General features: G+C 71.8%; 114 protein-coding genes (1 of these 114 only partly in view). 74 read left to right on the plus strand and 40 right to left on the minus strand.

Features of this window, described 5'->3' with window-relative positions; all coding sequences use genetic code 11:
- From ACXJKB_RS06545 to ACXJKB_RS06595, 11 genes are all read right to left on the minus strand, one after another.
- Positions 1-922, minus strand: a 922-nt coding sequence (locus ACXJKB_RS06545; protein WP_457186578.1) for an NAD(P)/FAD-dependent oxidoreductase, incomplete at its 3' end; no start/stop codon positions are given.
- Positions 919-1,761 (minus strand): UbiA family prenyltransferase, encoded by an 843-nt coding sequence (locus ACXJKB_RS06550; RefSeq protein ID WP_457186580.1) that lies wholly within the window; start codon positions 1,759-1,761, stop codon positions 919-921. The genes ACXJKB_RS06550 and ACXJKB_RS06545, both read right to left, overlap by 4 nt.
- A complete protein-coding gene (locus ACXJKB_RS06555) occupies positions 1,758-2,627 on the minus strand; it encodes a phosphatase PAP2 family protein (protein WP_457186582.1) in 870 nt (289 codons plus the stop codon). The genes ACXJKB_RS06550 and ACXJKB_RS06555 overlap by 4 nt, the downstream gene beginning before the upstream one ends.
- Complete coding sequence (locus tag ACXJKB_RS06560) at positions 2,624-3,124, minus strand: glycosyl-4,4'-diaponeurosporenoate acyltransferase CrtO family protein (protein ID WP_457186584.1); 501 nt, start codon at positions 3,122-3,124, stop codon at positions 2,624-2,626. The genes ACXJKB_RS06555 and ACXJKB_RS06560 overlap by 4 nt, the downstream gene beginning before the upstream one ends.
- The gene (locus ACXJKB_RS06565; RefSeq protein WP_457186586.1) at positions 3,124-4,311 is read right to left on the minus strand and encodes a glycosyltransferase; all 1,188 of its coding nucleotides are present in this window, start codon (positions 4,309-4,311) and stop codon (positions 3,124-3,126) included. The genes ACXJKB_RS06560 and ACXJKB_RS06565 overlap by 1 nt, the downstream gene beginning before the upstream one ends.
- A complete protein-coding gene (locus ACXJKB_RS06570) occupies positions 4,308-5,711 on the minus strand; it encodes a cytochrome P450 (protein WP_457186588.1) in 1,404 nt (467 codons plus the stop codon). The genes ACXJKB_RS06565 and ACXJKB_RS06570 overlap by 4 nt, the downstream gene beginning before the upstream one ends.
- Entirely contained in the window at positions 5,708-6,067 is a 360-nt protein-coding gene (locus ACXJKB_RS06575; protein ID WP_457186590.1) for a lycopene cyclase domain-containing protein, read from the minus strand. Before ACXJKB_RS06575 ends, ACXJKB_RS06570 begins: the two co-directional genes overlap by 4 nt.
- Positions 6,068-6,074: 7 nt before the next feature.
- Positions 6,075-6,428 (minus strand): lycopene cyclase domain-containing protein, encoded by a 354-nt coding sequence (locus ACXJKB_RS06580; protein WP_457186592.1) that lies wholly within the window; start codon positions 6,426-6,428, stop codon positions 6,075-6,077.
- Between the two features lie 7 nt (positions 6,429-6,435).
- Positions 6,436-8,058, minus strand: a complete 1,623-nt coding sequence (gene crtI / locus ACXJKB_RS06585) for a phytoene desaturase family protein (RefSeq protein WP_457186594.1) — start codon at positions 8,056-8,058, stop codon at positions 6,436-6,438.
- The gene (locus tag ACXJKB_RS06590; protein ID WP_457186596.1) at positions 8,055-8,939 is read right to left on the minus strand and encodes a phytoene/squalene synthase family protein; all 885 of its coding nucleotides are present in this window, start codon (positions 8,937-8,939) and stop codon (positions 8,055-8,057) included. The genes crtI and ACXJKB_RS06590 overlap by 4 nt, the downstream gene beginning before the upstream one ends.
- The gene (locus ACXJKB_RS06595) at positions 8,936-9,979 is read right to left on the minus strand and encodes a polyprenyl synthetase family protein (RefSeq protein WP_457186598.1); all 1,044 of its coding nucleotides are present in this window, start codon (positions 9,977-9,979) and stop codon (positions 8,936-8,938) included. The genes ACXJKB_RS06590 and ACXJKB_RS06595 overlap by 4 nt, the downstream gene beginning before the upstream one ends.
- A 72-nt stretch (positions 9,980-10,051) precedes the next feature.
- Between ACXJKB_RS06595 and ACXJKB_RS06600 the strand changes: the two genes are divergently transcribed.
- The 11 genes from ACXJKB_RS06600 (at position 10,052) to ACXJKB_RS06650 (ending at position 24,153) form a co-directional block, all read left to right on the plus strand.
- Entirely contained in the window at positions 10,052-10,927 is an 876-nt protein-coding gene (locus ACXJKB_RS06600; RefSeq protein WP_457186600.1) for a DICT sensory domain-containing protein, read from the plus strand.
- Positions 10,928-10,961: 34 nt separating this feature from the next.
- Positions 10,962-12,770, plus strand: a complete 1,809-nt coding sequence (locus tag ACXJKB_RS06605) for an ABC transporter ATP-binding protein (RefSeq protein WP_457186602.1) — start codon at positions 10,962-10,964, stop codon at positions 12,768-12,770.
- 35 nt (positions 12,771-12,805) lie between these two features.
- Complete coding sequence (locus ACXJKB_RS06610; RefSeq protein WP_457186604.1) at positions 12,806-13,417, plus strand: HAD-IA family hydrolase; 612 nt, start codon at positions 12,806-12,808, stop codon at positions 13,415-13,417.
- Positions 13,418-13,444: 27 nt separating this feature from the next.
- Positions 13,445-14,398 carry an SDR family NAD(P)-dependent oxidoreductase gene (locus tag ACXJKB_RS06615; RefSeq protein ID WP_457186606.1) on the plus strand — a complete coding sequence of 318 codons (954 nt, stop codon included), beginning with the start codon at positions 13,445-13,447 and terminating at the stop codon, positions 14,396-14,398.
- 85 nt (positions 14,399-14,483) lie between these two features.
- Entirely contained in the window at positions 14,484-16,682 is a 2,199-nt protein-coding gene (locus tag ACXJKB_RS06620; RefSeq protein ID WP_457186608.1) for a catalase, read from the plus strand.
- A 125-nt stretch (positions 16,683-16,807) separates the two neighbouring features.
- Positions 16,808-18,799 (plus strand): threonine--tRNA ligase, encoded by a 1,992-nt coding sequence (thrS, locus tag ACXJKB_RS06625; protein ID WP_457186610.1) that lies wholly within the window; start codon positions 16,808-16,810, stop codon positions 18,797-18,799.
- 74 nt (positions 18,800-18,873) lie between these two features.
- Positions 18,874-20,031 carry a MalY/PatB family protein gene (locus tag ACXJKB_RS06630; protein WP_457186612.1) on the plus strand — a complete coding sequence of 386 codons (1,158 nt, stop codon included), beginning with the start codon at positions 18,874-18,876 and terminating at the stop codon, positions 20,029-20,031.
- Positions 20,032-20,282: 251 nt separating this feature from the next.
- Positions 20,283-21,575, plus strand: coding sequence for an HNH endonuclease signature motif containing protein (locus tag ACXJKB_RS06635; RefSeq protein WP_457186614.1), 1,293 nt, complete (start codon positions 20,283-20,285; stop codon positions 21,573-21,575).
- A gap of 206 nt (positions 21,576-21,781) precedes the next feature.
- Positions 21,782-22,672, plus strand: coding sequence for a PAS domain-containing protein (locus ACXJKB_RS06640; protein ID WP_457186616.1), 891 nt, complete (start codon positions 21,782-21,784; stop codon positions 22,670-22,672).
- A 221-nt stretch (positions 22,673-22,893) separates the two neighbouring features.
- On the plus strand, positions 22,894-23,376 hold the full coding sequence (locus tag ACXJKB_RS06645) for a hypothetical protein (protein ID WP_457186618.1): 483 nt from the start codon (positions 22,894-22,896) through the stop codon (positions 23,374-23,376).
- Positions 23,377-23,400: 24 nt separating this feature from the next.
- Entirely contained in the window at positions 23,401-24,153 is a 753-nt protein-coding gene (locus ACXJKB_RS06650; RefSeq protein ID WP_457186620.1) for a class I SAM-dependent methyltransferase, read from the plus strand.
- A gap of 46 nt (positions 24,154-24,199) precedes the next feature.
- Here the strand turns inward: ACXJKB_RS06650 and ACXJKB_RS06655 are convergent, their stop codons facing one another.
- The 3 genes from ACXJKB_RS06655 to ACXJKB_RS06665 all read right to left on the minus strand — a co-directional run bounded on the left by ACXJKB_RS06655 (position 24,200) and on the right by ACXJKB_RS06665 (position 27,504).
- Entirely contained in the window at positions 24,200-26,392 is a 2,193-nt protein-coding gene (locus ACXJKB_RS06655) for a glycoside hydrolase family 15 protein (RefSeq protein WP_457186622.1), read from the minus strand.
- Between the two features lie 107 nt (positions 26,393-26,499).
- Entirely contained in the window at positions 26,500-26,934 is a 435-nt protein-coding gene (locus ACXJKB_RS06660; RefSeq protein ID WP_457186624.1) for a VOC family protein, read from the minus strand.
- A gap of 84 nt (positions 26,935-27,018) precedes the next feature.
- Complete coding sequence (locus ACXJKB_RS06665; RefSeq protein ID WP_457186626.1) at positions 27,019-27,504, minus strand: GNAT family N-acetyltransferase; 486 nt, start codon at positions 27,502-27,504, stop codon at positions 27,019-27,021.
- 23 nt (positions 27,505-27,527) lie between these two features.
- On the opposite strand from ACXJKB_RS06665, the gene ACXJKB_RS06670 reads away from it, so the two are divergent.
- The gene (locus ACXJKB_RS06670; protein ID WP_457186628.1) at positions 27,528-28,037 is read left to right on the plus strand and encodes an HIT family protein; all 510 of its coding nucleotides are present in this window, start codon (positions 27,528-27,530) and stop codon (positions 28,035-28,037) included.
- On the opposite strand, the gene ACXJKB_RS06675 is transcribed toward ACXJKB_RS06670, so the two are convergent.
- Both ACXJKB_RS06675 and ACXJKB_RS06680 read right to left on the minus strand, forming a co-directional pair.
- Positions 28,022-29,164 carry a N(5)-(carboxyethyl)ornithine synthase gene (locus ACXJKB_RS06675; protein ID WP_457186630.1) on the minus strand — a complete coding sequence of 381 codons (1,143 nt, stop codon included), beginning with the start codon at positions 29,162-29,164 and terminating at the stop codon, positions 28,022-28,024. The genes ACXJKB_RS06670 and ACXJKB_RS06675 overlap by 16 nt on opposite strands.
- Entirely contained in the window at positions 29,161-29,295 is a 135-nt protein-coding gene (locus ACXJKB_RS06680) for a hypothetical protein (RefSeq protein ID WP_457186632.1), read from the minus strand. The genes ACXJKB_RS06675 and ACXJKB_RS06680 overlap by 4 nt, the downstream gene beginning before the upstream one ends.
- Positions 29,296-29,364: 69 nt before the next feature.
- Between ACXJKB_RS06680 and ACXJKB_RS06685 the strand changes: the two genes are divergently transcribed.
- Positions 29,365-30,138 (plus strand): inositol monophosphatase family protein, encoded by a 774-nt coding sequence (locus ACXJKB_RS06685; RefSeq protein ID WP_457186634.1) that lies wholly within the window; start codon positions 29,365-29,367, stop codon positions 30,136-30,138.
- An 8-nt stretch (positions 30,139-30,146) separates the two neighbouring features.
- Here the strand turns inward: ACXJKB_RS06685 and ACXJKB_RS06690 are convergent, their stop codons facing one another.
- Both ACXJKB_RS06690 and ACXJKB_RS06695 read right to left on the minus strand, forming a co-directional pair.
- On the minus strand, positions 30,147-30,911 hold the full coding sequence (locus ACXJKB_RS06690) for a maleylpyruvate isomerase family mycothiol-dependent enzyme (RefSeq protein WP_457186636.1): 765 nt from the start codon (positions 30,909-30,911) through the stop codon (positions 30,147-30,149).
- A gap of 43 nt (positions 30,912-30,954) precedes the next feature.
- Positions 30,955-31,563: a TetR/AcrR family transcriptional regulator gene (locus tag ACXJKB_RS06695; RefSeq protein ID WP_457186638.1), complete on the minus strand. Its 609-nt coding sequence runs from the start codon at positions 31,561-31,563 to the stop codon at positions 30,955-30,957.
- Between the two features lie 59 nt (positions 31,564-31,622).
- On the opposite strand from ACXJKB_RS06695, the gene pgsA reads away from it, so the two are divergent.
- Both pgsA and pdxS read left to right on the plus strand, forming a co-directional pair.
- Positions 31,623-32,246, plus strand: a complete 624-nt coding sequence (gene pgsA, locus ACXJKB_RS06700) for a phosphatidylinositol phosphate synthase (protein ID WP_457186640.1) — start codon at positions 31,623-31,625, stop codon at positions 32,244-32,246.
- A 65-nt stretch (positions 32,247-32,311) separates the two neighbouring features.
- Positions 32,312-33,220, plus strand: coding sequence for a pyridoxal 5'-phosphate synthase lyase subunit PdxS (gene pdxS / locus ACXJKB_RS06705; protein ID WP_300045109.1), 909 nt, complete (start codon positions 32,312-32,314; stop codon positions 33,218-33,220).
- Positions 33,221-33,238: 18 nt separating this feature from the next.
- Here the strand turns inward: pdxS and ACXJKB_RS06710 are convergent, their stop codons facing one another.
- From ACXJKB_RS06710 to ACXJKB_RS06720, 3 genes are read right to left on the minus strand one after another with little or no spacing between them, the layout of a single operon-like run.
- A complete protein-coding gene (locus ACXJKB_RS06710) occupies positions 33,239-33,637 on the minus strand; it encodes a VOC family protein (RefSeq protein ID WP_457186642.1) in 399 nt (132 codons plus the stop codon).
- Positions 33,634-34,512, minus strand: coding sequence for a helix-turn-helix domain-containing protein (locus ACXJKB_RS06715; protein WP_457186644.1), 879 nt, complete (start codon positions 34,510-34,512; stop codon positions 33,634-33,636). Before ACXJKB_RS06715 ends, ACXJKB_RS06710 begins: the two co-directional genes overlap by 4 nt.
- Before the next feature lie 39 nt (positions 34,513-34,551).
- Positions 34,552-35,721: a serine hydrolase domain-containing protein gene (locus tag ACXJKB_RS06720; protein WP_457186646.1), complete on the minus strand. Its 1,170-nt coding sequence runs from the start codon at positions 35,719-35,721 to the stop codon at positions 34,552-34,554.
- 45 nt (positions 35,722-35,766) lie between these two features.
- On the opposite strand from ACXJKB_RS06720, the gene pdxT reads away from it, so the two are divergent.
- From pdxT to ACXJKB_RS06760, 8 genes are all read left to right on the plus strand, one after another.
- Positions 35,767-36,363 (plus strand): pyridoxal 5'-phosphate synthase glutaminase subunit PdxT, encoded by a 597-nt coding sequence (gene pdxT, locus ACXJKB_RS06725; RefSeq protein ID WP_457186648.1) that lies wholly within the window; start codon positions 35,767-35,769, stop codon positions 36,361-36,363.
- Between the two features lie 34 nt (positions 36,364-36,397).
- A complete protein-coding gene (locus ACXJKB_RS06730; RefSeq protein ID WP_457186650.1) occupies positions 36,398-37,183 on the plus strand; it encodes a YebC/PmpR family DNA-binding transcriptional regulator in 786 nt (261 codons plus the stop codon).
- A gap of 127 nt (positions 37,184-37,310) precedes the next feature.
- Positions 37,311-37,868, plus strand: a complete 558-nt coding sequence (ruvC, locus tag ACXJKB_RS06735; protein ID WP_457186652.1) for a crossover junction endodeoxyribonuclease RuvC — start codon at positions 37,311-37,313, stop codon at positions 37,866-37,868.
- Positions 37,865-38,467: a Holliday junction branch migration protein RuvA gene (gene ruvA, locus ACXJKB_RS06740; protein WP_457186654.1), complete on the plus strand. Its 603-nt coding sequence runs from the start codon at positions 37,865-37,867 to the stop codon at positions 38,465-38,467. Before ruvC ends, ruvA begins: the two co-directional genes overlap by 4 nt.
- A 13-nt stretch (positions 38,468-38,480) precedes the next feature.
- Positions 38,481-39,578 (plus strand): Holliday junction branch migration DNA helicase RuvB, encoded by a 1,098-nt coding sequence (gene ruvB, locus ACXJKB_RS06745; RefSeq protein WP_457186656.1) that lies wholly within the window; start codon positions 38,481-38,483, stop codon positions 39,576-39,578.
- Between the two features lie 68 nt (positions 39,579-39,646).
- Complete coding sequence (gene yajC / locus ACXJKB_RS06750; protein WP_457186658.1) at positions 39,647-39,943, plus strand: preprotein translocase subunit YajC; 297 nt, start codon at positions 39,647-39,649, stop codon at positions 39,941-39,943.
- Complete coding sequence (locus ACXJKB_RS06755; RefSeq protein WP_457186660.1) at positions 39,936-40,484, plus strand: adenine phosphoribosyltransferase; 549 nt, start codon at positions 39,936-39,938, stop codon at positions 40,482-40,484. Before yajC ends, ACXJKB_RS06755 begins: the two co-directional genes overlap by 8 nt.
- A 56-nt stretch (positions 40,485-40,540) precedes the next feature.
- Positions 40,541-42,829: a RelA/SpoT family protein gene (locus ACXJKB_RS06760; protein WP_457186662.1), complete on the plus strand. Its 2,289-nt coding sequence runs from the start codon at positions 40,541-40,543 to the stop codon at positions 42,827-42,829.
- Positions 42,830-42,970: 141 nt separating this feature from the next.
- Here the strand turns inward: ACXJKB_RS06760 and ACXJKB_RS06765 are convergent, their stop codons facing one another.
- The gene (locus ACXJKB_RS06765; protein WP_457186664.1) at positions 42,971-44,233 is read right to left on the minus strand and encodes a DUF349 domain-containing protein; all 1,263 of its coding nucleotides are present in this window, start codon (positions 44,231-44,233) and stop codon (positions 42,971-42,973) included.
- Positions 44,234-44,250: 17 nt separating this feature from the next.
- On the opposite strand from ACXJKB_RS06765, the gene ACXJKB_RS06770 reads away from it, so the two are divergent.
- From ACXJKB_RS06770 to ACXJKB_RS06890, 25 genes are all read left to right on the plus strand, one after another.
- Positions 44,251-45,021 carry an MBL fold metallo-hydrolase gene (locus ACXJKB_RS06770; protein WP_457186666.1) on the plus strand — a complete coding sequence of 257 codons (771 nt, stop codon included), beginning with the start codon at positions 44,251-44,253 and terminating at the stop codon, positions 45,019-45,021.
- Complete coding sequence (gene hisS, locus ACXJKB_RS06775; RefSeq protein ID WP_457186668.1) at positions 45,021-46,391, plus strand: histidine--tRNA ligase; 1,371 nt, start codon at positions 45,021-45,023, stop codon at positions 46,389-46,391. The genes ACXJKB_RS06770 and hisS overlap by 1 nt, the downstream gene beginning before the upstream one ends.
- On the plus strand, positions 46,388-48,181 hold the full coding sequence (aspS, locus tag ACXJKB_RS06780) for an aspartate--tRNA ligase (protein ID WP_457186670.1): 1,794 nt from the start codon (positions 46,388-46,390) through the stop codon (positions 48,179-48,181). The genes hisS and aspS overlap by 4 nt, the downstream gene beginning before the upstream one ends.
- Positions 48,182-48,350: 169 nt before the next feature.
- Positions 48,351-49,385 carry an ABC transporter permease gene (locus ACXJKB_RS06785; protein ID WP_457186672.1) on the plus strand — a complete coding sequence of 345 codons (1,035 nt, stop codon included), beginning with the start codon at positions 48,351-48,353 and terminating at the stop codon, positions 49,383-49,385.
- 68 nt (positions 49,386-49,453) lie between these two features.
- Positions 49,454-51,232 carry an ABC transporter substrate-binding protein gene (locus ACXJKB_RS06790; protein ID WP_457186674.1) on the plus strand — a complete coding sequence of 593 codons (1,779 nt, stop codon included), beginning with the start codon at positions 49,454-49,456 and terminating at the stop codon, positions 51,230-51,232.
- 126 nt (positions 51,233-51,358) lie between these two features.
- Positions 51,359-52,369, plus strand: a complete 1,011-nt coding sequence (locus ACXJKB_RS06795) for an ABC transporter permease (RefSeq protein ID WP_457186676.1) — start codon at positions 51,359-51,361, stop codon at positions 52,367-52,369.
- Positions 52,370-52,443: 74 nt separating this feature from the next.
- Positions 52,444-53,463 carry an ABC transporter ATP-binding protein gene (locus ACXJKB_RS06800; RefSeq protein ID WP_457186678.1) on the plus strand — a complete coding sequence of 340 codons (1,020 nt, stop codon included), beginning with the start codon at positions 52,444-52,446 and terminating at the stop codon, positions 53,461-53,463.
- A complete protein-coding gene (locus ACXJKB_RS06805) occupies positions 53,460-54,791 on the plus strand; it encodes an ABC transporter ATP-binding protein (protein ID WP_457186680.1) in 1,332 nt (443 codons plus the stop codon). Before ACXJKB_RS06800 ends, ACXJKB_RS06805 begins: the two co-directional genes overlap by 4 nt.
- Before the next feature lie 35 nt (positions 54,792-54,826).
- On the plus strand, positions 54,827-56,206 hold the full coding sequence (locus ACXJKB_RS06810) for a replication-associated recombination protein A (RefSeq protein ID WP_457186682.1): 1,380 nt from the start codon (positions 54,827-54,829) through the stop codon (positions 56,204-56,206).
- An 18-nt stretch (positions 56,207-56,224) separates the two neighbouring features.
- Complete coding sequence (locus tag ACXJKB_RS06815) at positions 56,225-57,181, plus strand: TIGR03885 family FMN-dependent LLM class oxidoreductase (RefSeq protein WP_457186684.1); 957 nt, start codon at positions 56,225-56,227, stop codon at positions 57,179-57,181.
- A 38-nt stretch (positions 57,182-57,219) separates the two neighbouring features.
- Entirely contained in the window at positions 57,220-58,884 is a 1,665-nt protein-coding gene (locus ACXJKB_RS06820; RefSeq protein WP_457186686.1) for an alpha-amylase family protein, read from the plus strand.
- A gap of 29 nt (positions 58,885-58,913) precedes the next feature.
- Positions 58,914-59,432, plus strand: a complete 519-nt coding sequence (locus ACXJKB_RS06825) for a hypothetical protein (RefSeq protein WP_457186688.1) — start codon at positions 58,914-58,916, stop codon at positions 59,430-59,432.
- Positions 59,432-59,704, plus strand: coding sequence for a DUF6167 family protein (locus ACXJKB_RS06830; RefSeq protein ID WP_300045059.1), 273 nt, complete (start codon positions 59,432-59,434; stop codon positions 59,702-59,704). The genes ACXJKB_RS06825 and ACXJKB_RS06830 overlap by 1 nt, the downstream gene beginning before the upstream one ends.
- Positions 59,704-62,403, plus strand: a complete 2,700-nt coding sequence (gene alaS / locus ACXJKB_RS06835) for an alanine--tRNA ligase (RefSeq protein WP_457186690.1) — start codon at positions 59,704-59,706, stop codon at positions 62,401-62,403. The genes ACXJKB_RS06830 and alaS overlap by 1 nt, the downstream gene beginning before the upstream one ends.
- Before the next feature lie 2 nt (positions 62,404-62,405).
- Entirely contained in the window at positions 62,406-62,873 is a 468-nt protein-coding gene (gene ruvX / locus ACXJKB_RS06840; RefSeq protein ID WP_457186692.1) for a Holliday junction resolvase RuvX, read from the plus strand.
- Entirely contained in the window at positions 62,866-64,053 is a 1,188-nt protein-coding gene (gene mltG, locus ACXJKB_RS06845; protein ID WP_457186694.1) for an endolytic transglycosylase MltG, read from the plus strand. Before ruvX ends, mltG begins: the two co-directional genes overlap by 8 nt.
- A gap of 22 nt (positions 64,054-64,075) precedes the next feature.
- A complete protein-coding gene (locus ACXJKB_RS06850) occupies positions 64,076-64,906 on the plus strand; it encodes a shikimate dehydrogenase (protein WP_457186696.1) in 831 nt (276 codons plus the stop codon).
- 8 nt (positions 64,907-64,914) lie between these two features.
- On the plus strand, positions 64,915-65,661 hold the full coding sequence (locus ACXJKB_RS06855) for a prepilin peptidase (protein WP_457186698.1): 747 nt from the start codon (positions 64,915-64,917) through the stop codon (positions 65,659-65,661).
- A 12-nt stretch (positions 65,662-65,673) separates the two neighbouring features.
- Positions 65,674-66,852 (plus strand): chorismate synthase, encoded by a 1,179-nt coding sequence (gene aroC / locus ACXJKB_RS06860; RefSeq protein WP_457186700.1) that lies wholly within the window; start codon positions 65,674-65,676, stop codon positions 66,850-66,852.
- Between the two features lie 7 nt (positions 66,853-66,859).
- The gene (locus tag ACXJKB_RS06865; protein ID WP_457186702.1) at positions 66,860-67,360 is read left to right on the plus strand and encodes a shikimate kinase; all 501 of its coding nucleotides are present in this window, start codon (positions 66,860-66,862) and stop codon (positions 67,358-67,360) included.
- Entirely contained in the window at positions 67,357-68,571 is a 1,215-nt protein-coding gene (gene aroB, locus ACXJKB_RS06870; protein ID WP_457186704.1) for a 3-dehydroquinate synthase, read from the plus strand. The genes ACXJKB_RS06865 and aroB overlap by 4 nt, the downstream gene beginning before the upstream one ends.
- The gene (locus ACXJKB_RS06875; RefSeq protein WP_457186706.1) at positions 68,568-68,999 is read left to right on the plus strand and encodes a type II 3-dehydroquinate dehydratase; all 432 of its coding nucleotides are present in this window, start codon (positions 68,568-68,570) and stop codon (positions 68,997-68,999) included. Before aroB ends, ACXJKB_RS06875 begins: the two co-directional genes overlap by 4 nt.
- 159 nt (positions 69,000-69,158) lie before the next feature.
- A complete protein-coding gene (locus ACXJKB_RS06880) occupies positions 69,159-69,725 on the plus strand; it encodes a hypothetical protein (RefSeq protein ID WP_457186708.1) in 567 nt (188 codons plus the stop codon).
- A gap of 31 nt (positions 69,726-69,756) precedes the next feature.
- Complete coding sequence (locus tag ACXJKB_RS06885) at positions 69,757-70,035, plus strand: hypothetical protein (protein ID WP_457186710.1); 279 nt, start codon at positions 69,757-69,759, stop codon at positions 70,033-70,035.
- Between the two features lie 38 nt (positions 70,036-70,073).
- Positions 70,074-70,913, plus strand: coding sequence for a PhzF family phenazine biosynthesis protein (locus ACXJKB_RS06890; RefSeq protein ID WP_457186712.1), 840 nt, complete (start codon positions 70,074-70,076; stop codon positions 70,911-70,913).
- A gap of 137 nt (positions 70,914-71,050) precedes the next feature.
- On the opposite strand, the gene ACXJKB_RS06895 is transcribed toward ACXJKB_RS06890, so the two are convergent.
- Positions 71,051-71,596, minus strand: a complete 546-nt coding sequence (locus ACXJKB_RS06895) for an N-acetyltransferase family protein (protein ID WP_457186714.1) — start codon at positions 71,594-71,596, stop codon at positions 71,051-71,053.
- A 141-nt stretch (positions 71,597-71,737) separates the two neighbouring features.
- Here ACXJKB_RS06895 and ACXJKB_RS06900 point away from each other — a divergent pair, with 141 nt between their 5' ends.
- Positions 71,738-71,926: a hypothetical protein gene (locus ACXJKB_RS06900; protein ID WP_204811145.1), complete on the plus strand. Its 189-nt coding sequence runs from the start codon at positions 71,738-71,740 to the stop codon at positions 71,924-71,926.
- On the plus strand, positions 71,923-72,258 hold the full coding sequence (locus ACXJKB_RS06905) for a hypothetical protein (RefSeq protein WP_457186717.1): 336 nt from the start codon (positions 71,923-71,925) through the stop codon (positions 72,256-72,258). Before ACXJKB_RS06900 ends, ACXJKB_RS06905 begins: the two co-directional genes overlap by 4 nt.
- A 19-nt stretch (positions 72,259-72,277) precedes the next feature.
- On the opposite strand, the gene ACXJKB_RS06910 is transcribed toward ACXJKB_RS06905, so the two are convergent.
- From ACXJKB_RS06910 to ACXJKB_RS06920, 3 genes are read right to left on the minus strand one after another with little or no spacing between them, the layout of a single operon-like run.
- The gene (locus tag ACXJKB_RS06910) at positions 72,278-73,810 is read right to left on the minus strand and encodes a Ppx/GppA phosphatase family protein (protein WP_457186719.1); all 1,533 of its coding nucleotides are present in this window, start codon (positions 73,808-73,810) and stop codon (positions 72,278-72,280) included.
- Between the two features lie 2 nt (positions 73,811-73,812).
- Positions 73,813-75,582 carry a SulP family inorganic anion transporter gene (locus ACXJKB_RS06915; RefSeq protein ID WP_457186721.1) on the minus strand — a complete coding sequence of 590 codons (1,770 nt, stop codon included), beginning with the start codon at positions 75,580-75,582 and terminating at the stop codon, positions 73,813-73,815.
- A gap of 21 nt (positions 75,583-75,603) precedes the next feature.
- Entirely contained in the window at positions 75,604-76,410 is an 807-nt protein-coding gene (locus tag ACXJKB_RS06920; RefSeq protein WP_457186723.1) for a hypothetical protein, read from the minus strand.
- Positions 76,411-76,618: 208 nt separating this feature from the next.
- On the opposite strand from ACXJKB_RS06920, the gene ACXJKB_RS06925 reads away from it, so the two are divergent.
- Together ACXJKB_RS06925 and ACXJKB_RS06930 are read left to right on the plus strand one after the other, a co-directional pair.
- On the plus strand, positions 76,619-76,801 hold the full coding sequence (locus ACXJKB_RS06925; RefSeq protein WP_457186725.1) for a hypothetical protein: 183 nt from the start codon (positions 76,619-76,621) through the stop codon (positions 76,799-76,801).
- Positions 76,802-77,246: 445 nt separating this feature from the next.
- Positions 77,247-77,936, plus strand: a complete 690-nt coding sequence (locus tag ACXJKB_RS06930; protein WP_457186727.1) for a hypothetical protein — start codon at positions 77,247-77,249, stop codon at positions 77,934-77,936.
- A 193-nt stretch (positions 77,937-78,129) separates the two neighbouring features.
- Here ACXJKB_RS06930 and ACXJKB_RS06935 read toward each other — a convergent pair whose 3' ends face one another.
- From ACXJKB_RS06935 to ACXJKB_RS06950, 4 genes are all read right to left on the minus strand, one after another.
- The gene (locus ACXJKB_RS06935) at positions 78,130-78,483 is read right to left on the minus strand and encodes a hypothetical protein (protein WP_457186729.1); all 354 of its coding nucleotides are present in this window, start codon (positions 78,481-78,483) and stop codon (positions 78,130-78,132) included.
- A gap of 460 nt (positions 78,484-78,943) precedes the next feature.
- The gene (locus ACXJKB_RS06940; protein ID WP_457186731.1) at positions 78,944-80,311 is read right to left on the minus strand and encodes an HNH endonuclease signature motif containing protein; all 1,368 of its coding nucleotides are present in this window, start codon (positions 80,309-80,311) and stop codon (positions 78,944-78,946) included.
- Positions 80,312-80,381: 70 nt separating this feature from the next.
- Positions 80,382-80,717: a gamma-glutamylcyclotransferase family protein gene (locus ACXJKB_RS06945; RefSeq protein ID WP_457186733.1), complete on the minus strand. Its 336-nt coding sequence runs from the start codon at positions 80,715-80,717 to the stop codon at positions 80,382-80,384.
- Positions 80,717-81,367, minus strand: a complete 651-nt coding sequence (locus tag ACXJKB_RS06950; RefSeq protein ID WP_457186735.1) for an SDR family oxidoreductase — start codon at positions 81,365-81,367, stop codon at positions 80,717-80,719. The genes ACXJKB_RS06945 and ACXJKB_RS06950 overlap by 1 nt, the downstream gene beginning before the upstream one ends.
- Before the next feature lie 34 nt (positions 81,368-81,401).
- Here ACXJKB_RS06950 and ACXJKB_RS06955 point away from each other — a divergent pair, with 34 nt between their 5' ends.
- From ACXJKB_RS06955 to ACXJKB_RS06970, 4 genes are all read left to right on the plus strand, one after another.
- Positions 81,402-82,217 (plus strand): aminoglycoside phosphotransferase family protein, encoded by an 816-nt coding sequence (locus tag ACXJKB_RS06955; protein WP_457186737.1) that lies wholly within the window; start codon positions 81,402-81,404, stop codon positions 82,215-82,217.
- A gap of 74 nt (positions 82,218-82,291) precedes the next feature.
- Positions 82,292-82,855, plus strand: coding sequence for an elongation factor P (gene efp / locus ACXJKB_RS06960; RefSeq protein ID WP_457186739.1), 564 nt, complete (start codon positions 82,292-82,294; stop codon positions 82,853-82,855).
- 6 nt (positions 82,856-82,861) lie between these two features.
- Positions 82,862-83,272 (plus strand): transcription antitermination factor NusB, encoded by a 411-nt coding sequence (gene nusB, locus ACXJKB_RS06965; protein ID WP_300044976.1) that lies wholly within the window; start codon positions 82,862-82,864, stop codon positions 83,270-83,272.
- A gap of 99 nt (positions 83,273-83,371) precedes the next feature.
- On the plus strand, positions 83,372-84,181 hold the full coding sequence (locus ACXJKB_RS06970) for a DUF1206 domain-containing protein (protein ID WP_457186741.1): 810 nt from the start codon (positions 83,372-83,374) through the stop codon (positions 84,179-84,181).
- Here the strand turns inward: ACXJKB_RS06970 and ACXJKB_RS06975 are convergent.
- On the minus strand, positions 84,178-84,903 hold the full coding sequence (locus ACXJKB_RS06975; protein WP_457186743.1) for a TetR/AcrR family transcriptional regulator: 726 nt from the start codon (positions 84,901-84,903) through the stop codon (positions 84,178-84,180). The genes ACXJKB_RS06970 and ACXJKB_RS06975 overlap by 4 nt on opposite strands.
- 54 nt (positions 84,904-84,957) lie before the next feature.
- Between ACXJKB_RS06975 and ACXJKB_RS06980 the strand changes: the two genes are divergently transcribed.
- Positions 84,958-85,815, plus strand: a complete 858-nt coding sequence (locus tag ACXJKB_RS06980) for a S1 family peptidase (protein ID WP_457186745.1) — start codon at positions 84,958-84,960, stop codon at positions 85,813-85,815.
- Positions 85,816-85,825: 10 nt separating this feature from the next.
- Here the strand turns inward: ACXJKB_RS06980 and ACXJKB_RS06985 are convergent, their stop codons facing one another.
- On the minus strand, positions 85,826-87,355 hold the full coding sequence (locus ACXJKB_RS06985) for an ATP-dependent DNA ligase (RefSeq protein ID WP_457186747.1): 1,530 nt from the start codon (positions 87,353-87,355) through the stop codon (positions 85,826-85,828).
- A gap of 60 nt (positions 87,356-87,415) precedes the next feature.
- On the opposite strand from ACXJKB_RS06985, the gene ACXJKB_RS06990 reads away from it, so the two are divergent.
- The 3 genes from ACXJKB_RS06990 (at position 87,416) to ACXJKB_RS07000 (ending at position 89,375) form a co-directional block, all read left to right on the plus strand.
- The gene (locus tag ACXJKB_RS06990; protein WP_457186749.1) at positions 87,416-88,042 is read left to right on the plus strand and encodes an FMN-binding negative transcriptional regulator; all 627 of its coding nucleotides are present in this window, start codon (positions 87,416-87,418) and stop codon (positions 88,040-88,042) included.
- Positions 88,039-88,650, plus strand: a complete 612-nt coding sequence (locus ACXJKB_RS06995; protein ID WP_457186751.1) for a hypothetical protein — start codon at positions 88,039-88,041, stop codon at positions 88,648-88,650. Before ACXJKB_RS06990 ends, ACXJKB_RS06995 begins: the two co-directional genes overlap by 4 nt.
- 104 nt (positions 88,651-88,754) lie before the next feature.
- Positions 88,755-89,375 (plus strand): hypothetical protein, encoded by a 621-nt coding sequence (locus tag ACXJKB_RS07000; RefSeq protein ID WP_457186753.1) that lies wholly within the window; start codon positions 88,755-88,757, stop codon positions 89,373-89,375.
- 28 nt (positions 89,376-89,403) lie between these two features.
- Here ACXJKB_RS07000 and ACXJKB_RS07005 read toward each other — a convergent pair whose 3' ends face one another.
- Complete coding sequence (locus ACXJKB_RS07005) at positions 89,404-90,477, minus strand: App1 family protein (protein ID WP_457186755.1); 1,074 nt, start codon at positions 90,475-90,477, stop codon at positions 89,404-89,406.
- Positions 90,478-90,953: 476 nt separating this feature from the next.
- Here ACXJKB_RS07005 and ACXJKB_RS07010 point away from each other — a divergent pair, with 476 nt between their 5' ends.
- Positions 90,954-91,763 carry a transglycosylase family protein gene (locus tag ACXJKB_RS07010; RefSeq protein WP_457186757.1) on the plus strand — a complete coding sequence of 270 codons (810 nt, stop codon included), beginning with the start codon at positions 90,954-90,956 and terminating at the stop codon, positions 91,761-91,763.
- A 284-nt stretch (positions 91,764-92,047) separates the two neighbouring features.
- Here the strand turns inward: ACXJKB_RS07010 and kynA are convergent, their stop codons facing one another.
- Positions 92,048-92,902: a tryptophan 2,3-dioxygenase gene (gene kynA, locus ACXJKB_RS07015; protein WP_457186759.1), complete on the minus strand. Its 855-nt coding sequence runs from the start codon at positions 92,900-92,902 to the stop codon at positions 92,048-92,050.
- A 101-nt stretch (positions 92,903-93,003) separates the two neighbouring features.
- Here kynA and ACXJKB_RS07020 point away from each other — a divergent pair, with 101 nt between their 5' ends.
- The 3 genes from ACXJKB_RS07020 to ACXJKB_RS07030 all read left to right on the plus strand — a co-directional run bounded on the left by ACXJKB_RS07020 (position 93,004) and on the right by ACXJKB_RS07030 (position 96,558).
- A complete protein-coding gene (locus ACXJKB_RS07020; protein ID WP_457186761.1) occupies positions 93,004-93,936 on the plus strand; it encodes a DNA-3-methyladenine glycosylase family protein in 933 nt (310 codons plus the stop codon).
- Between the two features lie 103 nt (positions 93,937-94,039).
- Positions 94,040-95,710, plus strand: coding sequence for an FAD-dependent oxidoreductase (locus ACXJKB_RS07025; protein ID WP_457186763.1), 1,671 nt, complete (start codon positions 94,040-94,042; stop codon positions 95,708-95,710).
- The gene (locus ACXJKB_RS07030) at positions 95,707-96,558 is read left to right on the plus strand and encodes a hypothetical protein (RefSeq protein ID WP_457186765.1); all 852 of its coding nucleotides are present in this window, start codon (positions 95,707-95,709) and stop codon (positions 96,556-96,558) included. The genes ACXJKB_RS07025 and ACXJKB_RS07030 overlap by 4 nt, the downstream gene beginning before the upstream one ends.
- Here the strand turns inward: ACXJKB_RS07030 and ACXJKB_RS07035 are convergent.
- The 4 genes from ACXJKB_RS07035 to ACXJKB_RS07050 form a co-directional block, all read right to left on the minus strand.
- Complete coding sequence (locus tag ACXJKB_RS07035) at positions 96,544-97,308, minus strand: hypothetical protein (RefSeq protein ID WP_457186767.1); 765 nt, start codon at positions 97,306-97,308, stop codon at positions 96,544-96,546. The genes ACXJKB_RS07030 and ACXJKB_RS07035 overlap by 15 nt on opposite strands.
- A gap of 7 nt (positions 97,309-97,315) precedes the next feature.
- Complete coding sequence (locus tag ACXJKB_RS07040) at positions 97,316-100,753, minus strand: VWA domain-containing protein (protein ID WP_457186769.1); 3,438 nt, start codon at positions 100,751-100,753, stop codon at positions 97,316-97,318.
- 153 nt (positions 100,754-100,906) lie between these two features.
- Complete coding sequence (locus ACXJKB_RS07045) at positions 100,907-102,151, minus strand: phospholipase D-like domain-containing protein (RefSeq protein WP_457186771.1); 1,245 nt, start codon at positions 102,149-102,151, stop codon at positions 100,907-100,909.
- Between the two features lie 34 nt (positions 102,152-102,185).
- Positions 102,186-103,010 (minus strand): hypothetical protein, encoded by an 825-nt coding sequence (locus tag ACXJKB_RS07050; RefSeq protein WP_457186773.1) that lies wholly within the window; start codon positions 103,008-103,010, stop codon positions 102,186-102,188.
- 78 nt (positions 103,011-103,088) lie between these two features.
- Here ACXJKB_RS07050 and uvrB point away from each other — a divergent pair, with 78 nt between their 5' ends.
- Positions 103,089-105,218 carry an excinuclease ABC subunit UvrB gene (gene uvrB / locus ACXJKB_RS07055; protein ID WP_300044892.1) on the plus strand — a complete coding sequence of 710 codons (2,130 nt, stop codon included), beginning with the start codon at positions 103,089-103,091 and terminating at the stop codon, positions 105,216-105,218.
- 21 nt (positions 105,219-105,239) lie between these two features.
- On the opposite strand, the gene ACXJKB_RS07060 is transcribed toward uvrB, so the two are convergent.
- Entirely contained in the window at positions 105,240-105,785 is a 546-nt protein-coding gene (locus ACXJKB_RS07060; protein WP_457186776.1) for a DUF1707 SHOCT-like domain-containing protein, read from the minus strand.
- A 77-nt stretch (positions 105,786-105,862) separates the two neighbouring features.
- On the opposite strand from ACXJKB_RS07060, the gene ACXJKB_RS07065 reads away from it, so the two are divergent.
- Both ACXJKB_RS07065 and ACXJKB_RS07070 read left to right on the plus strand, forming a co-directional pair.
- A complete protein-coding gene (locus tag ACXJKB_RS07065; protein ID WP_457186778.1) occupies positions 105,863-106,423 on the plus strand; it encodes a hemerythrin domain-containing protein in 561 nt (186 codons plus the stop codon).
- A 39-nt stretch (positions 106,424-106,462) separates the two neighbouring features.
- Positions 106,463-106,852 carry an MmcQ/YjbR family DNA-binding protein gene (locus ACXJKB_RS07070; protein ID WP_457186780.1) on the plus strand — a complete coding sequence of 130 codons (390 nt, stop codon included), beginning with the start codon at positions 106,463-106,465 and terminating at the stop codon, positions 106,850-106,852.
- Here ACXJKB_RS07070 and ACXJKB_RS07075 read toward each other — a convergent pair.
- Positions 106,827-107,486, minus strand: a complete 660-nt coding sequence (locus ACXJKB_RS07075; protein WP_457186782.1) for a potassium channel family protein — start codon at positions 107,484-107,486, stop codon at positions 106,827-106,829. The two genes, ACXJKB_RS07070 and ACXJKB_RS07075, sit on opposite strands and share 26 nt — an antisense overlap.
- 66 nt (positions 107,487-107,552) lie before the next feature.
- Between ACXJKB_RS07075 and ACXJKB_RS07080 the strand changes: the two genes are divergently transcribed.
- From ACXJKB_RS07080 to ACXJKB_RS07110, 7 genes are all read left to right on the plus strand, one after another.
- Complete coding sequence (locus ACXJKB_RS07080) at positions 107,553-108,047, plus strand: hypothetical protein (protein WP_457186784.1); 495 nt, start codon at positions 107,553-107,555, stop codon at positions 108,045-108,047.
- A 4-nt stretch (positions 108,048-108,051) separates the two neighbouring features.
- Positions 108,052-108,582, plus strand: coding sequence for a hypothetical protein (locus tag ACXJKB_RS07085; protein WP_457186786.1), 531 nt, complete (start codon positions 108,052-108,054; stop codon positions 108,580-108,582).
- A 75-nt stretch (positions 108,583-108,657) separates the two neighbouring features.
- Positions 108,658-109,629 (plus strand): NAD(P)/FAD-dependent oxidoreductase, encoded by a 972-nt coding sequence (locus ACXJKB_RS07090; RefSeq protein ID WP_457186788.1) that lies wholly within the window; start codon positions 108,658-108,660, stop codon positions 109,627-109,629.
- An 8-nt stretch (positions 109,630-109,637) separates the two neighbouring features.
- The gene (locus ACXJKB_RS07095) at positions 109,638-110,051 is read left to right on the plus strand and encodes a hypothetical protein (RefSeq protein ID WP_457186790.1); all 414 of its coding nucleotides are present in this window, start codon (positions 109,638-109,640) and stop codon (positions 110,049-110,051) included.
- Positions 110,052-110,129: 78 nt separating this feature from the next.
- Positions 110,130-111,392 (plus strand): glycosyltransferase family 4 protein, encoded by a 1,263-nt coding sequence (locus ACXJKB_RS07100; RefSeq protein WP_457186792.1) that lies wholly within the window; start codon positions 110,130-110,132, stop codon positions 111,390-111,392.
- 1 nt (position 111,393) lies between these two features.
- Entirely contained in the window at positions 111,394-112,143 is a 750-nt protein-coding gene (locus tag ACXJKB_RS07105; protein WP_457186794.1) for a class I SAM-dependent methyltransferase, read from the plus strand.
- Positions 112,140-112,371, plus strand: partial view of a prenyltransferase gene (locus ACXJKB_RS07110; protein ID WP_457186796.1) — the start only. It continues 890 nt past the right edge of the window; only the first 232 of its 1,122 coding nucleotides appear in the window; its start codon is at positions 112,140-112,142; its stop codon lies off the right edge, out of view. The genes ACXJKB_RS07105 and ACXJKB_RS07110 overlap by 4 nt, the downstream gene beginning before the upstream one ends.

Below are 112,371 nucleotides of genomic sequence, written 5' to 3' on the forward strand. Positions count from 1 at the left end.
GGCCGGCACGCACCGCCCTCGCCGCGGTGCGACCGGCCGCGATGCCGGTGGCGACCGCGTAGTAGATCCCCTCGCCGGTCATCGGGTTGACCAGCCCGGCGGCGTCGCCGACGAGCAGGACCGGGCCGTCGGGCTGGTCCCACCGCCAGCTGCTCAGCGGCAGGTGGTGGCCGCGCCAGTCGTCGCCGGTGCTGGCGGCGCCGGGCACGAGGAGCTCGAGCTGCTCGAGGAGCAGTCGGCGGCTCGGCGCGCCGCCGTGACGCTCGCCGGGAAGCAGCTCGCCGTAGCCGACGTTGGCCAGGCCGTCGCCGCGGTCGAAGGCCCAGGCGTAGGACGGCTGGCGGCGGTCGCCGTAGCGGATGACCTGCCGTCCGGCCATCTCGGGCGTGGTCGGCGCGTAGCCGCGGATCGCGATGGCGCGCGGCTCGCGACGCTTGCCCAGCAGCGCCGTCCGGACGAACGAGTGCGCACCGTCGGCGCCCACCACGACGTCGGCGGACACCTCTCCCGACACCACGGGGGTGCCGGTGCGCGTCAGCGAGGTGGCGCGGTGCGTGCGCAGGACGGCCCCGGCGGCCACCGCCCGCTCGACCAGCCGGGCGTCGAGCACCCGGCGCGGCACGACGTGCACCTCGCGACGCATCGGGCCCGAGACGGACACGTCGCCGTGGGCCAGCTCGAGGTCGCGCAGCGGCGCCCAGCCGTCGACCACGTCGGCCGCGCCGACCGGCGCGAGGGCGTCGAGCACGTGGGGGGCGATGCCGTCGCCGCACGACTTGTCGCGCGGGAACTTGCTGCGGTCGAGGAGCAGGACCCGCAGGCCGGGGTCCTCGGTCAGGGCCCCCAGCGCGGTCGCGGAGCCGGCGGGGCCGGCGCCGACGACGACGAGGTCCCAGTGCTCGGTGGCGGTCCCGCGGCTCATCGCGCCACCACCAGGAGCAGGGCGTCGACCAGGGCGATGCCGACCGCTGCGACGAAGGGGAGCCGTCCGGTGCCGGAGACGACCACGACGGCCAGGGCCAGCACGACGACAGCCACCGCGACGGTGGCGGCGAGCGGTGGCGCGGCCCCGACGAGGACCACGGCGGACGCCATGACGAGGACGACGGCGGCGACGGGGGCGATGCGTCGCGGGCCGAGCCGGTGGGGGAGCCCGCGCACGCCCGTGGCGGCGTCGTCCGCGAGGTCGGGCAGCACGTTGAGCAGGTGGGCGCCCACCCCGAGGAGCGCCGCACCCACCGGCCACCACCAGGGCGGTGCCTCGCCGTCGGCGAGGGTGACCACCGCCGTGAGCCCCCCGAACGACACGGCGTAGGGCACCCACGACCACACCGTGGCCTTGAGCCCGAGGTTGTAGGCCCACGCGGAGGCGACGCAGCCCACGTGCACGAGCCCGGCAGCGGGTCCCAGCGCGAACGACAGGACGAGGCAGGCCACGACGGCCACCCCGCACGCGGCCCGGACGAGGGCGACCGAGCCGTCTCCCGTGGCGAGCGGCTTGTCACCCCGCCCCGCCGCGCGGTCACGGGAGCGGTCGACGAGGTCGTTGCTCCACCCGATCGAGAGCTGGCCGGCGAGGACGGCCGCGACCAGGACGGTCGTCGTCGTCGGGTCCAGGCCCTGCGCGACGCACAGCAGGCCGGCCAGGACGGTGACCGCCAGGGCGGGCCCGGCGTGCGCGGCACCGACGAGCACCCGCACACCTGAAGGGGCGGCCGAGCCGCCGGTGCCCACGCGGCCGGTCACGGGCCTGGTGCTCACGTCGCTCCTCCCGATGCCTCTGGCCCCCGGACGAGTCGTGCGACCACGAGCGAGATCCCGACACCGAGGATCGCGACGAGCCAGCCCGCGAGGACGTCGACCACGTAGTGCTCGCCGGTGTAGACGAGGGTCAGTGCCATCGCCAGGGCGTACGCCGCCAGCAGGACGCGCGAGACCCGCGAGACCGACGGCCACAGGAACAGCGCCGCCAGGAGCGCGGCTCCGGCGTGCAGCGAGGGCATCGCGGCCACCGGGTTGCTGCCCGACTGGCCCAGCTGCACCAGCCGGCCGACCGCGTCGAGCCCGAGGCCCTCCCAGCCGAGGTGGGAGATGCGGTCGAGCGTGCCGATGTCGTCGCGCTGGGCCGCGAGCCAGGGTGGCGCCGCCGGGTAGGCGAGGTAGCCGGCGATGCCGACCAGCGACATCGCGAGCACGGCGGTCAGCCACTGCCCGAACCGGTCGCGCAGCCGGAACCACACGACCGCGGTGATGAGCGGGATGGTGACGAAGTGGGTGACGTAGACGAGCGCCGCCACGACGTCGTACCAGTGGGGGGAGCCGTCGACGAGGCGGGCCTGCACCCAGACGCTGGGCACCGCCCCGAACAGCGTCTCGTCGGCGCGGGCGGGGCCGAGCACGTGCAGGTTCGCGCCGAGCCGGTTGGTGTCGGAGCCGTCGCCGATCCCGAGCGGGGCGGTGATCCACTGCGCCAGCCAGTAGGCCACCAGGATCGCGCTGAGCGGCGACCACGCGATCAGCAGCTGGGCGATCGGGCCGTGGCGGGAGTCCTCGGCGGTCGCGGCCTCGCCCTCCCGCGCCGCCAGCGCGGCGTCGTCGCGGGACCGTGAGGTCGCGGGGCTGGTCATGTCGTGCTCCATCGGCGTGAGACGCGCTCGAGCAGCGCCTGGGTCCGGAAGCGGTTGTAGCGCTGGATGGCGATGAACGGCAGGTTCACCAGGACGCCGTAGGCGCCGAGCAGGACCGCGGCCAGGGGCGGGTTCCAGAGGACGAAGAGCGGGCTGCACCACAGCGCCCACCAGTGCCCCAGCTCGGCGCGGCGGGTCTCGCGCACGAAGAGCTCGAGGCCCTCGGCGTCGCGCGCGGGCAGCTCGCGCTTGCTGACGCCGCCCTCGAAGACGGCGCCCGCCTCGGGCAACCGGTCCTTCCAGCGGTGGATGCGCAGCCGTCGGCGGTACCAGCGGCCGCGGTCCTCGAAGGTCCGCTCCCGCAGCCCCCAGCCGTCGCGCGACAGCCGCTCGTCGCCCAGCCGGTGGACGGCGTAGCCCGTGGCGGCGTGGAAGACGCCCCACGCGACGACGTCGACCACGATCGTGACGGTCTGCGGCATGACGAGTCGGAGCATCAGGCCACCTCCTCCCCGGAACGGCCGCCGGCGAGGGAGACGTCGCGGCCGCGCCACGGCACCGAGCGGCGCACGACGGTGAGGGCGAGCGAACGGGCGAAGACGAGGTCGAAGGCCAGCAGGGGCACGGGGAACAGTGTCCACGCCCACCACCGGAACGAGCCGGCGCGACGCAGCACCCAGCGCAGCTGCAGGGCCAGGGCGACGTAGGCCACCGCCCACAGCAGGGGGCTGCCGGCCACCAGCGACGCGCCGCGTCCGGACAGCGCGGCGAGGAGGGAGAGGACGGCCCCGACGGCGACGGCGTGGTGGGCGCTGATCCACGCCACCGTGGCGGCTGTCGCCGACGGCGCAGCGTCGGCCGCACCCGAGGCGATGTTCTTGGTCCACCCGGCCACGAGCTGGCCGGGGCCGCCCGGATAGCTGCGCATCCGCACCGCTTCGCCCCCGACCGCGCACCAGACCGGCAGTCCCGCCCGGTGGTAGGCGGCGGCGAGCGCGGCGTCGTCGAGGATGTCGGCGCGGACCGCCTCGTGCCCGCCCGCGCGCCCGTAGTCCTCGCGGGAGGTCAGCAGGCACGGCCCGAACGCCATCGGCGCGCGGCTAGCGTGGCCCCGGCCGCGACCGGTGAAGGCCCCGCTCGCCATCAGCGCGACCACGTTGAAGTAGGCCGACAGCTGTTCATACGGGCGTACGACGTCGTGGTGCGGCTGCACGGACACGAGCCCGCCGTGCCGGGTGTGCGCGGCGAGCAGGCCTGCCAGGCCACCCGGTCGGAGGACCGTGTCGGCGTCGAGGAAGAGCAGCAGGTCGCCTGTCGTCGCCGCGGCGCCGGTGTGGCAGGCCCAGGCCTTGCCGGTCCACCCGGGGGGTGGGGTGCCGGCCGGCATGACGCGGGCGCCGCCCGCTCGCGCCACGGCGACGGTCGCGTCGCGCGACGCGTCGTCCACCACGACGACCTCGTGGACCTCCGGGAGCTGATCGGCCACCGACCGCAGGAGCTCCGGCAGCGTCTGCTCCTCGTCACGCGCCGGGACCACCACCGACACCGACACCGGGACCGTGCCGAAAGTCGGGGAGTCGGCCGGCGGGAGGGTGCGGAGGTCGGCCACCAGCCGCTGCGCCCACACCGCCGCTCCGAGGAGCAGCAGCGCGAGCGCGAGGTCGACGACGAGGGCAGCCGTCACGGCGTGCCCGTCCGTCGTACGACGAGCGGCATGCCGCCGCGGGGGTGGACGGCGACCTTGGCCTCCGCGACCGGGCGCGTCCAGCCGCCCGGACCGCCGGGCACGTCGATGCGGTGCTCACGGAGCAGCTCCGCGAGGACGACGACCATCTCGCCGAGCGCGAACTCCCGCCCGATGCACAACCGCGGCCCCTGCCCGAACGGCAGGTAGCCGGTGCGGGCGGTGCCGTCGAGGAAGCGCTCGGGACGGAAGGCCTCGGGCTCGGGCCAGAGGTCGGGCCGCCGGTGGACCAACCAGGGGCTGATGATGGCGAGCGTGCCGGCCGGGACCTGCCGTCCGCCGACCTCGTCGTCGCGGTGCGAGCGGCGGGAGATGGCCCAGGCCGGGGGGTAGAGGCGCAGCGCCTCGTCGACGACCGCGCGCGTCCACGGCAGGCGCTCGCGGTGCCCCACGAGCGGGACCGGGCCGGGATGGGCGTCGAGCTCGGAGCGCACGCGCTCCTGCGCCTCCGGGTGCTCCGCGAGCAGCATGAGGGTCCAGGCGAGGGCGGCCGCCACGGTCTCGTGGCCGGCGATCACCATGGTGACGAGCTCGTCGCGGATCTCGCCGTCGTCCAGGCCGCTGTCGAGCAGCAGCCCGAGGAGGTCGTCGCCGTGGTGGGGAGTCCCGCCGGCGCGGGCGTTGCGGGCCCGCCGCTCGGCGATGATCGCGGCAGCGCCGGCGTCGAGCCGGCGGCGCGCTGCGCGCAGCCGGAGGTTGGTCCGGGTCGGGGTCCACTCGGCGCGGGGGAGGATCGAGCGGCCGAGCCGCACCACCAGGTCGGCGGCCTCGCTCGTGGCCGCCAGCAGGTCGTGGGCGTGGTCGGACAGGTCGGTGCTGAAGAGCGCGCGGCCGACCGCGTCGAGTCCGATGGTGTGGGTCAGGGCGGCGACGTCGACGACCGCTCCGTCCGCCACCGCGTCGGCGTGCGGTCCGCCCAGACGCGCACCGATGGCGGTGCGGGCGGCCGCCGCCACCTCGTCGCCTACCGCCTCCAGCCGCTGGTGGTGGAAGGCAGGGGCGGCGAGCCGTCGGTGGTCGATCCAGCTCGGCTCGGCCGACGCGAGCAGGCCGGGACCGGTGACGCGCGCCAGGGCGGCGTACTGGACGGTGTCCTTGCCCCAGCTGCGCGCCGAGGTCTGGAGCACGTGCTTGACGTCGGCCGGGTCGTTGAGCAGCAGCGCCGGCGGCCCGGGCACCGGGAAGGAGACGGTGTCGCCGTAGTGCTGCGACACCTCGCCGAGGAACGTCAGCGGGTCGGCGCGGATCGAGCGGAAGGCCCGGGCCATGTCCCACGACGTCGGTCCCGGCACGCCGACGTCGGTCGGCTGCATCGCCTGCAGGCGCGTCGCGACGCTCATCCGAGCGCCTCCTCGCTGGACCGGTCGCCGGACCGGTCGCGGCGGCGCCCCAGCCACGTCCACACGGTGCAGCTCCACAGCACGAGCCCGAAGCCGAACATCAGGTCCTCGACCGGTGCGTAGAACAGGCGGCCGTCGCCCAGGATCGTGATCTGCCCAGTGCCGATGATGGCGTCCCCGGAGTAGCGCACGATGCCGCGGCCGGTCAGCCAGCCGTTGGTGAGGAGCTGGAAGAACACGATGATCGCGTAGGCGGACCACCAGTCGCGGGTCGAGGTCAGTCGTGTGCGGACGACCCAGCGGTCCAGCACGACGGCGATCGGCACGCACAGGAGGGCGATGGCGGTGTATGTCACGTGGGGCTCACCTCGCGTCCTCGCGGGACCGCGGAGCCCCGGGTCGTACGCCGCGCCGGGCCGCGCGGACGCCCTCGAGCGTCAGCACCGACACGACCGGGATCACCACGAAGAAGCCGATCTCCTCGAGCGGCAGGCCCGCGATGCGCCACGGCAGCGTCTGGTCCGCGTCGAACCACCAGTGCCCGATGTGCGTCGCCCAGAGGTCCCACAGCAGGAACGGCGTCCCGGCGAGGCCGATGGTGAGGAGCAGGCGTCCGGGCTGCTTGAGCACCTGCAGCCGGAAGGCGGGCACCAGCGGCAGCGTCCCGGCGAGGCAGAACGCCAGCATGGCGACGTAGGCCCAGTGGGGAAGGCTCATGGGGCGCTCATGCCTGCACCGGCAGGCTGGAGCGGTCGCCGCTGAGGCGCTTCAGCACGAGCTCGGCGCTGATCAGGCACATCGGCAGGCCGACGCCGGGCACGGTGCTCGCGCCGGCGTACAGCAGGCCGTCGACCTTGGCGGACGCGTTGCCCGGGCGCAGGAAGGCGCTCTGGCGCAGGGTGTGCTCCAGTCCGAGGGCCCCGCCGCGCCACGCGTGGTAGCGGGTGGCGAAGTCCTCCGGGCCGACCGTGTGGCGCACCCGGATCCGCTCGCGCAGGTCGGGCACGCCCGCCCACGACGCGATCTGGTCGATGGCCGCGTCGGCCGTGCGCTCGACGGTCTCGGACCCGGCGCCGTCGTCGCCGCCGCCGCCGATGGTCGTGTCGGCGGGCACGGGGACGAGCACGAACAGGTTCTCGCAGCCCTCCGGGGCGACGGTGGGGTCGGTCTCGGAGGGTTTGCAGACGTAGATCGAGGCGGGGTCGGGCACCCGTGCATCCTTGCCGAAGATGTCGCCGAAGTTCTGCCCCCAGTCGCGGGTGAAGAACAGTGAGTGGTGCGGCAGCTGCGGCAGCCGGCCCTCGACGCCCAGCATCGCGAGCACCGCACCGGGGCCGGGGGAGCGGTCGCGCCATGCCGGCTCGGGGTGCGTCTGGAGCCCGGTGGGCAGCAGTGCCGTCTCGAGGTGGTGCAGGTCGGCCGCCCCGACGACGACGTCGGCGTCGACGGTGCGCGGGCCGTCCGCCGTCTCGTGCTCGACGCCGGTGACGACGGGTCGTCCACCTGTCGTGTCGGAGGTGAGGATCCGGGTGACGGCCGCGCCGGTGTGCAGGCGCGCGCCGTGGTTCTCGGCGAGGTCGGCGATGACGCGGATCAGCTGGCTGAACCCGCCCTGGGGGTAGAGCACGCGGTCACCGAGGTCGAGCCGGCTCATCAGGTGGTACATGCTCGGCGTGCGGCTGGGGGAGGAGCCCAGGAAGACAGCGGGGTAGCCGAGCACCTGGCGCAACCGGTTGTCGGTGAACGAGCCGGCGACGTGTCTCTCCAGCGACCGCGTGAGCAGCCGGCCGAGCGCAGGCGTGCGGCGTACGACGTCGGGGTGCACGAAGGCCGTCGGTGAGTCGAAGCTCGTGTAGAGGAAGCGGCGCAGGGCCATGTCGTAGGTGTCCTCCGCGGAGTGGAGGTAGGCGTCGAAGCGGTCGCCCGCCCCCGGCTCGAGGCGCTCGAACAGCGCCCGGTTGTGGGCGCGGTCGGGTCGCAGGTCGACCGGCTCGGCGTGGCCCTCGAAGAAGACGCGGTAGCTCGGGTCGAGCACAGTCAGGTCGAGCTCGGCCTCGGCGGTGGTGCCGAGCAGGGAGAAGAAGTGCTCGAAGACCTCGGGCATGAGGTACCACGAGGCGCCGGTGTCGAAGCGGTAGCCGTCGCGCTCGACGCTGCCGACGCGACCGCCGAGGTCGTCGTTCTTCTCCAGCAGGTCGACCGAGTGGCCACGCGAGGCGAGGAGCGCCGCGGTGGCCAGGCCGGCGATGCCGCCACCGACGACGACCACGCGCCGCGGCGACCCGTCACCGGCGCGGCGGGGCGTCGGGGTGAACCGGCTGAGGCGTTCGGGCAGGCGCAGCGTCACGAGCGTCCTCCGCGCAGCGAGCTCGCGGCAAGGCGCAGCTTGACCGGCGTCGGGACGCGGACGCGGGTGTGGCGGATCTCCTCCGCCGACGCGGCGCGCAGCCGCTGGGCCAGCTCGGCGAAGGTCGCGTGGGCCGCCCGGACCGCGCGGCGGCTGCTCGGGGGCAGGTCGGGCACGACTGCCGCGGCCGCCCGCAGGTCCTCGTCGACGTCGTCGAGGATGCGGTCGCGGTCGGCCTCGCAGAAGCGTTCGACGTCCAGCCCGGGGAAGTAGTCGCGGCGCAGCAAGGCGTGGTCGTCGGACAGGTCGCGCACGAAGTTGAGCTTCTGGAAGGCCGCTCCCAGGCTGCGTGCGCCCGGGGCGAGCCGCTCGTAGTGCGCGTCCCGGTCGGGCGGCGCGTCGGGCGCGGCCAGGAAGGCGCGCAGGCACATCAGCCCGACGACCTCGGCCGAGCCGTAGACGTAGCGCTCGAAGCTCTCCTGGGTGTGGGAGCGGGTGTCGAGGTCGGTGCGCATCGAGGTGAAGAACGGTGAGACGATCTCGGGCTCGATCCCGACGGCGATGGCGGTGCGCGCGAAGGCGTGCACCACCAGGTTGCCGCTGTAGCCGGTGCGCATCGCGTGCGCGACGTCGCCCTCGAGCCAGTCGAGCATGGTGGCGCGCGCGGACCGGTCGAGGGTCGGGTCGGGGTTGTCGACGATCTCGTCGGCGACGCGCACGAGCGCGTAGATGTTGCGGACCTGGGTGCGCACGGGCTCGCCCAGCAGGCGCGAGGCCAGGCCGAACGAGCTGGAGTACTCCCGGATGACCACGGCCGAGCTCGCCTCGGACACGGAGTCGTAGAGGCTGCGGGGGGCGCTGCGGCCCACGAAGAGCGTCATGCCGCGACCTCGCTCCCGTCGGCCAGCACTGCTGGTCGGACGGCCACGTCGTCGATCAGGTCGGCCGGGACGCCCAGGCCGTCGAGCACGGTGCGCGCCTGGCCGAGGTGCTGCTCGGCGAGGTCCTCCACGAAGCGTCGCGAGCCGGAGGCCACGAGGAGCGCCCGGGCCTCGTCGAGCTCGGCGTCGCTGAGCTCGCGGCCGACGTAGCCGCTGATCTGCGCCCACGCCGACGTCGTCCGGGCGTGGACCAGGAGCGGCGTCTGCTTGCGGGTGCGCAGGTCGCAGGTGGCGCTCTTGCCGGAGCGGGCCGGGTCGCCGAAGACGCCGATGAGGTCGTCGGCGAGCTGGAAGGCGATCCCCATCGCCCGGCCTGCCTCACCGAGCCGGCTGGTCGTCTCCTCGTCGGCACCGGCCAGCACCGCACCCGCCTGCAGGGGGAGGGCGAAGGAATAGGCGCTGGTCTTCTGCGCCTCCATCTCCAGGCTCTGGGCGAGGGTGGCGGGGGCGAGGTCGAGCGAGTGGCGGACGTCGGCGAGCTCGCCGGAGGCCGTCCGGTGCAGCGCCGTGTCGAAGAGGTCCAGCAACCTCTCGACGACCGGCGCCGGGGCACCGCTCAGCGCGACGGTGCGGACCGCGGCCGCGAGGGCCAGGTCGCCGGCCAGGATCGCGGCGGTGAGCCCGTAGCCGGCGGCCACCTCGGGGTCGGCCCCGTCGATGCCGGCGAGGGCGCGGAACGTGCCGCTGACGTTGGGCCGGCCGCGACGCACGTGGTCGTCGTCGATGACGTCGTCGTGGATCACGAACGCGGTGTGGAGCAGCTCGACCGCCGCACCCACCTCGGCCGCTGCGTCGGACGCGCCGCCGCCCAGCGCGTCGTGGGTGGCGACCACCAGTGCCGGTCGGAACCGCTTGCCGCCCTCGGTGGCGCCGCAGAGCGCCTCCCACAGGAGCGCGTGGTGGGCATCGATCGCGGCCGCGCGCCGGCGCCCACCGTCGAGGACCCGTGCCAGGGCCGCATCCGTCTCGGTGCCGATCATCTGTGCCTCCCGCAGTTCGATCGTTCCTTGGTTGCCAAACCTATGCAACACTTCCAACTAAATCTAGGCACGATGCGAAGGAGTGGACAAGGTTTGGACAACCATGGTCGCGCATCTCTCACCATCGGCGATCTGGCCCACAGGACCGGGGTACCCATTTCGACGCTCCGCAGCTGGGAGAGGCGCTACGGGTTTCCGGAGCCGAGCCGACAGCCGGGGGGTCACCGCCGCTACGGCGAGGCCGACGTCGAGGCCGTCCTGGACGTGCTGGCGCGCCGCCGCGGGGGTCTCTCGCTGGCCGCCGCCGTCCACCGCGCGGAGGTCCCACAGGTCCGGACGGGGTCCGTCTTCGCCGACCTGCGGCGCCAGTACCCGCTCCTCCGGCCGCAGGTGCTGTCGCGACGCACGCTGGTGTCGATGAGCCACGCGATCGAGGACGAGTGCGCGGCGCGCGCCGCCGACCCGGTCCTCTTCGGGGGGTTCCAGCGCGAGCGGTTCCTGCGCGCGTCGTACGACCGGTGGCGCGAGCTCGCCCGCACGGCTCGGTCCGCTGTCGTCCTCGCCGACTTCCCCCATGGGGCGGACGCCTCCCCTCCGACGCGCGGGGTGCCGGTGGAGGTCGCCGTACCGCCCGAGTCGCCGCTCAACCGCGAGTGGCTGGTCGTGTGCGACGCAGCCGACCTGCCGGCGTGCCTGGTGGCGGTCGAGCTCCCCGGCCAGGGCGCCGAGGGGCCGCGCGAGCGCACCTTCGAGGCCGTCTGGTCGGTCGACCCGCAGGTCGTCCGCGATGCCAGCCGGATCACCGGTGCGCTGGCCGACGACCTGAGGCCGGGCTGGCGCGACGCGGACCTCCCTGCCCAGCCGGACCCGCCGGGTGCGTCGGAGGACCTCTACCGGGCCACGCTGCTCTTCGACCGGATGGTCGCCTACATCGACGCGGCCCGCTGATCGGTCAGTAGTTAGGCTCACCTAACCTGTGCGGGTGCCCGAGCCCGTCAGCCCCGATGCCGTCCAGCCGCTGAGAGACCTCTGGCGCCGATACGGGGCCTACCGCACCAGGTTCGTCGGCGCCGTCGCGGCCTCGACGGTCAACAAGGTGGCCGACGTCGTCCCCGAGCTCCTCATCGGTGCGGCCGTCGACGTCGTCGTGCGCGGCGACGCGTCCTTCGTCGGCGAGGTGCTCGGCGTCGAGTCGCGCTTCGCCCAGCTCGGCTGGCTGGCCGTGATCAACGCCGTGGTGTGGCTCGTCGAGTCGGTGAGCGAGTACGTCGCCAGCGTCCTCTGGCGCGGCCTCGCCCAGGGCGTCGAGCACGACCTGCGCGTGGAGGCGTACGACCACGTCCAGCACCTCGACCTCGGGTGGCACGAGAGCCGCCCGGCCGGCTCGACCCTCGCCACCCTCAACGACGACGTCAACCAGCTCGAGCGCTTCCTCGACGTCGGCGCGCCGGCGATCCTGCAGACCGCGCTCAACGTGCTGCTCGTGGGGGCCGTCTTCGCGGCCGCGTCGGGCCAGCTCCTGGTCTTCGCCTTCCTGCCGATCCCGCTGATCGTCATCGGGTCGCTCGTCTTCCAGCGTCGCCTCGAGCCGCTCTACGACCGGGTCCGCGCCGCCGTCGCCGACCTGTCCAGCACGCTCTCCTCCAACATCTCGGGCATCGCGACCATCAAGGCGTTCACCGCCGAGGACCGCGAGCGCGACCGCGTGGCGGCCGTCTCCCTGGCCTACCGCCGGGCCAACACCGACGCGATCCGGTCCTCCGCCGCGTTCGTGCCGCTGGTCCGGATGGCGATCCTGGCCGGCTTCACCTGCACGCTGCTGCTCGGTGGCTGGGCGACGCTGCGCGGCGACCTCGAGGTCGGCCTCTACTCCGTGCTGGTCTTCATGACGCAGCGCCTGCTCTGGCCGCTGACCGAGGTCGCCGAGGTCCTCGACCTCTACCAGCGCGGCCGCGCGTCGGCCGCCCGCATCCTGGCCCTGCTCCAGGTGCCGGTCACGGTGCCGGCCGGCGCCACGGCCCTCGAGCGCCCGGTCGCCGGCCGCGTCGAGCTGCGCAGCGTACGTGCCGGGTACGCCGACGGGCCCGACGTCCTGCACGGCATCGACCTGCTCGTCCCCGCGGGCGAGACCCACGCGATCGTGGGCTCCACCGGCTCGGGGAAGTCGTCGCTGCTGCGGCTGGTGCTGCGCTTCGACGACCCCCGCGAGGGATCGGTCCTCTTCGACGGGCAGGACGTGCGGGGTCTCGACTGGGACTCGCTGCGCGGCTCGCTCGGCTACGTCGCCCAGGACGTCTTCATGTTCGCCGGCTCCGTGGCCGACAACATCGCCTACGGCCGACCCGACGCCACCCGCGAGCAGGTGCGGGACGCCGCCGAGGCGGCCGCCGCGCTCGACTTCATCGAGGCGATGCCCGACGGTCTGGACACGTGGGTGGGCGAGCGGGGCGTGACCCTGTCCGGTGGCCAGCGGCAGCGGCTGGCCCTGGCCCGCGCGCTCCTGCGCGACCCTGCGGTGCTGGTCCTCGACGAGGCGACCAGCGCCGTCGACAACGAGACCGAGGCTGCGATCCAGCGCTCGCTGCGCCGGGCCACCGCCCAGCGGACGGCGATCGTCGTGGCCCACCGCCTGTCGACCGTGCGGCACGCCCACCGCATCTGGGTCCTCGACGCGGGCCGGGTCGTCGAGTCCGGGACGCACGACGAGCTGATCGACCGGGGCGGGTCCTACGCCGCCCTGTGGCGGGTCCAGACCGGCCAGGCACAGGAGCAGGACCCGGTCGCCGGGTGAGGCGACCGGGTCTCACGCGTCCCTAGGGTGGGCGCATGGCGATCCGTGCGGTGGTCCTCGACATCGGGGGAGTGCTGGAGGTCGTCGACGACGACGCCTTCCCCGCACCCGCCGAGCGCCGCCTCGGCCTCGCGCCGGGCTCGATCGCCGGCGGTCTCGCCGGGCTGCCGGGCGACGCAGTGGTCGGCGAGGTGACCGAGCAGCAGGTCCGTGCGGAGTGGCAGCGCGCGCTCGCCCTGGACGACCGGCAGGTCGACGCGCTCCTGGACGACTTCTGGCGCTGGTACGTCGGCACGCTGGACCGCGAGCTGTTCGACTGGTTCGCCGGCCAGCGTCCCGCGCGGCTCGCCGCGATCCTGTCGAACTCCGGTCCCGGCGCGCGGGAGCGCGAGCGGTTCCACGGCTTCGAGGACGTCACCGACGACATCGTCTACAGCCACGAGGTGGGGCTCGCCAAGCCCGACCCGGCGGCGTACGAGATCGTGACGCAGCGGCTCGGCATCGAGGCCGGGGAGGTCCTCTTCCTCGACGACGTCGAGGCCAACGTCGTCGCCGCGCGAGCCCTGGGCTGGCACGCCGTCCTCCACCGCGACACCTCGTCGTCGATCGCCGAGATGGAGCGCGTCATCGAGGCCGCGGACGTCTGACGCCGGCCGCTCGGGGTACCGGCGGTCATGCCGACCCACGATCGACCGCCCCGCGTCGTCCTCGTCACCGGTGCCTCCAGCGGCATCGGCGAGGCCGCTGCCCACCGCGTCGCGCAACGCGGTGACCACCTCGTCCTCCTCGCCCGCGGCCGCGACGCCCTCGAGCGGGTGGCCGCTGACTGCGACGGCCTGGGTGCCGCCTCGACCACGGTGGTGGCGGCCGACATCAGCAACGACGACGAGGTGGGGGCCGCCGTCTCCACCGTCATGGCGCGGCACGGCTGGATCGACACCGTCGTCGGCAGCGCCGGCGTGGTCGCCTACGGCCGCGTCGAGGACGTGCCGACCGAGGTGTTCGACCAGGTCGTCGCGACCAACCTGCTCGGGTCGGTCAACCTCGCGCGCCACGTCGTGCCCGTCATGCGCACGCAGGGGTCCGGCAGCATCGTGGTCGTCGGCTCGGTGATCGGGCACGTCGCGGTCCCCGACATGGCGGCGTACGTCATCAGCAAGTGGGGCGTCCGCGCCCTGGTGCGGCAGCTGCAGGTCGACAACCGCGACCGCCCCGGCATCCGGATCGAGTACGTCGCTCCCGGCGGCGTCGACACGCCCATCTACCGGCAGGCAGCGACGTACGGCGACGCGGCCGGGCGCCCACCGTTCCCGGTCACCAGCCCCGAGCGCATCGCCGACCGCGCCCTCGCGGTGGCCGACGGGCGCCGCAGCGGCGGGCAGGTCGGCCTCGCCAACGAGGTGATCCGGTTCGGCTTCACCGCCTTCCCGTGGGCCTACGACCGCCTCGTCGGTCCGCTGTTCTCCGTCGCCGCCCAGGACCAGACGGTGGAGGTCGGACCCAGCCCGGGCAACGTGCTGGAGTCACGCGACGAGCTCAACGGCCTGCGGGGTGGGCACGGCAACGCCCTGCTCGCCATCGGTGCCAACGTCGTCGAGCTCGCCCGCCGGCGGGTGCGGGGCGGCTGACCGCGATCGGGCCCCACCGGGCGCATGGGCGACGCCACCACGGGGGACCGGACACAACTGCCCATCGATCCCCCAGGGAGACCGCATGACCCCCAGCAAGCCCGACAAGCCCGTACCCGGTACGCCGGGCAGCGAGCCACCGTCGCTCGAGGAGCCCACCGAGCCGCGCGACGTCCCGCCGCCGAAGCCCGACCAGCAGCAGCCCACGCCCGTCTCGCCGACGGGTGCCCCGAGTGCGGATCCATCGACCGCGAGCGCCCAGCAGGGTGCGTACCTCACCACGGCGACCGGCGTGCGGATGGGCGACAGCGACCACTCCCTCAAGGCTGGGCCGCGTGGCCCGACCCTCCTCTCGGACCACCACCTCCGCGAGAAGATCATGCACTTCGACCACGAGCGCATCCCGGAGCGAGTCGTCCACGCACGCGGTGCCGGCGCCCACGGCGTCTTCGTCTCGAACGGCGCGGCCTCCGGGATCAGCCGTGCAGCCGTCTTCGGCAAGGGTGAGGAGACCCGCACGTTCGTGCGCTTCTCGACCGTGCTCGGGTCCCGCGGGTCGGCCGACACGGTGCGCGACACCCGCGGCTTTGCGACGAAGTTCTACACGAGCGAGGGCAACTGGGACCTCGTCGGCAACAACATCCCGGTCTTCTTCATCCAGGACGGCATCAAGTTCCCTGACGTCATCCACGCCGGCAAGCCGCACCCGGACCGGGAGATCCCACAGGCGCAGAGCGCCCACGACACCTTCTGGGACTTCGTGTCGCTGCACACCGAGGCGCAGCACCACGCCATCTGGAACATGTCGGACCGCGGCATCCCGCGCAGCTATCGGATGATGGAGGGGTTCGGCGTCCACACCTTCCGGCTGGTCGACGCGGACGGTGGGACGACCCTCGTCAAGTTCCACTGGAAGCCGCGGCTCGGCGTGCACTCCCTCACGTGGGAGGAGGCCCAGCTGGCCGGCGGGGTCGACCCGGACTTCCACCGCCGCGACCTCTACGACGCCATCGAGTCGGGTGCCTTCCCCGCGTGGGACCTCGGCATCCAGACCTTCCCGGACACCCCGGACCAGATGTTCGAGGGGATCGACCTCCTCGACTCGACCAAGCTGGTGCCGGAGGAGCTGGCGCCGGTGCAGGTCGTCGGAACGCTGACGCTCGACGGGAACCCGACGAACTTCTTCGCCGAGACCGAGCAGGTCGCCTTCCACACCGGCCACCTCGTCCCGGGCATCGACGGCACCGACGACCCGCTGCTGATGGCCCGCAACTTCTCCTACCTCGACACCCAGCTCACCCGTCTGGCCGGGCCGAACTTCAACCAGATCCCGATCAACCGCCCGCACGCGCCGGTGAACGACAACCACCGCGACGGCTTCCACCAGCAGGCGGTGCACGGCGGGGTCGCGCCCTACAAGCCGAACTCGCTCGACGCCGGCTGCCCGTTCTTCGCGGGTGCCGACGAGGCGTTCGTCGACGCCCCGGTCACGGTGCCGGAGGCCACAAAGGTCCGGGAGAACCCCGCGTCGTACGACGACCACTTCAGCCAGGCGCGCCTGTTCTGGCGGAGCATGAGCCCGGTCGAGCAGGAGCACATTGTCAACGCCTACTCGTTCGAGCTGGGCAAGTGCTACGAGCAGGCCGTCAAGGAGCGGCAGCTCATCGCCCTGGCCAACATCGACCCGGAGCTGTGTGCCCGTGTCGCGCAGGGCCTCGGCCTTCCCGCGCCGGAGCGCACCGTGCAGTACGACGAGCCGGAGCCCAGTCCGGTGCTGTCCCAGCTCGGTGACACCTGGCCGGCCGACGGCCGCCTCGTCGGGATCGTCGTGGACCCGGATGCCGATCTGGCCGGGGTCGCCGCGCTGCGCGAGGAGCTGCTGGGAGCCGGTGTCCTGCCGCTCCTCATCGCCCCGCGAGGCGGCGAGCTGGGGGAGGGCCTCATGGCCCAGCGCACGTTCGCGACCGTCCGCTCCATCGAGTTCGACGCCGTCGTCGTGGCGGGCGCCGCGCCGCCCGCACCCGACGCGCTCTCCTCCCGAGACAGCAAGGCGGGTGACGACTCGACGGTCGTGACGGATCCGCGCGTCGGTCTGCTCCTGCAGGAGTGCTTCCGTCACTGCAAGGCCGTGGTGGCCGTCGGCGACGGACGCGCGGTGGTCGACGAGCTCGGCCTCTCCGGGGTCGGAGTCCTCACGGCCGACGATCCTGCCGAGGTCCGTGACGACCTCCTGGCCCTGCTGTCGGCGCACCGGTCGTGGGAGCGTTTCGCGACCAGCATGTGACCGACTGCCCGGCGTGGCCGGGCGAGCGGGTGGGACGGGAAACCGGGGTGAGCCGGCCGCAGGGCGGCCGATAGGCTCGCACCGACATCCCGTCCCACCTCCACCCCACGTCATCAGGAGCACTCGTGTCCGACATCCAGGTCGTCCGCATCCACGCCGATCAGCGTGCGGAGACCACGGTCACGACGGGCACCAAGGCCTGGGAGCTGTTCCGTGACGACGCCGACGTCGTCGCCGCTCGCGTGGCGGGTCAGCTCAAGGACCTCGCCTACGAGCTGGCCGACGGCGACGAGGTCGAGGGCGTGGCGATCGACAGCCCCGACGGCCGGGACATCCTGCGCCACTCGACCGCGCACGTGATGGCTCAGGCGGTGCAGCAGATCTGGCCGGAGGCGAAGCTCGGCATCGGGCCGCCGGTGGAGAACGGCTTCTACTACGACTTCGACGTCGAGACCCCGTTCGTGCCCGAGGACCTGGTCAAGATCGAGTCCGCGATGCGCAAGATCATCAAGGAGAACCAGCGCTTCGAGCGGCGGGTCACCACCGACGCCGACGCGCTGACGGAGCTCCAGGACGAGCCCTACAAGATCGAGCTGATCGGCCTCAAGGGCGGCGCCGGCGCCTCGGACACCGAGGGCGCCTCCGTCGAGGTCGGGGCCGGCGAGCTGACGATCTACGACAACATCGGTCGCAACGGTGAGGCGAAGTGGTCCGACCTGTGCCGCGGGCCGCACCTGCCGACCACCAAGCGGATCCCCGCCTTCAAGCTGATGCGCAGCGCAGCGGCGTACTGGCGCGGTGACGAGAAGAACAAGCAGCTCCAGCGCATCTACGGCACCGCCTGGGAGACCAAGGAGGCGCTCGAGGAGCACCTCCACCGCATCGAGGAGGCCGAGCGGCGCGACCACCGCAAGCTCGGTCGCGAGCTCGACCTCTACTCGTTCCCCGACGAGATCGGGTCCGGCATGGCGGTCTTCCACCCCAAGGGCGGCGTGATCAAGCGGGAGATGGAGGACTACGTCCGCCGTCGGCACCTCGAGGAGGGCTTCGACTACGTCGGCACCCCCCACATCAGCAAGGACGGGCTGTTCCACACCTCCGGGCACCTGCCCTACTACGCGGACACCATGTTCCCGCCGATGGAGATGGAGCACGCCGAGTACCGCCTCAAGGCGATGAACTGCCCGATGCACAACCTCATCTACCGCTCGCGGCAGCGCTCCTACCGCGAGCTCCCGCTGCGGTTCTTCGAGTTCGGGTCGGTCTACCGCTACGAGAAGTCCGGCGTCGTGCACGGCCTGACCCGCGTGCGCGCGATGACCCAGGACGACTCGCACTCCTACGTCACCCCGGAGCAGGCCCCCGCCGAGGTCGAGCACCTGCTCACCTTCGTCACCGGGCTGCTGCGCGACTTCGGCCTCGACGACTACTACTTCGAGCTGTCCACCCGTGACGACTCCAAGCCCGACAAGTTCATCGGGTCCAACGACCAGTGGGAGACCGCGACCTCGGTGCTCGAGACCGCGGCGCGCAAGTTCGGCGTCGACCTCGTGCCCGACCCGGGCGGCGCGGCGTTCTACGGGCCGAAGATCTCGGTGCAGGCCAAGGACGCGATCGGTCGCACCTGGCAGATGTCGACCATCCAGTACGACTTCAACCAGCCGGCGGTCGACCGCTTCAACCTGGAGTACGTCGCAGCCGACGGCACCCGCCAGCAGCCCGTGATGATCCACTCCGCCAAGTTCGGCTCGATCGAGCGGTTCATCGGCGTGCTCGTGGAGCACTACGCCGGCGCCTTCCCTCCCTGGCTCGCCCCCGTGCAGGTCCAGGGCATCCCGATCGCCGAGCGCCACAACGACTACCTCTTCGACATCGCGAAGCAGATGAAGGCGCAGGGGCTGCGGGTCGAGGTCGACGAGTCCGACGACCGGATGCAGAAGAAGATCCGCAACGCGCAGCTCGCCAAGGTGCCCTTCATGATGATCGCCGGCGACGCCGACGTGGAGGCGGGCGCCGTGTCGTTCCGCTACCGCGACGGTCGCCAGGACAACGGGGTGCCGCTGGCCGAGGCCATCGATCGGGTGGCCGCCGCGGTCGCCTCGCGCGAGCAGGTCTGACCTCGCGTGGATCGGGCGGGGGACGTCCTCGACCTGCGCTTCGCCGCCACGTGGGACCGCAGCGAGGAGAAGTCGTGACCGATCCCGACCGCCGACCCGTCGTCGACCTGACCGACGAGGAGGCGCGGCTCAAGCTGCCGCTGAAGTGGGGCGTCCCGGACGACGTGATCCCGGCCTGGGTCGCGGAGATGGACTACGCGGTCGACCCGGTGGTGCTCGAGGCGGTCCAGCGGATGCTCGCCGACGGGATCACCGGCTACCCGCTCTTCGGCTGGGACCCGGAGCTGGCGCAGTCCTACGCCGCCTGGTCGGCGCGGCACTTCGGCTGGGCGCCGGTCCCCGAGGCGGTGCACCCGGTGGTCGACGTGACGGCCGGGGTGCGGCTCGCGATCGACGTGTTCAGCGGTCCCGGGGGAGTGGTCTTCCCGACCCCGGGCTACAACGCCCAGTTCGGCCTCGCGACGATCACCGGTCGCGAGGAGGTGCGCCTCGACGTGCCCGCCTCCTCCGCCCGGGCCGAGGTCGACCTCGACCGGCTCGACCGCCTCTTCGCCGACGGGGCGCAGACGCTGATCCTCACCCAGCCGCACAACCCGTGGGGCCGCGTGTTCACCCGCGCCGAGCTCGAGGGGATCCGCGACGTCGTCGTACGACACGGCGCGCGCGTCGTGAGCGACGAGATCCACGCGCCGCTGGTCCTGCCGGGCGCCGAGCACGTCTCCTACCTCTCGATCGACGGCACCCACGACCACGCGGTCGCGGTCGTCGCCGCGTCCAAGGCGTTCAACACCGCGGGCCTGCGGTGCGCGCAGGTCGTCGTCCCCTCGGCAGCCGACCGCCGGCTGCTCGCCGACCAGCCGATGTCGCGCAACGACTCGCACTCGCCGGTCGGTGCCGTCGCGGCGCGGGCGGCGTACGACCTCGGCGACCCGTGGCTCGCCTCCCTCGTCGAGCGGCTCGACCAGCAGCGCGCGCTGCTCGGCGAGCTCCTCGCCGCCCACCTCCCCGAGGTGCGGATGCGCCCGCTCGAGGCGACCTACCTCGCCTGGCTCGACGCCTCCGCCTACGGCCACGACGACGCCGCGGCCGTCGCCCTCGAGCGCGGGCGCGTCAAGGTCAGCCCGGGGGAGTCCTACGCCCCCGGCACCACCGGCCAGGTACGGCTCAACATCGCCACCTCACCCGACCGGCTCGTCGAGATCGTCGAGCGGCTCGCGAAGGCCTGGACGTAGCAACTCTGCGCTGGGTGAGACCCTCGCCCCGGGTGGTCGAGGAGGGACGCCCGCGCTGGTTGAGGAGGGACGAAGTCCCGTCACGAAACCGGTCGAGAAAGGGTGGCCCGTAACCGTCCACAGTCGTGGTCGATGTCGGTGGTCGCCGGTAGAATCGAACACACGATCGAAATGCTGGCGAGGCCCGGAGCAGGTGAGGTCGGCGACCTCACCGCTCGCGACCTGCTCGCTCGGGCCAGCGACCCCTGGTCGTGGCGGCCCGGTGGGCCGACCTGCACCCGCCGGAGTCGATCCATGACGCGGCTGCGTTCACGGTGCCGGGCTGTGAGCACGAGGAGCCGATTGCCGGTGAGGGTGCGCCGCTGGTGGCGGAGTTCTGCCTCGCCGAGCTCGGCACGGTCCTCGGTGTGTCGACGGTCGCGGCGAAGAGGCTCGTCGGGCATGCCCTCGAGCTGCGCCACCGGCTCCCGCGGTTGTGGGCGCAGGTCCACACCGGGCGGGTGCCGGCATGGCGGGCGCGTTCGGTTGCGGAGGTCACCATCCACACCACGCCATCGCTCACCCGGGAGGCCGCCGCTTTCGTGGACGCTCAGGTCGCGGCCGTCGCCGGTCGCATCGGGCCGGCGCAGCTCGACCGGCTCGTCGCCGAAGCGATCAAGCGCTACGACCTCGCCGAGGTCGACCCGACCCAGGATCCGGAGGACGGCCACCTGTTCGTCGACCCGCGCCACGCGACGATCCACGACGACGACGTGCACTTCGCCGGCACGATGCGGCTCGAGGCCGAGCTCGACATCGCCGACGCCCTCGACCTCGACCGGGCAATCGCCCACGGCGCCGCGTCGCTGAAGGCACTCGGCTCCGATGCCTCGCTGGACGCCCGCCGCTCCGCTGCCCTCGGTGACCTCGCCCGCACTCAGACGGCGCTCGACCTCGCCGGGGCGGGCGCTGATCCCCGGCGCCTGCCGGCAGCACGCGAGGTCGTCCTGCACGCCCACTTCGACGCCACCCTCGACGACCTGGCCACGGTGTTCGGACCGACCGGCCGGATGGAGGAGGGCCAGCGCTTGGTGCTGCTCGACCAGGTCAGGGACTGGTGCGCCGACTCGCGCACGAAGGTCACCGTCAAGCCGGTCATCGACCTCAACGCCCAGTTGTCGACACCCGCGTACGAGGTCCCCGACCGGATCCGGGAGCAGGTGATCCTCCGCGACCGCACGTGCGTGTTCCCCTGGTGCACCCGACCGGCCCGCGGCTGCGACATCGACCACGTCGACGAGTACGACCACCACGCCGAAGCCGAGGCCCGACCGCAGCCCGGTCCCACGCAGACCCTCAACCTCGCGGCCCTTTGCCGGTTCCACCACCGCCTCAAGACCCACACCGCCTGGCGCTACCGCATGGTCGATCCCGGAGTGTTCGAGTGGACCTCACCCCACGGCCACCACAACCGACGCGACCGCCACGGCACCACAGCGGCCGACCAGGCCGACCAGGCCGAGTCACCCGATCCGCCTGACATCCCACGACCTCGTCGACCATGACCTCGCCCCACACCCTGCCACCCCGGTGGCGGGGCCACAGGCACGTCCGGCTCCGTCGGCTCCGACCTCGCCCGGCACCCGAAGCCCGACCAGGAGCGCGTCGGGTCTGGTGCTGACGTCACCGGAGCGGAAGCTGCAGGGCAGGACGTCCAGTCCCGGGTCTTTCGCCCCGTGACCACGCGAGACATGCGGCGCAGGCTGGATCCATGGGCACCGAGGCACTCCCTGCACGTCCCTCTGCCGACGAGCTGCTGCACGCCCTCGGGCACGCCGTGATCGCCACGGACACGCAGGGCACGGTGCTGTTCTGGAACGGTGCCGCCGAGCAGCTGTACGGCTGGCCCGCCGAGGAAGCCGTGGGCCGTGACATCTCGGACGTGACGGTGCCGGAGGTCTCCCAGGCGGCGGCGGCGGAGATCATGGGTGCTCTGCGGGAAGGCCGTCCATGGTCGGGCGGCTTTGCGGTTCGGCGCCGCGGCGGCGAGGTGCTGCACGCGCTGGTCACCGACAGCGGCGTGTACCGCGACGGAGAGCTGATCGGCATCGTCGGTGCCTCCCTCAACCTCGGCGAGGCCGTCCGGCACCTGATGGAACGCTCCAGCGACGCCGCAGTCCTCGTCGACGAGCACCATGTCGTCAGCTACGCCAGCCCAGCGGTCGCGAACCTCTTCGGCTGGCCGGTTGACGAGGTCGTGGGCGCACCCATCACAGACCGCATCCACCCCGAGGACCACCGTGCTTTCGAGAAGCTGCTGGCCGCCGACCCGTCCCTGGTGGAGCGGGTCGGTGAGCTCCGGGTCCACGTCCACGGCGCCTGGTCCTGGGTGGAGGTGGCAGTCACCGACCTCTACAGCCAGCCCGGGTCACATGGCCAGGTCTGCAACATCCGGCGCAGCGAGCGCCTTGCCCGCCTCGAGGAACGCGAGCGCATCCTCGAGGCGGTCCACTCCGAGGTGCTCCAGGACCTGTTCGCGGCCGCGCTCGCGATCGACCGTGCGCGCGCGCACGCAGCACCCTCGAGCGCGGCGCGGATCGATGCCGCTCGCGACGTCGTGGGGCGAGCCATCCAAACTCTTCGCGAGGTCGTCAAGTCGTAGTGGCCGGTGCTCGGTGGTCACCTCCGCGACCATCCCCCATGACGTCGGGCCGGAACGTCATGGGTTCTGGTCGTCTCAGCAGCCGCACACCATGACGTTGCCGACTTGCCTGCCCCGCGCGTCAACCGAAACTGCCCTCGCCGGAGCGACCTCCCTGGCGCGGACCTTCCAACCGGCGCATGATGGCCAGCGGGAGCGTCTCAGCCTGGAGGGGTGACGGGATGTCCGAGCGGACGATGGTGGAGAGCGTGGAGACTGCACTGCGCGAGCTCGGGGACTCGGAAGCGGTGACCGCGGCCGGCCAGTTCCAGCCACGAGGTCACACGGGCAGCATGTTCGCCGGCGGCATGATCGGCGACAGCCTCGCTGGCGGGGCCGGCGGTCTGGCTGACTCCGTGGCCACGACCGGTGGCGCGCTCGCCGGAGCGCGGATGCACGACGCCGCGAGCGGGTTGCCGACGAACATGCTGGTCGGGGTCACGGCGACGCACGTGTACGGGTTCGACGCGGCGCACCGGAACAGCCCCGCCGGCGCGCTGGTCTTCCGCGTGTCCCGCGATCGGATCGAGGTGAAGGTCCACCAGCGCGTCAACGTGAGGATCCTCGAGCTGGTCGACAGCTCCACCGGGTCTTCCATCCAGCTCGAGGGCAACCGGATCCCGCTCACCCACAGCAAGGACGTCATCGACGTCCTCCGCGACTGATCCTCGACGGGAATGGGGAGCCGCGTGAGCGAGCAGTACTACTCGGACGCGAGGTTGTACGACCTGCTGTTCCCCGGTGGCGAGCAGGCTGTCGACTTCTACCGGGCCGAGGCCGATCGGCAGGGCGGGTCCGTCCTGGAGCTCGGGTCGGGCACCGGGAACAAGCTGATCCCGATCGCGTCCGACGGGCACCCGTGCACCGGTCTCGAGCTCTCGCCCGACATGCTCGCCGAAGCTCGGCGCAAGGCCGACGAGCGCGGCGTGGACGTGGAGTGGGTGCAGGGCGACATGCGCAGGTTCGACGTCGGTCGCATGTTCGACCTCGTGATTATCGCCGCCAACTCCCTGCTCCACCTCCACGAGGCGGACGACCTGGTGGACTGCTTCCGATCGGTGCGACGGCACCTGGCGCCCGGAGCGCGGCTCGTCCTCGACGTGTTCAACCCGAGCGTGCACATGCTCGCCCAGGCCGACGGCGTACGACGCAGGCGTGACGCGTTGTCGTTCGTGGACCCCGACCGTGGCGTGGTGCGGGTCGATGTCGCGGAGACGTACGACGCGACCGCGCAGGTGACGCGAGGGACGTGGTACTTCTCGACCGAGTCCGAGGCCGACTTCTTCGTCGCGCCGCTGGAGATCAGGAGCATCTTCCCCCAGGAGCTGCCGCTCCTCCTCTCGCTCGGCGGTCTCCGGGTCGTCGAACGTCTCGGCGACTGGTCCCGAGCGCCACTCGCCGCCGATGCGGCGCTCCAGCTCGTTGTCTGCGAGCCGGACTGAACCGGAAGCCGGCAAGGACTGTCGATCCAGGTCGTCCCACGCACGCTCAGCGCAGGTAGCGGCGTGCCACCACCGCCTGCTGGTCGACGGGGGCACCGCGCTGCATCGTCCAGGCCAGCCGCACCAGCCCGGCGTGCGACCACGTCAGCGGTGTGGCGGCCCGGGTGCCCTCGCCCGCCGGGCAGCAGGCCTCGCCGGCGGGCTCGCGACTGTCCCAGACCTGCTCGGAGATCATGTCGCTCGTGCCGGCGGCCGCTGCCATGGCGGCGAGGTAGGGCGTCGCGTCCTGCCCAGCGGTGACGGCGTACTCACCGCGCTCCCCGGTCAGCAGGGGCCAGGCGCGACCGAGCGTCGTGCCGGTGTCGTCCTCCGTGATCTCCCACTGCCCGCCGTCGCGCGTCTCGCCGTAGCCGTCGAAGCTGAAGCGGTGCCAGAACGGCCCGTTGGGCGTGTCCACCCGCAGCTCGTCGTCCACCACCGAGAGCGTGGTCAGCACGTCCGGGTCGTCCGGCTGCTCCAGCCCGAGCCGGACCAGGTCGAGGAAGCTCGGGTCGACCACGCGCCGCTGGTCGACGGCGGACGGCCCGCCGTCGCCGATGCCGTACTCCGTGCCGCGGTCGGGGCGACCGTCCTTGGTGATCCGCAGGTAGTAGGGGCTGCTGCTGAGGGGGCCGTTGGTCGTGCGGGTCCACTGCTTGACCTTCGACTGCCAACGATCTGCCAGCCGGAGCCAGCGGCGGGCGGAGGCGCGGTCGCCGTTCTTGCGGGCGATGTCGGCGGCGCAGACCAGGCCGGCGACCTGGGTGGCGATCGAGTTGGGGGAGTAGCCGGACTGGTTCTCCCAGCGCTCCTGCGGCGAGAAGGGCGCCCGCCTCCCGGTCTCCTCGTCACGGAAGCGGACGAGGAACTGCGCGGCCCGCTTCACGCCTCGGTAGGTGTGCCGCCCGTCGCGGCCCACGAGGCGGGCCAGCACGATCGGCAGCGCCACCTCGTCGAGCTGGAGCTCGGACCAGACCGGCGTCCCCGCGACGTCGGAGTTCTGCGGGAACGAGCCGTCGGGCAGCTGCTGCACGTCGAAGAGCCAGTCGACCGAGCGGCGCGCGGCCGCCTTGTCGCCCATGGCCCACAGCGCGGTGCCGAACTGGTACGTGTCGCGCGACCACACGAGGTGGTAGGCGCCCGACGGGGAGGAGAGGTCCTTGACCTCGTCACCCCAGACCCACGGTGCCGACGGCGAGGCCACGAGCGCCCCTGGGTTGAGCTTGTCCTCCGCGGCGGCCAGCACGAGCGCCGACGCGAGGTAGTGGCGCCGGACGGCCGCGGCACTGTCGGGCACGTCCTTGAGGCTGCGCAGGTAGCGGTGCCAACCGCGGTCGTAGCGCGCCGCGATCTGGCGCGCCCCCGCGCGGAGACCCGACCGTGCCGTGCGCTGCGCCTCCGCGCCCGTCCGCCCGAAGCCCAGGACCAGCGTCGCGCGCTGCTCGCCGGCGAGCCCCGTCACGCCCGAGATCCGGCCGGTCTGCACGATGTTGCCCGGGCCGGCCGAACGGCTGCCCTCGTCGAGTCGCTGGTCGCCCCCGAGGTCGGTCCAGCCGTCGTCGCGACCGAGCAGCCCGGTGCTGCTCCGGCCGAGGCGCGGGCGCGAGACGAGCGCGGACGCGACGGGCTCCTTCACGTCCGTGGCCACGAGCGCCGTCCGGGTCGCGCGGCCGCGGTCGTCCATCCCGGAGTTGGCGAGCGCCGGATCGTGCACGGCGTACAGCCGGTAGCGGCCGCCGTCGAGCGACTCGAGGCGGACCCGGACGACGAGCGCGTCGCGGCGCGGGTCGGTGACGTACGTCTTGGTGATGCGGTAGCGGCCGGAGGTCGCGGTGCCAACCTGCTGGAAACGCAGGCTGCGCTCGTCAGGACGCGTGGTCACCACGTCGACGTCCTCGGTCTCCCGGTCGGTGAACGTGCGCCCGTCCGTCACCACGAGCTCGAGGCTGCGGGTGCTCGGCGTCGACAGGTCGGGGTAGAAGACCTCGCTGACCCGCCCGTCCTGCAGCGTGAACCACACGTTGCTCCCCCGCGTGCGCGCCGTGCCGAAGCCCGCCTTGTCGGCCTCGGTCCATGTGCTCTTGGCGCCGCGGTCGGGGGCCGCACGCTCCGCGGTGTCCGCACCCGCGCCCAGTGGCGGGGCCAGCGTGGCCGCCGCCAGGGCGAGGCCGATCGGACCGATGAGAACGCGCAGCGACATGGTGGCCTCCGAGATGGGTTCTCCCCGTCGTACTCCTGCTGCCGGAGCGCGGGCCACACCCCGGCGGGTGCGGCGTCGATCGGCTCCTTCCTCGTCGCGAGGGCCTTTCAGCCCAGCTGCTCGGTGAGTGCGACCATCACCCCGTCGGGGCCGCGGAGGTAGCACATCCGGTAGCCGGCGTACTCCGTCACCTCACCGACGAGCTCGGCACCCTGGCCGCGCAGCCGCGCGAGGACGTCCTCGAGGTCGTCGACGGCGAACATGAAGCGGCGGATACCCAGCGCGTTGACCGGTGCTTGCTCGGTCTCGGCCCGCACGGCGGCGGGAGCGTGGAACTTGTCGAGCTCGATCCGCGACTGACCGTCCGGGGTCCGCATCATGACGATCTCGCTCCGGACGCCGTCGATGCCCACCAGCCGGTCGACGGCCTCACCCTCCACGACGGCCCGGCCCTCCACCTCCAGGCCGATCGCAGCGAAGAAGGCGATCGCGGCCTCGAGGTCGTCGACGACGACGAGGACGTTGTCCATCCGCACGGTCATGTTGTTCTCCACTTCTCGACTGCCACTCCGTGGCCGACGGCCTGATGTGTCAGGGACGGAGCCGGCGTCGGGTTCTCGACACGGTCAGTCCAGCGCCACCCGCTTGACGTACCTCCGGCACGGCGAGACGAAGGTCTGCCCGCCGGCGCTGACCTCGTAGGGCAGGTCGCCGCGGTCGACCCACCCCTGGCGCTCGTAGAACCGCCGGGCACGCGCGTTCCCCACCACGACAGCCAGCCACGCCGTGGCATGGCCGCCGGCTGCCACCCGCCGCTCGGCCTCGACCAGCAGGTCGGACGCCAGCCCGGTCCCGCGCGCCGACCGGGCCACGAAGACCTGCTCCACCTCGTCGTCGACCACCATCACGAAGCCCTGCAGCGACCCGTCCTCGGCGACCGCCACCGCGGTGTCCGCCACCCGCGACGGTGTGCGCTCGTGGAACGCCGGCAGGGTGCGTTCGGCCGTGAGCCCGTCGGGTACGTGGCCGGCGTGGCCGTCGTGCCAGCCCTCGTGCCAGAGGTCGGCGACCGCGGCCATGTCGGCGTCGTCGGCCGGTCGGATCGGCGTCATGGGGCCACCCTAGGATCGCTGCCATGAGTGACGACGCGCTCGAGCGGATCTGGACGCCCCACCGGATGGCCTACGTCCGCACGGCGGTCGACGACGAGGGCTGCCCGTTCTGCGCGATCCCCTCGCACCCCGACGAGGAGTCGCTGCTCGTCGCGCGCGGCGAGTCGACGTACGTCGTGCTCAACCTGCACCCCTACAACCCCGGGCACCTGATGGTGCTGCCCTACCGCCACGTCGCCGACCTGACCGACCTCACGGCGGAGGAAGCAGCGGAGCTGATGGCGATGACCCAGCAGGCGCTGCGGACCGTGCGGAAGGTCAGCCGCCCGCACTCCTTCAACGTCGGCCTCAACCTCGGCCGGTCCGCCGGCGGGTCCCTGTCCGAGCACCTGCACCAGCACGTGGTGCCGCGGTGGACCGGTGACGCCAACTTCATCACGGTCGTCGGCGGCACCAAGACGCTGCCCCAGCTGCTCGAGGACACGCGCGAGCTGCTTGCCGACGCGTGGGACCCGGCTCAGACCACCGGGTAGGGGTGTTCGGCGGCCCGACCCTGGAACGCCAGGATCGCGGGGTTGCAGACCCGGCCGTCGCGGATCTCGATGGCGCGCGTGATCGTCTCGTCGGCGTCCCATGCCTCAGGACCGCTGAGCACCGTCTCCATGAAGGGCAGCAGAGCCTCGCTGTTCTCCCACGTGGCCGAGTTCCACAGGTAGGAGGGGCTGTGGTCGACGGCGTAGTAGTGCACCCGGTCCGCGACGGTGAACATCGGTTCGTCGAACGTCGTCGGCACGGCCCACGAGAACCCCATGCCCTCGTCGCAGGACACGTCCACGATGAGGCTGCCCAGCCGGAAGTCCGCCAGGTCCTCGGTCTGCAGGTAGGTCAGCGGCGCCGCGGTGTCCTGCAGCGTGCAGTTGACGACGATGTCCGCCTCGGCCAGGTAGGGGGCCAGGGGCATCCGGCCGCGCTCGGTGATGACGTGGGTGACGGTCGAGTCCCCGGGGTGGTGGTCGAACTGCCGGATCCGCACCGAGTGGATGGGAGACCCCACAGCGGCGACCCCGCGGGTGGTGAGCACCACGACCTCGTGGACGCCGTGAGCCTTCAGGGCGGTGACCGCGCCTCGGGCCGTGGCGCCGAACCCGATGACGACCGCGCTCAACCGGCGGCCGTAGTCGCCGGTGATCCCGACGAGCTCCATGGCCTGGAGCACCGAGCAGTAGCCGGCGAGCTCGTTGTTCTTGTGGAAGACGTGGAGGCCGACGTGCCCGTCCGCCGTCCAGTGGTTCATCGCCTCGAAGGCGATCAGGGTGAGCTCGCGGTCGATCGCGAGCTGCGTCATCGCGCGGTCCTGCACGCAGTGCGGCCACCCCCAGAGGACCTGACCGGCGTGCATGGCCGCGACGTCCTCGTGCTGGGGCTTGGGCAGCACGACGACGTCGGAGTCCCGCAGGATCTCGTCGCGGGACGCGAAGCCGGCCACGTGCGGGGCCAGCTCGTCGTCGGTGATGCCGAAGTGGTCGGCGTACCCGTGCTCGAGTGTCGTCCTAGCGGCGATCCCGGGGTCGAGGCGCGGCAGGTGGTCGGGGTGCAGGGGGAGGCGGTGCTCGTTCTCCTTGGCGGACGTGCCGATGACGCCGAGGCTGAGGGGGCTCACTTCTTCTTGGGCATGAACGGCTCGCTGTGGTCGGTCTTCCCCGCCGCCTTCGCGTGCTTCTCGGCGCGCTTCTCCTTGATGGACTTCCCGGACTTCTTGGACATGCCCTGTCGCGGCGACTTGTCGCTCATCGAGGCTCCTCAGTAGGAAGCCTGGGTGGCTCCGTCCTGCCACAGTACGCCCCCGGCTACGGTGGCACCGTGGACGACGACGCGCGACTGGAGCGCGACGCCGCGCTCGCCGGCGACCTGGTGCGGGAGGCGGCCCTCCTGGCCGCTCGGATCCGCCTCGAGGGGCTCGACGTCGAGCGAAAGACGAGCGGGTCCGACATCGTTACGCAGGCCGACACCGCCGCCGAGCGGCTCATCGTGCAGCAGCTCACCGCCGAGCGGCCGGACGACGCGATCGTGGGGGAGGAGGGCGCGTCGAAGCCCGGCACATCGGGACGGACATGGGTGATCGACCCGGTGGACGGCACCTACAACTTCTCCCGTGGCAGCGACTGGTGGTGCACCGCGATCGCCCTGCACGACGAGGACGACGTGCTGCTCGGCGCGGTCCACCACGCCGCCAGCCTGCGCACGTGGGTGGGCGGACCCGACCTGCCGAGCACCTGTGACGGCACGCCGCTCGCGCCGCTCCCCGACACCCCGACCGAGGCCCGGTGCGCCGCGACCTACCTGCACCCGCCGTTCTACGGCAGCGAGGTGGGCGAGGCATTCGCCCGCGCACTCGGCCAGGTCGGCACGCTGCGGATGTTCGGCTCCGGGACCATGGACACGATGGCGATCGCGTCGGGTCAGTGGGACGTGCTCTTCCAGCACTCCGTCGCCGACTGGGACCGGCTCCCCGGTGCCGCGATCATCCGGGGCGCGGGCGGCACGTCGGTCGTCGTACCCGCTGCGGGCGTGGACTGGACGGTGTCCGGGGCGCCCGCCGCGGTGGCGGACGTCCGGGCGGCGCTGCTGGGTTGAGCGGTCGGTCAGAAGGGCACCTGGGTCGCCAGGAGCCCCACGCCGACGCCCCTGCCGGAGATGATCCGGCAGAACTCGACCGCGTCCAGGGTCACGAGCTCGGCGTCACCTCGCCGCCAGGAGCCGCCCGCGGGTCCGGTCAGCTCCAGCTGGTACGGCCGTCCGTGGCGCTCGGCCCACTCCGCGACCACGTCGTCCACGATCACGCCGTCGTGGTCCGGGGTCAGGATCATCGGCAGGCCGGTCGCAGTCGACAGGTCGGTCCGGTGCATCCAGGGGTCGCGCGTGAGGATGGTCCGGAGCAGGTAGCCCACGCTCCAGGACTCCTCCCGGCCGTTCACGGGCTGGGTCCCCGGCAGCGGCGCGCGACCGGCGCAGGCGGAGATCCACCGCCGCCCGCGGACGGAGCGGGGGGCAGCCCTGACGGCACCCACCACCACCTGCTCGGGCGTCCAGTCGGCGCGCTCGTCGACCTGCACCTGGGTGAGCCCGTCGACCGCCGGCCCGCCGCGGCGGGCGTGGACGGCGGAGGCCTTGCGCTGCTGCCGGGCGATCTCGATCGGCGACGAGGGGAACTCGGCCATGCCGACCATGTGGCACGCGAGCTGCCGGACGTCCCACTCGGGGCAGGACGTCGGGCGCGCCCAGTCGTCGGGCCCGAGGGCGCGCAACGCGTCGATCGTGCGCCCGTGCTCGGTCCGGGCAAGGGTCATGGACGTCCGGGTGTCGAGGTGGGAGTGGCGTCGTCGCTGCGGGGTGTCTGTCGTGGTCATGGTCGGGGTCCTTCGCGGTGCGCTTCTGGTCCTGGTGCCGGTCCTACTGCTGGTCGTCCGGAGGAAGGCCGACGGCGTCGGCCCACATGTCGACGCCCCGGTCGAGCAGCACGCGGTGCCGGCTGCCTCCTGCGTCGTTGGCGTGGTGCTGGTTGATGAGGCCGCCGACGAGAGCCACCCAGACCTCGACGTCCTCGGTCCTGGCGCCGGTGAGGGCGACGATCGTGCGGTGGGCGCGTTCGAGGACCCGCACGGAGGGTGCGTACGCCTCGACGGAGGGGGAGAAGCCGGCGATCACGCTCTGGTTCATCAGCTGGTGCCGCGCCAGGTCGGTCGCGGTGAAGTCGTAGAAGTGCGCGGCGATCACCCGGATCGCCGTCCGGGGGTGGGACGGGAGGGCGCCCTCGAGGTCGGGGATCGTGGCCTCGTAGTCGCTCCACGCCTGCTCGAACATGGCGTCGTAGATGGCGTGCTTGGAGGCGAAGTGGCCGTAGAGCGACGGGGCCCTCATCCCGACGCGGTCCGCGACGTCGCGGAGCGTGAGCTCGACGAGGCCCTTGGAGCGCGCCACCTCCCACGCCGCCTCGAGGATCTCGAGCCGGGTCGCGGCTCGGCGGACCGCGACCCGATCGCCGTTAGGAATGACTAACACCGTTAGGACGATCCTCTCCGGTGCAGTCCACGTCAAGAGGGAGCCGGTAGCCTGCGGCCGTGCTCGATCGGTTCAAGCAGTTCTGGCAGGGCGTGATGCTCGCGCCCTTCATCAACCTGTTCATCCGCCTGGGCATCAGCCCCGACGTGGTGACGCTGGTCGGCACCTTCGGGGTCAGCTTCGGGGCGCTGTTCTTCTTCCCTCGCGGCATGGTCTGGGAAGGCGTCCTCTTCATCACCGTCTTCGTCTTCAGCGACCTGATCGACGGCGCGATGGCGCGCAAGGTCGGGCGCAAGGACGACTTCGGCGCCTTCCTCGACTCGACGCTCGACCGGGTCGCCGACGGCGCGCTGTTCGGCGGGCTGGTCCTCTTCTTCGCCTGGCAGCGGGAGAGCCAGCTCTACCTCTGGCTGTGCCTCGTCATCCTCGTCATGGGCGCGGTGACGTCGTACGCCCGGGCGAAGGCCGACCACCTCGGCTACGACGCCAAGGTCGGCATCGCCGAGCGGCCCGACCGCCTCGTCGGGATGCTCGTGCCGGCCTTCTTCGCCGACCTCCTCGACCTGTGGATCCTGCTCGAGGTCGCCCTCTGGGCCCTCGCCATCGCGGCCACCGTGACCGTCGCGCAGCGCATCTGGGTCGTTCGCCGGCAGGCGCTCGCGCGCGCGGCCTCGCAGGCCTGATCAAGCGCTCAACCATCGCCATCGACGATGCATCCTTCGGGATGAGGCCGCACTACGATCCAGACATGGCTGAGCACACTTCTGAGACCCCCATCGAGCACGGCACCAGCCGCGTCAAGCGCGGCATGGCCGAGATGCTCAAGGGCGGCGTGATCATGGACGTCGTCACCGCCGACCAGGCGAAGATCGCCGAGGACGCCGGCGCCGTCGCCGTGATGGCGCTCGAGCGCGTGCCGGCCGACATCCGCGCCCAGGGCGGCGTGTCCCGGATGAGCGACCCCGACATGATCGACAGCATCATCGAGGCCGTCTCGATCCCGGTGATGGCCAAGGCTCGCATCGGCCACTTCGCCGAGGCGCAGGTGCTCCAGTCGCTCGGCGTCGACTACATCGACGAGTCCGAGGTGCTCACTCCGGCCGACTACACCAACCACATCGACAAGTGGGCCTACACGGTCCCGTTCGTCTGCGGTGCGACCAACCTGGGCGAGGCCCTGCGCCGCATCACCGAGGGCGCGGCGATGATCCGCTCCAAGGGCGAGGCCGGCACCGGCGACGTCTCCAACGCCGTGATGCACATGCGCACCATCGGTGGCGAGCTGCGGCGGCTGCACAGCATGTCCGAGGACGAGCTCTACGTAGCGGCCAAGGAGCTGCAGGCCCCCTACGAGCTGGTCAAGGAGGTCGCGGCCGCGGGCAAGCTGCCGGTCGTCCTCTTCACCGCGGGCGGCATCGCCACCCCGGCCGACGCCGCGATGATGATGCAGCTCGGCGCCGAGGGCGTCTTCGTCGGGTCGGGCATCTTCAAGTCCGGCAACCCGGCCCAGCGCGCCGAGGCGATCGTCAAGGCCACGACCTTCCACGACGACCCCGACGTGGTCGCCAAGGTCTCGCGCGGCCTCGGCGAGGCCATGGTCGGCATCAACGTCGACGAGATCCCGCAGCCGCACCGCCTGTCCGAGCGCGGCTGGTGACGCGTCGCCGCGGCGGTCTCAGCCCCGCCGCGGCTCTCCGGCGTACGTCCCGAAGGACCACTGGTTGCCCTCTGGGTCGGTGACGCGGAGCTCCCGGCTGCCGTAGTCCTGCTCGACGACCGGCGACAGGTCGAGGCCCGCGTCGACGGCGCGCCGGTGCACCTCGTCGACGTCGGAGGCGACGACGTACGCCGCCGTGGTCCCGGGCTGCTGGGTGAACGGTCCGTCGGGCTTGTGGCAGCCGAGCATCACCCCGCCGCCCTCGGGCCAGTCGAGCTGGGCGTGCTGGACGACGCCCGCCTCGTCGCGGTAGGCGGCCGTCTCCTCGAAGCCGAGCGCGACGAGCGCACGGATCACGAGGTCGGGGTCGTGCGCCTGCAGCGCGGGCCAGACGATGGTGCGGTGGGGATTGCTCATGGCCCCGATGCTGCCGCGACACCAGCCGGCGCGCCTTGGACATTTGGGAACTCCGCCGCGAGCCACGCCGACGGCCCGAGCCCGGCGAACTCGCGGAAGTCGCGCACCAGGTGCGACTGGTCGTAGTAGCCCGTGCGGGCGGCCACCTGCGCCAGTGACGCGCCCGCGGACGCCGCGGCGACCACCTCGCGGCGCGCGGTGTCGAAGCGGGCCAGGCGCTGCACGGTCTTGGGTCCGTGGCCCGTCTCGGCCGTGAGCAGCTGGGTCAGCCGCCGACGGCTGTAGCCCACGGCGTCGGCGACCTCGGCGACCGCTCGGGGGCTCGGGCCGGTGAGCAGGCGCCACGCCTCCTCGACCTCGGGCGACGGTCCCTGGGGGGAGGCGGCGCGGTCCGTGCGGGCGGCCAGGCGCAGCAGGAATCGGCTCACCGCGGCGTACCTCCCGGGCCAGTCGGCCGCCGCGTGCAGCTCCTCGACCACCCGGTCGACCTCGTCGCCGACCAGGTCGCGCGCGTCCCAGCTGCCGACCGGGAAGTCGGAGGCAGGGACGCCGAGCAGGCGCCGCACGCCCACCGGGTGGAGGGTCAGCTGCACCCCGGTCCACCGACCGGGCTGCTCCACCATCGCCGCGCGGGTGTGCAGCCCGCCGAGGCTCACCCACTGCGAGTCGCGCACGCCGGCGTCCCACGCCTCGGCGGTGGGTGCGGTGCGCAGCGGACGCTCCAGGCTCAGCACGAGGGTGAGCCCGGCGGACGGGAGTCCCCGGTGGACGCCGGGGGCGAGGCCCTCGGCGGAGTAGCCGTACATCGCCAGGACGTGCGGGGCGAGCGGCGCCGGGACCCGTGCCGCCGGCAGGTGCTCCCACGCCCCGACCATCCGCCGAGTGTGCCGCACCGGGCGGCACGGCGTCACGCGTCAGCGAAGGGCGCGGGTCAGCACGCGGGCGGCGTTGGTGAAGCCGTACGCCTCCTCGCCCGGCTGGGCGGGCAGGCCGAGGCGGACGACCATCGTGCGCGTCGACGGGTCGACGAGCAGCACCTGCCCGCCGAAGCCGAGCGCGGCGAAGACGTCGACGGGCGCCGACGGGGCGAGCTGCCCGGTCACCGGGTTCAGCGGCTGCCCCTGGGCGTCGACCGGGTCGGTCGCGCCGCGCAGGGCACCGGGCCGGTTGAGCCACCACAGGTAGCCGTAGGCCGCGTTGTGGACCGTCGAGGAACGCCCGACCGCGTGCCTGACGTAGGCCGCGTCGAGGATGCGCTTGCCGCCCGCCTTCCCGCGGACCGTCCCGCCGTCGAGGTAGAGCCGACCGAGCTTGGCGATGTCGAGGCACGTCGTGCGGAGGCCGTAGAAGACCGCGGCGTCGTCCGCACGGTCGGTGATGAACGACGACCGGGTCATGCCGAGCGGCTCGAACAGGCGCTCCCGGGCGAACCTCGCGACGGGCATCCCGGTCGCCTTGTTCAGCACCGGCTCGAGGACCTGGATCGCGGCGTTGTTGTAGGCCCAGGCGCTGCCGGGGGCGTACTGCTGCGGGAGCGAGACGGCGTACTTCGTGCGGCTCCGGGCGGCGAGCAGCCCGGAGTAGTCCGTCTCGAGCGACCAGAAGCGGCCGCTGTCGTTGGAGAGCAGGTTGCGCACCGTCACCGACTCCGACGCGGTGCCGCGCCACTGCGGCACGTAGGTCGAGACCGGGTCGTCGAGGCGCAGGTCGCCGTCGCGGACCGCGATGCCGACCAGGGTGCTCGTGACCGACTTCGTGATCGAGAAGACCTCGCGGGGTTCCTCGCGGGGCAGCTTCCAGCTCCACTCGCCGACGAGCTTGCCCTTGCGCAGGACCGCGAAGCAGGTGGAGTCGAGTCGCCGGGCCTCGGCCGCACCGCGCTGGGCGGCCTTCTTGCGCAGGCCGAGTCGGGAGGGCGTCGCGACGGGCCATCCCTCGACCGCACGGGCGCCGGGCGCGGGGCGACCGGAGGTCGCGTCGACGGACCCGGCGACGGCACCGGCGGTGCCCGCGGAGGTGCTGCCGGCGGCGAGCGACAGGGCGAGGAGCGCGGCGCCCAGCAAGGCCGGACGGGGGAGACTCATGGGGCGTGAGCCTACGGCGACCCGACGGTCCTAGGATCGGCGTTCGTGAATCCGACCATCGGTGTGCTCGCGCTGCAGGGCGACGTGCGCGAGCACCTCGCCGTCCTGCGGGCGCTGGGCGCGGACCCGATCTCCGTACGCCGTCCCGCCGAGCTCGCCGCGTGCGACGGCCTCGTCCTCCCGGGCGGCGAGTCCACGACGATGGTCAAGCTCGCCAGGATCTTCGACCTGCTCGAGCCGCTGCGCGACGCCGTACGCGGTGGGCTGCCCGCCTTCGGGACGTGCGCGGGGATGATCCTGCTCGCCGACCGGATCGAGGACGGCGCGGCGGGGCAGGAGACCGTCGGCGGCCTGCACATCACGGTGCGCCGCAACGCCTTCGGCCGCCAGGTCGACTCCTTCGAGGAAGACCTCCACGTGGACGGACTGGCCGACCCGGTGCGAGCGGTCTTCATCCGCGCGCCGTGGGTCGAGGCGATCGACGACGACGTCGAGGTGCTGGCCCGGGTGGAGGACGGGCCCGCCGCGGGTAGGATCGTCGCGGTCCGTCAAGGCCCCCTGATGGCGACCTCGTTCCATCCCGAGGTCGGCAGCGACGGCCGGGTGCACGGCATGTTCGTGGACCTGGTGCGCTCGGCCTGACGACGTACAGACGAAGCGACGGATAGAGGGACTCATGTCAGGCCACTCCAAGTGGGCAACGACCAAGCACAAGAAGGCCGCGATCGACGCCAAGCGCGGCAAGCTCTTCGCCAAGCTGATCAAGAACATCGAGGTCGCGGCGAAGCAGGGCGGCGGCGACCCGGCCGGCAACCCGACGCTCTACGACGCCATCCAGAAGGCGAAGAAGAGCTCGGTCCCCAACAAGAACATCGACTCCGCGCTCAAGCGGGGCTCGGGTGCGGAGTCGGGCGGCGTCGACTACAAGTCGATCTCCTACGAGGTCTACGGCCCGCAGGGCGTCGCGATCCTCGTCGAGTGCCTCACCGACAACACCAACCGTGCCGCGATGGAGGTCCGCACGGCGGTCACCCGCAACGGCGGCACCATGGCCGACCCGGGCTCGGTCTCGCGCCTGTTCACCCGCAAGGGGATCGTGGTCGTGCCCAAGTCGCAGGACCACGACGGCACGGTCCGTGAGGTCACCGAGGACGACGTCCTCGAGGCGACCCTCGACGCCGGCGCCGAGGAGGTCAACGACCTCGACGAGGCGTTCCAGGTGCAGAGCGAGGCCACCGACGTCGTCGCGGTCCGCACCGCCCTGCAGGACTCCGGCATCGACTACGACTCAGCCGACGTGGAGTTCGTGCCGAGCCTGGAGATCCCGGTCGACGCCGCCGGCGCCGGCAAGGTGCTCCACCTCGTCGACGCGCTCGAGGACCTCGACGACGTCCAGGACGTCTTCACCAACGTCGACATCCCCGCCGACGTGATGGCCGAGCTCGAGACCGCCGACGCCTGAGGCGCCTCCGGGGCCGTGCCGGGACCGGCACGCGCCGCGTGTCGTACGACGTCGCGCGGCCGTCGCGGGTTAGCGTGATCGCACGAACACATGTTCGGACGAGATCGACGGCGGAAGGGGTGTGCGCGTGCGCGTGCTCGGCATCGACCCCGGCCTGACCCGGTGTGGCGTCGGCGTGGTCGACGGCAGCGTCGGCCGGCCCCTCACGATGGTCGACGCCGGCGTGGTGCGCACGAGCTCGACGCTCCCGATCGCCGAGCGGCTGGTCACGATCGAGAAGGGCCTCGACGCCTGGATCGAGGAGCACCGGCCCGACGCGGTCGCGGTCGAGCGGGTCTTCGCCCGCTCCGACTCCAGCACCATCATGGGCACCGCCCAGGCCAGCGGCATCGCGCTCGTCGTCGCAGCGCGACGCGGGCTGCCGATCGCCATGCACACCCCGAGCGAGGTGAAGGCCGCCGTGTCCGGCAACGGGCGCGCCGACAAGGCCCAGGTGGGGGCGATGGTCGTCCGCATCCTGCGGTTGTCCGAGCTCCCCAAGCCCGCCGACGCCGCCGACGCGCTCGCGCTGGCCATCACCCACGTCTGGCGCGGCTCGGCGCACACGCGGCTCGAGGCCGCCGCGGCCCAGGCCCGGGCACAGGCCCGCGCCCCGCAGAAGCAGACCCCGATGAGGACCCGATGATCGCCTTCGTCCGCGGCGAGGTCGCCGCCGTCACCCTGTCCAGCGCCGTCCTCGAGGTCGGCGGCGTCGGCCTCGAGCTGATGTGCACGCCCGGCACCCTCGCCACGCTCCGTGTCGGCAGGCCCGCGACGCTGCCCACCAGCATGGTCGTGCGCGAGGACAGCCTGACGATCTTCGGCTTCCTCGACGAGGACGAGAAGCAGGTCTTCGAGATCGTCCAGACCGCGTCCGGCGTCGGCCCCAAGGTCGCGCAGGCGATCGTCGCGGTGATGAGCCCCGACGACGTGCGCCGTGCCATCACGACCGAGGACGTCAAGGCGCTGACCCGGGTCCCGGGGATCGGGCAGAAGGGTGCCCAGCGCATCATCCTCGAGCTCAAGGACCGCATCGGCCCGCCGGTGGGCGTGCACCACCCGGCCGCGGCTGCCCCCTCGGCCGCCGACGCCTGGCGCGACCAGGTGCAGCAGGGCCTCATCGGGCTGGGCTGGTCGGCCAAGGAGTCGGAGAAGGCGGTCGAGGCCGTCGCCCCCGACGCCGGCGACGCCCCCGACGTCGGCGCCCTGCTGCGCGCCGCCCTCCGCGCGCTGAGCAAGGCGTGAGACGGGTACGACGATGAACTGGGACGACACCGACGAGGACACTGACGACGTCGAGCTGACCGAGGCCGAGCTGGGCCACCTGCAGCGGCTGACCGACGCCGAGGCCGACGGCGACGACCGCGCGGTCGAGGCGGCGCTCCGCCCCAAGACGCTCGACGAGGTCGTCGGGCAGGCGCGCGTGCGCGACCAGCTGGGGCTGGTCCTCGAGGCGGCCCGCCGCCGGGGCCGGGCGCCCGACCACGTGCTGCTCTCCGGTCCGCCCGGGCTCGGCAAGACCACGCTCGCGATGATCATCGCCGCCGAGATGAGCACGCCGCTGCGGCTCACGAGCGGCCCGGCGATCACCCACGCCGGTGACCTCGCCGCGATCCTGTCGGGCCTCAACGACGGCGACGTCCTCTTCGTCGACGAGATCCACCGGATGTCACGGCCGGCCGAGGAGATGCTCTACATGGCGATGGAGGACTTCCGGGTCGACGTCATCATCGGCAAGGGGCCGGGAGCGACCGCCATCCCGCTGGAGATCCCGCCCTTCACCCTCGTTGGCGCCACCACCCGCGCCGGCCTCCTGCCCGGCCCGCTGCGCGACCGGTTCGGCTTCACCGCCCACCTCGAGTTCTACGAGCCCCACGAGCTCGACCGGATCGTGCACCGCTCCGCCGGACTGCTCGGCGTGCACCTCACCTCCGAGGGCTCCAGCGAGATCGCCTCGCGCTCGCGCGGCACCCCCCGCATCGCCAACCGCCTGCTGCGCCGGGTCCGCGACTACGCCCAGGTGCGCGCCGACGGCGTGCTGAGCCTGCCGGTCGCCCAGGCCGCGCTCGACCTGTTCGAGGTCGACGAGTCCGGCCTCGACCGGCTGGACCGCGCCGTGCTCGACGTGCTGTGCCGACGCTTCGGCGGGGGACCGGTGGGCGTCTCCACCCTGGCCGTCGCGGTCGGCGAGGAGCGCGAGACGGTCGAGGAGGTCGCCGAACCGTTCCTGGTCCGGATGGGGATGCTCGCGCGCACGCCCCGCGGGCGGGTGGCGACGCCGGCGGCGTGGCACCACCTCGGCCTGACGCCGCCGCCGCTCCCGACCGTCGACTCGACCCTCTTCGACGACGTGTGAGGCCGGTCGGGGCACCCGCGTAGACTCCACGCGCTCCCGCACCCGACCCCTCGAGGAGAGCCCCGACCGTGAACGACCTTGCTGCACTCCTGCCCCTGGTGGCCATCCTGGCCCTCTTCTGGTTCATGGTGGTGCGCCCCCAGCAGCGCCGGCAGAAGGACGTCGTCCGTCTCCAGCAGAGCATCGAGGTCGGCCAGCGCGTGATGATGTCGTCCGGCATCTACGGCACCGTGGTCTCGCTCGCCGACGACCGCGCCCGCCTCGAGATCGCGCCCGGCACCCAGATCGACATCGCCCGCGCCGCGATCGCCAAGGTCGACGAGCCGCTGGAGCAGCCCGCTCCCGACGCGCGCGACGATGCCTGACCGTCGTACGGCACAGGAGGCGCTGCAGCGCCTGACGGTCGACGTGCCCGACTGGCCGGAGAAGGGCGTCACGTTCAAGGACATCACCCCCGTCCTCGCCGACCACCACGCGTTCTCCGCGATCATCACCGCGCTGGCCGCCGCCGGCCGTGACGACCACGGCACCGTGGTCGTCGACAAGGTCGTCGGCATGGAGGCGCGCGGGTTCATCCTCGCCGCGCCGGTGGCGCTCGCCCTCGGCATCGGCTTCGTGCCCGTGCGCAAGGCCGGCAAGCTGCCGCGCGCCGCGCACGCGGTGTCGTACTCCCTGGAGTACGGCGAGGCGACGCTCGAGGTGCACCAGGACGCGATCGCGCCGGGGGAGCGCGTCCTGATGGTCGACGACGTGCTGGCGACCGGCGGCACAGCAGTCGCGACGCGGCAGCTCATCGAGGCCTGCGGCGGCGTCGCGACCGGCGCCGCCGTGCTGATGGAGCTGTCGTTCCTCGAGCCGCGGTCGGTCACCGGCGACCTCCCGATCGCCACGCTGCTCACGATCTGACCGGATCCACCCCGGTCCCCGCGCGGCGGTGCCCGACTCCTCACTAGACTGGGCCAATGGCAGAGGAGGAGGCACCCGCGCAGGACGCCAAGGCGCCCCTCACCGCTCGGGGCATGCGTGCTCGCCTCGCCCGGGTCGGCACCCGCCCGCCGTCGTCCAACCCGGTCCTCGAGCCCCTGTTCCGGGCCGTGCGCGCCAACCACGCGAAGGCCGACCTGGCCCTCCTCGAGCGCGCCTACGCGGTCGCCGACAAGTGGCACACCGGCCAGATGCGCAAGAGCGGCGACCCCTACATCACCCACCCGCTCGCCGTCACGACGATCCTCGCAGACATCGGCATGACCGAGCCGACGCTGGTCGCGGCGCTGCTCCACGACACGGTCGAGGACACGGCGTACACCCTCGACGCGCTGCGTGCCGACTTCGGCGACGAGGTCGCGGTGCTCGTCGACGGTGTCACGAAGCTCGACAAGGTGCAGTACGGCGACTCGGCCCAGGCCGAGACGATCCGCAAGATGATCGTGGCGATGTCGCGCGACATCCGGGTGCTGGTCATCAAGCTCGCCGATCGGCTGCACAACATGCGCACCCTGCGCTACGTCCCGGCCGCCTCCCAGGAGCGATCGAGCCGCGAGACCCTCGACATCTACGCGCCCCTGGCCCACCGGCTCGGCATGAACACCCTCAAGTGGGAGCTCGAGGACCTCGCCTTCGCGACGCTGCACCCCAAGATCTACGACGAGATCGTGCGGATGGTCGCCGAGCGCGCGCCGTCGCGCGACCAGTTCCTCGCCGAGGTCGTGGCCGAGATCGAGCAGGACCTCAAGGCCTCCCGGATCAACGCCAAGGTCACCGGCCGGCCCAAGCACTACTACTCGATCTACCAGAAGATGATCGTCGGCGGCCGCGACTTCTCCGACATCTACGACCTCGTCGGCATCCGCATCCTCGTCGACGAGGACCGCGACTGCTACAGCGCCCTCGGCGTGATCCACTCCCGCTGGAACCCGGTCCTGGGGCGGTTCAAGGACTACGTCGCGATGCCGAAGTTCAACATGTACCAGTCGCTCCACACGACGGTCATCGGCCCCGCGGGCAAGCCGGTCGAGGTGCAGATCCGCACCTTCGCCCAGCACCGCCGCGCCGAGTACGGCGTCGCCGCGCACTGGAAGTACAAGGAGAACAGCAAGGCGGGCGTCGACACCGACCGCCTCGGCGACAAGGACGACCTCACCTGGCTGCGGCAGCTGCTCGACTGGCAGAGCGAGGTCGAGGACCCGGGCGAGTTCCTGGAGTCCCTGCGCTTCGAGATGAACCAGCAGCAGGTCTACGTCTTCACCCCGCGTGGCGACGTGATCCCGCTGCCGTCGGGCGCGACCCCGGTCGACTTCGCCTACGCCGTGCACACCGAGGTCGGCCACCACACGATCGGCTCGCGGGTCAACGGCCGCCTCGTGCCGCTGGAGTCGACCCTCGACAACGGCGACGTCGTCGAGGTCTTCACCTCCAAGTCGCCGACGTCAGGCCCGTCGCGTGACTGGCTCAACTTCGTGCAGTCCCCGCGCGCCCGCTCCAAGATCCGCCAGTGGTTCACCAAGGAGCGCCGCGAGGAGGCGATCGAGCGCGGCAAGGACCAGATCGCCAAGCTCATGCGCAAGGAGGGCCTACCCCTCACACGGCTGATGACCCACGACGTGCTGGCGCTCGTCGCCGAGCACTTCCACCACGCCGACGTCTCCGCCCTCTACGCCGCGGTCGGCGAGGGCAACCTCAGTGCGCAGGCCGTCGTACGACGCGTCATCGACCTGCACGGCGGCGACGATGGAGCCCAGGAGGACCTCTCCGAGGGCGTCACCATCACCGGCCGGTCACGGACCGCCACCAAGCGTGGCCCGACCGACTCCGGCGTCATCGTCAAGGGCGTCGACGACCTCTGGGTCAAGCTCGCCAAGTGCTGCACCCCGGTGCCCCCCGACCCGATCCTGGGGTTCGTCACCAAGGGCGGGGGAGTGTCGGTGCACCGCAAGGACTGCACCAACGCCTCCAGCCTGCTCGGGCAGCCGGAGCGAGTGCTCGAGGTCGAGTGGGCGCCCACGTCGCAGTCGACGTTCCTGGTGAACATCCAGGTCGAGGCCCTCGACCGCGCCCGGCTGCTCTCCGACATCACGATGGCGCTCTCCGACGCCCACGTGAACATCCTCAGCGCGACGCTCTCCACCACCCGCGACCGGGTGGCCAAGAGCCGCTTCTCCTTCGAGATGGCCGACGCGGCCCACCTCGACGGCGTGCTCCGCGCCGTACGCGCCGTGCCGGGCGTGTTCGACGCCTACCGCGTCACCGCCTGAGGTCGAGCGGGCACTTCGGTCCCTGTCAAACAAGCCGATCGGGCACTTCGTGCCCGTCAGGGACGGTGACCGGGCACTTCGTGCCCGTGTTGCGCGACGAAGTGCCCGCTCAGTACTCAGGACAGGGCACGAAGTGCCCGATCAGCTGAAGTCGGCCGCGGCCCGCCGGGCCATGTCGAGGAACGCCTGCTTGTTGGCGAGCTCGGACTCGAGGTCCTTCACGCGCCGGTCGTCGCCGGCGGCGGACGCCTTGTCGAGCTTGGCCTGGGTCTCGGCGATGCCGGACTCGAGCTTGCCGATCATGTCGTCGGCGCGCGCGGACTTCTCCGGGTCGCTGCGACTCCACTGCTCGTCCTCGACCGAGCGGATGGCCTGCTCGACCTTCCGCATCCGGCCCTCGAGCTCCTTCATCCGGTCACGGGGGACCTTGCCGGCGGCGTCCCAGCGGTCCGCGAGGTCGCGGAAGGTCTTCTTGGCGGCCTCGAGGTCGGTCACGGGGACCAGCGCCTCGGCCTCGACGAGGATGGCGTCCTTGACCTCGGCGTTGGCGGCGAACTCCTCGTCGAGCGCGGCGTTGGTCGCGTCGCGGGCGCCGAAGAAGGTGTCCTGGGCGCCGCGGAAGCGCTGCCAGAGCTGGTCGTCGACCTCGCGCGGCGCGGGGCCGGCGGCCTTCCACTCCCGCATCAGGTCGCGGTACTTGCCGGCGGTCGGGCCCCACTCGGTCGAGGACGAGAGCGCCTCGGCCTCCTTGGCCAGCCGCTCCTTGACGACGCGCGCGGAGTCGCGGCGCTCGTGCTCCTCGGCGAAGTGCGCCTTGCGGTGTCGGGTGTACGTCGTCCGCGCGGTGGAGAAGCGGCGCCACAGGGCGTCGTCGGTGGCCCGGTCGAGCCGGGGGAGCTCCTTCCACGTCGCCAGCAGCTCACGGAGCCGGTTGGCGCCGTTGCGCCAGTCGGTGCTGTCGGCGAGCCGCTCGGCCTCGGCGACGAGCTTCTCCTTCGCCGCCTTGGACTCGGCGCTCTTCTGCGCCCGCTCCTCCTTGCGGGCCGAGCGCTGGACGGCGATCACCGGGGCCAACGCGTCGAGGCGGGCGGCGAGGGAGACGAGGTCACCGACCGCGTGGGCGTCGCCGACCTGCTCGCGCAGCGCCTTGACCGACGACGTCGCCTCCTCGGGCGCCAGTCGCCCCGAGGCCACCCGCTGCTCGAGCAGGTGGACCTTCCCCTCGAGCTCCTCGTAGCGCTTGGTGAAGAACTCCAGCGCCTCCTCGGAGGTGCCGGCCTCGTAGGACCCCACAGGACGCTCGCCATCGGCGGTTCGGACATAGACGGTGCCGTCCTCGGCCACCCGGCCCCAGGGCTGATCACCCTGTGCCGAGTCGTCTCGGGACTGCTTGTCGGAGCTCATGGTCGCCCATCGTAGTCATGGCCCGGACTGCCCTCGGTAGGCTTCCCACCGACAAGCAGACCACCGGCCGGACGCCGGTCGACGACCAGCAAGGACTGACGCCCGTGTTCATCGCCGGCTTCCCCGCCGGACCCTGGGGTACCAACTGCTACGTCGTGGCGACGGGTCCCGGGTCGGAGTGCGTGGTCATCGATCCCGGCAAGGACTCCATAGCCGGTGTCGACCAGGTCGTCCGGGAGCACCGGCTCAAGCCGGTCAGCGTGCTGGTCACGCACGGCCACGTCGACCACATGTGGTGCGTCGCCCCCGTGGCGGGCACCTACGACGCGACGGCGTGGATCCACCCGTCCGACCGGCACCTGCTGTCCGACCCGATGGCCGGGATGAGCCCGGAGACCACCCAGATGCTCCTCGGGGGCGACTACTCGTGGGCCGAGCCCGACGACGTGCGCGAGCTGTCCGACCTCGCCGAGCTCGAGCTCGCGGGGCTGCGGTTCGTGGTCGACCACACGCCGGGCCACACCCAGGGCTCGGTGACGTTCCGGACGCCGTACGCGCAGCAGGACGTCTCGGAGCTGATGTTCTCCGGCGACCTCCTCTTCGCCGGGTCCATCGGCCGCACCGACCTCCCCGGCGGCGACCACGCCACGATGCTGCGCAGCCTGGCCGGCAAGGTCCTGCCGCTCGCCGACGACATCGTGGTGCTGCCCGGTCACGGTGAGCAGACCTCGATCGGACGCGAGCGCGCCACCAACCCCTTCCTCCAAGACCTGACCCAGGACGTCTGATGAGCAAGATCGCCCCGCTGAGCGGGTTCCCCGAGCTGCTGCCTGCGCAGCGCGCCGTCGAGCGCGAGGTCATCGCCTCGGTCTCGCGGACGTTCGAGCTGCACGGCTTCACCAACATCGAGACCCGTGTCGTCGAGCCGGTCGACCGGCTGGCCAAGGGCGGCGAGGTCGACAAGGAGATCTACGTCCTCCAGCGCATCGCGGCCGAGCCCGACGCGAAGGCCGAGCTCGGCCTCCACTTCGACCTCACCGTGCCCTTCGCGCGCTACGTCCTCGAGCACGCCGGCCACCTGGAGTTCCCCTTCCGGCGCTTCCAGGTGCAGCCCGCCTGGCGCGGCGAGCGGCCGCAGGAGGGCCGCTACCGGCAGTTCACGCAGGCCGACGTCGACATCGTGGGCCGCGACGAGCTGCCCTTCCACCACGACGTCGAGGTGATGGCGGTGATGGTCGACGCCCTCGGCCGGCTGCCGATCCCGCGGGTGTCGTTCCAGTTCAACAACCGCAAGCTGATCCAGGGCTTCTACCGGGGCCTCGGCATCGACGACGTCACCGACGCCATCCGGGTCATCGACAAGCTCGACAAGCTCCCGGCCGACGAGGTCGCCCGGCTGCTGGTCGACCGGGTCGGCACCACGCCCGAGCAGGCGCAGCGCTGCCTCGAGCTCGCCACCATCCGCGTCGAGGACACCTCGTTCGTGGAGAAGGTCCGGGCGCTCGGGGTCAGCGACGAGCTGCTCGACCAGGGGCTCGAGGAGCTCGCGGCCGTGGTCGAGGGCTGCCGCGCCGTCGCCGGCGACCGCGTGGGAGTCGAGGCCAACCTGCGCATCGCGCGGGGGCTCGACTACTACACCGGCACCGTCGTCGAGATCTTCATGGAGGGCTACGAGCGGCTCAAGTCCGTCGGTGGGGGAGGGCGCTACGACGCGCTCGCCAGCGACGGGCGTACGACGTACCCCGGCGTCGGCGTGTCGTTCGGCGTGTCCCGCACCCTCGTCCCGCTCATCTCCGACGGCGTCCTGTCCGGCAGCCGTCCCGTGCCCAGCGTCGTTCTCGTCGCCCTCAACAACGAGGACGACCGCACCGCCAGCACCGGCATCGCCGCCGCGCTGCGGGCCCGGGACGTCGCCTGCGAGGTGGCCCCGTCGCCGGCGAAGTTCGGCAAGCAGATCCGCTTCGCCGAGCGGCGAGGCATCCCCTACGTCTGGTTCGTCCAGGCCGACGGCACGAGCCAGGTCAAGGACATCCGGACCGGCGAGCAGGTCGAGGCGGACCCGGGGTCGTGGACCCCGCCCGAGGCCGACCTGCGGCCCACGATCATCAGCACCGCCACCCCCAGCAGCACCACCAGTGATTCAGAGGAGAACCAGTGATCCGCACCCATGACGCCGGCGCCCTGCGCGCCGAGCACGTCGGCCAGACCGTCACGCTCGCCGGGTGGGTGGCGCGTCGGCGCGATCACGGCGGGGTCGCGTTCCTGGACCTCCGCGAGCGCAGCGGCGTGGTGCAGGTCGTCGTGCGCGACGAGGCCGTCGCACACAGCCTCCGCAGCGAGTTCTGCCTGAAGGTCGTGGGCGAGGTCGTCGCGCGCAAGGAGGGCAACGAGAACCCCAACCTCGCCACCGGCGAGATCGAGGTCGTGGCGACCGAGGTCGAGGTGCTCTCGGCCTCCGACCCGCTCCCGTTCCCCGTCGACGACGCGTCCGGCCACAAGGGCGGCGAGGTCGGCGAGGAGGCCCGCCTCAAGCACCGCTACCTCGACCTGCGCCGCTCCGGCCCCAACGCCGCCCTCCGCCTGCGCAGCAAGATCAACAAGGCCGCCCGCGACGTGCTCGACGCCCGCGACTTCGTCGAGGTCGAGACGCCCACGCTGACCCGCTCCACGCCCGAGGGCGCCCGCGACTTCCTGGTGCCGGCCCGTCTGGCCCCCGGCAGCTGGTACGCCCTCCCGCAGAGCCCGCAGCTGTTCAAGCAGCTGCTCATGGTCGGCGGCATGGAGCGCTACTACCAGATCGCGCGCTGCTACCGCGACGAGGACTTCCGCGCCGACCGGCAGCCGGAGTTCACCCAGCTCGACATCGAGATGAGCTTCGTGGACCAGGAGGACGTCATCACGCTGATGGAGGACGTCCTGGAGGCCATGTGGGCCCAGGCCGGCCACACCATCCAGCGCCCGCTGCCGCGGATGACGTACGCCGACGCGATGGCGCGGTACGGGTCCGACAAGCCGGACCTCCGGATGGGCCTCGAGCTCGTCGAGTGCACCGACTACTTCAAGGACACCACGTTCCGGGTGTTCCAGGCCGACTACGTCGGCGCGGTCGTGATGCCGGGCGGCGGCAGCCAGCCGCGTCGCCAGTTCGACGCCTGGCAGGACTGGGCCAAGCAACGCGGTGCCAAGGGCCTGGCGTACGTCACGATCGCCGAGGACGGCGAGCTCGGCGGTCCGGTCGCGAAGAACCTCACCGACGCCGAGCGCGAGGGCCTCGCCGCCCACGTCGGGGCTTCGCCGGGCGACTGCATCTTCTTCGCCGCCGGACCCGCCAAGAGCAGCCGTGCGCTGCTCGGCGCCGCGCGCCTCGAGATCGGTCGCCGCGGTGACATGCTCGACGACTCGACCTTCGCCTTCACCTGGGTCGTCGACGCCCCGCTCTTCGAGCCGAGCTCCGACGCGGTCGCCAGCGGCGACGTCGCCGTCGGCGCGGGCGCCTGGACGGCGGTGCACCACGCCTTCACCAGCCCGAAGCCTGAGTTCCTCGACACCTTCGACACCGACCCCGGCAGCGCGCTTGCCTACGCCTACGACATCGTCTGCAACGGCAACGAGCTCGGCGGCGGGTCCATCCGTATCCACCGCGGTGACATCCAGAAGCGCGTGTTCGCGGTGATGGGGCTGTCCGAGGACGAGGCGCAGGAGAAGTTCGGTTTCCTGCTCGATGCCTTCAAGTTCGGGGCGCCCCCCCACGGCGGCATCGCCGTCGGCATGGACCGCATCGTGGCGCTGCTCGCGGGCACCGACTCCATCCGCGACGTCATCGCCTTCCCGAAGTCCGGGGGCGGCTACGACCCGCTCACGGCGGCGCCGGCGCCCATCACCCCGGAGCAGCGCAAGGAAGCCGGTGTCGACGCCACGCCCGCGAAGGACGTCCCGCCGGGGGAGTGATCACCCGCAGGTTTGCCCGGCCATCCCGGTGACCACGGGCCCAACGCGTCGTAACGGGATCGTTACCCGTCCTTGATCGTTCACGCGTCGCAGGTCACATAGAGTCCCGTTCGGCGCGGTCCCCGGAGGGACCGCAGACACCACCGGACCCGAACTCGATGGGGAGAGAATGTCGGCACAAGCGACGGGGCCTGAGACCCTGGGCTCGCTCAGCGACGAACCGGAGATCAACGACCCGAACAGCAAGCAGGCCAAGGAGATCTCCGGCAAGTCGCCGATGCAGATCGCGTTCGGCCGGCTGCGGAAGGACAAGATCGCCGTCACGTGCGCGGTCATCGTGATCTTCTTCTTGCTGGTGGCGATCTTCGCGGACCTGATCGCCAAGGCGTTCGGGGTGAGTCTCGACACCGTCACCGCGTGCGAGGTCCTCGAGTGCAACTTCGCCGAGCCGGGCGTCGGCTACCCCAAGACAGGCCCGCCGTTCTACCCGTTCGACCCCGCGCACCCCTTCGGCATCGCCCCCCGCACCGGCGCCGACAACCTGGCCCACTGGATCTACGGGTGCCGCACCTCGCTGATGATCGCGGGCGCGGCGACGCTCTTCTCGTCCGTGGTCGGCATCGTGGTCGGCCTGGTGTCCGGCTTCACCGGCGGCGTCGTCGACAAGATCCTGTCGTTCATCACCGACTTCTTCCTCACGATCCCGTTCCTCCTCGCGGCGCTGACCATCTCGCCGATCATCATCGACCGCTTCGGCACCAGCGACAGCTACGAGACCATCCAGATCGGCTCGCTCATCCTCATCCTGTCGCTGTTCGGCTGGATGACGGTGGCCCGTCTGATCCGCGGCGAGGTGCTCTCGCTCCGTGAGCGCGAGTTCATCCACGCCGCCCGGGTGCTGGGCATGCCGACGCGGCGCATCCTGTTCAAGGAGCTCCTGCCCAACCTCACGGCGCCCATCGTCATCAGCATCTCCCTGATGCTGCCGGCGTTCGTGGCGGCAGAGGCCGGCCTGGCGTTCCTCGGCATCGGCGTCACCGGCAGCGCCTCGTGGGGCCAGACCATCGCCAACGCGGTGCCCTACTGGAGCAACTACCCCCTCTACCTGTGGGAGCCCCTGATCGGCGTCGTCGCCCTGGTGCTCGCACTCAACCTCCTCGGCGACGCGGTTCGAGACGCGTTCGACCCGAAGACCCGCCGCTGAGGCGGAGATCCTCAACAGACGTCACCCCGGGGGCTTCCGGTGTGCGAACAACAACGAAAGGCTGGACAATGAGACGGACCAAGGCGGCGGCAGCACTCGCCACCAGTGCCGCGCTCGTGACCCTCGCTGCCTGTGGTGGCGGCGGCGGGAACGACGACGAGGGCAGCAGCGGAAGCGGCAGCGAAGGCTTCCAGGATGCTTCGGAGACCATCGCCAAGGACCCAGAGCGCCAGGGCCCCGCGGCTGATGTCGAGGGCGCTTCGGCCGGCGGCACCATCACGGTGTACCTGCCGGACGACCCGGGCCCCGAGGACCTCGACCCGACCAACGGCTGGTCGGTCACGGGCAACTCGATCCAGCAGGCGCTCACGCACCGGTCGCTGACCCAGTACTCCCGCGACACCGAGTCCGGCGAGATGATCCTCGTCCCGGACCTGGCGACCGACCTGGGTAGCCCCAACGAGGACTTCACCGAGTGGACGTTCACCATCCGCGACGACGCGACGTGGGAGGACGGCAAGCCGATCACCGCCGAGGAGGTCGCCTGGGGCATCGAGCGTTCGCTCGACTCCGAGGCCTTCCCGTCGGGTCCCGGCACCGAGTACTCCACGCACTACTTCCTCGACGCCGACAGCTACAAGGGTCCCTACACCGACAAGGGCAAGGACTACAAGGGCATCACGTTCGACGAGGACGCCCGCACGGTGACCATCAAGATGTCCATGCCGTTCCCGGACATGGACTACTGGGGCGCCTTCATGGCGATGGGCCCGTCCCCGCTCGGCAAGGTCTCCGACCCGCCGGAGTACGGTCGTAGCCCGCTGTCGACCGGCCCCTACAAGGTCGAGTCGTTCCGCCCGAGCGAGGAGCTCGTGCTCGTCAAGAACGACGCCTGGGTCGCCGACTCCGACCCGGCCCGTCACCAGTACGCCGACAAGTGGATCTTCAAGTTCGCTGCTGACCCGACCCAGACCGACGAGCTGATGCTCAGCGGCAACACCGAGTCGCAGACGGCCCTCTCGGCCAGCGTCACCGCCGAGAACTACGCCAAGTTCAACCAGGACCTGGGCGACCGCCTCGTGCAGCAGTCGGCGCAGTGCACCAGCTTCTGGGCGCCCGACTACGAGAAGACGACGCCGGAGATCCGCAAGGCCCTGGCGTACGCCTACCCGTACGAGAGCGTGTGGCAGGCCTCCGGTGAGGTCCCCGGCGTGACCCGTGTCCCGGCGAACTCGGTCATGCCCCCCGGCATGGCGGGCAAGTCCGACTACCAGGTCGACGGTGAGCAGATCACCTACCAGCCCGAGAAGGCGAAGGAGCTCCTGGCCGAGGCTGGCGAGGAGGGCTACGAGATCCACATGGCCTACAACACCGGCTCGCCGACCACCGAGGCTGCTCAGAAGCAGATCGAGAAGGGTCTCACCGACTCCGGCTTCAAGGTCACGTCCTACCCCGTGCCGATCGAGACCTCGCTCTACACGATCTGGACCGACCCGGACAACAAGATCAACAAGAAGCTCAACCTGCGCGGCGTCAACTGGTGCTCGGACTGGCCGTCCGGCTCCACGATGATCCCGGCCCTGCTCCGCACGGGCGCCACCTACAACACGGCGTTCTTCTCCGAGGACTCCATCGACGCGAAGATGGACGAGATCGGCACCATGGAGCTCGACGCGCAGCCCGATGCCTGGGGTGCCCTGGACGAGCAGATCGCGACCGAGTTCTACCCGATCATCCCGACCGCGTTCCGCAACGACCTCTTCGCCTTCGGCGAGAAGATCGGGAACCCGACCGGTGACGGTGCCCTCGGCGCGCCCAACTACAAGGATCTCTTCGTCGCTCAGTGACCCTGTGGTCCACTGACTGAGTCGATCCTGCTCCACCTCGGTGTGGGGGCCCCGTGAACCGGGGCCCCCACACCACCGTGTGTCGGCCATGCCGGCAGCTGCTCACAACCCCGGAGGGAAATCCTCGTGTTCGCCTATGTCGTCAAGCGCCTGCTCTCGGGCGTGGTCGTCCTGTTCCTCATCTCGATGAGCGTGTTCCTGCTCTTCTGGTACGGACCGTCCGAGCCCGCGCAGACGATCTGCGACAACGACACCAGCAACCGCTGCACACCCGCGCGGCTCGAGGTGTTCCGCGAGAACCTCGGCTTCAACAACCCGTGGTACGAGGAGTACGGCAAGTTCATGAAGGGTGTCGTGGCCGGGCGCGAGATCCAGTTCGGCAGCACCACCGTGTTCGACTGCCCGGCCCCGTGCCTGGGCTACTCCTACCGGACCAAGGCTCCGGTGTTCGAGGAGATGAAGCAGCGCATGCCGGCCACGTTCTCGGTGGCGATCGGCGGCGCGTTCCTCTACCTGACCCTCGGCATCCCGATCGGTGTCGCCGCGGCCCGAAGACGGGGGACGTTGACCGACAAGGCGCTCGTGTCGAGCTTCCTGGTCATCTCGTCCATCCCCTACTACCTGTTCGCCCTGCTGACCTGGTTGTTCCTCACCATCAGCTGGGAGATACCCCTGTTCTCCGAAACCGGCTACTTCCCGATCACCGAGAATCCGGCGAAGTGGTTCAGTGGCATGTTCCTTGCATGGATGGCTCTGGGTGCCTTCGGGTGCACGACCTACACGCGTTACTCCCGCGGCTCGATGGTGGAGGTCCTCAACGAGGACTACATCCGCACCGCGAAGGCCAAGGGGCTGCGGGACAACACCGTGGTCTACAAGCACGCGTTGCGGTCCGCGCTGGTGCCCGTCATCACGATCTTCGGCATCGAGTTCGGCACCCTGCTCGCGGGTACGATCTTCACCGAGACGATCTTCGACATCGACGGGATCGGACTGTGGAGCCTGCRGGCGGTCGCCCAGCGTGACCTGCCCGTAGTGTCGGCCACTGCTCTGTTCGCGGCCGCCGTCCTGATCATCTCCAACATCGTCGTCGACGTCATCTACAGCGTTCTCGATCCCCGAGTGAGGCTCTCTTGACCATCACGTCCCCCTCCTCCGCTTCGTCCCCCAGCGACGTCGACGGGCCGTACCTCCAGGTGGAGGACCTCACGGTGACGTTCCCGACCCAGGACGGGCCGGTCCAGGCCGTGAAGGGGCTGAGCTACTCGGTCGAGCTGGGCAAGACGCTCGGCATCGTCGGCGAGTCCGGTTCCGGCAAGTCGGTCTCGAGCATGGCCGTGATGGGCCTGCACGACGCCAAGTCGAGCGAGATCTCCGGATCGATCCGCCTAGGTGGCACCGAGGTCGTCGGCCTTGCCGAGAGCCGCATGCGCAAGCTGCGCGGCAACGCGATGGCGATGATCTTCCAGGACGCCCTGGCTGCGCTGCACCCCTTCTACCGGGTCGGCGACCAGCTCGCCGAGGCTTATGCGATGCACCACCCGAAGGCGTCCAAGCGCGACGGCCGTCGCAAGGCGATCGAGATGCTCGACCGTGTCGGCATCCCCCAGCCCGACCGCCGCGTCGACGACTTCGCCCACCAGTTCTCCGGCGGCATGCGACAGCGCGTGATGATCGCGATGGGCCTGATCAACGACCCGTCGCTGCTGATCGCCGACGAGCCGACCACCGCGCTCGACGTGACGGTGCAGGCGCAGATCCTCGACCTGCTCCAGGACCTGCAGCGCGAGTTCAACTCCGCCGTCATCATCATCACCCACGACCTCGGCGTCATCGCCGAGATGGCCGACGACGTGCTCGTGATGTACGCCGGCCGGTGTGTGGAGTTCGGGACGACCAAGGAGATCCTGACCCGTCCGGAGATGCCCTACTCGTGGGGCCTGCTGTCGAGCATCCCCGAGGTCGGGGCCTCCACCGACGCCCGTCTCATCCCGATCCCGGGCAATCCGCCCAGCCTGCTGAAGCCGCCGTCGGGGTGCTCGTTCCACCCCCGCTGCTCGCACCGGGACAAGGTGCCCGGCGACCTGTGCTTCACCGAGCTCCCCGCCCTGACGCCGGCCAGCAACCGGGCCGGCCACCTCAAGCGGTGCCACCTGCCCAACCCTGAAGAGATCTACCGCACGGAAGTGCTGCCGGAGATCGCCCCCGACCTCGCCGAGGAGATTCGATGAGCCAGGACCCCAACGCCAAGGTGGCGATCGACGCGAGCGAGATCGGCGCCAACGCGGCGGAGACGGGTGACCGGGACCTCTCCCACCACGACACGGACGTCGTCGACGACCACGAGGTGGTCCACGCGCCGCTGGACTTCCACGAGCTCGCCGAGCAGGGTCACGCCGCCACCGCGCTCGACCCCGACGCCGAGCCCATCATCACGATCGACAACCTGAAGATGTACTTCCCCGTGAAGTCCTCGGGGCTCGTCCGCCGGACGGTCGGTCACGTCCAGGCGGTGGACGGGGTGTCCTTCGAGGTGCCGCGCGGCGGCTCGCTCGGCCTGGTCGGCGAGTCCGGGTGTGGCAAGTCCACCACCGGCCGGCTGATCACCCGCCTCTACAAGCCGACCGGCGGGTCGATGATGTTCGAGGGCCACGACCTGGCCAAGCTCTCCAACTCGCAGATGAGGCCGCTGCGCCGCGACGTGCAGATGATCTTCCAGGACCCCTACACCTCGCTCAACCCGCGCCACACGGTCGGCACGATCGTCGGTTCGCCGCTCGCGGTGCACAACATCGTGCCGAAGGACAAGATCCTGCCTCGGGTCCAGGAGCTGCTCGAGGTGGTGGGCCTCAACCCGGAGCACTACAACCGCTACCCCAACGAGTTCTCCGGCGGTCAGCGCCAGCGGATCGGCATCGCCCGGGCGCTCACGCTCAACCCCAAGCTCCTCGTCGCCGACGAGCCGGTCTCGGCGCTCGACGTGTCGATCCAGGCGCAGGTGGTCAACCTGCTCCAGGACCTGCAGCGCGAGTTCGACATCGCCTTCCTCTTCATCGCCCACGACCTCGCGGTGGTGCGCCACTTCTGCCCCGAGGTCGCGGTGATGTACCTCGGCAAGATCGTCGAGATCGGTGACCGCGACAGGATCTACAGTCACGCCCACCACCCCTACACGCAGGCGCTGCTCTCGGCAGTGCCCGACGTGAAGCAGGCGGCGGTCGGCGGCCGTCGGGAGCGGATCCGGCTCGAGGGCGACGTGCCGAGCCCGATCAACCCGCCGTCGGGCTGCCGGTTCCGCACTCGCTGCCAGTTCGCCCAGGAGATCTGCGCGAAGGTGGAGCCGCCGCTGCTGCAGATCGGCAAGCGTCACAAGGTGGCCTGCCACTTCGCCGGCGAGCTGGGCTCCCACCCGGCGGCGCCCGTGACCACCGACCTGCTCGCGGTCGACGACCAGGGCACCCCGGTGCCCGGAGCCACGCCGACCAACGAGCAGCTCACCATCCCGGGCTACGAGAAGACCTGGTACGACCTGAAGTCGAAGCAGACGACGGGGGTCTGAGGGGCGCACCGACGGCGTCGGGGATACTCACCGGCGTGGATGGCTTGTTCGAGATACCGGGCGCGGGGCAACCCGCGCCCGGATCCGCGTCCGGACAGGTGCCGAGCGCCGGGTCGCTCGGCGCCAACACGCACGCCTCGGCGCCGCTCGCCGTGCGGATGCGGCCTCGCACGATCGACGAGCTCGTCGGGCAGCAGCAGCTGCGGGCCGCCGGGTCACCGCTGCGGCGACTGATCGAGGGCGACCAGTCGATGTCGCTGCTGCTCTGGGGACCTCCAGGCACCGGGAAGACGACCATCGCGGCCATCGTCAGCCAGCAGACCCGGCGTCGGTTCGTCGAGGTGTCGGCCGTCGCGGCGGGCGTCAAGGAGGTCCGCGCCGCCATCGACGGGGCCAGGTCCGAGCTCGCCCGGGGTGGGCAGGAGACCGTCCTGTTCGTCGACGAGGTGCACCGCTTCACCAAGGCCCAGCAGGACGCGCTGCTGCCCGGGGTGGAGAACCGCTGGGTCACGCTGATCGCCGCCACCACGGAGAACCCGTTCTTCTCCGTGATCAGCCCTCTGCTGTCGCGCAGCCTGCTGCTGCGCCTGCAGTCGCTCACCGACGACGACGTCGCCGAGGTCATCGACCAGGCGCTCACCGACGAGCGCGGCCTGGCGGGGGAGACCGAGCTCGAGGAGGACGCCCGCGCCCACCTCGTACGACTGGCCGGCGGCGACGCGCGACGGGCACTGACCTACCTCGAGGCGGCCGCCGGAGCGGCAGCCAGCAACGGCTCCACCGTCATCGACCTCGCCACCGCCGAGACCGCCGTCGACCAGGCCGCGGTCCGCTACGACCGCCAGGGTGACCAGCACTACGACGTCATCTCCGCCTTCATCAAGTCCATCCGCGGCTCCGACCCCGACGCCGCGCTCCACTACCTCGCGCGGATGATCGAGGCGGGGGAGGACCCCCGCTTCATCGCGCGCCGCCTCGTCGTGCACGCCAGCGAGGACATCGGCCTGGCCGACCCGACCGCGCTGCAGGCGGCCGTCGCGGCGGCGCAGGCGGTGCAGCTCATCGGGATGCCGGAGGCGCGGATCAACCTCGCCCAGGCCACCATCCACCTGGCGGTGGCACCGAAGTCCAACGCCGTGATCAGCGCGATCGACGCCGCCATCTCGGACGTGAAGGCCGGCAAGATCGGGCAGGTGCCGCCCCACCTGCGCGACGCCCACTACGGCGGCGCCAAGGACCTCGGGCACGGCAAGGGCTACGCCTACCCGCACGACGAGCCCTACGGCGTCGCCGAGCAGCAGTACCTCCCCGACGTGCTCAGCGACGCCAGCTACTACAAGCCGACGGCACTGGGCGCGGAGGCCGGGGTCAAGGAGCGCTGGGAGCGCGTACGACGCATCGTCCGGGGCGGCTGACCTCGCTACGGTGACGGGATGCGCCTCGGGTTCCACGCCTCCCACGAACAGATCGCTCCCTCGCGGCTGTTGAGCGACGTCCAGCACGCCGAACGGGCCGGGTTCGAGATGGCGATGTGCTCGGACCACATAGCCCCGTGGGGCACCCGGCAGGGCCACTCCGGCTATGCCTGGAGCTGGCTGGGGGCCGCCCTGGCCACGACGGATCTCGAGCTCGGCTGCGTGTGCGCACCGGGGCAGCGCTACCACCCTGCCGTCGTCGCCCAGAAGATCGCCACCCTTGCCGAGATGTTCCCGGGACGGTTCTGGACGGCCCTCGGCAGTGGCGAGGCGAGCAACGAGCACATCACAGGCGACCGCTGGCCACCGAAGGAGGAACGCACGCGCCGCCTGGAGGAGTGCGTCGACGTGATCCGTCGCCTCCTCGCCGGCGAGGAGGTCACCCACGACGGCCTCGTCACCGTCGACCGGGCCCGGCTGTGGGACCTGCCGCAGGTGCAGCCCCGGCTCATCGCCCCCGCGGTGTCGGTGGCGTCAGCAGCCCGCGTGGCGGGCTGGGCTGACGGTCTCGTCACCATCAACCAGCCGGTCGACGTGCTGCGCGACCTCGTCGCGGCCTACCGCGACGCCGGTGGCGCGGGTCCACTGTCGCTCCAGGTGCACCTGTCGTGGGCGCCGACGCGCGACGAGGCCGAGGCGATCGCGCTCGACCAGTGGCGCACCAACGTCTTCACCGAGCCGGTCAACTGGGACACCGAGACCCCCGAGGCGTTCGACGTGATGGCCGAACACGTCGGGATCGAGGGCGTACGCCGCTCGGTGGAGGTGTCGGAGGACCTCGGGTGGCACCGGGACCGGATCGCCGAGCTCGCGTCCGTCGGCTTCGACGACGTCTACCTGCACTTCGTCGGACAGGAGCAGGCAGGCTTCCTCGACGCGTTCGGCGAGCACGTGCTGCCCGCCCTTCGGGGCTGACGCGGACGGACGGGGTCTGCTTGTGTGGGTCCGTGCGAGTGACTGACACGAGCGACCTGTGGTGGAAGAGCGCGGTGATCTACTGCCTCGACGTCGAGACCTTCTACGACGGCGACGGCGACGGCACCGGCGACCTGGAGGGCCTGGCGCAGCGCATCGACTACCTCGCGGAGCTCGGCATCACCTGCCTGTGGCTGATGCCGTTCTACCCGAGCCCCGACCGCGACGACGGCTACGACCTGACCGACTTCTACGGCGTCGACCCACGCCTGGGCAACCACGGCCAGCTGGTCGAGGTGATCCGCACTGCGCACGACCGCGGCATCAACGTCATCGCCGACCTGGTCGTCAACCACACCTCGGACCGGCACCCGTGGTTCCAGGCCGCGCGTCGCAGCACGTCCAACCGCTACCGCGACCACTACGTCTGGAGGGACACCGAACCGCCGGACACCTCGAAGCTGGTCGTCTTCCCCGACCGGGAGGACTCGATCTGGGAGCTCGACGACCGCACGGGTGAGTGGTACCTCCACAACTTCTACAAGCACCAGCCCGACCTCAACCTCGCCAACCCCGAGGTGGTCGACGAGATCCTGCGGGTCGTCGGGTTCTGGCTGGAGCTGGGGTTCGACGGGTTCCGGGTCGACGGCATCCCGTTCCTGGAGCAGAACGCGAAGAACATCGGCGACCCTGCGCTGGTCGTCGACCCGCACGAGCTCATGCGGACCATCCGCAGCTTCCTCAACCGGCGTGCTGGGCACGCGATGATGCTCGGCGAGGTGAACCTGGAGCACCCGCAACAGCTGGACTTCTTCGGTGGGGAGTCGGCCGACGAGCTGCAGATGCAGTTCGACTTCATCGGCATGCAGGCGACCTACCTCGCCCTGGCCCGCGAGGACGCCGGACCGATCGTCACCGCGCTCGAGGAGCGGCCGGCCATCGGCCTGACCTGCCAGTGGGCGACGTTCCTGCGCAACCACGACGAGCTCACGCTCGACAAGCTCGGCGACGCCGAGCGTCAGGAGGTGTTCGCGGCCTTCGGTCCGGAGCCGGAGATGCAGCTCTACGACCGCGGCCTCAAGCGGCGGCTCCCCACCATGCTCGGCGGCGACCCGCGCCGGATCCGGATGGCCTACAGCCTGATGTTCTCCCTGCCCGGCACGCCCACGCTCTACTACGGCGAGGAGATCGGGATGGGGGAGGACCTCGAGGCGGACGGGCGGATGGCCGTGCGCACGCCGATGCAGTGGAGCGCCGGTCGCAACGGTGGCTTCTCCACGGCGGCTCCGTCGCGCCTGGTGCAGCGGGTCGTGCCGGGCGCCTGCGGGCCCGAGCACGTCAATGTCGTCTCCCAGGTGCACGATCCGGACTCACTGTGGAGCTTCATGCGCAAGCTCATCAGCATCCGGCGCACCTGTCCGGAGCTGGGATGGGGCACGTGGAGCGTCGTCGACCAGCCGTCCGCGCAGGTGCTGGTGCAGCGGTGCCAGCTCGACGGCAGCGCGGTCGTGACGGTGCACAACCTCGGTGCCGACCCGGTCACCGTCGACGTACCGATCGATCCCCGCGACGAGGGTCTCGAGGCGGTGGACCTGATGGCCGAGGAGGTGGTCACCGGTGCGGCGACGACCCGCGTCGCGCTGGAGGGCTACGGGTTCCGCTGGCTGCGGGTGCGCCCCGCGGGTGACCTCGCCATCCCGTGAGCCTCTGCGGGGCTTGTAGGCTCGGCGCCGTGACGACGGAGCAGGTGGGGCTGGGTGCAGCGTGCGCAGTGGCGCTCGTCGCGCTCGTCGTCGCGCTGCTCGCGCACCGCAGGGCCCGCCGGGCCGAGGCCCTCGTGGCCTCGCTCGCCGAGCACGTCGCCGTGCCCTCAGGCCCGGTTGCGCAGGCACCCCCGGTCGCCGAGAGCGACACCGCAGCCTTCGTGATCACCCAGGTGGGCACTCCCCGCGAGGACGACGCGCCGCCCGGCGCGCCCGTGCCGGTGGCCCGCCCGATCGACGGCCGCCTCTTCACCGACATCGTCGCCCGCGAGACCGTGGTCAAGGCGGCCGGCTGGACCCACGGCCTGCGCCGGGCACTGTCGCCCGAGACCCGCAACCGGATCCGCTTCGAGGTGCGGCAGGAGACCCGGCGTGCCGGGCGAGGCCGCCGCGCCGAGATGAAGCAGGCACTGCGCGAGTTCCGGGCCCGTGAGCGGGCCGCCGCGCGCGACGACGGCCCGGGATCGTTCGGGGAGGACGTCGCCTGATGGGACGCCCTCTCTGGTTCGTCGCCGGGGCGGGGGTCGGGGTGTACGCCGCTGCCCGCGCCCGCCGCGTCGCCGAGTCCCTCACCGCCGACGGCCTGCGCGACCGTGTCCGCGGCTGGCAGGCCGGCGCCCGGCTCTTCGCCGAGGAGGTCCAGCAGGGCCGTGCCGAGCGCGAAACCGAGTTGCGCGAGCAGCTCGGCCTGCGGCCCACTTCTCATGAGCCCGGACCACCCGAACTGACCGCCAGCACCACCCAGGAGAACGAGAACTGATGGACACCGCCGAGATCCGCCGCCGCTTCCTCGCGCACTTCGAGGCCGCCGGACACGCCGTGGTGCCCTCCGCCTCGCTGCTCGCCGACGACCCCAACCTGCTGTTCGTCCCGGCGGGCATGGTGCCGTTCAAGCCCTACTTCCTGGGGCAGGAGACGCCGCCGTACGACCGCGCCACCAGCATCCAGAAGTGCGTGCGGACCCCTGACATCGAGGACGTCGGCAAGACCACGCGCCACGGCACGTTCTTCGAGATGTGCGGCAACTTCTCCTTCGGCGACTACTTCAAGAAGGGCGCCATCGAGCTGGCCTGGGACCTGATCACCAAGCCCGTCGAGGACGGCGGCTACGGCCTGGAGAAGGACCGTCTCTACCCGTCGGTGCTCGCCGGCGACGAGGAGGCGATCGGCTTCTGGGTGGACGTCACCGGGCTGCCGCGGGAGCGGATCGTCCAGCTCGGCCCGAAGGAGAACTACTGGTCGATGGGCGTGCCCGGTCCCGGCGGGCCGTGCTCGGAGATCCTGTACGACCGCGGTCCCGACTTCGGTCCCGACTTCGACGTGACCACCCTCGGCCCGGACATGCCCTTCGAGCTCGAGGACCGGCTGCTCGAGATCTGGAACCTCGTCTTCATGCAGGACGAGCTCAGTGCCGTCCGCTCGAAGTCGGACTTCGACATCGCGGGCTCGCTGCCCAAGAAGAACATCGACACCGGCATGGGCCTCGACCGGGTCGCGCTGCTCCTGCAGGGCAAGCAGAACATGTACGAGATCGACGTGGTCTACCCCGTCATCCAGCGGGCCGAGGAGCTCACCGGCAAGAAGTACGGCCACGACCACGACGACGACGTCCGGTTCCGCGTCGTCGCCGACCACGTCCGGTCCTCGATGATGCTCATCGGTGACGGCGTCACGCCCGGCAACGACGGCCGCGGCTATGTCCTGCGCCGGTTGCTGCGCCGCGCGGTCCGCTCCATGCGGTTGCTCGGCTGCGAGGATCGGGTGCTGCCCGAGCTCATGCCGATCTCCCGCGACAAGATGGGGGAGACCTACGACAACCTCCTCACCGACTGGCCGCGCATCTCGCAGGTGGCCTACGCCGAGGAGGACGCGTTCCGCAAGACGCTCCAGGCCGGCACGCAGATCTTCGACCAGGCCGCGACCGAGGTGAAGAGCACCGGTGGCTCGACGCTGTCCGGCGAGCGCGCCTTCGCGCTCCACGACACCTACGGCTTCCCCATCGACCTCACGCTCGAGATGGCGGCCGAGCAGGGCATCACGGTCGACGAGCAGGGCTTCCGCGGCCTGATGGCCGAGCAGCGCGAGCGCGCCAAGGCCGATGCCCGCGCCAAGAAGGGCTCCCACGGCGACACGGCCGTCTACCGCGGCGTCTTCGACGAGTTCGGTCCCACCGAGTGGCTGGCCTACGAGACGCTCGAGACCGAGTCGCGCCCGCTCGCGCTGCTGAGCGGCGGCGCGTCCGTGCCGCGGCTCGCGGAGGGCGAGGTCGGCGAGCTGGTCCTCGACCGCACCCCCTTCTACGCCGAGTCCGGCGGACAGGTCGCCGACGCCGGCACGATCGTCTTCGACGGCGGTCGCCTCGAGGTGCTCGACGTCCAGCGCCCGATCAAGGGCCTGGTCGTGCACCAGGTCCGCGTGCTGGAGGGTGAGCTCGACCCCGGGCGCGAGGTCCACGCCCGTGTCGACCCGGAGTGGCGCACCGGCGCGCGCCAGGCGCACTCCGGCACCCACGTCGTGCACGCCGCCCTCCGCGAGGTGCTCGGCCCCACCGCGTTGCAGTCGGGCTCCTACAATCGGCCCGGCTACCTCCGCCTCGACTTCGGCTGGACACAGGCGCTGAGCCCCGAGCAGGTCCGCGACATCGAGCTCGTCTCCCAGCAGGCGCTGCGCGCCGACCTGCCCGTGTCGTGGGACTACATGACCCTCGAGCAGGCCAAGGAGTGGGGCGCGATCGCGCTCTTCGGCGAGACCTACGACAACACCAAGGTCCGTGTCGTGGAGATCGGCGGGCCCTGGTCGCGCGAGCTCTGCGGCGGCACCCACGTCGCCCACTCCTCGCAGATCGGCACCGTCGTGGTGACCGGCGAGACCAGCGTCGGCTCGGGCAACCGTCGCATCGAGGCGCTCACCGGTGTCGAGGGCTTCGGCTACCTCGCCCGCGAGCGTGATGTCGTCGCCCAGCTCACCGGCCTGCTCAAGACCCAGCCGGACGACCTGGTCGGCCGGGTGCAGGGCCTCACCGAGCGCCTCAGGGCCGCCGAGAAGGAGCTGGAGAAGGCCCGGCTCGCCCAGCTGCTCGGCGCCAGCGCCGACCTGGCGGCCGGCGCGACGCAGGTCGGGCCGGTCAAGGTCGTGGCCCACCGCGCCGACGGCGCCGCCGGTGGCGACGTACGCAACCTGGCGATGGACGTGCGTGGCCGGCTGCCCCAGGGCGAGCCCGGTGTCGTGGTCATCATCGGTCAGGCCGACGGCAAGGTGTCGGTCGTGGCCGCCACCAACGACGAGGCGCGTGCCCGCGGGCTGTCCGCCGGCGAGCTGGTCCGCACCGTCGGGCCCCTCCTCGGCGGCAAGGGCGGCGGCAAGGACGACGTCGCCCAGGGCGGCGGCACCGACGCCTCGCGCATCGACGAGGCCCTCGCGCTGGTGACCCGTGAGGTCGCGGAGAAGGTGCAGGGCTGAGGATGCGGACCGGCGTGCGGCTCGGCGTCGACCCGGGCGACGCCCGGATCGGCGTCGCGAGCAGCGACCCCTCCGGCTTCCTCGCCACCCCCGTCGAGACGGTGCGCAGCGGCCGGGGCGACGTACGTCGTCTCGCACAGCTCGTCGCCGAGATGGAGGCGGTCGAGGTCGTGGTCGGGCTGCCGCGCTCGCTCAACGGGACCGAGGGCCCGGCGGCAGAGAAGGCGCGTGCGCTCGCCGGCCGGCTGGCTCGCCGAGTTGCCCCCGTGCCCGTGAGGCTGTGTGATGAACGACTGACCACGGTGTCCGCCGAGTCGATCCTGCGCGAGCAGGGGCGCCACGGGGCCAAGCGGCGCGCCGTCGTCGATCAGGCAGCGGCCGTGCTGATCCTGCAGACTGCACTGGACACGGAGCGGTCGAGTGGACACGCACCGGGAGAGATCGTCGAGGTGACGGAGACAGATGAGTGAGCACGAGACCCGTCCGGACGACGACGTGCGCGCGGACGAGCGCGAGGAGCTCGAGGAGCGCGACTACGTCCCGGGCGGCAAGCGCCGCAAGGGACGCGGCCTCAAGGGCTGCTTCGCGGTGCTGGTCGCGCTCGTGGTGCTCCTCGGGGGTTTCTACGTCGCGCTGACACAGGGCGTCTCGTGGGTCGCCGACCAGTTCCAGGGCCCCGACGACTACCCGGGCCCAGGCAAGGGCTCGGTCGAGTTCACCGTCAACGAGGGTGACTCGACCGCCCAGATCGGCCGCAACCTCAAGGCCGACGGCGTCACCAAGTCGGTCCAGGCCTTCATCGACGCGGCCGCCGGCGAGCCCGACGCGGCCGGCATCCAGGTCGGTGCCTACGAGCTCCAGAAGCAGATGAAGGCAGCCGACGCCCTCGAGGTCCTCGTCGACCCCGACAACCTCATCGGGTTCCCGACCGTCACGATCCCCGAGGGCCTCCGGCTCACAGAGATCGTCTCGACGCTCGCCGAGAACACCGACTACCCCGAGCAGGCGTGGAACCGGGCGCTCCAGCAGCCCGACCGCCTCGGGCTGCCCGACTACGCCGACGGCAACGCCGAGGGCTACCTGTTCCCGGCCACCTACGAGATCAAGCCGGGCATGAAGCCGCCCCGCATCCTCAAGATGATGGTCGACCGCTGGCGCGAGGCCGCGGACGCCGCCGGTCTCGAGGAGAAGGCCGCCGAGCTCGGCAAGACGCCCGGCGAGCTGATGATCATCGCCTCGCTGATCGAGGCCGAGGGCCGCGGCGACGACATGCCCAAGATCTCCCGCGTGATCTACAACCGTCTCGACGGGCCCGGCGACAAGGGCGGCACCAACGGCACGCTCGGCATCGACGCCTCGATCGCCTACGGTCTCGGGCTCTCGCCCGGCTCGACGGAGCTGACCCCCGACCAGCTGGCCGAGGACACGCCCTACAACACGCGCATCAACGCCGGTCTCCCGCCGACCCCGATCGAGTCGCCGGGTGACGACGCCATCGCAGCAGCCGCCAACCCCGCCGACGGCGACTGGTACTACTACGTCACGGTCGACCTCTCGACGGGCGAGACCAAGTTCTACGAGGACTACGACGGCTTCCTCGAGGGGCGCGACGAGTACAAGACCTACTGCGAGACCTCCGACCGATGCTGAGCCCGACCCCGAGCCCGCTGACGTGAGCAAGGGGCCGGGCCGGCGCTGCGGCGTGCTGGGCGACCCGATCGCCCACTCGCTGTCGCCGGCGCTGCACCGGGCGGCGTACGTCGATCTGGGACTGGACTGGACCTACGACGCCCACCGGGTCGGCTCCGGCGACCTCGGGGAGTTCCTCTCGCGACTCGGCCGGGAGTGGCGCGGGCTCTCGCTGACCATGCCCCTCAAGCGCGAGGCGCTGCCGCTCGTCGACCGGCTCACCGACCGTGCGCGCCTGGCCGGCGCCGTCAACACGCTGGTGATCGAGGACGACGGCACCCGGGTCGGCGACAACACCGACCTGCCCGGAGCGGTCGCCGCCATCCGTGAGCGCACGTCGATCCCGCTGGTGACCGCGACGATCCTCGGCGGTGGTGCGACGGCCACCTCGGTCGGGCTGGTGCTGGCAGACCTCGGCGTGCGCACGATCGTCGTGGCGGTGCGGGAGGAGGCCAGGGCGACCGAGACCCTCGCCGCCCTCCGGGCGCACCCGGCTGCGCCCGAGGTCGTGGTGTCGACGCTGGGCGCCGGACCCGCCGGCTCCGACATCCTGGTGTCGACCATCCCGGCGTCGGCCCAGACGCCCGAGCTGGTCGCGGGCTGCGCGGACGTGCCGGTCGTCTTCGACGTGCTGTACGACCCGTGGCCCACGCCCCTCGTCGCCGCGGCGGCGGGCCGCACGGTCGTCGGCGGCCTGGACCTCCTCGTGCACCAGGCGGTGCTGCAGGTCGAGCTGTTCACCGGACGGACGGTCGCGGTCGACGTGCTGAGAGAAGCCGGCGAACGCGCCCYTGCGGCGCGCCATGCCGGTTGAATGACCCCGTGACCGACACCCTGACCGACCCTGCGCTCGCCGCGCTCGTCGCGGCCCTGCTCGCCGGGGTGGGCGGCCTGCTGGTCCCGCGGCTGGTCGCGCGCGTGCCGGAGCCCGCGCCGAAGCAGGTGGCGGAGGACGCGCCACCCGCCGACGAGCCCCCCAAGATGCTCTACGCCGACATCGCCGCCCGGCCGGGTCTCGCGTGGCGCAGCGCGCTGCTGTCGGCCGTGGCGGCGGCGCTGCTCGGCGCGGTCACTGGGATCGACTGGCCGCTGCTGTGGCTGGTGCCGCTGACCCCGGTCGCGGTCGCCCTGTCGGTGATCGACTGGCACACCCGCCTGCTGCCCCGCGTCGTCGTCCTGCCCGTCACCCTCGCCGCGATCGTCGTGGTGACGGTGGTGGGCCTCGCGACGGGTGAGCGTGAGGCACTCGTGCGCGCCCTCGTCGCGATGGTGCTCGCCCGGTCGTTCTTCTGGGTGTTGTGGTTCGTGCGGTCGGCCGGGATGGGCTTCGGCGACGTGCGGCTGGCCGCGCCGGTCGGGCTCGTGCTCGGCTGGACCGGGTGGGGCGCGCTGGCGATCGGCCTGTGGGCGAGCTTCATGCTGTTCGTCGTCCCGGCGCTCGTCGTGCTGCTGGTGCGACGCGACCGCAGCCTGCTCAAGAGGTCGTTCCCCTTCGGTCCGTTCATGGTCGGTGGCGCGCTGGTGGGTCTCGTCTGGGGGACTGCGCTCGCTGCGCGCATGTGGGGCTGAGAGACTTCACCCATGCTCCGATGGCTCACAGCAGGCGAGTCCCACGGTCCCTCGCTGGTGGCGATCCTCGAGGGGCTGCCCGCCCACGTCCGCGTCACGACCGACGACCTCGCCGACTCACTGGCCCGGCGCCGGCTCGGCTACGGCCGCGGCGCCCGGATGAAGTTCGAGCAGGACCAGGTCCGCGTGCTCGGCGGCGTGCGCCACGGTGAGACCCAGGGCGGTCCCGTGGCCATCGAGGTCGGCAACACCGAGTGGCCGAAGTGGGAGAAGGTCATGTCGGCCGACCCCGTCGACCCCGTCGAGCTCGAGGCGCTCGCCCGCAACGCCAAGCTGACCCGTCCGCGGCCCGGCCACGCCGACCTCGTCGGCATGCAGAAGTACGACTTCGACGAGGCCCGTCCCATCCTCGAGCGCGCGTCCGCCCGCGAGACCGCGGCCCGCGTCGCGCTCGGCCGCGTGGCGTCCAACTTCCTCGAGCAGGCCGTCGGCGCCCGCATCGTGTCCCACGTGGTCTCGCTCGGCGGCGTCAAGGCGCCCGCTGGCCTCGTCCCCGCTCCCGACGACGTCGAGCGCCTCGACGCCGACGAGGTCCGCTGCCTCGACCCCGAGGCGAGCGCCGCGATGGTCGCCCGCATCGACCAGGCCCACAAGGACGGCGACACCCTCGGCGGCGTCGTCGAGGTCGTCGTCCACGGCCTGCCGCCGGGCCTCGGCTCGCACGTGCACTGGGACCGGCGCCTCGACGCCAGGCTCGCCGGCGCGCTGATGGGGATCCAGGCGATCAAGGGCGTCGAGGTCGGCGACGGCTTCGAGCTCGCCGACACCCCCGGCTCGCTCGCGCACGACGAGATCGTCACGACCGACGACGGCCTGCGCCGCACCTCCGGCCGCTCCGGCGGCACCGAGGGCGGCATGTCCACCGGTGAGGTGCTGCGGGTGCGCGCCGCGATGAAGCCCATCGCCACCGTGCCGAAGGCGCTGCGCACGGTCGACGTGGCCACCGGTGAGGCGACCGTCGCGCACCACCAGCGCTCCGACGTGTGCGCCGTGCCCGCGGCCGGCATCGTCGCCGAGGCGATGGTGGCGCTCGTGCTGGCCGACGCCGTGGTCGAGAAGTTCGGCGGCGACTCGGTGCAGGAGACGCGGCGCAACGCCGAGTCCTACCTCGACACCCTCCGTTTCCGGTGAGCCTCCGATGAGCCCTCGCGTGGTGCTGGTCGGGCCCATGGGGTCCGGCAAGACGACGGTCGCAGACCTGCTCGGCGACGCCTGGGACCTGCCCGTGCGCGACACCGACGCCGACATCGAGGCCGCGACCGGCCGCGAGATCTCCGACATCTTCGTCGAGTCGGGCGAGGACCACTTCCGCGACCTCGAGGCGGCCGCGGTCGCCGCTGCGCTCGCGGAGCACGAGGGGGTGCTGGCGCTCGGCGGTGGTGCGGTCCTGCGGCCGGAGACGCGCGAGCTGCTGGCCGGGCTGCCGGTCGTCTTCCTGCGGGTCGGCCTCGCCGACGCCGTGAAGCGGGTCGGCCTCGGGGTCGGGCGACCGCTCCTGCTCGGCAACGTGCGCGCGCGCATCAAGGCGCTTCTCGACGAGCGCACCCCCGTCTACGAGTCCGTGTCGGCCCACACCGTCGACACCGACGGCCGCACCGCCGACGAGGTGGCGGCCGAGGTCCGGAGGCTGCTCGGATGACGAAGCGCCAGACCCGGAAGCAGCAGCAGCGGACCCAGCAGCGGACCCAGCAGCGTCCCCAGCAGCGCGCCCAGCGTCAGCCCCAGAAGTCCGACCCACCGGTCCGGCAGGAGTCCGGCGACACCGTGCTGCACGTCGGCGGCGCCGCCCCCTACGACGTCGTCGTCGGCCACGGGCTGCCCGAGCGGCTGCCGGCGCTGCTGGGCGAGTCGGTCGAGCGGGTGGCGGTGCTCTACGCCGGCACGCTGGGCGAGCTGGCCGACCCGGTGGTCGACGCCCTGGTGGAGCACTACGACGTCCTCGCGCTCGGGCTCCCCGACGGCGAGCGCGCCAAGACCGCGCCCGTCGCGTCCGACTGCTGGGAGGCCCTCGGCGAGGCCGGCTTCACCCGGTCCGACGCGGTCGTGACCATCGGCGGGGGAGCGACCACCGACCTCGGCGGGTTCGTCGCCGCGACGTGGCTGCGTGGCGTCCGCGTCGTCCACGTGCCCACCACCCTGCTGGCCATGGTCGACGCCGCGGTCGGCGGCAAGACCGGCATCAACACGGGCGCCGGCAAGAACCTCGTCGGTTCCTTCCACGAGCCCGCCGGTGTGCTGTGCGACCTGGCGCTGCTGGAGACGCTGCCGCACGAGGAGCTCGTCGCCGGGCTGGGCGAGGTCGTGAAGTGCGGTTTCGTCGCCGACCCCGCCATCCTCGACATCGTCGAGGGCGCCGACCCGGCGGACCTGACCTGGGACTCCGCCGAGCTGCGCGAGCTCGTCGAGCGGGCGATCCGGGTCAAGGTCGACGTCGTCGTCGACGACCTCAAGGAGACCGGCGGCGCCGACGGCCACCCCGGTCGCGAGGTGCTCAACTACGGCCACACCCTCGCCCACGCGATCGAGCGGACCAGCGACTACGCCGTCCGCCACGGCGAGGCCGTCGCCATCGGGTGCGTCTACGTCGCCGAGCTCGCCGCCCGGGCCGGCAGCCTCGACCCCGCCCTCGTCGAGCGGCACCGCGAGGCGCTGTCCCGCGTGGGGCTGCCGACGACGTACGACGCCGCCTCCTTCGACGACCTGCACGCCGCGATGAAGGTCGACAAGAAGGCACGCGGCTCGCAGCTGCGCTTCGTCGTGCTGGACGACCTCGCCAAGCCGCGGATCCTTGCCGGGCCCAGCGAGGACGACCTGCGGGCGGCCTACGCCGCGATCGGAGGAGAGTCATGACGAAGGTGCTCGTCCTGAACGGCCCCAACCTGGGCCGGCTCGGTCGTCGACAGCCGGAGATCTACGGCTCGACCACCCATGCCGAGCTCGCCCACCAGTGCGTCGAGTGGGGTCGCGACCTGGGTCTCGAGGTGGAGGTCCGCCAGACCAACCACGAGGGCGAGCTCCTCGACTGGCTGAACACCGCCGCTGACGACGGCCTGCGCGTGGTGCTCAACGCCGGCGCGTGGACCCACTACTCCCTCGCGCTCTGGGACGCGTGCGCCCAGCTCACCGCACCGCTGGTCGAGGTGCACATCTCCGATCCCAAGCAGCGTGCCGAGGAGTTCCGCCACACCTCCGTGATCGAGCCGCACGCGGTGGCGACGATCGTCGGGCAGGGGATCGACGGCTACCGGCAGGCGCTCGAGGTGCTGGCCGACGCCTAGGTCGGGCCCAGCAGCGCGCGGGTCGCCGCGTCGGCGGGGTGGAGCGCCCCCAGTTGGCGGCACGTCGCACGTACGCGGCGCCGAACCCGTCTGGACCTGCCTTCCGTTCGGCCCGCGGCACGGAGGACGATGCACATCGGGAAGCGAAGGGGGTGTGCCGTGCGTGCGCGCTACGTCCTCTCGGCGCTGGTGGTCGCGGTGGCGACGGGCGTCTTCTGCGTCGGTGTGCTCTCCCGGCTCGCGATGTCACTGCTCGCCCGCCAGAATCCGCAGGCGCACGGGCGGATCAGCGACGACGGCTTCGAGATGGGAGTCGTGACTCTTGACGGCTCGGTCAACCTCGCCGTGGTCGGGGTCGCCGTCGGCATCGTGGGATGGCTGACCTACCTGGTGGCACGGCCGCTGCTGGTCGGGCCGGCATGGTTCCAGTGGTTCAGCATCAGCGTGCCTCCCGGTGTGGTGGCCGGCAGCCTCGTGGTGCACCCGACCGGGGTCGACTTCATCCTGCTGGAGCCGCTGTGGCTCGCGATCGGCCTGTTCGTGGCCGTTCCGGCCGCGTACGGCCCGCTGATGCACGCCGTGATGCTCCGCGCGGGTGGTACGCCGCCGGGTCTGGAGCTCGTTGGTCGCGCTCCCGCCGCCGCATGGGTGCTCCGTGGCGTGTTCGCCGCGTGGGCCACCATCGCGCTGGTCTCGCTCTGGCGGGACGTCCTGGCGCTGACCTGAGGGCGTGGGCGCCACGTGCGAGGGTGACGCCATGGACGCACCGGTGGACCTCAGTGCCCTCGCCATCAACGTCGTGATCCCCGAGGAGCTGCGCTGGCGCGACACGCGCCGCGACGAGGAGTTCGAGCTCCAGTCGCTGACGGTCAGGATGCTGCCCGACGGCACGCTCGCTGCGAAGGCCTACGGACGACCGGTCGCCGGAGGACGGGGTGCGTATGTCTCGTTCCCGGTGCCGGACCGGCCCGAGCTCGCCGCGCTGGTCTCGGCAGCGGCGGACGAGGCGGCCCGCAGGTGGGCGGCCCACGCCTGACCGCCCGCCCCCGTCCGGAGCTGTGCTTGGATCGGCGGGTGCTGCCCTTCCGCCAGGTCGATGTCTTCAGCGCCGAGCCGTGGCTCGGCAACCCGCTCGCGGTCGTGCACGACGCCGACGGCCTCACCGACGAGCAGATGGCGCACGTCGCGCGGTGGACCAACCTGTCCGAGACGACCTTCCTGTCCGCGCCGACCGACCCGGCCGCCGACTACCGGGTGCGGATCTGGACGACCACCGGCGAGCTGCCGTTCGCGGGCCACCCCACCATCGGCAGCGCCCATGCGTGGCTGGAGGCAGGGGGAGTGCCCCGCGGCGACGTGGTGGTGCAGGAGTGCGGCGCCGGGCTCGTCGACGTACGACGCTCGCCGCGGCTCGGGTTCGCCGCCCCGCCCCTGCGCCGGTCCGGGCCGGTCGACGCGGACCTGCGGGCCCGCATCGTGCGCGCGCTCGGCGTCACCGACGCGGCCGTCGAGGACATGGCGTGGATCGACAACGGCCCCGGCTGGGTCGGCGTCGACCTCGGCTCGGCGGACGCGGTCGTCGGCGTCGTGCCCGACATCGCCGCCTTCACCGACCTCAAGGTGACCGTCCTCGGTCGCTGGGACGCGACGACCGCCGACGAGCTCGGCGCCGACGTCGAGGTGCGTGCGTTCTACGCCGACGGCCGGGAGTTCGGGGAGGACCCGGTCACGGGGAGCGCCAACGCCGGGCTCGCCCAGTGGCTCATCGGCGCCGGCGCGCTGCCGCCGTCGTACACCTCGCGCCAGGGCAGCGTCATCGGTCGCGAGGGGCGGGTCCGGCTCGAGGCCGTGACCGACCGGGTGTGGGTGTCGGGCGACGCGACCACCCGGATCGTCGGCGAGGTGGATCTCTAGCCGACGCAAACCGGGCGGACAGACTCGCCCGACGGTCGGCCAGAGGCACCGAGGGCTGGGTCCGAGAACGAGGGTAGGGGAGACGAAGGCCGCTGTCCCCGGAACGGGTGGACCGGTATGGACCGGTGCGGAGACGGCTACGAGGTGCGGAGCACTCGCTCGCGCACGACGTCGTCCTCCCAGGCGTCCCCGATGTGGAACCTCTTGCGTCCGACCGGCTCGAAGCCGTGGCGGGCGTAGAAGGCGTTGGCGCGGGCGTTCTCCTCGCTGACCCCCAACCAGGCCCCCCGCGCCTCGGTGCCGGTGGCCGCCGCGAGCGTGTGCTCCATCAGGAGCCCGGCCGTCCCCGAGCCGTGGTGCTCCGGGTGGACGTAGAAGCGCACCAGCTCGACGGTGGGGCGGTGGCGGATGGCTCGCGCGACGTCCGGGTCGGACGGCTCCTCGAGGACCAGCATCGTGTAACCGACCGGGTCACCGCCTGTCCCGTCCTCGGCGAGGAGCAGGGTGCAGGCCGGGTCGCCGACGTGGCCCCGGAAGCTCGCCGGGTCGAGCCGCGTGGCGATGTGGGCCGCGAGGAGGTCGGCCGGGGTCTGCGGGGTGCAGGCGAGGGGGAAGGTGAGAGCGGCGAGCCGGGACAGGCCCGCGGCGTCGGCCTCGTTCGCTCGACGTACGGTCACGGGCACGCCGGCAGGGTATCGCCGTGCGAAGCGGTCCGGCCTGCTCCCGCTGGTCCGGGCCACCGGTCCAGACATCGGTAGTAATGCTGATGCGGCCGTGTCGCCGCCCCGGTCACACTCGAAGGGCAACGACAGGGGAGGAAGACCATGGGAAGCGTCCTGAGCAGGAGCGCCCACGCAGACCAGCTGGAGGCCGAGGTCCGCGACGCGATGTGCTGCGTCCCGACCGACCGGTGCTGGGAGTGCCAGGTGAAGCTGGGCGAGGTGCGGGCGGTACGCCGCGATGCGTTGCTGCACACGATGAGCACGGTCCGACCGCGACGGCCCGTCTGGTGATGGTCCGGGACGGCGCTGTCGGCGCCGGCAGCGGTGGACGGGTCCCGCACTCTGTAGCGGCGCGCAGCAGGGACGAGCGGCGCGAGGGCGCACGCGACCGCGCGACGCTGGAGTACGGCGACCGGGCCGATGCTGCGCTCGACCTCCTGGAGCTCCTCGAGCTCGCCTGGCACGACAGCCACGGCGACGCGGCCCCACCGGCCGAGGTCGTCGAGGACGTCTGGACCGTCGCCTCGGGCGACCTCGCGCAGCTGGCCTCGGCATCGCGGCTCGCCGTCACCGACTGGCGCGACCTGCGTCTGGCCGCCGACGAGCGGCGAGCGCGCGGCTGAGCCGACGCAGCCTGCAGGCTCACCGAGGTCGCGGGGTACCGAACCTCTCGGCGATGACGCCGTGCCTCAACCCGCGGTCGCTGACGGTCACGGCGTCCTGCCCCGTGAGCCTGAGGATCGTGCGGACGACACACGCCCCGGCGAGGATCACCTCGGCCCGGGCCGGCTGCAGGCCGGCGATCTCACGCCGTCGTTCCGTGGAGCGAGTCCGGAACGCCTCGATCTGTCGGTCCACCTCGTCCACGTCGACGACGGTCCCGTGGACCACGTCCGGGTCGTAGCGGTCCAGGCCGTGCCTGATGGCCGCCAGGTTGGTGGAGGTGCCTCCGATCGCGATCACCATGTCCGGTCGCGGTCGGTCCGCCAGCTCGGCGAGCTCGGCGGCGATCGCGTCGAGCGCCGCGTCGACGGTCTCGCGGGGCACGGCGTCCGCGAGCCCGAAGCGCTCGGCGAACCGCACGGCGCCCACGTCGACACTGAACTGCTCCTCGATCCGGTCCGCGCTCCCGAAGGTGAACTGGCTGCTGCCGCCGCCGGAGTCGAACACCAGCAGCCGGTCACCCGTCAGCGGGAGGGTCGACACGGCGGCCATGTACGCGAGCCGTGCCTCGTCCCGGCCCGAGATGACCTCCACGGTGACCCCGCAGCGGCCGTGGACGGCCGCCAAGAACTCGTCCCGGTTCGATGCCTGTCGTAGCCCCGCCGTGCCCACAGCGACGATGTCGAGCGGACCCCCTCGTCGGGCGTCGTCGACCAGGCCCTCGATGGCGTCGACCGTGCGGCCCATCGAGGCGGCCGTCAGCCCACCTGCCGCCACCAGACCCTCGCCGAGCCGGGTGACCACGGCAGTCTCCGTCTCGATCCGCGGGGTGCCACCATCGTCGCGCCGGCCGAGTGCGAACTTGACCGAGTTCGTGCCGACGTCGAGGACGGCGAACCGCCTCGGTCCCCACCCGAGCATCGACTTGAGCCCCCTGGCCACGCAGACGTTGGGCCGACCGTCGAGCCCCAGCCGGCCGATCGTCCGCGACACCAGGCCTGGGTCCGGGGACTCCACGGCGACGGTCCGGCTGGTCACGCCCTCGGCGCTCACCTCGGTGAGCTCGACCATGCAGTCGTCCACGAGGGTCCGGCGACGGCGCTTGTGGATCTCCACGAGCCGCAGGTCGTCACGCGGAGCGACCAGCTCCTGCAGCAGCTGCTCGAGGCTGAGATCGGTCCGCCGGGTCTCCGGCGGTGGCACGCCGAGCGCGGCGAAGACGCCCGCGACCGCTGCGGCATCCAGCGGGAAGGGGGCCTTCATCGTCGGCACCCACAGCTGCAGACCGGCGCCGCTCAACCGCTGCAGGACCTTGACGTCCAGGACTCCCGCGCGGACCTTGACCGAGGCGTCGCCGTACATCGACAGGACGTAGGTCTCGTCGCTCTCGACGGGCGCGGTGGTCCGCAACGGTGCCAGGGCGTCGAGGGCGTCGAGGGCGTCGCCGAACGTGCGCCACTCCCAGCGTGGAACGACGGCCGGCGCGGACGGGTGGATCGTGTGGTCGCTCATGGTCACTGTCTCTCATCCTTCTCGGAGTCCCCGGACCCGTGAACCGGCAGGAAGCGGGTCGCTCCCAGCGCGGCAACGGCTCGGTGGACATTGCCGTGGATGCGGTCGGCCCCCAACAGGTCCACCGCACCTTCCCGCTCGAGCACGTGTCGCACCCCCGGCCGGACAGCCGCCAACCGCAGCTCCACGTCCGACTCCTCCGCCATCCGGATCATCTCCGACACCGTCGCCGCCCCTTGGGAGTCCATGAAGTTGACGCCCGCGAAGTGCAGCACCACGCCGTCTACGCCGGGATCGAGCACGGCGGCGCGAACCTGGTCGACGAACGCGTCAGCAGTCGCGAAGAAGACCCCGCCGTCCATCCTCAGCACCACGATCCCGGGGGTCGTCTCGTCCTCGGGATGGGTGTCGAGGTCCCGGAACACCTGCGTGCCGTGCTCACGGCCGAGCGTCGACACGAGCGGGTGCGTGACGACGTACACGAGCCACACCAGGGACAGCGCGATGCCGATGACCACACCGGCGAGGATGCCGAACACCAGGGTCCCGAGGATCGCCGCCACGGCCACCCAGAAGTCGGCCCTCGACACCCTGCGCAGGCGTCGCAGCTCCCCGAAGTCCATCATCCCCATGACGACGGCCTCGATGATCAGGGCGGAGAGGACCGGCTTGGGCAGCGACGAGAAGAGGGGGGCGAGGAAGAGGAGTGCCAGGAGGACGGTGACTCCCGACGTCAGCGACGCGAGACCGGTGCGCGCGCCCGACCGGTCGTTCAACGAGGTGGCGGAGAGGCTCGTGGAGACCGGCATCCCGTGGAGGACGCCCGCGCCGATGTTGGCGGCTGACTGGGCGACGGACTCCTGATCGATGTCGACCCGGTAGTGGTGCCTGGCTGCCATCGCCCGGGCGTCCCCCGCGGTCTGGGAGAAACCGATCATCACGAGCGCAAAGGCGGCCACGAGGACCGTGCCGGCGTGGTCCACCAGCAGGCCGGGATCGGGCACCTCGAACGACGGCAGCCCTCTCGGGATGTCTCCGACGAGGGCGACCCCCTGGTCCCCGAGATCCAGCACGCCCGACGCGACGAGTCCGCCCACGAGCAGCACGAGCGCGCCGGGGACCTGCGGGGCGATCCACCGGAGGCCGAAGACGACGACGAGGGCCACGACCCCGACCACCACGGTGGCGAGGTGCGCCTGGTCCAGCGTGGACAGCCACGACCAGAGCTCCTGGAACGAGCTGCTGCCCTCGCTGTCGGTGCCGGTCAGCTTGGGCAGCTCGCCGATGACGACGTCGATGGCTGCGCCGAAGAGGAACCCGGTGACGACAGCCCGGGACAGGAACTGGGACAACCAGCCCATCCGGAACACTGCGAGCGCGAGGAAGAACAAGCCGCTCGTCAGCGTGATGCCCGCCACCAGGGTGGCCGCGTCGGCGGGGTCGCTCAGGCTGGCCGCCAGCACGGCGCCGCCGGCCACGGCCGCCAGGCCCGAGCTGGGACCCATCGAGATCTGGCGGCAGGTGCCGAACAGGGCGTAGAGGATCGTCCCGGCAGCGGCGGCGTAGAGCCCGTTCTCGAGCGGCACGCCGGCGATCTCGGCGTAGCCGAGGTTCTTGGGGATGATCAGCGCCGCCACCACGACACCGGCGACGAGGTCACCGCGCAGCCAGTCCCCCTGGTACTGGCGCACCTGCTCGAGGATCGGCAGGAAGCGGAGGACGGACCTCGCAGGGGAGGCTACGACGCTGTCAGGCGGCACACCGGGGCTCATGGGACCGCTGGACTGTCCGGTTCACCCCGGCCCGACGGCCGGCGCGGCGCCCGGATCCCCGGAGAGCTCGGCAGCGAAGAACTCGAGCGCTGTCTTCGTCTTCGTCTGCTGCTCGCCCGAGACGTCCAGGCCCTTGGCGGCCAGGAAGGCCCGCAGCTCGGCCGTGGCCTGGAAGGCCTCGGAGGGCGCGGCCTTGGCCGACAGCTCGAGGATCCTCGACCCGTCGGGATAGAACCAGAGCTCTGCGACGATGCGCCTGCTCAGCTCCGGCGGTCGGATCTTGAGCTTGAAGACCGTGATGGGCCCCAGGATGGACAGGTCGTCCAGCGCCACGCCCTCGGGCGCGTGCGCCTTGTAGAACGACCGCTGCTCCTTGGAGAACAGCGTGCGGATGCCCTTGCGTCCCGCCGCGACCTCCTTGACGGCCTTCGAGCCGAGCACGCCCTTCATGGACGCCGAGCACACGAAGCCACCCGGCATGGCGTCGACCTCGACCACCAGGTTGTCCGATGCCCGCTCCTCCTGGACGTCCGCGGGGACCACGGGCCTCAGCTTGACCACGGAGTCGTCCCCCCGCCCCTGGACCCGGCGGGCCCGGGCGACCACACCGACCGCGTTGAGGGCCAGGTCGGGGGTGTCGAAGAAGTACACCTGCCGGATCTGGGCGTCGAGCGGGTCGACCCCCAGGGAGGCGGCTGCCTGCCGCCGGTAGGAGTCCGGCACCGTCATCTTGAGCTCGACGCTGTCCGCGTCCCTCGCCAGTGCCAACACCTCGCCGACCTGGGCATCGGTGAGTCGAGCCGCTGGCTCGTCAGAGGTGACAGGCATCCTTCGCTCCCTTCGTCGACGGGAGGTCGCGCCGCCACGACACCGCCCGATCACTGTCCAGCGCCGCGCGGCGCAGGGCATCACCCGGAGCGTGTGACGTGCAGCCACGCCTCCGGCTCGAGAGTGATGACCGGTCGTCGAGGCGCGGACGGTGTTGGATGGGGGAGCGGCTGCAGGTCGCTGGAGAAGGGACGAAGAAGGAGATGCCATGGATCACGGTGAGCGTCGCAAGTCCCTCCGCTGCCGGCTCGGCCTCCACGCGCTGGTGACGCGCTCGGAAGCCGGCGCCCGGTGGCAGGAGTGCTCCCGCTGCGGCAAGTACACCCACCAGGTGACCATGAGCAACCGCTACCCGCCCTCGGGCACGGGGGAGGAAGCTGCCGGAGGCTAGCTGTTCCTTCATGAGGCTGTTGCACAGCGGACCATCGGATCTGCCGACGTTCTGATGGATGTCTCCGCCTTGCTACTTCGCTGGTACGACGATCTTCGAAGTTTCGCGTTGGCAACGACGCCCGCGACGGCGAGCCCCACGGCGAGCACGTAGGTGACCAGTCCGATCGTCCGCGTGGGAGCTCTGACTTGCGCTGGCGAGAACTCCCAAGACGGACTGCTAGAGCGGCATTGGCCGCTGCCCACCACGCGAAGTACTGAGGAGTTCGACCCGCCGGGTTGTCGACCATCAGCTTCCTACCTGTGTGTCATGAGGCGGGGCCGCCGGCTCGGTGAAGCGCGATTTCGGCATGGCGACCGACCTGCCACGCAGGAACTGTGAACGCCCCTGATCTGCCGATGAGCGCGATGCGCTCTAATCTGTCTCCACTTGAGCGGCCCGGGGGGTGAGCGCCGCAGCCGAAGGGGGACGTATGGGGAACGTGACAGCCGACGCGGCTGCATTGGCGGTGGGCAGACCGGACTTCGACGCCACGGGACGTCTACGGGGCTGGGAAAGCTCTCCGTATTGGACTATCGGTTTCTCGGATACCGCGGACAGCGGCACGGCTGCCTCATGGGAGCGTCTGGCCCTGGCCGTTGGCAAGGCGTCGTCCCAGTTCATGAACATCGACGAGGGCGGGAACCACGTCCCCGACGATGAACTGGGCCTCGGCGCATTCACCCCCAGTTATGTGTCAGATCCGAACCTCAAGCCTTCAGGCGTGTCGGTCTCTGCCGACACGGGGGGATACCTGACGGTGGCGATGGGCAAGGCAATGCTGCGTGTGATGGTCAAGGAGCTTGCCCGGCTTCCTTTCGACACCTACATCTCGCACCATCAACAAGACTCCGCCGAGGTCAGATGGCGGACTCCCTATCTGCCGTCAGGCGAACCGACGGTTATTGCGCGTGCCGTGCGATGCGTAATCGACGACGGGATCCCCAACGTGATCACCGAGTACCTCGATGCTCGTGGCGGCTGGACCCGGTCGTTTGCCGACGCCCGAGCATTCCAGCGAGATGAGCGCGGAACGTACGGCGAGACGTGGGACCTTGCGAGACGCCTCACGCTGTCCATGTTCAAGGACGCATGACGTTTGGGTTTCCGACGAACGCACTCATCTGCCGCGTTGAGGGCGGCTACCCTCGCCCGGACTTGCCGCGATGAGTGCAGCAGCACGTGATGGGAGGGACGAGGCGGTGAGGTTTGGGGGTCGGCTCGTGCGTCCGCATCGGGCACGCCGCGGCCGGTCGTGCGTGGCCAATCAACAGGCGGCCGCCCAACGTTCAGCTCGAGCACTCCCGGTAGCCGTCCGGCCACCAGCCGTCTTCGCGCTTCGTCGCATCGAAGATGCGAACGACGGTGCCGTCACCGCGAAGCGCAACGACGATCATGCCGGCGTCGCCTCCGTGCGAGACCAGCTCCAGTGAGTCGGCGTACGGCGCAACCGCTTCCTCGGCAGTCAGCTGCCCAGGACCAGGAACGTCCAACGTGACAACTTCCTGGTCGGACTCTCTGCACGGCAGTGTCCTGGCGGAGCTGGGATCTGCGACCTCTGTCGCATCGATCGTCGCGGGGTCGGCGCAGCCGCTGGCCAGGAACATGAGCACAACCACTCCACCTACCTGTGCGAAACGCATCTGCTCGCCTCTACTGGTCGCTACTCCGACGCTTCACCTCGCCCACCGGTTCGGCCATGAACACGGCCGGACTGGCGCCACGAAACACGGACGCCCTGGGTCCGCACACTCCATTGTGTCGTTCCATCCGCCCGTTGCAACTGGTTCGGCACCGACGCGCCCGAACAGCGGCCGGCTCGTCGCGGGGTGCATCGGTCACGCGGCCGCGGTGACCGCCTGCCACAGCTCGGCCACCGGAGGCCTTTGCTGGAGCGACCGACGTTGAGGGCATCCGGCGCGTGATGGCCTCGTTGCCGTCGAACCACTCGCCCACCTACGCCCCAGTCATCCAACCCACGCTCACCATCGGCAGGAACGCCCTCGTGGCCGCCGCTCTGACGTGGCTGAGTCCTGCCTAGAACCCGTCCGCTCATGCCGCGATGAGTTCGCCGCTCGTGTCAACAACGTCAGGAGGCCACACCTAGCTCCGCGGGATGGCGACCGTGCCGCGCGGCGTGACGAGGACGGAGAGTCCTGTGGGACCGGTCCAGAGGTACGCGCCGGGATCGACCCGCTCGTAGGACCACAGCCCTGTGGTCTTCGCCCGGTGGTGCCGCCGGCACAAGAAAGCGAGCGACTGGGGCGATGTCTGACCCGGCGGGCCGCCGTCGCCTGGGTCCTCGAAGGGCGCGCGATGGTCGAGGTCGCACTGGCGTGCGGGACGACCGCACCACGGGAAGACGCATGACTCGTCCCGGAGCCGCACCTCGTCGGCCATCCGCGGGGGTGGGTCGTGTCGGTCCACCGACCAGCGGTCGTCGGCTGCGACGTGGAGGACGGGCTGCACCGTGACGCGGGCTCGACCGGCCCAGTCACGGACCAGGTCGAGGGACACCGGGCCGAGAGCCTCGGCCGACCCGGTTGCGCGCGAGTCGCCCGCGACGACGTCGGCGAGCGAGGCGTGGAGGTAGAGCCGCACCTTCGCGTCACGGCGGCCGAGTGCCCGACGGCGGGCCTGCTCGTGCGCCTCGGGGTCCGGAGCGTGGACGAGCGTGGTCAGGTCGAGACGCGCCTGGGCGTCAGCGATCACCCCGAGCGCCTTGGCCTTGCGGACGCCGAGGTCGTCGGTGTCGCCCAGCGCGACGAGGGCCTCGGCCTCCGCACAGACGACGTCGTGGAATCGCGTCAGGTCGAGGGTGTCGCCGCTGGCGCGCAGCTCGGACGTGCCGGTGTAGTGGAGCGGGTCGGGGTGGACCAGCACCACGTCCCACGACAGGCGCGCAAGCGCCTCCGGATCAGCCTGGTCCTTCCCGTCGCAGCGTGCGGCGGCCTCGGCGACGACACGGTCGAGGGCAGCGGCGCTGAGGCGCGACGCACGTCCGGCGAGCTGCCGGTCCACCCATGCAGCGTCGAAGGCGAGGTGCCGCGTGCGGGTGGCGACCCGCCTCGCCTTCCAGACCGGCACCGTCTGCGCCTGGGCCTGGTCCCACAGCAGCGGAAGACGGTGGTGCAGGTCGAGCGCATCGGCGAGCAATGTCGAAGCCGACGCGGGCGAGCACCCGAGCGCCACCGCCAGCGGCTCGGGCGTGAACGCGGCGACGGCGGGCGTGCCCGCTCCGCCCAGGGTCTCGGGCGCAGTCAACACGGACGGGAGTGCCGGACCCGACGGCGTCTCGCATGCGTCGAGCGCCGGGTGGGCGATCGCCCACTGGTAGGCGATCCGCAGCCTGTGGACCTCGGCCTCCCGGAGCAAGGCCTCGATCTCCATGGCCTCGGACAGCAGCGCCCCGTCAGCGAGGTCCGCCAGGTCGGTGACCTGGGCCCTCGTGAGGGTGTCGGTGCTCTCCATGGACCAACTCAACCAGAGCCCACCGACAGTGGACCCGGGCCGAGAAGTCGCCTGTGGACCGGGTTCTGGCTCAAGCGGTGACCGCGCGGTCGACGTACACCCAGGTGTCCACGAGCTCGCCGTCCTCGCGGCGCGCTTGCGCCAGCACCCGTGAGTAGCCGGGTCCCTCGAACTCGTCGAGCGCGCTCCAGTGGGCGGCCAGGGCAGGCGCCGTGAAGAGGAATCCGGCCACCTCGGGTCCGTCGGTCCGGAGGGCGAGCGCGGGGTACCCGTGCGCTGCGCCCCAGCCGACATCGAGCAGGTCACCGCGCAACGTGGCCGGTACCCAGGTCCCGTCCAGCGGCTCGAGCACGTGCGCGTTGGGTCGGCCCGGCGCGAGGGTGCCGTAGACGAACAGCCGTTGCATCAGAGCGAGGCGAGCCAGTCGTCGATCGCGACGTCGCCGTCGCCGAAGACGAGGGTCTTGCGGTGTGCCCGTGGGTCGTCCAGCACCGCGAGCGTGACCTGGGCGACGAGCTCGCGCGAGGTGGTGTCGCCCTCGCCCGAGCGGGCGTGCGGGTTGACGGCACTCCTGCCGGGCTCGAGGGTCAGGCTGCCGGGTCCGAGGACCGTCCAGTCGAGGCCGGAGGCACGCAGGTGCTCGTCGGCCGCGATCTTCGCGTCCTGGTAGGACCGGAAGGGGTTGTCCTCCGGGACGAGGGAGTCGCGGTCGGCCCCGGAGAAGGACACCATCACGTAGCGGCCGACGCCGGCGGTCTGCGCCGCGTCCATCGACCGGATCGCGGCGTCGCGGTCGACCGCGAACGTGCGCTCCGGGTCGCCGCCACCGGCGCCCGCCGACCAGACCACGGCGTCCTGCCCGGACAGCAGGTCGGCCAGGGCGTTGGTGTCGGCGTCCTCCACCGAGGAGACCAGGGCGGTCGCGCCGGTCGCCTCGACGTCGGTGACGTGGTCGGGGTTGCGGATCACCGAGGTGACCTCGTGCCCCGCCTCCACGAGCAACGGTGCCAGGAGGAGTGCGATCTTGCCGTGTCCGCCGATGATGGTGACTCGCATGGTGTCGACGCTACACACGGCTAGGTTGGCGCGGGTGCAGACGTCCACCCACGACCTGACCTTCGGCGAGGGGGAGGTCCGCAAGGAGTTCGTCGCCGACCACGAGGCACAGGCCGAACGGGAGTGGGCGTGCCTGACGGTCCTCGCCGAGCACGCGCCCGGTCTGGCGCCGCGGCCGCTGCGGCGGGAGGCCGGCGAACGCCCGGTGGTCGTGATGTCGCGGCTCCCGGGGGAGCCGGTGGCCCCGCGACCGATGACGGCGAGCGAGACCGCTGCGCTGGGAGCGGCGCTGCGCCGGCTGTACGACGTACCGGTCGAGGCGGTGACGGCTGCCGGGATCGGGCCGCGGAGGTACGGCGCCGACGCGCTGGCGGGGGTCCTCGTCGCGTGGCTCGCCGACGAGCCCGACCTCGATCAGTGCCATGACCCGGCGCTGGTGGCGGACGCTCTGGCTCTCGCGCGGGCGTACGTCGCCGCTCCGCCGCTACCCGAGCCGCGGCTCACCGCCCTCGGGATCGCCGACCTCAACCCGGCCAACGTCCTCCTCCACGACGGCAAGGTGCGGCTGGTCGACTTCGAGGACGGCGGCCTCAGCGACCCGGCGTACGAGCTCGCGGACCACGTCGAGCACCTCGGCAGCCGGCTGCCCGGCGTGTACGACGTCGACGCCCTGCCCGCGGCCGTCGGTCTCGACGCGGGGGACCGCGCCCGGATGGCGGCGTACCGCCCCCTGTTCGCGGCGTTCTGGCTGGCGATGCTCCTGCCGGGCAACGGGAGCTGGCGACGCAACCCGCGCGGCACCACCGAGGCGCAGGCCGCGCATTTCATGGCTCTCGCGCGCCACCACTAGACTCGACGGTCGGCGCCGGGCCCGTGGCCCGCCCACGGACTCCTTGACAACTCGACGAAGGCGGACATCACACCATGGCAAGCACCAACGACCTCAAGAACGGCATGGTCCTCAAGATCGAGGGTCAGCTCTGGGCCGTCGTCGAGTTCCAGCACGTGAAGCCCGGCAAGGGCCCGGCCTTCGTGCGGACCAAGCTCCGCAACGTCGAGTCGGGCAAGAACGTCGACAAGACCTTCAACGCCGGCACCAAGGTCGAGACGGCCAACGTCGACAAGCGCACCATGCAGTACCTCTACAACGACGGCTCGTCCTACGTCTTCATGGACACCAGCACCTACGAGCAGCTCGAGGTCACCCCCGAGGTCGTGGGCGACGCGAAGAACTTCATGCTGGAGAACCAGGAGGCGATCGTCGCCACCAACGAGGGCCGCGTCCTCTTCATCGAGCTGCCGGCGTCCGTCGAGCTGCTCATCGCCGAGACCGAGCCGGGCCTGCAGGGCGACCGCTCGACCGGCGGCACGAAGCCGGCCACGCTCGAGACCGGCCACACCATCGCGGTGCCGCTCTTCATCACCTCCGGCGAGAAGGTCAAGGTCGACACCCGCGACTCGTCGTACCTCGGCCGCGTCAAGGCCTGACACCAGGTGGCTGCCCGTTCGAAGGCGCGCAAGCGCGCGCTGGACATCCTGTTCGCCTCCGAGCTCCGCTCGGAGGACCCCGTGGTCGCGCTCGAGCGCGCCATCGAGGCCGGCGAGGGCCCGACCAACGACTACACCACGACGCTGGTGCGGGGCGTGGTCGAGCACCGTGAGCGCATCGACGAGGTGCTGACGACCTACAGCAAGGGCTGGACGCTCAGCCGGATGCCCGCGGTCGACCGCAACGTTCTCCGCATCGGCGTCTACGAGCTGCTGTGGGGCGACGACGACGTGCCGGACACGGTGGCCGTCAGCGAGGCGCTGCACCTCGTGCAGGACCTGTCCACCGACGACTCGCCGGCCTTCGTCAACGGGCTGCTCGGCTCGGTCCAGCGCGACCGCGCCACCCTGGTCTGAGGCGCGCCGGGGGTTCCGTGCGCGGGGGGTGGAGGCAGCACTCACCCGCAGGGGTCAGTCGAGTCGCGGCACCAGGGCGCGAGGTCCTAGGTTGGCGCCATGAACGCCCCCACGCGCAGCGCCGAGCAGGCCAACAACAGCGACTGGATGGACCACGCGATCCGCGCCGGTCTCGTGGCCTACGGCGTCGTCCACCTGCTCGTCGGATGGCTGGCGCTGCAGCTCGCCTTCGGTGAGAAGGAGGACAGCGCCTCCAACTCCGGTGCCCTCCACTACCTCGCCCAGCAGCCCATGGGCGGCGTTCTGGTGTGGTTGATCGCCATCGGCATGTTCCTGCTCGTCCTGTGGCGGCTCCTGGAGTTCGCCTTCGGCTACCGCGACGAGTCCGACGACACCAAGCGGTGGCGCAAGCGGGCCACGTCGCTGTTCAAGGCGGTCATCTACGGCGTGATCGGCTGGAGCGCGGTGCAGACCGCGACCGGCTCCGGCGGTGGCGGCGGGACGGACTCGACGACTTCCAAGCTGATGGACCTCCCGGGCGGCCAGCTGATCGTGGGTGTCGTCGGACTGGCGATCATCGGCTACGGCGGCTCGCTGGTCTACCGCGGGTGGACCGAGAAGTTCCGTGAGCACCTCGATGCGCAGGGACAGGCCGGCAAGGACGGCTCGGTCTACGTCCTGATGGGCAAGATCGGCTACATCGCGAAGGGCGTGGCGATCGCGATCGTCGGCGGGCTGTTCTGCTACGCCGCGATCACCCACGACCCGAAGAAGTCGGGCGGGCTCGACCAGGCCCTGCAGACGGTGCTGGAGCAGCCGTTCGGCCAGGTGCTGCTGACGGCCATCGCGCTCGGCATCGCCGCCTACGGCGTCTTCTGCTTCGCGCGGGCCAAGCACCTCTCGCGCTAGCGGCCCCGGGCCGGGCTCCCCGTGCTCGCGGGAGCCCCGGCGGCGACCGCCAGAGCGGTGGCGACCATGTGGTCGCGGACCTGTTCCACGGTGACCCGGCTGATCCGCGGCACGCCCGGCTCCTCCTCGGAGACCCGCATCGCGACCCGACCGAGCTGGAGGGTGCCGAGCCCGCTGGCGTAGAGCATGTTGGCGAGCAGGCCGGGGTCGTCGACGTGGAAGTCGCCGCTCTCCGCGCCCGCGGTGATCGTGCGGGTCAGCACCGACAAGCACCCGCTGATCGCCTGCCCGAGGCGGTACATCGCGCTCTCGCTGACCTCCTCGAGCAGGTCACCGCCGGGGCGTCGCATGATCGCCTGCGCGCAGTCGACGAACGCGGGGTGGGCCAGGCCGTAGTCCACGAACTCCTCCACCAGGCGTACGAGCTGGTCGCGCGGCTCGTCCGTGACGGCGGCCGCCTGCTCCAGCGCCACCCGCAGCTCGTCGAGGTACTGCACCAGCGTGAGGCTGAACAGCTCCTCCTTGCCGGTGAAGTGGCGGTAGATGATTGCCCGATTGATGCCGACGGCCCGGGCGATGTCCTCGATCTGGGCGTCCCGGACGCCCCGCTCGTCGAAGAGCCGGCGCGTGGCGGAGATGATCTCGGCCTCGCGCCGCCGGCGCCGGGTCGCCGCGGTGCCACCCCGGGTGGGCGCGTTCGCGGATGTCGACTCGGTGCTCATGCCGGTCAGTCTAGGTAGGTCGTGGCCCGGGCCCCGGTGTGGTTCGATGCCGGGGTGTTGGTCGCTGCTGTCCGTCGTGCCGTCGCCGTGTCGGGCACGACGCTTGTCGTGGCGGTCCTGGGAGCGGTCCTCGGTGCGCTGTTCGCGCCCGTCGGCGCCTCCGTTGCGACCAGCGAGGGGCGCTTCGCAGGGACGGCACGGCTGCCCGGCTGCTCCGGGGCGGTCGTGCGGTGGCCCGCTGCCCTCGACACCGACCGCGCCGTCGTCCTCACCAACGGCCACTGCGTGCGCCAGCCGTTCCTCGGCGCCCGCGAGGTGCTGGTGGGCGAGAAGCGCTGGACCCGGGTCGATCTCCTCGACGGTGAGGGGCGGGTCGCGCTCGAGGCGCGGGCCGTGCGGCTGCAGTACGCCTCGATGTACCGCACCGACGTCGCCCTGCTCACGCTGCGCGAGACGTACGCCGACCTGGCCGTTCGCGGTGTCACCCCGCTGTCACTGGCCGCCCAGGGACCGTCGCGCGGCGAGCGGATCCGGATCCCGTCCGGCTACTGGACCGAGCAGCGTGCCTGCACGACCACCGGGACGGCGTACCGCCTCCACGAGCGTGCGTGGGACTGGTGGAGCTCGATCCGGCTGCCGGCCCGCGACGGCTGCGCGATCCGCGGCGGCTACTCCGGCTCGCCGATCGTGTCGCGCGAGACCGGGCTGGTGGTCGGGGTCGCCAACACCGGCTACGTCGGCGGCCGCCGCTGCATCGACTCCGCCTGCGAGGAGAACCGCAGCGGTCGGGTCGTCATGCGCAAGGACATGAACTACGGGCAGCAGACGTCCTGGTTGCTCGGCTGCCTCGACGCCGGCCGGACGTTCGACCTCGACGTGGCCGGCTGCCGCCTCGCGAAGCCACGCGGCTGAGGGGGCCCGCTCACGCGGTGACGTGCGAGCGCACCGTCTCGATCGAGTCGGCCTCGTGGGGGCCCTTGTCGTCGCGGTAGCGCAGGACCCGGGCGAAGCGGAGCGCGACGCCACCGGGGTAGCGGGTCGAGCGCTGGAGGCCGTCGAAGGCGATCTCCACCACCTGCAGCGGCCGCAGCTCCACGACGTAGGTGTCGCGGATGGTCGCGGGGGAGACGGCGAGCTCGGTGAACCGCTCGGTCTGCCACGCGAGCATCTCGTCGGTCATGCCCTTGAACGTCTTGCCGAGCATGACGAAGCCGGTCTCGGACGACTCGTCGCGCGCGCCGAGGTGGATGTTGGACAGCCACCCCTCGCGCCGCCCGGACCCCCACTCGACGGCGAGGACCACCAGGTCGAGGGTGTGCCGCGGCTTGACCTTGACCCACGCCGAGCCGCGACGCCCGGCGGCGTAGGGCGCCGACAGGTCCTTGAGCACGACGCCCTCGTGACCCGCGGCGACGGTCTCGGTGGCGAACGCGTCGGCGGCCTGCGGGTCGGCGGTCACGAGGCGGCGCACGCGGTGCTGCTCCGGGACGAGCTCGTCGAGCGCCTCGAGGCGCTCGTGGCCGGGGGAGTCGAGCAGGTCGCGGCCGTCGACGTGCAGCAGGTCGAAGAAGTGGGGGGTGACCGCGACGCCGGAGTCCTGGGCGGTGCGGCTGGCGGTGTCCTGGAAGGCCATCGGGCGCCCGTCGTCGGCGAGGGCGAGCGCCTCGCCGTCGAGGACGAAGCGCTCGGCGGGCAGGGAGCGGGCGACCACGACCACCTCGGGGAGCCGCGCGGTGATGTCGTCGAGGCTGCGGGTCACGACGAGCACCTCGTCGCCGTCGCGGTGGACCTGGATGCGGATCCCGTCGAGCTTGGCGTCGATGGCGACCTCGGTCTCGCCGTCGGGGGAGAGCCCCCCCATCGCGGCAGCGACGTCGGGCGCGCTGGAGGCGAGCATCGGCATGATGGGTCGGCCGACCTCGAGCCCGATCCCGTCCAGCGCCTCCTCGCCCTCGAACGCCGCCCCGGCGGCCGCCACGGTCGAGCCGGCCAGCATCGCGGCGCGCCGCACCGCGGCGAGCGGCACGTCTGCGACCTGGGCCACCGCCTCCTGCGTGACCGCGTCGAGCGCACCCTGCCGGACGTTGCCCGTGACGATCGCACGCAGCCACGCCTGCTCGGCGGCGGTCGCGCGACCGAACAGCTGCGCCGCCGCCTCCTTCCGCGCGAGCTGCGACCCGGAGCCGGACAGGTGCGACATCGCCTCGAAGGCGTCGTGGACCTCGAGGACGGTCAGCGAGGGCTCGTCGGCGGGGGCGGGGAGGTCGCTGACGCCGCGCCACCCCAGGCCGGTGCGCCGCTGGCGCAGCGTGCCGCCGAGGTAGGAGACCACCACCTCGAGCTCCTCGGGCTCGACGCGTCCGAGCAGCTCCGCGAGCGCGGCGACCTTGGCCTTGCGGGAGCGGGTGGCGGCCACGGCGGCGGAGGTGGCGACGAGCTCGGCGAGCAGCATGGACCCATCCTGCCGCCCGGCACCGACAGCGGTGCCACCCGAACGGGCAGGATGGTGGCCATGCGCACCACCCCCTCCGCTGCCTCGCTCTACGTGCCGCGGTTCAACGTGATGGACCCCGACGAGGTCCGCCCGTTCGTCGGCGCGGTCGCCACGGCTCAGCTCGTCACCGTCGGGGAGGACGGCGTGCCGGACGCGACGTTCCTGCCGGTGCTGTGGGAGGGCGACCGGCTGGTGGGCCACCTCGCTCGCGCGAACGGGCACTGGCGCCGGGTCGTCGACGGCTCCCCGGCGCTGGCGATCGTCACCGGCCCGGACACCTACGTGTCGCCGTCCTGGTACGCCTCGAAGGCCGAGCACGGCAAGGTCGTCCCGACCTGGAACTACTCGGTCGTCCACCTCCGCGGCCGCGTCACGGTGCACGACGACGCCTCCTGGGTGCGCGACCTGGTCACCCGGCTGACCGACCGCCACGAGCAGCCGCGTCCGGAGCCGTGGTCGGTCACCGACGCCCCGGCCGACTACGTCGACAAGAACCTCCGCCCCATCGTCGGCGTCGAGATCGTCATCGACTCGGTGGAGGCCAAGGCCAAGCTGAGCCAGAACCGCTCCGACGAGGACCGCGCCGGCGTCGCCACCGGCCTGGCCGCGGACGGACGCGAGCCGGACGGGCTCGTCGCCCCGTGAGCCTCGTCCGTGAACGCTTCAGCGGCCGCATCGCTGGCGTGGGCAGCGCCAGCGGCGTACGCATCGTCGTCGGCCGGTGGGACGACTCGCCCTGGGGTGGGTTCGCCGACGTGATGGTCGAGGACGCCACCGGCCACCGGGTGCTCCTGGCGCCGACGGAGCGCGTGCGCGACTTCGTGGCGGCGACCTACTCCTTCGACGAGCACGTCATCGAGCCGGTCACGGTCGAGGACACTGCCGACGGCTGGCAGGTGTCGACACCGTCACTCTCGCTGCGCCTGGTGATCGGCGGTCGTACGCCGCTGGGCGCGCTGCTCACCGCGGTGCCGAGCCGCCTCGCGACGTCGCCCGCCTGGTGCGCCGCCGTCGACCCCGTCGCCCGCGTCGTGCTGCGCGGCGTGCGCACCCGCGGGACGGCCGGCAACGACCGGCGCGAGTGGTACGGCGCGACGTCGGTCGTGGCGGTCACCAGGATCTCCGGTCGCTGGCGCGGTGCGGACCTGGGGATCCTGACGCCGGTGGACCCGCCGTGCCGGTTCGGCTTCTCCAGCACGCCCAAGCGGCCCTCGGTGACGAGCGTCGTGACCACCATCGAGCGGGCTGGGTAGGGCTGACCTCGTCCACCCCTGCGGAGGAACCAGCGGGGCGAGGGCGGGATTACGTTGGCGGGACTCGGGGACCGGGCGTGGCCCCCACGTCCTCGGAGCGCCGCATGAGTCCTCGTCGCATCCTCCTAGTCCTCGTCCTCCTCGTTGCCGTGGTCCTGGCCTCCGGCGGACCCACCGTCGCGGCCAAGCCGCTGCCGAAGCCCCCGGAGATCACCTCGGCCGTCGCCGTCGACAGCCGCACCGTCGACCTCACGTGGACGTCGGTCAAGGGGGCCGACCACTACGTCGTCACCGTCCCGGGGCTGTCACCCGTCTACGTGTCCACGACGACGGCTCGCATCACCGACCTCTACCCGGGCGACCTGCACGCCATCTACGTCACCGCGGAGACGCGCCGCAACGCCTCGCTCGGCACCAGCCCGACGGTCTACGTCGCGACGCCGCCCGAGGGACCCAGGGGTCCGCTCGGCTGGGCGGAGGCGTCGGACGGCCAGGTGCGCATCTGGAGCGGGTCGGGGATCGGGTGCGTGACGCAGGACCTCGGGATCCTGGCAGCGGACGGGACCTGGACGTCGCTGGGGGACGGGCTCGACCAGGGCGGTCCCCGCACCTGGACGATCTTCCAGGGCGCCGGGACGACGGAGACCTACGCCGTCAGGTGCCAGGGCAGCGGCGGCCTGTGGTCACCCTGGTCGGAGCCGCCGACCGTCGTCACGCTGTCCTAGCCGGGCCGAGGGTCCTCGACCGCTGTCGTCAGAGCAGCCCGAGGCCCTGTGCGTGACGGCGTACGGCATCGGTGTCCGCGGCCAGCACGAACGGCACGTCCGGGCCCCAGGCGTCGGAGACCTTCTCCACGCGCCCGTCGCCCGGGTCCAGCCGCACCTCGCGGATGTAGACCGCCAGGATCCGCCCGGGGTGCTCGCGCACGATGTCGGCGTAGATCGCGGGGTCGTGCTCACCGGAGTCGCCGAGGAGCACGAAGGACAGCTCCGGGTGGAGGTCGAGGACCTCCCGGATGCGGTCGTGCTTCTGCTCCCGTCCCCGCCAGGTGCCGAGCAGGTCGCGCAGCAGCACGGGCCCGAGCGGGAAGCCGCGGTGCCGCAGGAAGCCCACCAGGAACGTGTACAGGTTCCACGGGCTCGACGAGACGTAGAAGACCGGGTTCACCCCGGCGGCGAGGTCCTGGTAGAGCTCGACCGCCCCGGGGAACGCCGTGCGGGTGAGCGAGGAGCCGGTGAAGGTCTGGACGATCATCCGTACCACCCGCTGGACGCCGGTCTGGAGGATCGTGTCGTCGACGTCCGAGACGATCCCGAAGCAGGCATCGGCGGACGGGACGCGTACGTCGACCGCCGCAGCGCGCTTGCCGCGCACGCCGCGGTAGTCCCCACGGAGCTCGACCGTTCCCGGTGTCCACGGGCTCTCGAGGGCGTCCGTCGGTGCGATCCTGGCCAGGAAGTAGCCGTCGCCGTCGGTGGCTGTGTCGACGCTGGCACCGCCGACCGTGATCCTGAGGGGGACGCCTGGCAGCTCGTCGGTCAGGAAGTGCCGCACGGTTCGGCGCGCAGCAGCCCTGATCCCCTCGCCGTCCACTGCCTCGGTGGCCAGGGGGTTGTCCAGCACGCGACCGCGTACGACGACGCCCGCTGGTCCGCCGTGGCCGATGTAGGGCTCGATCCGGAAGTGCTCGGGCGTCCCGGAGCGACGGCGGCGCAGCCGGACGCCGTCCCACGCACGCTCTGCGGAGACGACCAGGCGATGGAGGTTCAGGAGCCGGGCGCCGTCCCACGCGCGCTCCAGGGCGGCGACCAGGCGATGGAGGTTCACGCAGTCACCGTATGTGGACAGGAGGCGTCCGCCCCGCGCTCCCACGCCTCACGCGCGCAGGAATCCCAGGGGCCAGCTCGTGGCAGAAGCTGCTGCTGACGCTGATGCACCGGGGGCCGATGGGACGTCTCGTCGCCCGGACGTGGGCCTCGTCCCTGGACGACCATGCACGCGCGGACGACGCCTGAGGACCGGCTCCACGACCCGGCCGACGTCGTGAGTTGCCTCACGCGGACCGGTCGGATCCTGGCGTCCCGGCACGCTCAGGGCAGGAGTGCGGGCCGGGACCCTGCCCTGCCCGGGATTCGACATGACCGAGCGATCGTGTTCTGGTGGAGGAGCCGCAGGCCAGGGTCCCCGTCGTGAACGGGGCGCCTCCCATCGCGAGGTGTTGCCCGCCGCGGCCTCGACGCCTGACTCGACGGTGTCGCGTCCGAGCGCCCCCGGAGGCGCACAACCCGTGAGGTCCGAAGCACGTGCGTGCCACCACCACACCCGCCCTGTCCGCCCGCCTGCGAGGTGCCGCCGCCGGCGCCGCCGCAGCCGCTCTCGCCCTGACCCTGGTGCCCAGCAGCGCCGTCGCGCAGGAGACGAGCCGCGACGCCGTCGCCGTACGCCTCAAGGTGGCCGACCAGCCGCCCGTCGACGTGGCGACCGTGCCGCGCGTGTGGCCCGGTGAGCTCCTCGAGACGCAGGGCGTCCCCGTCGACGGCAACGACCTCGTCGACGTCGTCCGCGACGGCCGCGAGGTCAGCGGTCCCCGCAAGCGCCTGCGCCAGGGCGACGTCGTGCGCCTGACCGACGTGGTCAAGGAGCGCAAGTCCAAGCGCGAGCGCGTGCGTGCCGGCACCGTCGAGGTCCCGACGACCAAGCTCAAGCCCGGCCGCCGCAAGGTCGTTCGCGAGGGTCGCGCCGGCGTGCGCAAGGTCGTCGCCGTCAAGACCTTCCACAACGGCGAGCCCGTGAAGTACCGCGTGGTCAAGCGCAAGGTCGTCAAGGACCCGCGCCCGCGCCGCGTGCTCGTCGGCCGTCAGGCCTACGCCGTCACCGGCGCCGACGGCCTCAACTGGGGCGCGCTCGCCAACTGCGAGTCCGGCGGCAACCCGCGTGCGGTCAACCCGGCCGGCTACTACGGCCTCTACCAGTTCGACGTGGGCACCTGGCGCAGCGTGGGCGGCTCCGGCATCCCCACGAACGCCTCGGCGGGCGAGCAGACCTACCGCGCGAAGCTGCTCTACAAGCAGCGCGGCCGGTCGCCGTGGCCGAACTGCGGGCGCCTGCTCTGAGCTGACACCAGGTGAGTAACGCCAGTTGAGCTGACGTCGATTCAGCTTGGGAACCGTCGGGCTGTCGATCGAGTTGATCGGCAGCCCGATCGTTCCCCATCCGCGCCTACTCCCCACAAGACGTCGGCCCAGGGTGAGTGAAAGCCCGCAGCAGGGCTGTGCGCTGGGGAACGAAATCCACCTCGATCCGGCAGATCTGAATGCAACTGGTTCCCCAACAGGCTGATCAGGTCGAGGAAACTGTGGTCGCGCACCCGGGCGAGCCACGTCCGCCGACGAGGCGCCTACTGCCCGATGCGGGTGCGCACCTCGTAGAGCTCGGGGAAGAACGTCAGGTTGAGCGCGCGGCGGAGGAAGTCGACGCCCGACGACCCGCCGGTGCCGACCTTGTGGCCGATGACCCGCTGCACGACCTGGAGGTGGCGGAAGCGCCACTGCTGGAAGGCGTCCTCGACGTCGACGAGCTCCTCGCAGGTCTCGTAGACGCCCCAGTGCTCGGCGGGCGCGGAGTACACGGACGCGAAGAGGTCGACGAGCTCGGCGTCGCTGGTGTGCGGCAGCGTCCAGTCGCGGTCGAGCAACCGCTGCGGGACGGCGTACCCCTGGCGGGCGAGGTAGGCCAGGAACTCGTCGTAGAGCGACGGCTCGTGCAGCAGCTCGTCGAGCGCGGTGCGGGCGGCCTCGTCGTGGGAGAAGACCTTCACCATGTCGGCGTTCTTGTTGCCGAGGAGGAACTCGACCTCGCGGTACTGCGCGGACTGGAAGCCCGAGCTGGTCGCGAGGAACGGCCGGATCTCGGCGTACTCCGACGGCGTCAGCGTCGCGAGCACCGACCACTGGTCGGTGAGCGTGTGCTGGATGTGCTTGACCCGTGCCAGCCGCTTGAGCGCGGGGGAGAGGTCGTCGGTGCGCAGCAGCGCGCGGGCCGAGCGCAGCTCGTGGATCATCAGCTTGAGCCAGAGCTCGCTCGTCTGGTGCTGGATGATGAAGAGCAGCTCGTCGTGCTGCGGCGGGTCCGACAGCGGTTGCTGGGCCGCGAGCAGCGTGTCGAGGCGCAGGTAGTCGCCGTAGGACATCGACTGCGAGAAGTCCTTCTGGATGCCGTCCTCGAGGTCGCGTCGGTTCGGTGTCTCGCCCATGGCTGCAAGGTAGTCGACGGTCGCCACCACGCGGAGGACGTGCACGTCCTGGACTGAACGGCGTCGGTGGCCCCGTCGGTGTCCTCGTCTACCGTCGTCCCATGGCCACCCCGGACGAGCGCACCCGCACCTGGGTGCCCGACTGGCCGTGCGCGCCCGCGCAGGTGCTGCGCCCGCAGCGCCGGGGGGCGGGTGACCCGACGCAGCGGCACGAGGAGTCCGGCCGGGTCTGGCGCGCCATGCGCACGCCGGAGGGGCCGGCGACTTTGTGCGTGCAGCCCAGGGCGTCGGCTGGCGAGGTCATCGGCCGGGCCTGGGGGCCGGGAGCGGAGTGGGCGCTCGACCGGATGCCGGCACTGCTGGGCGCCGACGACGACCCGTCCGCCTTCGAGCCGCACCACCACCCCGAGGTCGCTGCCGGGTGGCGCACCCACCGCCACTGGCGCATCGGGCGCACCGGGCTGGTGATGGAGTCGCTGGTGCCCTCGATCCTCGAGCAGAAGGTCACCGGCAAGCAGGCGTTCGGCTCGTTCCGCGAGCTCGTACGCCGCCACGGCGAGCCCGCGCCGGGTCCCGTCGCGCCGCTGCGGCTGATGCTGCAGCCGACCCCGGACGCGATCGCCTCCATCCCGTCGTGGGAGTGGCTGCGCCTCGGCGTCCAGCCCGCCCAGTCGCGCACCATAGTCACCGCCTGCCGGCTGGCGTCGTCCCTCGAGCGGGTGGCCGAGGTGTCGGGCGACGAGGCCGAGCGGCGGCTGTGCTCGATCCGCGGGGTCGGCGTGTGGACGAGCGCCGAGGTGCGCCAGCGGGCCCTCGGCGACCCCGACGCGGTCAGCTTCGGCGACTACCACCTCGCCAACTGGGTCGGCTGGGCGCTCGTCGGCCACGACATCACCGACGAGGAGATGGGGGAGCTGCTCGAGCCCTACCGCCCCCAGCGCGGCCGCGCGGCCGCGCTGGCGATGGCCGGCGGTCAGGCGCGCCCGCGGCGCGGTCCGCGGATGAGCATCCCGACGCACCTCCCGACCCGCTGACGGGCGGCCCGGACGCGGTCCAGACCCCCAGAAATGGTGTCGCCGCCCGCGGCGGGCCCGGAGTAGCGTCGAAGCCGATGTGAAGGCTTGAGGGAGGGCCGACATGGGCAACGTCGATCCCGTCCTGCTCCTGGCCACGACCGACGAGACGTCGAGGGACGTGCTGGGGTCGGAGCTGCGGCGCAGGTACGGAGGCGACTACGAGGTGGTCGTGTGCGCGAGCTACGAGCACGCCCGTGCGGTCCTCGAGGGGCTGCGCCGGTGGGGCCGGCAGGTGGCGCTCGTGATCGCCTGCTTCGGCCCCGACGACCGCGACGGCCTCGACTTCCTGCGCCGCGCCTACTCCCTGCACCCGTCGGCCAAGCGGGCGGTCGCCGCGATCTGGGGTGACTTCGCCAGCACCGGCGACGTCTTCGCCGCCGTCGCCCACGGGCACGCCGAGCTCGTCCTCCTGCGACCCGAGCGCCGGCGCGACGAGGAGTTCCACGGCGCGATCACCGACACGCTGGACGACTGGCACCTCGCCCAGGGCATCGGCTTCGAGGCGGTGCGGATGATCGGCGAGCAGCGCGACGAGCGCACCCACGCGCTGCGCGACCAGTTCGGGCGCAACCACATCCCGGTCGGCTTCCACCAGGTCGGCACGGAGTCCGCCAACCGGCTGCTGGCCGGGCTCGGGCTCAAGGACCCCGAGCTCCCGGTGCTCCAGCTCGCCTTCACCAACCCACCGACGACGCTCGTCGCGCCGACCGACCTCGAGATCGCCGACGCCTTCGGGCTCATGGCACCGCTGCCGGCCGACCGCGTGTACGACGTCGTGGTGGTCGGCGCCGGGCCCAGCGGCCTCGCGGCCGCGGTCTACGCCTCCTCCGAGGGGTTGTCGACGATGGTCGTCGAGCAGTCCGCGGTGGGCGGCCAGGCCGGCACGTCCTCGCTCATCCGCAACTACCCCGGCTTCTCCCGTGGCGTCAGCGGCGCGCACCTGGCCTTCCGGTCGTTCCAGCAGGCCTGGTCCTTCGGCAGCGAGTACTCCTTCCTGCGCGAGGTGCAGGCGCTCGGCACCGACGGCGACCTGCGGACGGTCTCCATGTCCGACGGCAGCGTCATCCGCACCCGCAGCGTCGTCATCGCCACCGGCGTCGACTACCGCCGCCTCGGCGTGCCCACGCTGGAGGGCCTCGTCGGACGAGGGGTGTTCTACGGGGCGGCCGTCGCCGAGGCGCCCTCGATGACCGGGACGGAGGTCTACGTCATCGGCGGCGGCAACTCGGCCGGGCAGGCCGCCCTCCACCTGGCCCGCTACGCCCGCCACGTGACGCTGCTGGTGCGGGGCGCGTCGCTCGCGGCCAGCATGTCCGAGTACCTCATCGCGCAGCTCGACGCCACGCGCAACGTCGGCATCCGCTACGGCACGGCGGTGCTGGACGGGCGCGAGGAGGACGGGTGCCTGGCGGCGCTCACCCTGGGTGAGCAGCACGGTGGTCCCGGTGGCGGTGAGGAGGTCCCGGCCGGCGGCCTCTTCGTGCTCATCGGATCGGTGCCCCGCACGCAGTGGCTGCCCGCGGAGATCGAGCGTGACGCGGCCGGTTTCGTGGTGGCCGGCGGGGAGGGGCGGCTGCCGCTCGAGACGACCCTGCCGGGTGTCTTCGCCGTCGGCGACGTGCGCGCCGGGTCGATCAAGCGGGTCGCGACGGCCGTCGGGGACGGCGCGACGGTCATCGCGACGCTGCACGGCTACCTCGCGGCGCACCCGCAGGCGACCCCGACCGCATGAGCCGGCACCGGGCCGGGACCGGCGCGCCGGTGACGCGCGGGATGCGGGTGCTCCTCGTCGTCGCGGCGGTGCTCGTCTTCCTCGCCGGCTTCCAGCTGACCGTCTTCGCGACCCGGACGGCGGAGTGGTTCTCGTGGACCATCGACGTGCCCATGACGGCGGTGTTCCTCGGCGCGGCCTACTGGTCCAGTGCCGTCCTGGAGGTCGCCGGCGCGCGCTCGCGCACCTGGGGCCGAGCCCGCCTCACCGTGTGGACCGTGCTCGTGTTCACCGTCCTCACGCTGGTCGTCACGCTCGTCCACCTCGACAAGTTCCACCTCGGCGCCGCGAACCCCGCCAGTGCCCGCGCGATCACCTGGGGCTGGCTGGCGATCTATGCCGGGGTGCCGGTCGCCATGGTCGTCGGCCTGGTGCTGCAGGCGCGCGCCGGCGGCACGACGGTCGTGGACGTCGTACGCCTCCCGGCGGGCCTGCGGTGGCTCCTCGTCGGCCTGGCCGCGCTGCTGCTCACCACCGGCGTGGCGCTGCTGCTGGCGCCCGAGTGGGCCGCTGACGCGTGGTCGTGGCCACTGACGCCGCTCACCGCCCGCGCCATCGGGGCGTGGCTGGTCGGGCTGGGCTGGGCCTCGGCCCACGCCCGGCTGGTCGACGACCGGGAGTCGGTGCGCCCCGTCGGGCTCACCGGGGCAGCGTTCGTCGTCCTCGAGGCGGTGGCACTGCTCCGCTACGGAGACGTGGTCGACTGGTCGGGCTGGCAGGCGGCGGCGTACGTCGCCGGGCTGGCGTGGATCGCGGTCGTGTCCGCCTGGATCCTCGCGCTCCGGGGTCCCCGGCTACCCGTCGCGTAGCGCGCTGACCGCCCGGGTCAGCCGACTCTCGAGGTCGGCCCGGTCGATGCCCTCGCCCGTGCTGAGCAGGGCGCGGTCCCGGTCCTCCATGACGGCAGCCGTCACGCCATCGACGCCGGCGAGCGCGCCCTCGAGGTCGGCGTACGCCGCACGACCGAGTCGGGCGTCGATGTCCTCGGGGAAGGACACCTGCCACCGCCCCCGGTCGACTGCCGTGACCTCGACGAGGTCCACCTCCTGCTCGGGACGCGCGCTCCCCGAGGCAGGCAGCTGGGCCAGGYTGTGCTCCACCACGCTGCGCAGCCGGCCGGGGTCCGTTCCCGACTGCACCTGCCGCACGGTGCCGATCACCTGCCGCCACGGGGGAGCGATCCCCTCGACGGCCACCACCGGCTTCAGGTGGTAGGCGCTCTTGGGGTCCTCGTCCAGCACCCAGGGGAGCGGTCGGCCGAGCCGCGCGGCATAGACCTCCGCGACGAAGGCCGTCAGGCCCTCGGCGAGGGCGGCGCCGTACGCCGACCACCCCGCCGACGCCAGCGAGGCGTCGTACCACTCGGGGACGGGCTCGATCACGCGCTCCTCGCCGATCCGGTCGACGACCGCGACGACGAGGCCGTCGAGGGCCTCGGGGCCCGGTGCACCAGCACCGACCTCCGCCACGAACCACGCCAGGCGATCGCGGAGGAGGCCCGGCCACCGGGCGACGAAGTCCCGCGCCCGCTCCGGCGACGCCGGGTCCCCGATCAGCATGGCGTCATCATGGCAGCCACACCTTCACCGCGATCCCCTTCGCCTTCAGCTCGGCGAGCAGGTCGGCGTCGGGGCCGACGCGGTCGGACCGACCGCTCGGGAAGAAGTTCCAGGTGTAGTCGTCCACGTCACCGTTGTTGACCAGGTAGGCGTCCTTGTCGATCTGGGTCTGCGCGCGGGAGTCCAGCCGCCCGTCGCCGGTCTTGACCTCGTTCACCCGGACGGTGCCGGCGTCGTCGACGAAGTCGTCCACGATGCGGAACTTCCCTCCGTTCACCGGCGCGGGGAACCGCTTGGCCTTGCCGCCGCTCGCACCCCTCACGAAGTCCTCGGCCTCCCGGCCCCAGTAGCCGCGCGTGGCGGTCTCGTCGAACCACTTGCCCCCGGTCGACGCGATCTCCACGGCGGCGTCGTCGATGAGCGCCTTGATGTGGTCGAGGTTCTGGCCACCGCGAGCCAGCCTCCGGATCGAGGCGTCGGACATCTTCTCGCTGAGGCTCGAGTAGGTGCCCGGCTTCAGGACCCGCATGATCGGGATGAAGAGGACCTCGAAGGCCTTGCTGTCCTTCGACGCCTTGGCGAGCCACACGATGAGCTCGTCCGCCTTCGCCGTGCGCGCCACCCACTTGCCCGCGTCCTTCACGATGCCCGGGATGTCGCCCGCCACGGGGACGAAGAAGCCCAGGGCCCCGGCGGCGACCTCGAAGATGGCCCAGCCCCACTCGCCGCGCATCGCTGCGCCGATGGTGTCGCGGACCGCGACGACGATGTCCACGAAGGGGATGAGGCCCAGCGTGATCATGCCGGCGAGGTACTCCGGCTGGTCGGCCAGGAACGGCTCGAACGAGATCAGGTCCTGGCAGTTGGCGAACGGGATGTCGCACGGGTCGATCGCGTTGATGCCCGGCACCAGGGTCGGCGGGATGGGTCCCGGCGGGTCGAGCACCTTGATGGTGGGCGTCAGGCCGCGGTCCGCGATCCAGTAGCCGATCTCGCCGAGGAGCGCGCCGGCGACGAACGCCCGGGTCCGGTCGCCGAGCGAGGGGTCGTAGGTGAAGGGGTCGGTGTCGCCCTCGAGCTCCTCGGAGTCGTCGAAGCGGTCGCCGTCCGCGTTGCTCGCGAGGAGGTCCCAGCCGCGGACGTACTCCTCACCGTCGTCGACGCCGTCGCCGTCGACGTCGCTGCGCATCGCGTCGCCGCCGGCGTCGACCTCCTCGGCGTCGGAGAGGCCGTCGCCGTCGGAGTCGCCCTGGTGGGGGTCGCTCACCATCCGGTAGAAGAACGCCGGGTAGGGCATCCCCCAGTCGCGCTCGAAGGTCAGCTCGTCGCCGTCCCACAGCCCGTCGTCGTCGGTGTCCGGGTCGAACGGGTCGGTCATCACCGTGAGGCCGGTGCCGGTGACGACACCGCGCACCTCGTCGCCGTCGAGCAGGCCGTCGCCGTCGGTGTCCGCGCCCTCGTCGATGTCGCCGCCGATGCGGTCGAAGACCTCGGGCAGGTCCTCCGCGTTGGCGACCGCGAAGTACTGACCGCCGGTCGCCTCGGCGATCTGCCGCAGCAACGTGTCGTCGACGAACTCGCCCAGACCGATCGTGTAGATCGCGATGTCGTTGTCGACCGCCTCCTGGGTGAGGCTGTCGGAGTAGGGGCCCTCGCCGTCGGTGAGCAGGATCTGCGCCTTGAGGTGCTCGGGGGCGCCGTTGTCGATCAGCTCGCGGTTGGCCACCGAGACCCCGGCGCCGATGTCCGTGCCTCCGCTGTCGTCGATCGCGTCGATCGCCGCCTTGGCGGTGGCGAAGTCGCGGGTCAGCGGCTGGGCGAGCGTCGCCCAGGAGTCGAAGTCGACGACGCCGACCCGGTCGCCCTCGATGAGGCCGTCCACGAAGCGCTTCCCGGCGTCCCGGCGCAGGCCCTCGGGGTCGTTCCACGACATCGACCCGGAGGAGTCCAGCGTGAGCATCACGTCCACGAACTCGGCGCCGCCCGGCCCACCGGTGCCGGGGTCGGTGGGGTCCCAGAGCTCGAAGACGCTGTTCCAGTTGGGGACGTAGAAGAGCACGAACGTCGTGAAGTGGTCGGTGGTCGCCGTCGCCACGCCGTTCCGGACAGTGGTCGGGAGCGGGACGATGGCGCCGGCCTCGTCGTCGTAGTACCCGACGGCCAGTCCCTCGACGTTGCCGTCCGGCACGGCCGCCGGGTCGAAGGAGAAGCTCACTGCCGCGGACTCGAAGTCCGCGGTGGCGGACACGTCGACGGCGGCGGACAGGCGGCCCGGCATGTCGGCGTAGAGCGGCCGCGAGGTCTCGACCGTGGTCACCGCGGTGCGGGCCACGTCGCCGACACCCGTCAGGCGGACCGACAGGCCCGCGCCCGGTCGCTCGACCGTCGAGGTGTAGACCTCCTTGCCGTCCGCGATCCCGTCGCCGTCGGTGTCCGCCTTGCGCGGGTCGGTCCCGAGCCGCAGCTCGCTGTCGTCGAGCAGGTCGTCGTCGTCGGTGTCCTGGTCGGAGGGGTCGCTGTAGCTGCCCTGCACCTCCCGGCCGTCGAGCAGGCCGTCGCCGTCCGTGTCGGGCTCGATCGGGTCCGTTCCCGCCCGCTGCTCCTGGGCGCTGGTGAGGCCGTCGTCGTCGACGTCGACGTCCTGGTCGGCGATGCCGTCGTAGGTGGACGAGCGGGTGGGGTCGGTGAAGGTGTTGAGCAGCTCGACGGCGTCGGTGAGCCCGTCGCCGTCGGTGTCGGCCTTGTCGGGATCGGTGCCGGCGCTGATCTCCCGGTCCCGGGGGATCAGGTCTCCGTCCGGGTCGGACTGGGCCCAGTAGTCGGTGACCGCCGTGTAGGCGACCTGCCACGCGCGCCCGGCCTTGGTGCTGGCCTGCGCGTAGCTCTTGTTGCGCACGTGCTGGAGGACCTGGCGGTACTCCTTGTCGAACGCCGCGACCACGGCGTTGCGCGCGCCCTCGCCCCCGACCGCCGACACCGGCAGCGCGAGGAAGGTGTCGAGCTCGGTGACGGCCGCGATGCGGTCCGCCTCGGCGATCCCGGCGCCGATGGTGTCGCGTGACCCCGCCGCCGAGGAGGACAGGGCGTTGAGCTGGTTGATCATGGCCGAGTCGGCGTCGAACAGGCCGAGGTCGAGGCCGCGGTCACCGCTCTGGTGCGGCAACGCTTGCTGGAGCTGGCGGTCGGCCTTCTCGAGGCTCTGCACGACCCCGCCGGTCGTGAACCGGGCCTGGACCCGGGAGAACTCCTCCAGGGCGGCGAACCTGGCCCGTACGCCGGAGCCGGGCTGGAGGTCCGTGACGTACGACGGCTCCGTGGGCGCCGCCGGCGCGGCGGACGCGGTGACCGTGCCGGTGCCGGACAGCACCACGGCCAGGGAGACGAGCATCGCGACGATGCTCGAGAGGGTGGACGAGCGACGCGAGGCAAGCAACGTCTGAGCCATGGGCGGACTCCCGAACTGCACGAGTGCAGGAGTCCCCCGTCGGCCCCCTACGGTGCGGGAAACCTAGGTTCGGCGCCGTCGGGCGCACAAGGCTCTCCCCGAAGATCGCCTCTCCTGTCTAGACCTCGGCATCCCCGGCCGCGCCGGCCGCGCTCAGAGCAGCGGGCGCAGGGGAGCGAGGAAGCTCTCGGTGAACTTCCGGTTGAGGTCGCGCGCCTCCCACTCCGACAGGGTCAGCTCGAGGCAGTTGGACTCGTCGTTCGTGAAGACCTCCTCCATCACCGCGGCGAAGGCGGGGTCGATGACCTCGAGGTTGATCTCGTAGTTGCCCTGCAGGCTGAGGCGGTCGATGTTGGCGGTGCCGACGGTCGACCAGCTGCCGTCGATGGTGGCGGTCTTCGCGTGCACCATCGCGTCCTTGAACCGCAGGATCCGCGCGCCGGCGGTGAGCAGCTGACCGTAGTAGCCGCGCGAGATCCAGTCGGCCACGATGTGGTTGGACTTCAGCGGCAGCAGGATGCGTACGTCGACGCCGCGCCGCGCCGCCTCGGCGAGCGCGTCGACGAAGTCCTGGTCGGGCAGGAAGTAGGCGGTGGTGAGCCAGATGTTGCGGGTCGAGCGGGCGATCGCCTCGAGGTACATGCTGCGGATGGGGAAGTTCCACTGCCGCGGGATGTTCTTGTGCACCCGGATCTGGGGGTCCCAGTCGGACGCCGTCTCGATCAGCAGCGGCCGGTCGTCGCGCCGCAGCCGGTGGTGGCGGTTGAGGTTCCAGAAGTCGGCGAAGGCGCGCTTCATGTCCCACACGCCGGGCCCGCTGATCCGGACGTGGGTGTCGCGCCACTCGGTCGCGTAGGCCGAGCCGATGTTGTAGCCGCCGAGGAAGGCGACCTCCTCGTCCACGATCAGCATCTTGCGGTGGTTGCGGCCGTAGCGGCGCAGGTCCCAGACGCGGAAGCCGGCCGTCCAGACGGGGTAGCGCAGCACCTTCAGCGAGGGTGGGAAGCGCTTGAACGCCGGCGAGACGACCATGTTGGCGAAGCCGTCGTAGATGCAGTGCACGTCCACCCCGCGGTCGGCGGCGGCGGCGAGGGCGGTCTTGAACTTCCACCCGATCTCGTCGCCCTTCCAGATGTAGGTCTCGAAGAGGATCTGCTTCTTGGCGCCGTCGATGGCGGCGAGCATGTCGTCGTAGAGGTCGCGACCGAAGGTGTACGTCGTGATCTCGCCGTCACCGACCGGCACCGTGCCCGGACCGGTCACGGGGAACGGCTTGGGGCGCTTGCCGCGCCGGCGGTAGGAGTCGACGAGCGAGAGCGCCACGGCGACCGTGAGCTGGAGACCGACGAGTCCCATCAGGGTGCGCCGGACGGCGGTCAGCGTGCGGGCGACGGTCACGGGCTCAATCTAGCGATGGCACCCAGCACGGGGCTCAGGCCAGGTCGAGGGCTGCGTAGCGCGCGACGTCGCACGGCTCGTCGGACAGCACCCGGAACAACGCGGCCCGCAGCATCGCCTGCCGCGCGACCCCGGCCCGCCAGTCGTCCAGCGCCGCCATCGGAGCGCCCAACCACAGCACCGCGTCGAGCACGCAGACCGCCTCGGCCCACAGCGGTGAGCGCCAGGCGGGGGAGAGGTCGATGACGAACGGGGTCCCGGCGGCGTCGAGCAGGACGTTGCCCGCGAGGTCGGCGTGGACCAGGTGCTCGGGGCCGAGGTCGGTGTCGTCCAGCCCGGCCGCGAGCCGCTCGACGAGCCCGGCCAGGCCCGGTTCGGGGCGTTGCGCCGCCGCCGCGACGGCCGCGTCGGCGTCGTACGCCTGACGCTCGGCCAGTGCCCAGCGGTCGGTGCGCGCGTCGAGGTCGCCGGGTCGCTCGGGCACCGCACTGGCGAGGTGGGCGTGCAGGAGGTGGGCGGTCGCCCTCAGGGCTGCGAGGTCCAGGCACGGTGTCGTCGCGGGCTCGAAGCGGGTCGCGGCCCAGCCGTCGACGACGAGGTTGCCGTCGCGGGCGGGCACCGGCAGCACCAGCCGCACCGAGCGGGGCGACTGCTCGTCGAGCCGCACCGCCAGCCGCGCCTGGATCGGCGCCAGCCAGGCCTCGGAGGCGTCGTGCCCCGGGGAGAGCGCGAGGTCGCCGGCCCGCCAGGTCGTGCCGCGGCCGCCCGGGAGGGGCTCCAGGACACCCTCGGCCACGAACAGGTCGAGCACGTGGTCCGGCGGTCGTCCGGTGTCGCCGCTTGGGTCCCGAGAAGGCATGGCAGCGAGCGTAGGACGGCGGGGCGACGGGCTGGGCAGGGGAGGGCCGCTGTCGGTGGCTCCGCGTACGCTCGACGCATGCGTCCAGTCACCGATCTCCAGCGCCGGGTGGCCCCCTTCAAGGTGGTGTCCGACTACGAGCCGTCAGGCGACCAGCCGGCCGCGATCAAGGAGATCGTCGGCCGGATCCAGGGCGGCGAGCAGGACGTCGTGCTCCTCGGCGCGACCGGCACCGGCAAGACGGCCACCGTGGCGTGGGTGGCCGAGCAGCTGCAGCGTCCCGTCCTCGTGCTCCAGCCCAACAAGACCCTCGCCGCGCAGTTCGCCAACGAGCTGCGCCAGCTCTTCCCGGACAACGCCGTGGAGTACTTCGTCTCCTACTACGACTACTACCAGCCCGAGGCCTACGTCCCCCAGACCGACACCTACATCGAGAAGGACTCCTCGATCAACGAGGAGGTCGAGCGGCTCCGCCACAGCGCGACCAACAGCCTGCTCACCCGCCGCGACACGATCGTGGTCTCGACGGTGTCGTGCATCTACGGCCTCGGCACCCCGCAGGAGTACGTCGACCGGATGCTGCGGCTCAAGGTCGGCGAGGAGCACGACCGCGACTCGGTGCTCCGCCGCCTCGTGGAGATCCAGTACACCCGCAACGACATGTCGTTCACCCGTGGCACGTTCCGCGTGCGCGGCGACACCCTCGAGATCTTCCCGGTCTACGAGGAGCTCGCGATCCGGATCGAGTTCTTCGGCGACGAGGTCGAGCGGCTGATGACGCTCCACCCGATCACCGGTGAGGTGATCTCCGAGGACACCGAGCTCCACGTCTTCCCGGCCACCCACTACGTCGCCGGTCCGGAGCGGATGGAACGGGCGATCAAGGGCATCGAGCTCGAGCTCGACGACCAGCTGGCCACCTTCGAGAAGCAGGGCAAGCTGCTCGAGGCGCAGCGGCTGCGGATGCGCACGACCTACGACGTCGAGATGATGCGCCAGGTCGGCTCGTGCTCCGGCATCGAGAACTACTCGATGCACATGGACGGTCGCAAGCCCGGCAGTGCGCCCAACACGCTGCTCGACTACTTCCCCGAGGACTTCGTCCTGGTCGTCGACGAGTCCCACGTCGCTGTCCCGCAGATCGGCGGCATGTACGAGGGCGACATGTCGCGCAAGCGCAACCTCGTCGACCACGGCTTCCGGCTGCCGAGCGCCATGGACAACCGGCCGCTGCGCTGGGACGAGTTCGTCGACCGGATCGGCCAGACGGTCTACCTGTCGGCGACCCCCGGCAACTACGAGCTCGACCGGGTCGGCGGCGTCGACAACACTGTCCAGCAGATCATCCGCCCGACCGGACTCGTCGACCCCGAGGTCGTGATCAAGTCGACCAAGGGCCAGATCGACGACCTGATCCACGAGATCCGCACCCGCGCCGACAAGAACGAGCGCGTCCTGGTCACCACGTTGACCAAGAAGATGTCCGAGGACCTCACCGACTACCTCCTCGACGCCAACATCCGCACCCGCTACCTCCACTCCGAGGTCGACACGCTCCGGCGGATCGAGCTGCTGCGTGAGCTGCGCATGGGCGAGTACGACGTCCTCGTCGGCATCAACCTGCTGCGTGAGGGCCTCGACCTGCCCGAGGTGTCGCTGGTGGCGATCCTCGACGCCGACAAGGAGGGCTTCCTGCGCTCCGACAAGTCGCTCATCCAGACCATCGGTCGCGCGGCCCGCAACGTGTCCGGCCAGGTCCACATGTACGCCGACAAGATCACGCCGTCGATGGAGAAGGCGATCGACGAGACCAACCGGCGCCGGGCKATCCAGGTCGCCTACAACACCGAGCGAGGCATCGACCCGCAGCCGCTGCGCAAGAAGATCGCCGACATCACCGAGATGCTCGCCCGCGAGGACGAGAACACCGAGGAGCTGCTCCGCACCTGGGCCGACGTGGGCCAGAAGGGCCGCGCCGGTGGGGTGAAGGCCGGCAAGTCGCCGACCCCCGCGCTGTCCAGGATCCACGCCGAGGCGCCCGACACGGCCGGGATCCCGTCCACCGACCTGGCCGAGCTCATCCAGGCGCTCACCGACCAGATGAAGCAGGCCGCCGCCGACCTGCAGTTCGAGGTCGCGGCCCGGCTCCGCGACGAGATCGGCGACCTCAAGAAAGAACTCCGCCAGATGATGGAAGCGACGAAGTGAGCGCGCCGGCGACGGCGTGAGCTAGTCGCCGGAATCCTTGCGGCGCTTCTCGATCGCCTTCTTCTCCCGCTTGAGCAGGTGGCGCTCGTGGCTCTCGACGATGTCCTGCTCCTGCATCTGGATCCGCAGCAGGTTGACAGCGGCCGCGAGCATCGGGAACAGCGGCCAGGGGAATCCTCCCCACATCGTCACGGCCCAGATGGTGCAGGTGATGACCGAGATCCCTACCAGCCCGGTCATCGCCTCGCGGCGGTCCTTGGCCCACAGGCGCACCGCCTGCCCGTGGAGGTCCGGCCGAGCCACGATGCCGGCGGTGCGGGGCTCCAGGAAGGCGTACGGCGCGTCCGGGACGAGGTCCTCGAGCTGCGGGACGAGGTCGGCGAGCACCTTGGCGCCACTGGCCGCGGTGGAGCGAGCGTCGTACTCGGCGTGGTCGAGCCGACCGTCGGCATAGGCCTCCCCCAGCACCTCGAGCGCCACGTCGCGGTCGCGGTCGGAGGCACGGAGGCGCGCTGCCTGCGGGGATCGGGGATCGTGCTCGAAGCGCTCCCAGGTGCCGACGGACATGGCGCCAGCATAGGTGCGTCCCACCCGTCCGGAGGTGGGCGCTGGCCCGGCCGGGCGGCGCTCGCTAGGTTCGCGACATGAGCACTCCCATCGACCTCGGCCGCCCCGTCTCCGGTGACGTCATCGACCTGATCCTCGAGGACCACCGCCGCTTCGAGGCCCTCATGCGGCAGCTCCGCGACAGCACGTCGGACCGCGACGCCGTCCGCAAGGCGCTCGCCGCGCTGCACGTCGCCCACGCGGAGGCGGAGGAGAAGCACGTCTACCCCAAGCTGCGCACGAAGGACGCGATCACCGAGCACGAGGCCGAGCACGGCGAGGAGGAGCACGCCGAGGGGCACGAGGCGATGCTGAAGGTGCTCGAGCTCAAGGGCACCGACACCCAGGCCTTCGACGACGCCGTGGAGGAGCTCGCCACCGCGCTCAACCACCACCTCACCGAGGAGGAGCTGACGATCCTCAACCCGGCGCGCGAGGAGGTCAGCGAGAAGGTCCGCGTCGAGCTGGGCGAGGCCTTCGCGACCGAGCGCAACGCGCAGCTCGACGCCGACTGCGGCAGGATCGACAACGTCCGGCGCATCGTGAAGGAGGCCGAGAAGGAAGGCCTGCTCGACGACGACGAGGACGAGGACGACTGATCGAGCCGCACACAGGCTGACCCGGCGGGAGGTGACCGCGTGGACGTGACGCAGGCGGAGGCGCTGTGCGCCGGGCTCCCCGGCGCGTGGCCGGACAACCCCTGGGACCACGAGCACCCGGTCTACAAGGTCGGACCGGGGGAGCGCGGCAAGATCTTCGCGTTCCTCGGCGCGACGACGGTCGGGGTCAAGGCGGGTGCGACGCGTGAGGTCGCCGACGAGTGGCTCGACCGCTACCCCGACGACGCCGGCGTGATGGCGTACATCGGCAGGTCGGGCTGGAACGACCTCGCCCTGGCCGGCGCGATCCCGGACGAGGAGCTGGTCGAGGCGGTGGAGGAGTCCTACCGGCTCGTCGTCTCGCGGTTGCCGAAGCGCGACCGGCCCGAGGGCTGGGAGGCCGTCAGCGGCGGTAACGCATCATCGTGAGGCCGACCATGCGGGCCACGACCATCGCGATGTAGAACACGCCGACCATCATCTCGATCATGACGACCGAGCGGGCCTGCTCACCGACGGGCACGATGTCGGACAGCCCCACGCTGGTGAGCGTCGAGAACGACAGGTAGAGCAGCTCGAACCACGTGAAGCGGAAGCCCTCGGCGTTGGAGAACGAGTCGGGCCACACCACCTGGGTGACGACGAAGAGGTAGGCGAAGCCCCACGCCACGACGGTGAAGGCCGCGCCGGTCGCGAAGTACTCGTCGGTGGTGACGACGTCGTCGTGGAGCAGGTAGCGCAGCATCGCGTAGGAGACGTAGAAGTAGAACGGCGCGTGCAGCAGGCCCGACACCAGCACGATCGGGTCGGTGCTGGGGAAGATCGCCTCGAGGAGCGTGAAGACGATCGTCGGGGCGCCGAGGAAGAACACGACGCGGCTCACGTGGGGCGTACGCCGGACCGCGAGCACCGCGGAGCCGACGGCGAGCATCCCGATGACACCGAGGAACGCACCGCCGACCTTCGAGCCGCCGAGGAACGGCCACGCGAGCACCTGGAGCAGCTGGGCACCGAGCAGCATGCCGGACGGGTGCGCGGTCACCTGGTCGATTCGTCTGCCCACGACGACGCAGTCTAGGGACGCGCGGATCACCCGCACGGCGACGCTCCGCTGGGCTAGGTTCGCCCCGTGGGCGAGCGAGCGGGGCGATGGGTGGCCGGCGGCCTCGCCGTCGTGCTCGTCGCGCTGCTGGTCGCGATCGGGCTGGTCGTCACCCGGCAGGACGACGTCGACGCCGACCTCACTGCTGCTCAGCAGGACGTCGCCGGCGCGGCGCGCCGCGAGGCGCTGGCCTTCCTCACCGTCGACCACCGCGACATGGACCCGCTGATCGACGCCGTCCTCGACGGTGCGACCGGAGGTTTTGCGAAGCAGTACGCCTCCCAGCGCGAGACGCTGACGAGCGAGGCCGTCCGCACCGAGGCGACCTCGACCCCGGAGGTCGTCGCGCTCGGCGTGGGGGACCAGGACGAGGAGTCGGCGACGGTGCTGGTCGCGGCCAACAGCACGGTCACCAACACGGGCACGGGCGCCGACGGCCAGGTCCGCTACTACCGGCTGCGCCTGCGGCTCGTCCGCGAGGACGACCGCTGGCTCACGAGCGACCTGCAGTTCGTGCGGTGACGACGTGACGGGCAGGACGACGGTGAACCGGTGGCTGGTGGCGCTCACGGCGTTGGTCGTGCTGGCCGCGGGCGCGCTGGTGTGGGTGCTGCGCGACGCCGGGGACGACTCCGGCGCCGACGTCAGCAGCGCGGACTCGGCGGACGCCGTCGTGGTGTCGTCGGCGGTGAAGGAAGCGGTGCGTGAGCGCGCCGCGGAGGGCGCCTCCGCGGCCTACGGCTACTCCTGGAGGACGCTCGCCGACGACAAGGCCGCTGCCCGGGTGCTGATGACCCCGGCGATGCGTGACCGCTACGACCGCACGATGGCCGGCGTGACCACGTCGAGCCGACGTGACCGCAGGGTGGTCGAGGCCGAGGTCGTCGACACCGCGCTGGTGACCGCGTCCTCGACGTACGCCCGGGTGCTGGTGTTCGTCAACCAGCGCACGTCGGGTGACGACCTCGACCGTCCGACGCTCGACCTGGATCGCGTGCTGGTCACGGTGCAGCGGGTGGGTGGCGACTGGAAGGTCAGCGAGCTCGACGCCCTCTGAGCACGACCCCGCACGGCGGGGACAGCCGCGGACCGGCCCTTGTGGCCGGGACGCCCCGACGGAAGGATCCGCGACGTGGACGACGTGACGACCGACCTGCTCATCATCGGCGCGGGCCCGACGGGGTTGTTCTCCGCCTACTACGCCGGCTTCCGCGGCCTGAGCGTGGCGGTGGTCGACTCGCTGCCCGAGCTCGGCGGCCAGATCACCGCGATGTACCCCGAGAAGGCGATCCTCGACGTCGCCGGCTTCCCCAGCGTGAAGGGCCGCGACCTCGTGGAGGGGCTGGTGGCGCAGGCCGCCACCGCCGACCCGACGTACCTGCTGGACCGCACGGCCACCACGCTCGAGCACGGCGAGGACCAGGTCGTCGTCACCCTCGACGACGGCACCCGCGTCACGGCCGGCGGAGTCCTCATCACGTCGGGGATCGGCAAGTTCAGCCCGCGGCCGCTGCCGGCCGGCGAGGGCTGGGTCGGGCGGGGCATGGAGTTCTTCGTGCCCAGCTTCGCGCCGTACGCCGGGAAGGACGTGGTCATCGTCGGGGGAGGTGACAGCGCGTTCGACTGGGCCCAGYACCTCGAGCCGATCGCCACGTCGGTCACGCTCGTCCACCGCCGCGACGCGTTCCGCGCCCACGAGCGCACCGTGGCCGCGGTCAAGGACTCCAGCGTCGAGATCATCACCAACGCCCAGGTGACCGAGCTGCGCGGTGACGCCCACCTCGAGGAGGTCGTGGTCAGCGTCGACGGCGAGGAGCCGCGGACCCTGAAGGCACAGGCCCTCGTCGCCGCCCTCGGCTTCATCGCGGACCTCGGCGCGATCCAGCAGTGGGGACTCGAGACGCAGAAGCGGCACGTCGTCGTCGACTCCTCGATGCGCACGAACCTGGCGCGGGTCTTCGCGGCTGGTGACATCACCGACTACCCCGGCAAGGTCCGGCTCATCGCCGTCGGCTTCGGGGAGGCCGCCACCGCCGTCAACAACGTCGCGGTGGTGCTCGACCCCTCGGCCCACGTCTTCCCCGGTCACTCCAGCGAGGGATGAGCGACGCGATGGGACTGTTCACACGATCGTCCGGGGCTGCCGACACGCGCGACCGGGACTACGTGCTCACCGGATGTCCGGTGGTGGCGCGCGACGAGATGCTGGTGCTCGTCGACCTCACCGTGCGACTCGCGGTGCGTCCGGCACGTGACGACGAGTCCGAGCCGCTGGGCTACGACCCTTCCGACGAGAGGTCGTTCCACGCGATCTGCGTGCTGGTGCTGCGCCAGCTCGGCGCCGAGGTCCCGTCCGACGAGCTGCTCGTGGGGCGTGCGCGGATCGTCGCGGCGGTGGAGCAGGGGCTCGCGTTCGCGCCGGTCGGTGCCGGCGTCTCCGGGCGAGTGGCGGACGTCGAGGTGAGGCCGTACGACGCGGCCGGCGCGACCTTCGACCACGAGTTCCGGGTCGTCGCGGGTTCGTGAGGCCCGGAGCCGTCTCAGCCGCTACCGACGAGTAGGCATAATGGGGCACTCACGAAGCGCCACGAAAGGCAGACCACAGTGCGCATCGCCATGCTGTCCTACCGCAGCAAGCCGCACTGCGGCGGTCAGGGCGTCTACATCCGCCACCTCAGCCGCGAGCTCGTCCGGCTCGGGCACGAGGTGGAGGTGTTCTCGGGCCAGCCCTACCCCGACCTCGACGAGGGGGTCGTGCTCACCAAGGTGCCGAGCCTCGACCTCTACCGCGAGCCCGACCCGTTCCGGGTGCCGAAGCTGCGCGAGTTCCGCGACCGGATCGACGTCGAGGAGTTCCTCACCATGTGCACGGCCGGGTTCCCCGAGCCCAAGACCTTCAGCTCGCGCATCGCGCGGCTGATGAAGGAGCGCGCCGGCGACTTCGACGTCGCCCACGACAACCAGGTGCTGGGCACCGGGATCATGGAGCTGGAGTCCTACGGCCTCCCGGTGGTCGCGACCATCCACCACCCCATCACCATGGACCGGCAGATCGACCTCCAGACCGCGCCGACGTGGCGCAAGCGGCTGACCCTGCGTCGCTGGTACGGCTTCCTGCGGATGCAGACGAAGGTCGCCAAGCGCTACCGCACGGTGCTCGTGCCGTCGGAGTCCTCGCGTCGTGACGTGGCGCGCGACTTCGGGGTCGACCCGGCCCGGATGCGGACCATCCTGCTCGGGGTCGACGACGTCTTCGTCCCACCGACCATCCCCCGAGCTCCCGGCCGGATCCTGGCCATGGCCAGCGCCGACGCGCCGATGAAGGGCATCGCGACCCTGCTCGAGGCCTTCGCCAAGCTCGCCGTCGAGCGCGACGTCTCGCTGGTCCTCGTGACCCGGCCGGAGCCCGGCGGGCGCACCGAGCAGCTCATCGACCAGCTCGGCATCGCCGACAAGGTGACCTTCGTCAACGGCGTCAGCGACGCCGAGCTCGTCGAGGTGATGGGCTCGGCCGAGGTGGCCTGCGTGCCCTCGCTCTACGAGGGCTTCTCGCTCCCGACCGCCGAGCTCATGGCCTGCGCGACCCCGCTGGTGGTGTCGCGGGCCGGGGCGATCCCGGAGGTCGTCGGCCCGGACGGGGTCTGCGCCGACCTGGTCACCCCCGGCGACGTGGGCGAGCTCGAGCAGGCGGTCGCGGCGTTGCTCGACGACCCGGATCGTCGTACGGCGATGGGTGTGGCCGGACGGGCCCGCGTCGAGGAGCTGTTCAGCTGGCGTGCGGTGGCCGAGGCCACCGCCGCCGCGTACGAGGAGACCATCGCCGCCTTCCGCAGCGAGCAGGGCGCGCGGCGCCAAGAGGAGAGCTGACGTGCTGACCGTCGACTTCGACCGGCTCGGGCTGCGCCCGGGCGACCGCGTGCTCGACATGGGCTGCGGCGCGGGCCGCCACGCGTTCGAGATGTACAAGCGCGGTGCCGATGTCATCGCGTTCGACCAGGACGCCGACGAGCTCGCGACCGTGCGCGAGTGGTTCGCCGCGATGCGCGAGGCCGGCGAGGTGCCGGCGGGTGCCGAGGCCGACGTGAAGGAGGGCGACGCGCTCGCCCTGCCGTTCGCCGACGGGGAGTTCGACCGGGTCGTGGCCGCCGAGGTGCTGGAGCACATCCACGCCGACGTCGACGCGATCAAGGAGCTCGTGCGGGTCGTGCGCCCGGGTGGCACGCTGGCGATCTCCGTGCCGCGCTGGCTGCCCGAGGTCGTCAACTGGAAGCTGTCCGAGGACTACCACAACGCCGAGGGCGGCCACATCCGGATCTACACGGCCCAGGAGCTCGTGGACAAGGTCACCAAGGCCGGACGACCCAACGACGGCACGCCCGGCGACGCGATGGTCTTCACCGGCCGCGACCACGCCCACGGCCTGCACACGCCCTACTGGTGGATCAAGTGCGCCGTCGGCGTCACCAACGACGACCACCCGCTCGCCAAGGCGTACCACAAGCTGCTGGTGTGGGAGATCATGAAGAACCCCAAGGCGCTGCAGTACGCCGGCAAGGTGCTCGACCCGCTCATCGGGAAGAGCATGGTGCTCTACTTCCGCAAGCCGGACGCGGCGTGAGCGGAGCCCCCGCCGTCGACGCGATCCTCACTCGCGCCCAGGTCGAGCAGACCGCTGCCACCATCGCGGCGGTGCAGGAGCCGTCCGGGGCGATCCCGTGGACGCCCGGCGAGCACACCGACGTGTGGAACCACCTCGAGGCGACGATGGCGCTGGTCGTCGGCGGCCAGCGGGAGGCGGCGGAGCGAGCCTTCGCCTGGGCGCGCGCCACGCAGCGCGCAGACGGCT

Source organism: Nocardioides sp. P5_E3 (assembly GCF_054049275.1).

Excerpts from the sequence above, each read along its gene's own strand:
- ACXJKB_RS06935 (WP_457186729.1), bottom strand. The coding sequence starts at position 78,483 with ATGCGTTTCGCACAGGTAGGTGGAGTGGTTGTGCTCATGTTCCTGGCC.
- ACXJKB_RS06950 (WP_457186735.1), bottom strand. The coding sequence starts at position 81,367 with ATGCGAGTCACCATCATCGGCGGACACGGCAAGATCGCACTCCTCCTG.
- ACXJKB_RS06865 (WP_457186702.1), top strand. The coding sequence starts at position 66,860 with ATGAGCCCTCGCGTGGTGCTGGTCGGGCCCATGGGGTCCGGCAAGACG.
- pdxS (WP_300045109.1), top strand. The coding sequence starts at position 32,312 with ATGGCTGAGCACACTTCTGAGACCCCCATCGAGCACGGCACCAGCCGC.
- ACXJKB_RS06600 (WP_457186600.1), top strand. The coding sequence starts at position 10,052 with ATGCGAAGGAGTGGACAAGGTTTGGACAACCATGGTCGCGCATCTCTC.
- ACXJKB_RS06610 (WP_457186604.1), top strand. The coding sequence starts at position 12,806 with ATGGCGATCCGTGCGGTGGTCCTCGACATCGGGGGAGTGCTGGAGGTC.
- ACXJKB_RS06970 (WP_457186741.1), top strand. The coding sequence starts at position 83,372 with ATGAACGCCCCCACGCGCAGCGCCGAGCAGGCCAACAACAGCGACTGG.
- ACXJKB_RS06755 (WP_457186660.1), top strand. The coding sequence starts at position 39,936 with ATGCCTGACCGTCGTACGGCACAGGAGGCGCTGCAGCGCCTGACGGTC.
- ACXJKB_RS06670 (WP_457186628.1), top strand. The coding sequence starts at position 27,528 with ATGAGTGACGACGCGCTCGAGCGGATCTGGACGCCCCACCGGATGGCC.
- ACXJKB_RS06885 (WP_457186710.1), top strand. The coding sequence starts at position 69,757 with ATGGACGCACCGGTGGACCTCAGTGCCCTCGCCATCAACGTCGTGATC.
- ACXJKB_RS06975 (WP_457186743.1), bottom strand. The coding sequence starts at position 84,903 with ATGAGCACCGAGTCGACATCCGCGAACGCGCCCACCCGGGGTGGCACC.
- ACXJKB_RS06710 (WP_457186642.1), bottom strand. The coding sequence starts at position 33,637 with ATGAGCAATCCCCACCGCACCATCGTCTGGCCCGCGCTGCAGGCGCAC.
- ACXJKB_RS06555 (WP_457186582.1), bottom strand. The coding sequence starts at position 2,627 with ATGACCAGCCCCGCGACCTCACGGTCCCGCGACGACGCCGCGCTGGCG.
- ACXJKB_RS07030 (WP_457186765.1), top strand. The coding sequence starts at position 95,707 with ATGAGCCGGCACCGGGCCGGGACCGGCGCGCCGGTGACGCGCGGGATG.
- mltG (WP_457186694.1), top strand. The coding sequence starts at position 62,866 with ATGAGTGAGCACGAGACCCGTCCGGACGACGACGTGCGCGCGGACGAG.
- ACXJKB_RS06900 (WP_204811145.1), top strand. The coding sequence starts at position 71,738 with ATGGGAAGCGTCCTGAGCAGGAGCGCCCACGCAGACCAGCTGGAGGCC.
- ACXJKB_RS06665 (WP_457186626.1), bottom strand. The coding sequence starts at position 27,504 with ATGACGCCGATCCGACCGGCCGACGACGCCGACATGGCCGCGGTCGCC.
- ACXJKB_RS06580 (WP_457186592.1), bottom strand. The coding sequence starts at position 6,428 with ATGAGCCTTCCCCACTGGGCCTACGTCGCCATGCTGGCGTTCTGCCTC.
- ACXJKB_RS06730 (WP_457186650.1), top strand. The coding sequence starts at position 36,398 with ATGTCAGGCCACTCCAAGTGGGCAACGACCAAGCACAAGAAGGCCGCG.
- ruvB (WP_457186656.1), top strand. The coding sequence starts at position 38,481 with ATGAACTGGGACGACACCGACGAGGACACTGACGACGTCGAGCTGACC.
- aroC (WP_457186700.1), top strand. The coding sequence starts at position 65,674 with ATGCTCCGATGGCTCACAGCAGGCGAGTCCCACGGTCCCTCGCTGGTG.
- ACXJKB_RS06910 (WP_457186719.1), bottom strand. The coding sequence starts at position 73,810 with ATGAGCGACCACACGATCCACCCGTCCGCGCCGGCCGTCGTTCCACGC.
- ACXJKB_RS07095 (WP_457186790.1), top strand. The coding sequence starts at position 109,638 with ATGGGACTGTTCACACGATCGTCCGGGGCTGCCGACACGCGCGACCGG.
- ACXJKB_RS07065 (WP_457186778.1), top strand. The coding sequence starts at position 105,863 with ATGAGCACTCCCATCGACCTCGGCCGCCCCGTCTCCGGTGACGTCATC.
- ACXJKB_RS06620 (WP_457186608.1), top strand. The coding sequence starts at position 14,484 with ATGACCCCCAGCAAGCCCGACAAGCCCGTACCCGGTACGCCGGGCAGC.
- ACXJKB_RS06990 (WP_457186749.1), top strand. The coding sequence starts at position 87,416 with ATGCGCACCACCCCCTCCGCTGCCTCGCTCTACGTGCCGCGGTTCAAC.
- ACXJKB_RS06595 (WP_457186598.1), bottom strand. The coding sequence starts at position 9,979 with ATGATCGGCACCGAGACGGATGCGGCCCTGGCACGGGTCCTCGACGGT.
- ACXJKB_RS06920 (WP_457186723.1), bottom strand. The coding sequence starts at position 76,410 with ATGCCTGTCACCTCTGACGAGCCAGCGGCTCGACTCACCGATGCCCAG.
- hisS (WP_457186668.1), top strand. The coding sequence starts at position 45,021 with ATGAGCAAGATCGCCCCGCTGAGCGGGTTCCCCGAGCTGCTGCCTGCG.
- ACXJKB_RS06985 (WP_457186747.1), bottom strand. The coding sequence starts at position 87,355 with ATGCTGCTCGCCGAGCTCGTCGCCACCTCCGCCGCCGTGGCCGCCACC.
- ACXJKB_RS06805 (WP_457186680.1), top strand. The coding sequence starts at position 53,460 with ATGAGCCAGGACCCCAACGCCAAGGTGGCGATCGACGCGAGCGAGATC.
- ACXJKB_RS06645 (WP_457186618.1), top strand. The coding sequence starts at position 22,894 with ATGTCCGAGCGGACGATGGTGGAGAGCGTGGAGACTGCACTGCGCGAG.
- alaS (WP_457186690.1), top strand. The coding sequence starts at position 59,704 with ATGGACACCGCCGAGATCCGCCGCCGCTTCCTCGCGCACTTCGAGGCC.
- ACXJKB_RS06560 (WP_457186584.1), bottom strand. The coding sequence starts at position 3,124 with ATGCTCCGACTCGTCATGCCGCAGACCGTCACGATCGTGGTCGACGTC.
- ACXJKB_RS06765 (WP_457186664.1), bottom strand. The coding sequence starts at position 44,233 with ATGAGCTCCGACAAGCAGTCCCGAGACGACTCGGCACAGGGTGATCAG.
- ACXJKB_RS06760 (WP_457186662.1), top strand. The coding sequence starts at position 40,541 with ATGGCAGAGGAGGAGGCACCCGCGCAGGACGCCAAGGCGCCCCTCACC.
- ruvA (WP_457186654.1), top strand. The coding sequence starts at position 37,865 with ATGATCGCCTTCGTCCGCGGCGAGGTCGCCGCCGTCACCCTGTCCAGC.
- ACXJKB_RS06945 (WP_457186733.1), bottom strand. The coding sequence starts at position 80,717 with ATGCAACGGCTGTTCGTCTACGGCACCCTCGCGCCGGGCCGACCCAAC.
- ACXJKB_RS06680 (WP_457186632.1), bottom strand. The coding sequence starts at position 29,295 with ATGAGCGACAAGTCGCCGCGACAGGGCATGTCCAAGAAGTCCGGGAAG.
- ACXJKB_RS06815 (WP_457186684.1), top strand. The coding sequence starts at position 56,225 with ATGCGCCTCGGGTTCCACGCCTCCCACGAACAGATCGCTCCCTCGCGG.
- ACXJKB_RS06590 (WP_457186596.1), bottom strand. The coding sequence starts at position 8,939 with ATGACGCTCTTCGTGGGCCGCAGCGCCCCCCGCAGCCTCTACGACTCC.
- ACXJKB_RS06915 (WP_457186721.1), bottom strand. The coding sequence starts at position 75,582 with ATGAGCCCCGGTGTGCCGCCTGACAGCGTCGTAGCCTCCCCTGCGAGG.
- ACXJKB_RS06785 (WP_457186672.1), top strand. The coding sequence starts at position 48,351 with ATGTCGGCACAAGCGACGGGGCCTGAGACCCTGGGCTCGCTCAGCGAC.
- ACXJKB_RS06770 (WP_457186666.1), top strand. The coding sequence starts at position 44,251 with ATGGCCCGGACTGCCCTCGGTAGGCTTCCCACCGACAAGCAGACCACC.
- ACXJKB_RS06790 (WP_457186674.1), top strand. The coding sequence starts at position 49,454 with ATGAGACGGACCAAGGCGGCGGCAGCACTCGCCACCAGTGCCGCGCTC.
- ACXJKB_RS06570 (WP_457186588.1), bottom strand. The coding sequence starts at position 5,711 with ATGAGCGTCGCGACGCGCCTGCAGGCGATGCAGCCGACCGACGTCGGC.
- ACXJKB_RS06830 (WP_300045059.1), top strand. The coding sequence starts at position 59,432 with ATGGGACGCCCTCTCTGGTTCGTCGCCGGGGCGGGGGTCGGGGTGTAC.
- efp (WP_457186739.1), top strand. The coding sequence starts at position 82,292 with ATGGCAAGCACCAACGACCTCAAGAACGGCATGGTCCTCAAGATCGAG.
- ACXJKB_RS07060 (WP_457186776.1), bottom strand. The coding sequence starts at position 105,785 with ATGTCCGTCGGCACCTGGGAGCGCTTCGAGCACGATCCCCGATCCCCG.
- ACXJKB_RS06925 (WP_457186725.1), top strand. The coding sequence starts at position 76,619 with ATGGATCACGGTGAGCGTCGCAAGTCCCTCCGCTGCCGGCTCGGCCTC.
- ACXJKB_RS07050 (WP_457186773.1), bottom strand. The coding sequence starts at position 103,010 with ATGCCTTCTCGGGACCCAAGCGGCGACACCGGACGACCGCCGGACCAC.
- ACXJKB_RS06940 (WP_457186731.1), bottom strand. The coding sequence starts at position 80,311 with ATGGAGAGCACCGACACCCTCACGAGGGCCCAGGTCACCGACCTGGCG.
- ACXJKB_RS06655 (WP_457186622.1), bottom strand. The coding sequence starts at position 26,392 with ATGTCGCTGCGCGTTCTCATCGGTCCGATCGGCCTCGCCCTGGCGGCG.
- ruvX (WP_457186692.1), top strand. The coding sequence starts at position 62,406 with ATGCGGACCGGCGTGCGGCTCGGCGTCGACCCGGGCGACGCCCGGATC.
- ACXJKB_RS07020 (WP_457186761.1), top strand. The coding sequence starts at position 93,004 with ATGGCCACCCCGGACGAGCGCACCCGCACCTGGGTGCCCGACTGGCCG.
- ACXJKB_RS06615 (WP_457186606.1), top strand. The coding sequence starts at position 13,445 with ATGCCGACCCACGATCGACCGCCCCGCGTCGTCCTCGTCACCGGTGCC.
- ACXJKB_RS07000 (WP_457186753.1), top strand. The coding sequence starts at position 88,755 with ATGAGTCCTCGTCGCATCCTCCTAGTCCTCGTCCTCCTCGTTGCCGTG.
- aroB (WP_457186704.1), top strand. The coding sequence starts at position 67,357 with ATGACGAAGCGCCAGACCCGGAAGCAGCAGCAGCGGACCCAGCAGCGG.
- ACXJKB_RS07025 (WP_457186763.1), top strand. The coding sequence starts at position 94,040 with ATGGGCAACGTCGATCCCGTCCTGCTCCTGGCCACGACCGACGAGACG.
- ACXJKB_RS06690 (WP_457186636.1), bottom strand. The coding sequence starts at position 30,911 with ATGACCACGACAGACACCCCGCAGCGACGACGCCACTCCCACCTCGAC.
- ACXJKB_RS06875 (WP_457186706.1), top strand. The coding sequence starts at position 68,568 with ATGACGAAGGTGCTCGTCCTGAACGGCCCCAACCTGGGCCGGCTCGGT.
- ACXJKB_RS07040 (WP_457186769.1), bottom strand. The coding sequence starts at position 100,753 with ATGGCTCAGACGTTGCTTGCCTCGCGTCGCTCGTCCACCCTCTCGAGC.
- ACXJKB_RS06660 (WP_457186624.1), bottom strand. The coding sequence starts at position 26,934 with ATGACCGTGCGGATGGACAACGTCCTCGTCGTCGTCGACGACCTCGAG.
- ACXJKB_RS06640 (WP_457186616.1), top strand. The coding sequence starts at position 21,782 with ATGGGCACCGAGGCACTCCCTGCACGTCCCTCTGCCGACGAGCTGCTG.
- kynA (WP_457186759.1), bottom strand. The coding sequence starts at position 92,902 with ATGGGCGAGACACCGAACCGACGCGACCTCGAGGACGGCATCCAGAAG.
- ACXJKB_RS06715 (WP_457186644.1), bottom strand. The coding sequence starts at position 34,512 with ATGGTCGGGGCGTGGGAGCACCTGCCGGCGGCACGGGTCCCGGCGCCG.
- ACXJKB_RS06720 (WP_457186646.1), bottom strand. The coding sequence starts at position 35,721 with ATGAGTCTCCCCCGTCCGGCCTTGCTGGGCGCCGCGCTCCTCGCCCTG.